The following is a 115,343-nucleotide window of genomic DNA, read 5'->3' on the forward strand; positions in this document are numbered from 1 at the left end:
CCCTCGCCGTCTTGATCCAGATCCTGCTGCTCCACATTCACGACATAGGGACAATTGTCCGTCGCGTTCGGGAGTCCGTCCCAATCGATATCGGCATCGCACGCGTCGCCTTGATTGTCGTCGTCGAGATCGGCCTGTGCGGGATTCGGCCCTTGCGGACAATTATCTTTCGCATCGGCCACGCCGTCACCGTCGCGATCACCTTCGCAGGCGTCGCCGATCCCGTCTTTGTCCAGATCGGATTGCGACGGATCGGCAACGAGGAGACAGTGATCGCTCATGTTGACCACCCCGTCGCCGTCGAGGTCGTCGTCGCAGTCGTCACCTAATGCGTCTCCGTCGAGATCGATCTGATTCGGATTCGCAGTCGTCAGGCAGTTATCGTCCGGATCCGCCACGCCGTCGGCATCGGTATCTTGTGGCAGCACGGCCAACCCACCGCCGCCGCTACTGGACGGACTCGTCGTCACGTCGCCCGATGATCCGCTGGCACTGGAACTCGCCGTCGTCGCCCCACCGCTCGCGGAAGAGCCCGTCGGATCAGTGTTCGAGGGCTGCGGTTCTGGCGTCGAGCTTTGCGTCGGCGTCGCTGCCGGTGACGTGGAGCCCTGCTGATCGTTGCACGCCGCGGTCAGGCAACAGAGGCCAATACCCATCATGCAAACAAACTGCCGCATAGCAAACCTCCAATGTCGGGATCATGGAGGTTCACTATAGCGGACCACAGGGGGCCGACTCAAGGTGAATCCAGCGCGGAACACGATTTTGCGCCGGTTTATTGCGCGATCAGCAACGAGCAGCCGGCCTTCGCGCCACCACTCGCGGCCCCGGACTGCCCTGCGGCCGTCGTTCCCGCGCCGCTACTGGCTTCCTCCCCTTCGGCCGAATCGGGACCGGCTTCCCCAGCCACACTTCCACCCGAGCCATCATCGGCGACCGCGTCTGCATCGCCGGCATCCGACGCCGGCTGCTCGCTCCCGCCCGCCCCCGCCGCAGCCCGTTCACCGCTATCCCCACTGTCCGCCGCAGCCGCTGCGCCGCCTTTATCGGCTGGCGCATCGCCTCCATCCGCAGCGGCCGCAGCGTTATCACCGGCGCCGCCATCATTCGCGGCCGGTTGCTGCGCCGCAGGCGCCTGAGCCGGCTCATCGGCCGGGGCCTGCGCGGCAGGCGCCGCAGCGGCCGGCGCCTCGCCTTGAATTTCCAACGCCGCTGTCGCCGACCACGCGCTTGTGAGGCCCGTCGCGTCGGAGGCACGCACGCGCCAAAAGTAATTGCCTGGATCCAATACGCTCACTGCACGGAAACGCGAGGTTCCCTGATTCCCCGCTTGAATATTCCCTGCCGCATGCAGCAACTGCCCGCACGCGGCGTCGGCACAGAACGCCACGGAATACATCACCACATCGCCATCGAGTTCGACCACGTTCTGCCACACGACTTCACCATTATGGACCGTGAGCGTATGCGCCGTCGCGACTGGCGTCGGTGGCGGATCGTTCACTTGAATCACGAACGACCGCGCCCCGGCCCACGCACTGAGCCCGTCTTCGCTGTCGCGCGCCCGCACCCGCCAGTAATACAGCACGCCATCGGAGAGGTCTTGCGGCACCGACCACGCGGTGGCTAATCCCGCCGCTTCCGCAATACCGGCTTGGTTCACCACCACATTCGCGAACAACTGATCCGTGGCCACTTGGACGTCATACGTCCGCAGGTCGCCGTCCACATCGCCCGCATTACTCCACTGCAGTGCCGGCGTGCGATCGTCCAACGTCGCGCCTTGCGCCGGCCCGGCCAGCGCCGGTGTCGTGGGAGTGTGATTGTTGATGATCAGTTCGACCGAGGCCCCGACGCCGTAATACGTGGCGAAATCATCGTCCGAAATCCGCGCCTCGGCCCAATAATTTCCGCGCGGAATGGCCGCCGTGGAAACGACGACACTGTTCGCGCCATCCTCTTGGGCCGTTTCGCCGAACGCCAACGTCTGCCACTGTTGATCCCGATAATGGAAGCTGAGTCGCGCATTCGAATCGGGATCGAAGTCAAGCCATTGAAAGGTGAACGTGTCCGCTGCGGTCTGATCGCCGATCCGCGGCGTGGTCAATTTCATAGCCGGACGCCAATTGGTCAGCTGCTTCACCACCAATTGCGTCGAGCCATCCCAATTCGACGCCGTGTACGCCATCGCCATCCGCTGCGCGCCATCAACGGCCAGTGTCAGCCCGGAAAAATCGCGCGGCGGCGCCACGCTGAATGCGAGCGTTTCCTGCCAATGTGTCGCCGTCCCGTCGATCCCTTGCTCCGGGAAATAGATCGACTCCATTCGCAGATAATTGGCCGACCCAAAGAGCGCCGACCGGAAATAATAGCGATAGAAGAGATGAATGTTATCGGCCGGTCCCACTGCGATTTGCGTGTATCCGCCGGCATCTTGCGCCGACGTTTGGATGGCCTGCGACTGGCTCCACTGGCCGGCATCGCGGCGTCGATAATAGTACGTATAGTAGCCTTGGGCATCGCGCTGCTGATACGCCAGGTGGGCGACGTTGCGTGAATCGAAGCCGAGCGAGATCCACAATCCGGACTGCCCGTTGCCATCGAGTTGCACCGGCGCTTGCCAGGCATTGCCGTCATGTTCGACCCACATCAGCGCGGCTGACGTATCGTTATTGCGTTGCAAATACGCGATCGCCGGATTCCCATCGCGATCGAAGGCGAGACTCGGATACTGGCCGACATCGCCATTTGCGACCACGGTCTCCGTCGCCCACACCCCGTTCAAGCGCGTGGCATAGCGGAGATCCCGATTGCTGCTGTCGTAATAGGCTGCGGCCAAATTCCCGTCCGCGTCTTTGGCAAGACTGATGCGCCCATTCGGCAAAAAGCTGCCGATGATATTGGCATCGGCCGTCGCGATCGTCCATTGACCACCCTCGAACTTCGCATGCCGCAGATCGTTATCGGTAAAATTGTAATAGAGGATGTGTGCGACGTCGTTCGCGTCGTACGTCAAGGCGCAGTGCCACCCGACGTTGTCGCCGCTCCCGTTGTCGTCATCCACGACCTCGGTCGACCACGCCGCCCCATCATACGAGGCGAATCCGAGTCGATCATTGTCGGCATCCCGATAACAGACCCCGATTTGCCCCTGACTATCAAAGGCGATCGATGTGCTGTCAGTCCCCACATTGCCATTGGTATCGACCGTCGTGGTCGTGAAGGTATGTGCTTGGACTTGCGAGACAATACAGAGCACGGCGACCGCCACCCCAACCCCCAGGAGATTGCGCATAGCCACAGATTATACGACATCTGTTGTGGGCCGCAACGAGTGAGAGTGTACTCTGACCGGGCTCATGGGTAGGACACGACCCGCACCGCATCAGGCGGCCCATAGCGAGACAGCGGCCTGCCACAAGGTCATGCCGAGACCAACCAGTGCAACTTGGCGGTTGGTATCGGGGACACGGCGCTGCATCAGCCACTCCGCGCCCAACACGAGCGGCGTGCTGACCGCCCACACGGTCAGCCCGGCGAGCAGCATCCCCCCCAGCGGCCGACCGGTGACATGCACACCATTAGTGATCATGGTGTGCGCGACATCGAAGACAAACCCCTGCGGACCTTGCATCACCAGTGCGCGCAACAACGGCCGCCCCGGCCAGCGGCGCAGACACGCATCGCGGACCAGATGAGTTTCGAATCCCCACAGCGCACCGGCGATCGCCAACTGCCCGACCTGCTCCGGATGGGCCGCCAACGTCCCCTCCGCGGCATGGGCCACCGCTTCCCCACTGCCTAAGACCGCGGCCAATCCCGCCGACGCCAACAGACGATCGACTGGGAACAGGGCGCGCAGTACCGAGCCGAATCGTGTCAGTCCACGACGAACGGGATGGAACCACGAATTCAGACGAGCCCGCGCGGGAGACGCAGGCAACGCGGCAGCCACCGCCAGAGAAGCATCGCCGCGTGAAGCGCGGACCTGCGCGGCAGGCCGCGCCGGTCGGGCGGACATTGCGATAGCACTCCGAGGTTTTTCAATCCACCAACTGCTCATACCATTGCGCCTGTAAAAGATTTCCACACGTGTGCCAATGCGCGACGCGTCAGCCTGACGAATGTCATAGCAATTTTCTGTCATGGACAGTATGAGCGCGGCATTACTGACATCAGGAGGAACCTTATGAAGAGACGGTATCATTATATAGGCGTGGCGGCGGTCTGGGCAGCGTGTGGCGTAACCACTATCGCGCACGCTGCGGGCGATGTCGCACAGGGCAAAATCGTCTACGACCGACTCTGCGCTAGTTGCCACGGCGCCGGCGGTGCGGGCGACGGTCCGGCCGGCACGGCGCTCACACCCAAACCGCGCAACTTCAAAGACGCGGTCGCGATGAAGGCACTCACCGACGATCGGATCAAACAAGTCACCCTGAAAGGCGGCGCCTCGGTCGGACTCTCTCCGCTGATGCCCCCATGGGAAGCGGCGTTGAAGCCGGGGGAAATTGATCATCTCCTCGTCTTCATCCGCTCGCTCAGCGCCGGAAAATAGCGACATGGCGCCCTACCAATGGGGCTTTCCGCTCGGATTTCTCGCCGGCATCGGTGGGATTGGGGTCTGGGTGTTATTTTGGACCAATCTTTTCCCCCTCTACCCCGGAGTGCTGCACGCCGAAGGAATGATCGGCGGATTTCTCGTTATCGTCGCGACCGGCTTTCTGATGACCGCGCTGCCGCGCTTCAGCGGCACGCGGCCGGCGTCGCGGCGTGAGAGTGGGTTCTTGATCGCCACCAGTGTCGCGTTGCTCAGCAGTCTCCTCTTCGCATGGCGTCTCCCCTTTCACACGACGCTTTGGTTGCACATCACATGTTGGTTCAGTTTTGCACTGTCACGACTGCGCACCGCCACCGTTGCGCCACCCCCGCCATTTTTTCTGGTCGGCGTCGGTTGGGCGATCGCGTGGTGCAGTACAACGGTGTGGTTGCTCGCGGATCTCCTGACGTGGCAGTGGCCCGCGTTGTCGCCACTCTCACCGCTGCTGTTGCGGGGCGCGCGCCAGGGACTCTTGTACGGTTTCCCGATCGCGCTGATGCTCGGGATCGGCGCACGGATTGTCCCAATGATCCAAGGCCGCGAAACGCCACCGCCCACCGCGCCATCGGGCGGGGAACGCCCAGTGATCCGTCCGCAACCCCGCTTCATCGGATACGCCGCCGTCTTGCTGTGTGGACTCATGGCCAAAACGTGGGGACAGGAGCAATTGGGACATTTACTCCTCGCGCTCCTCGTCACCACGCGCTTAGTGAGCGATTGGCGCGTCACGGAGACACCGCCGGTGCGCGGCACCTTAAGCCGCACGCTCTGGTGCGCGGCCTGGGGTTTCTTGATCGGGCTGTGGGGGCCGGTCATTGCGCCGCGCTATGCGATTCATACGACGCACATTTTTTTCATCGGCGGGGTGACACTGCTGATCTTCGGTGTCGCCACGCGCGTCATCCTGGCCCACGGCGATTACGGACTGCGCCTTGAACAACGTTCCTGGGCAATACGCCTGCTCCTCATCGCGTTCCTGCTCGCGCTCGGCACCCGCATCACGGCGCCATTCATCACCAATTACTTCTCGCATCTCGCGTATGCCGCCATCTTCTGGCTCCTCGGCGTCGCCGCGTGGAGCTGGACGTTCGCTCCCAAATTATTCCGCTGGAAAGCACGTCCGCCGCGGTGATAACAAACGTCTCCAGATGAACCCACTGACCATTTTATTTTTATGCACCGGGAACTCGTGCCGCAGTCAAATGGCCGAAGGTTGGGCACGGCACTTCCATCCGACCCGCATCGTCCCCTATTCCGCCGGCATCGCACCTGATCCGTTGAATCCGCGCGCCGTCACGGTGATGCGAGAAGCCGGCGTTGATATTGCCGACCAGTATTCGAAACCACCCACGGCGTTGGCACACGTGCGTTTCGACTACGTCATCACTTTATGCGGCCATGCCCACGAACACTGTCCCATTTTCCCAGGTACCGTGCCGATCCTGCACTACGGTGTCGAAGATCCGGTCGTCCTCGCTCGCACCGCACCGGATGAAGCCGCAGCGTTGAGCCACTATCGCCGGATTCGAGATGCACTGCGAGAATTCGTGGCCACACTGCCGGAGTGGTTGGCGGAGAAGTGAGGGATGGCAGCCGGTCTCCTCACCTTTCTATCCCAGTTGTCATCAAACGCCGCGAAGTTTATCGCTGAGTCGTTTCTGACAGCCGCCGCAATGCCGCCCATTCCTCCGGCGTATTGATATTCGCGAGGCTCCGGGCGAACGAGTCGTGGGTCATCCAGTCGGCGGGCGGCACGATGGCAACATGTGGGCGGCAACGGTCGATCAGTGCATGTAGGCTGTGGCGCTCCCCCTGCAACACGGTGGCAATTTCCGGCAACACCGCACGCGCATACACGCCGGGCAGTGGCGAATCGGCTAAGTGAGTGATCGTCGCTGTTGCGCTTGCAGCCCAGAGGTGTTCAGCCACCGCCGGAACTAGCCACGGCATATCGGCCGCCGTCAACAGGACGCGTTCGACGGGGAGTCGTTCCAAGGCGCCGCGCAACGCGTGCAGCGGGCCGGCCCCGGGCGTCACGTCCTCCAATAGCGGCAGGCCGGTGGCGACGAGATGCGGCCGCGGCGGCCCCAACAAGACGACGCGGCAACCGATCACCGTTAAGGTGTGTGCCAGCTGTTGCACGACCGATTGCGATCCGAGCGTCAACGCGGTCTTATCGGATCCGAAACGGAGACTGACGCCCCCGGTAAGGATGCAGGCGGTCCGTTCCATTCCACACTCCCGTTGGCAAAACATTCCTGCTTCCAAATCGGGACACGTGCTTTCAACGTGTCGATCAGCCAGCGCGCTGCGGGAAACGCAGTGTCGCGATGCGCGGCCGCCACACCGATCACAACACTCACGTCACCGACCGCGAGTCGCCCCACCCGATGCCACAGTACGCCGCGGCACAACGCCCACTGCGCTGCGGCCTCGGTCAACAAGCGTTCGCACTCGGCAACAGCCATCGGCAGATACGCTTCATAGTGAATCGCCGTCACGGCCCGCCCCTGGTGCGTGTCCCGCACGCGTCCCACGAATAACACGACCCCACCCGCCCGCTCGTCCGCCAACGCCGCATACGCCGAGTCGATCGAGAGCGACTCAGTGGTAACGAGAATCGGGCAGAGATCGATCGACATAAATTATCCGCCGGCCACGGGTGGAATTAACGCGACTTCGTCGCCGGGCTGAATAGCGTAGTCGGCCGCGACATACGCGTGATTCACCGCCACGCGCGTACACGAAGACCAGCGCGCGGCCTCGGTCGAATCGGGGAGGACATAACGGAGCAATTCACCGGCGTGGACCGGTTCCGGGACATCGATCGCGATCGACGCGGAGCCAACCCGATCACGCAAGCCCGCAAATAATAAGATTTGGAGTTTCATGCCACGTCTCCACCGCACACGATCGGTAACTGCTGAACACAGACGCGACTCCCCGCCACGGCATCAGTGCAATCCTCCGGCAGGACAATCAGCGCGTTCGCTTCCGCAAACGGACGCAACCGATGCGATTCTTGTACACCAAGCGGCGTTACGGTCCAACGATCGGCGACCCAATTCGTGCGCGCGCGGAGGAAATGCGTCATCCCGGCACGTTTCGTGATGGACTCGGTCAACTCCGCCACCCACTGCGGTAACTGCGGTTCGGCGATGCCCATCCAACGGCCGATCGCGAGCCGCACATATTCGTAATAACAAGTCAGACTCGAGACCGGATTGCCCGGCAAACCGAAGACGAGTTGCCGGCCGCGACGCCCGCAATAGATCGGCTTCCCCGGTTTCTGACGCACTTTCCAAAAGACCGCTTCGACACCGAGCTCCGCCAGCAGCCCTTTCACATAATCGGCCTGTCCGACCGAGACACCGCCGGTCACGAGCACGACGTCCGCGGTGTCGAGCGCTTGACTCAGAATCACGCGTTGGGCGGCGACATCATCGACTGTCGGTGCATGCACGATCGGCCGAATCCCAAATTCCGTCAGCGCCGCACGCAGCGCCACACTATTGCTCTCGTATAGTTGCCCCGGTTGCAGTGGCTGTCCCAACGGAACAAGTTCGCTCCCGGTCGGGACGATCGCCACACGCGGCCGCTCGTACACGTCGACTGCGGCAACGCCGATGCTCGCCAAATAGCCAACGGCCGCCGCCGTGAGCGGCACACCGACCGCGAACGCAACCTCACCAGCTCGCGTCTCCTCCGCACGTCGTCGCAGATGTGCGCCGTTGCGCATTGGGGCACGGAGCACGATCGTGCCATCCCGCTCCTCGACGTCTTCCAACGGCACCACGGCCGTGGCCCCAGCGGGCACCGGAGCGCCGGTCGTAATGCGCCACGCAGTTCGGGGATCGAAACGTGCCGTGACCACCGGCCCCGCCAATTGCTCGCCCGTCAGTGGCAGCAGCAACGGCTGTGCCGCACTCGCCGCCGCAGTCATTTCATGACAAACGGCAAAGCCATCCATCGCCGAATTATCGAACGCGGGGGAATCGACCACTGCGCGTGGCGCCACCGCCAACGTGCGGCCCAGCGCGTCCGCCAGACCACAGCGCCGCACCGGCCCAGGGGATACGAGCGCCAAGATCGCTTGTTGTGCCTCCGCCACAGAAATCATCGTTTCCTTTGTGCATCACAGCGGGGACAGGTACCGTCAAACCCGCTAGAAAGCTGCATCGCACGGTACCTGTCCCCGCTGCGATGACTTCGACTTCAGCCTGCTAATGTCCCCCACCGCGCATCATCGGATATAAATGAAACAGCGCGGGGAAAATGGCATCCATCGATTCGGCGACGCCGCGCGACGAGCCGGGCAAATTCGCAATCACGGTCTTGCCGCGCACGCCGATCAGGCCGCGCGACAACATCGCGTATGGCGTGCGGCGTTGACCGTGCGCGCGCATCGCCTCGGCGATGCCGGGGATCTCGCGCTCGATCACGCTGCGGGTCGCCTCGACCGTCACGTCGCGCGGGCCGAGGCCGGTGCCGCCGGTCGTTAGCACGAGATCGTAGGCCTCATCTGCCCACTGGCGCAGCGTCGCCGCAATCGCGGCTTGGTCATCGGGCAGCACCAGAAACGTCTGCGGCGTGAGGCTAAAAGCACGCAGCCGTTTCTGGATGTAGGCGCCCGATTTGTCCTCCCGCTTCCCGGCGTGAGTTGCGTCCGAGGTCACCAGAACCGCGACCCGCAAGGACTCCGGAATCCGTTCTTGATAATCGCTCTTCCCACCAGTTTTTTCCACCAACCGCACGCCGCTGATTTCCAGACTCGCGTCCATCGCCTTGCCAATGTCATAGAGCGTCAGCGCGGCGATCGTCGCCGCCGTCAGCGCTTCCATTTCCATCCCGGTGCGCCAAATGGCCGTCACACGCGCTTCGACTCGGAGTTTGCCCTCCACCGCCGCAATCTCCACCAGCACTTGGTCGAGTGGGATCGGATGACAATGCGGAATCAGTTCCCAGGTGCGCTTCGCCGCCAACATCCCGGCTATGCGCGCCACATCCACCGCGTTCCCCTTTGGCGTATCACCGCGCAGTAACGCCTCTAACACCGGCGCCGGCCCCAGCACCCACGCCTCGGCCGTCGCCGTGCGCAATGTCTCGATCTTGTGCGAAATGGATTTCATAGCACGGTCACCCCCCAATCACTTGGATCCGCGGCATCGTTTCTCCTTGCCACTCCGCGACGGTGTGGGCCGCGTGCCCCGCCGGTTTGTGGACAATGGCCTCTTGCAGCCGCGATTGCAACGCCGCATCGTCGTACAGATACGGGCGCAGGTCGTACTCCAATGGACTAAAGAGGCAGAGCCGCAACTTCCCGGTGGCGGTCAAGCGCACGCGCGCGCAATCGCCGCAAAACGGTTTACTGAGTGATTCGATGAATCCGACGCGCGCGCGCGTGCCTTCGATCGCATACGACTGCGCCGGTGCACTGCCGCGTTCCAGCGGGAGCAACCGCCACCGCGCCATGAGCCAATTTCGCACCGTGTCCATCGAAAACCACAGGTCCGGACTCCAGCCCGATCCGCAGAGCGGCATGAATTCAATGAAGCGGACTTCAATGCCGCGTTCCACGGCCAGATCGATCAGCTCGCAGACCTCCGCTTCCGTTACGCCGGCTAACACCACGGAGTTGAGCTTAATCCCGAAGCCAACTGCGCATGCGGCTTCGAATCCTGCCCAGACCTCGCGCAGCGCATCACGCAAGCACACCCACTGGAAGCGGAGCGGATTAAGCGTGTCGAGGCTGATATTGATGCGGCGCAATCCGGCGTCCCACAACGCGTGCGCCTTGCCCGCTAACAACGCCCCGTTAGTCGTGAGGCTCAGGTCTTCCAGTCCCGGCAACGCGGCCAATTGCCGCACGAGAATTTCGATCTCGCTGCGGAGCAGCGGCTCGCCGCCGGTCAGGCGGATTTTACGTCCGCCTAATGCGAGAAAGTTCCGTGCGACGGTTGTGATCTCTTCAAAGCGCAAGACCTCTTTGTGTGGAACCCAACGAATCCCTTCCGGCGGCATGCAATAGCGGCAGCGGAAATTGCAACGATCGGTCACCGAAATCCGCAGATTGTCGATCCGTCGCCCGAAGGTATCGGTCATCGTCATATGATTTGGACTCTACCCGGCCTTATCAACCACGATGAATGCGAACAATCAACAGAGGAAGTGACGCCGATCATGTCTGATATATCGGCTGACTCAGTATGGTGTGTGCACGTCACACGTGGCATTGGGGGAACATCATCATGCACTATGACCTATGTCGGCAACGCGTCCTCAAGTGGCTCGCCAACAGTAGCTTTGCCGTCGCACTTTTCGCGGCGGCTGGTCCGGCACACGCCGACGGCAAGACCCTCTTTCAACAGAAATGCGCGGCCTGTCACAGCATCGGCGGTGGAAAGTTGGTGGGTCCGGATCTGCAAGGCGTCGTCCAGAAACGGGATCGAGCTTGGCTGACACGCTGGATCCGCGAACCGGACGCCATGCTGGCCGAGAAGGATGCGACCGCTGTCGCGCTACTCCAGGAATACAATAATGTCCCGATGCCGAATCTAGGCGTCAGCGAGGCCGACGCGACGGCGATCGTCGCGTACTTGGAAACGACCGGTGGCTCGGCACCGGCACCCACGACGCCGGCACCGGCGCCCGCCACACTGCCGGCACCGACGCGCGACGAAATCACGCTCGGACAAAACCTGTTTCAAGGCACTGTGCGCTTCACCAACGGCGGCCCGTCCTGCATTTCATGCCACCATGTGAAGAATGACGCGGTGATCGGCGGTGGCATTCTGGCCAAGGAATTGACCACGGTCTTCTCGCGGATGGGCGGGCCCGGCGTGCGCGCGATCTTGGGTGGCCCGCCGTTCCCGGTGATGCAAGCCGCGTATCTGGATCGGGCATTCACCGATGAAGAAACCCAGGCACTGGTCGCGTTTCTCCAATACGCCGATCGGGAACACGCGTACCAGCAGCCGCGCGATTACGGTTGGGGGCTGTTCATCGCCGGGGTATGCGGGGTGCTCGTGCTGGCCGGGCTGATTGCGCTGCTCGGATGCCGTCGGAAGAAACAGTCGGTGAATCAGTCGATCTACGACCGCCAAATCAAGTCAGAGTAAGGGAGCGCGACATGGGGTGGATCAAAGACATCATCTCGCCGGAAACGCGGCAATGGGAAGAGTTTTATCGCAATCGGTTCCAACATGACCGAATCGTCCGCAGCACGCACGGCGTGAATTGCACCGGAGGCTGCTCCTGGCAGATCCACGTCAAGGACGGGATCGTGGTCTGGGAGACGCAACAGTTGGACTATCCGCTGCTGGAAGATTCGCTGCCGCCCTATGAACCGCGCGGCTGTCAACGTGGGATCTCTTTCTCGTGGTATCTCTACAGTCCGCTCCGGATCAAATATCCGCTGATTCGCGGCGCGTTGATCGACACCTATCGCGCAGCGAAAGAGCGAACCGGCGATCCGCTGAAGGCGTGGGAGTCGCTGCAACAAGATGCTGAACAACGCGCCCGTTATCAGAACGCGCGCGGTAAAGGCGGATTTCGTCGCACCAGTTGGGCCGAAGTGCTCGAACTGATGGCCGTCGCGAATATCTACACCGCGAAAAAATACGGTCCCGATCGCGTGATCGGATTTTCGCCGATCCCGGCGATGTCGATGTTGAGCTACGCGGCGGGCGGCCGCTTCCTGCAATTGTTCGGCGGCGTGAACTTGAGTTTCTACGATTGGTATTGCGATCTTCCTACCGCATTTCCGGAGATCTGGGGCGAACAAACCGACGTCTGCGAGAGTGCGGATTGGTACAACGCGAAAATGATCGCCGATATGGGTGCGTGTCTGAATATGACCCGCACGCCCGATTGCCATTTTTTCGCGGAATCGCGCCATAACGGCACCAAGGCCGTCGTGTTCTCGCCCGACTTCAGCCAAGTCTGCAAATACGCCGACCAATGGGTCCCGCTCCATGCCGGCAGCGACGGCGCGTTCTGGATGGCCGTCTCGCATGTGATCTTGAAAGAGTTTCATCACGAACAGCAAAACCCGTATTTCCTGCAATACGTCAAACAATACACCGACAGCCCATACCTGGTGGTGTTGAATCAAGACGGCGACCACTACACGCCGGGTCGGCTGCTGCGCGCCAACGAACTCGCGCCCTTCAAAGACCTCGAGAACGGGGAATGGAAGTTTCTCAATATCGACGCGGCCTCGGGCGAACTCGTGGTGCCGAAGGGCGCCATGGGCCATCGCTGGGAAAAGGCCGGCGGCAAGTGGAATTTGAAATTGGAAAATACGACCAATGACCAGAGTTACGATCCGGTCCTGACACTCCTCACGCAACACGACGCCGTGCTGAACACCGCGTTCACCGAGTTTGCGCAAGACAAACAGGCACTGCGCGGCGTGCCGGTCAAATATATCGAGACGCTGCACGGCAAGGTCGCGGTGGCGACGGTGTACGACTTGATCATGGCGCAATACGGCGTCGGACGTGGTCTCGCGGGCGAGTATCCGAAGGATTACACCGATCCGGACGCCGCGTACACGCCGGCGTGGCAGGAACTGTTCACCGGCGTCGATGCAAAGACCGTACTGCAGTTCGCACGCGAGTGGGCCAATACGGCCGCGGTCACCGAAGGGAAGTGCATGATCATCATCGGGGCCGGAATCAATCACTGGTACCACGCCAACCTGATGTATCGCGCCGGCGCGATGGCGCTGATGCTCTCCGGCTGTGTCGGGAAAAACGGCGGCGGCTTGAACCATTACGTCGGCCAGGAAAAACTCGCGCCGGTCGATTCGTGGGGCTCGATCGCATTCGCGCGCGACTGGGTCGGCGCGGCACGGCTACAACAGGCCCCGCTGTGGCATTACATCAATACCTGCCAATATCGCTACGACGGGCAGTATTCGCGCTACAACACGGTACCGAAGAATGCGCTCACCGATCGCCACACCGCGGACACAATCGCGATGTCGGTGCGCAATGGTTGGATGCCGTTCTACCCGCAGTTCAAACAGAATCCGTTGTCACTCGGCCGCGAGGCCGTCGCCAAAGGCGCGAAGGACGACGCCGGGATCACGCAATATGTATTGGAACAATTGAAGTCGAAGCGCTTGGAATATTCCGTCAGCGATCCGGAGGCGCCGGAAAATCATCCGCGCGTTTGGTACATTTGGCGCGGCAACGCGATCATGGGGAGCATGAAGGGTCATGAATACGCGCTGAAGCATTACCTCGGCACGCATTCGAATGCGATCGGACAAGATTCTGCGGTCCATCCGCAGGAGGTGAAGTGGCACGAGATCGCGCCGCGCGGAAAAATGGATCTGATCGTCGACTTGAATTTCCGGATGGATTCGTCGGCGCTCTACTCCGATATCGTGTTGCCGGCGGCCTCCTGGTACGAAAAAGCCGATCTCAACAGTACCGATCTGCATTCGTTCATCCATCCGCTCTCGGCCGCGATTGCGCCGGTCTGGGAATCGAAGACCGACTGGAACATCTTCAAGGAACTGGCGCAGGCCACCAGTGCGGCGGCGAAGCAGTATTGGCCGGAGCCGCAGATCGACGTCGTCACTGCACCGCTGGCGCATGATGCGGCGGATGAAATCACGCAACCAACCGTGAAGGACTGGTATCGCGGCGAATGCGAGCCGATCCCCGGCAAGACGATGCACAAACTCGCGGTGGTGCGGCGCGACTACACGAAGCTATACGAACACTTCATCACGTTGGGCGAAAACGTGAAGACCAAAGGCCTCGGCGCGCACGGAAATCATTATATGTGCGCGGCCGAGTACGACGAGATGATCACGTCCAACCACTTCCCGGTCGAGACGCTCGACGGCAAGGTTTATCCATCGCTGAAAGAAGACGAATGGGCCGCGAACGCAGTCCTCCACCTCTCCACGCTGACTAACGGCGCGCTGACAGTGCGGGCCTACGAAAACATGGAAAAGAAAACCGGTCTGAAGCTCGCCGATTTGGGCGAAGGCAACAAAGAAGTCCGCATTCGGTACGCGGATCTTCAAGCCCAGCCGCGCCGCTACAACACCTCGCCGCTCTGGTCGGGGCTGATGAACAACGGCCGCGCATATTGCGCGTATACGTACAACGTCGACCGCTTAGTGCCGTGGCGCACGCTGACCGGCCGGCAACATTTCTATCTCGATCACGAGATGTATCTCGCATACGGCGAACATCTCCCGACGTACAAACCGTCACCGCGGCCAGAACTGTACGGCGATTTGAAAGAGACGCTGAAAAACGGCCAGGCGAAAGTGCTCAATTGCCTGACGCCGCACGGCAAGTGGCATATCCACTCGACCTACGGCGACACGTTGCGGATGCAGACGCTCTCGCGCGGCTGCGAGCCGTGTTGGTTGAGCGAAACGGATGCGCGCGAGCTCGGCATCCAGGACAACGATTGGGTCGAAGTCTATAACGACCACGGCGTCTACTGCACGCGCGCATGCGTCAGCGCGCGAATCCCGAAAGGCGTCTGCATCGTCTATCACGTGCCGGAACGGACGATCGGCATTCCGAAATCGCAAGTCCGCGGCAACAGGCGGGCCGGCGGCCACAACAGCTTCACGCGCATCCACTTGAAGCCGAACTTCCTGTGCGGCGGCTATGGCCAGTTTTCGTATCACTTCAATTATTGGGGGCCGATCGCCCCGCAACGGGACACGCACGTGACGGTCAAGAAAATGACCAAGGTCGTATTCTGACCGAACGACGAGGGGCGACATGGACATCCGTTCACAAGTTTCAATGGTCTTTCACCTCGACAAATGCATCGGCTGCCACACCTGTTCGGTCGCGTGTAAGAATATTTGGACCGACCGCAAAGGCGCGGAATACATGTGGTGGAACAACGTCGAGACGAAACCGGGCACCGGCTATCCGACGAAGTGGGAAGACCAAACGATCTACAAAGGCGGTTGGGAAAAACACGGTGACGGGATTGCGTTGCGCGGGGCCGGCAAACGCAAGGGGTTGTTGAACATCTTTCACAATCCCAACTTGCCGGTGATCGACGATTATTACGAACCGTTTACTTACAAATATCTCGACTTGATCGAATCGCCGGCCGGCGACGACCAACCGACGGCGCGTCCCGTTTCGTTGATTACCGGAAAGCCGATCGACATCAAGATGGGCCCGAACTGGGACGATGACCTCTCCGGCAGCCCCGACTATGCGCGCAACGATCCGAATTTAAAAGACCTGTCGCCCGGCGAACGCGAGGCGATGTTCCAGTTGGAACGGATGGCCTTCTTCTATCTGCCGCGCATTTGCAATCACTGTCTGAATCCCGCGTGTGTCGCGGCGTGCCCGTCGGGCGCGATTTACAAGCGCGGCGAAGACGGCGTAGTGCTGATCAACCAAAATGTCTGTCGCGCGTGGCGGATGTGCGTCACCGCGTGTCCGTATAAGAAGACCTATTACAACTGGCACACCGGCAAGGCCGAGAAATGCATCCTCTGTTATCCGCGGATCGAGGCCGGGCTGGCGCCGGCGTGCATGCACTCCTGCGTCGGTCGCATCCGCTATCTCGGCGTGATCCTCTACGACGCGGATCGGATCCAACAAGCGGCATCGGCGGAGGCGCAGCACGTCATCCAGAGTCAAATGGACATCCTGATGGATCCGTTCGATCCGGCAGTCATCGCCTCCGCGAAAGCGAACGGGATCGCGGACTCCACAATCCATGCGGCGCAGCAGTCGCCCACGTACAAATTCGTGAAGCAGTGGGGATTGGCACTGCCGCTCCACGCCGAATTCCGCACCCTCCCGATGTTGTTCTATGTCCCGCCGCTGCTCCCGGTGATGGCCTCGGTGAAAGCGGTCCAACAAGGCGAGCAAGCCGCGAAGCTCGGACCCGTGGCCAAGGTGTGGGACGATAACTGGCTGTACGACACGAGCACGGCGGAGTTGTGGGGCACCATCGAACAGGCTCGCTTCCCGCTGAAGTACCTCGCGAACTTGCTCGGCGCTGGCGATGAGCATGCCGTGAAGGATCGGTTGAAGAAATTGATGGCGGTCCGGATCTACCGACGGTGGAAGACGGTCGGCGATGTCACGGAACAAAAGGCGCAAGAAGTGCTGCGCGACGTGGGCTACACGCCGGCCATTGCCGACGCAGTGTATTACCTCACGTCGCTGGCGAAGTTCGACGATCGATTTGTGATTCCCGCAGCGCATCGCGAACAAGCGATCGAGATGTTGGAATTCACCGGCGACAAGAAAGGCAGCACCGGCTTCGGCTTCAAAGAAGGCACGATGGCGAGAGGATTGTGACCCCTATGCAACCTACCCTGTATGAGCAACTAGCCGCGCTCTTCGACTTCCCCGGCCCGGAATTCGCGGCGCACGGAGCCGTCGCCGTCGAGGCCGTGCAAGCTGCGTATCCGGAGGCCGCGTCCGTGCTGCAACGCTTTCTCGCCGGCATCCCGTCCCGCATGGTCGACCAACAAGAACTTTACACGCGGACTTTCGACGTCCAAGCGACCACAACGCTGGACATCGGCTACATCCTGTTCGGCGACGACTACAAACGCGCCAAGCTGTTGGCGCACTTGACGCGCGAACATCGCCAACAGGCCAACGATTGTCGCGGCGAATTGGCCGATCATCTTCCCAACCTCTTGCGCTTGCTGCCGAAAATGCCGGACGCGGAATTGCGCGCCGAACTGGTCAGCGAAATTCTCGTACCGGCATTGCTGCTGATGCGGCGCGAGTTCGACACGGAGCGGATCGAAAAGAAAAATGCGCATTATCAAAAACATTACCGCACGCTGCTCGACACCGCGCCCGGCGAGGCGCGCACCATCTACGCGCAAGCGCTCGATGCGCTGCTGCTCGTGTTGCAACACGACTTCCAGGTCGCGGCGCAGATCGAGCGACTGACCGCGTGGTCCAGCCGTCCGCAATCGACCGACTTTCTCGGACTGGTCGGCAAGGAAATGGAGATTGAAACCGAGGTCAATCCGCACAATAGCGGCTGCGACTCGTAACCAAGGGACATTGCTTATGAACGCGATCCATTCCGTCCTCTTCATCGCCATCCCCTACGCCGCCGCAGCGACGTTTTTGATCGGCGCGATCCATCGCTATCGCGCCACCGGATTCAAATATTCGTCGCTCTCTTCTCAATTCCTGGAAGGCAAACGGCTCTTCTTCGGCAGCATGTTGTTCCACTGGGGAATCCTGGCCGTGTTCGCCGGCCACTTGGTCACATGGCTCTTTCCGACAGCGACCTTGGCCTGGAACAGCAGTCCGGTCCGCTTGATCGCCCTCGAAGTGCTGGCGTTCACGTTCGGTCTGAGCGTGCTGGCCGGACTGGTCACGTTGTTGCTGCGGCGGCTTGGGCATTCGCGCGTCCAAGTCGTCACGACGCGAATGGATCTGGCCATCGAACTGTTGATCCTGCTGCAAATCGTGCTCGGCTGCTGGATTGCGCTCGGCTATCGGTGGGGATCTTCGTGGTTCGCCGCCGATCTATCGCCGTATCTCTGGTCGCTGCTGACGTTCAGCCCGCGGATCGACGCCGTCAGCGCGATGCCACACGTCATCCAGGCCCATATTGTCGGCGCATTCCTGATCTTGGGTCTGATTCCCTTTACTCGACTGGTCCACTTCCTCGTCGCGCCATTCCATTACATTTGGCGGCCGTACCAAAAAGTCATTTGGTACTGGGATCGCAAACAAGTCCGCGACCCTCGCACCGTCTGGACCCAGCATCGCCCGCAAAACACGTGAGGATCACGATGGATACGCTCATGCTACACCATTTGGACCGCTTACAAAAGCAACCGGAACGCGGGATCGAAGGCAACGCGCTCTCGCCGATGGATCCGCCGTCCGCGTACGCGCCCCCAGCCGCCGACCATGTCCCGACGGAGGCACTGCATCCGTTTCTGCAGCAACTCTGCCGCGAGCACGCGGCCTGTCTGGACGAGCTGCAACGGTTTGAAACGGCGATTGCGACCATTCAACAAACCGGTTTTACCAAAACGGAAGATCTCGCCATCCGCCATTTCTTTCACTACTTCGAGCACGACTTGGTTCCGCATACGCGGCGGGAAGAGCGACAGTTCTTTCCAATGCTCCACCAACGCTTGCAGGCCAACGGCGAACGCGCCCCAGGCACCGACCCAACGACGGCAGTCGATCTGATGGAAGACGACCATATCAAGAGCATTCAACTCGCGGCCGTGGTGTTGAATTTTTTGGGCCTCGCGTTCCGGCTCCCGGACGAACGCTCGCGATTACTCGTGCTGGACGCCGCGTTGGAACAGGCGAAGCATTTGGTCGAGCTGTTGCGGCTGCATATCTTCCGCGAGGAACAGATCCTGTTTCCGACCGCGCATCGCTTGATCACGACGACTGAATTCAACCAATGGCACTCAGAGGACGACAATGCCGTCCGCTCATAAAGTCCTGGCGCTCAACGTCTGTGCGTTCACCGTCTGTTTTGCCGCATGGACGCTGAACGGCGTGCTGGTCACGTTTCTGACCGACAACGGACTCTTTCCGTGGGGCTCCGTCGAAATCGGTTGGCTGCTTGGCATTCCGGTCTTGACCGGATCGATCTTCCGCCTCCCCGCCGGGATGCTGACCGACAAATATGGCGGCAAGTGGATCTTCGGCACGTTGCTGCTGCTGTGTGCCATTCCGATGTATTTCCTTTCCACTGCAACGGACTTTTTTTCATTCGCGCTGCTCAGCTTCGGCTTCGGACTCGCAGGCACCGGCTTCTCGATCGGCATCGCGTATACGTCCGTTTGGTATCCGCGCCAGTGGCAAGGCACCGCACTCGGGATCTTCGGGATGGGAAACGCCGGCGCAGCCGTCACCACACTATGCGCGCCCGCATTACTCGGCCGGCTCACTGCACACGGCGCCAACTTGGAAGGCTGGCGCACGCTGCCCAAACTGTACGCCGCCGTCTTGCTGGCGATGGGCTGCCTGTTCCTGCTGTTGGCCGAGAACAAGAAACCCGAACATAGCGGCGAACCGTTATTGCAAATGTTGAAACCGCTGAAAGAGATCCGCGTCTGGCGCTTCGGTCTCTACTACTTCTTAGTCTTCGGCTGCTTCGTCGGCCTCGCGCAATGGTTGGTCCCGTATTACGTCAATGTCTACTCCGTCTCGCTCGTGACCGCGGGCCTCTTCGCCTCGATCTTCAGCCTCCCGTCCGGCGTGATCCGCGCCCTCGGCGGCTGGATGTCCGATCACTGGGGCGCGCGCCGCGTGATGTATTGGATCCTCGGCCTCTCCACCGCATGCTGTCTGCTGTTAATTTTTCCGCGGATGGATTTGTTCACGCCCGGCAAAGGCGTGATGGCGCAGCGCGCCGGCATGGTCGCGGAAGTTTCCGAGCGTCGGATCGTCGTGGAACAGCGCGAATATATCGTGACGCCGAAAACGGCAACGGACGAGCCCAATAATGACCAAACGCTGGTCTGGCCGACGACGCGCAGCTGGCAAGAGCCAGTAGTGCACGTCGGGGATTCGGTAAAAAAGAAACAGCTGCTGGCGCGCGGCGTCACGCACATTTTCTTTCAGGCCAACATCTGGATCGCGACATTTTTGATCTTCATCGTCGGGATCGTCTGGGGCATCGGCAAGGCGGCGGTCTACAAACATATCCCCGAGTATTTCCCTCGCCAAGTTGGCGTCGTCGGCGGCATGGTCGGCGTGCTTGGGGGCTTAGGCGGATTTGTTGGCCCTGTCATCTTCGGCTATTTACTCCAGCTCACCGGACTCTGGACCAGCATGTGGATGTTCCTCGCCGGCCTCTCCGTAGTGTGTCTCTATTGGATGCACCGAGTTGTTAAGAAGATGACGACGCTGCCGGAGGCTTTCGAACGGATGCCGCACGTCGTGTCCACGCAGCGCTGACGAGTCCCCGCAAAGGAGAGTTCTCCATGGCAACTTGGCTGAACGTCTGGGAACCGGAGCGCGCCGATTTCTGGCAATCTGCGGGATCGAAAATCGCGTGGCGCACGTTGACGATCACCACCGCGACGCTCGTCCTTTCATTTGCTACCTGGTTCATGATGAGTGCAATCGTCGTGCGACTCCCGAACATCGGTTTTCAGTTCGACACCATGCAACTCTTCTGGCTCGCGGCCATGCCGGGCCTGGCAGGCGGCACGTTGCGGATCATCCATACCTTTCTGATCCCGATCTTCGGCACGCGCACCGTGATCACGATCGCCACCTTTTTAAAGCTGCTCCCCTGCCTCGGCATCGGTTTCGCCGTGATGAATCCGGAGACGCCGTTCTGGATCTTCATGGTCTTGGCCCTGTCGGCGGGTTTCGGCGGCGGGGATTTTTCGTCATATATGCCGAGCACGAGTCTCTTCTTTCCGAAGCGGCTGCAAGGCACTGCGCTCGGCATTCAAGCCGGTGTCGGCAACTTCGGCGTCAGCTTGGCCCAATTCGTCACGCCGTGGATCATCGGCTTCGCGGTGTTCGGTACGTTGGCCGGCGCGCCGCAGACCTTTACGAAAGGTGAGGTCACGAAACCGCTGTGGTTGCAAAATGCCGCGTTCTGGTACGTGCCGCTGCTGGTACTGCTCGGACTGCTCGCGTGGCGACAGCTCCGCAGCGTCCCGATCAAGGCCTCATTCCGTCAACAGCTCGACATCTTCAGCAACAAACACACCTGGCTGATGACACTCCTCTACATAATGACGTTCGGCTCCTTTTCCGGATTCTCGGCCGCGTTCCCGCTGTTGATCAAATCGCTCTACGGCCAGTTCCCGGACGCGCCCGATCCGTTGCGCTACGCCTTTTTAGGACCGCTCGTCGGCTCGACGATCCGTGTCGTGATGGGCCCACCCAGCGACAAATGGGGCGGCGCGATTTTCACTCACATCAGCGGGATCGGACTGCTCGGCTGCGCCATTGCCGTGACATTTTTCACCACGCCGTCGTCAATGGCATCGTTCCCAGCATTCGTCTGGTGCATGTTAGGCCTCTTCCTCTTTTCCGGGATCGGCAATGCCTCGACGTTTCGCCAAATTCCCGTGATCTTCGAACCGCGCCAAGCCGGCGGCGTGCTGGGCTGGACCGGCGCGATCGCGGCATACGGACCGTTCATCTTTTCGACATTGATCGGCGTGGTGCTGACAAAGACCGGCAACCCGAATCTCTTCTTTTACGGTGCCGCGCTGTTTTATCTACTCAACATCGGCATCAATTGGTGGTTTTATCAGCGGCGCGGCGCCGAAAAACCGTGCTAACGTTCGAAAGGATCCGGTTATGATCAACCCATTGGCTTGTCTCATTCGTATCGCGTGCGTCGCCTGCTGTGTCGCCACCTCAACCGCAGCATTCGCCGAAGATGTTCCGACAAAAAAAATTGAGCTGGGCGGAGAGTTGCGCTTGCGCGGCGAGACACTCGTTAATTTGAACAGCTTCATGCCGGGCCGCACCGCAGTGGAAGACGACGCGTTCGTGCTGTTGCGCGCGCGCATCCACCTCGATGCCAAGCCGATTGCTGGACTGCGCGTCTTCATCCAGCCGCAGTTTTCCCGCACCTTTGCACAGGAGGAATCCACGATCGCCAATGGCACGGCGCTCGACGATCTCGATCTCCACCAAGCCTTTCTCGATCTGCCCGCGATCGGCGGCAGTCCGCTCTCGCTGCGGCTCGGCCGTCAAGAGTTCGCGTACGGCGACGGGCGTTTGGTCGGTGACTTCGGCTGGTCGAATATCGGCCGCTCGTTCGACGCCGTCAAAGCCACGCTGAAATTTGACCATGCGTGGGTCGACGGCTTCGCCAGTTGGATTCAACGTGTCGGCGGCAATCAATACTTCGGCGGCCTCTACGGCCACGTCGACCTCACCGACACGCTCGCTGAAGAACCCTATGCGCTGGTCCTGGTCGACAACGACGGCGGCGCAGGCGGCGGCCGACTGGCCGTCTATACGCTCGGCAATCGCTTCGTCGGCACGCTCGGTCCCTGGGACTTCGGCATCGAAGCGGCACTCCAATCCGGTAAATCGGGCGGCAACACGATCTTCGCGTACGCAGGCCACGGCCGCGGCGGGTACACGTTCGACACCGGCTGGAAGCCACGGCTGGGCGTCGAATATAGCCTCGCGTCCGGCGATTCCTCTCCGGGCGTCGGCCGCGTCACCACGTTCAACAACCTCTTTCCCACCAATCACGACAAATACGGCTACATGGACGTCGTCGGCTGGAGGAACATCCACGACGCATCGGCGAGCTTTCAATGCGTGCCGTTCAAAAACTTCACGACCAGCCTGCAATATCACGCCTTCTTGCTCGCGCAACCCGCCGACGGCCTCTACCAAGCCAGTGGCGCCCAAGTCCGCGCCGGCGCCGCCGGGGCCTCCCGCTTCGTCGGCCACGAAGTCGATCTGCTCGCGAAGTACAAGCTGAACCAGTACGCGAACTTCCTCGTCGGCTACTCCTACTTCCGCGCCGGCAAATTCCTCGCCGACACCGGCACCAAACGCGACGCCCACTTCGCCTACGCCCAGACGCAAGTGAGTTTTTAGCGGAGCGGTGGCTGAGCGCTCATCGCTTGCGACGAAGTCTGACCCTGCGCTATGGTCCGCGACATGGAAACCAAATACACCGAGTCACGTCTCGTGCGCCTCATAGGGGTTATTGGTCTGGCGATATCCCTCGGCATCGAATGTTTACGTGAAGCCCACGCGGCCGACGTCTACGTGGATAAAGGCGCATGCCCGTTCGAATGCTGTACATATCGAGCGTGGAGAGTTGTGAAACCGTTTCGTTTGTACGACGCGATCGGGAGTGGAACCGCAATCGAAAAAGTCGCTGCCGGGGGCAAGATACAGGCCTTGACCGGGGAAGTGCATAGCGTCCCCTATCGAACCCAGGCGATTAGCGACGTGCCCGTACAAAAGATCCGCAAAGGAGATGAGGTCTTTTTTCTCGTTTCGTTAGGTGAGGGATTTTGGAAAGTGCGGCATCAAGGCCGCATCATCGAACTAGATGACGCAGAGAGCGTGACGGACTTCGCTGAGCGGACCAAGAAAGTTCCCATACAGAGTCAGTGGTGGATTCGACTCCGCTCCCCCAGCGGCAAGACCGGCTGGACCAAAGAAGACGACCAATTCTTCGGCCCGGACATGGACAGCTGTTCGTAGCTCGTGCCGCACCGGACTGCATCAGCCAGTCCGTAGTGATAGCGACCCATTGATTTCCTTCACATTATCTACGTCGCGTCCAGACGGAGCCAATGGTGTGTTGATTGTATTGAGGTTTTTTTGCGCGGTGGTGGGATGCTGGAGGCCGACTCACCACGCCGGCGCAATCCTGGGGCATCCTGGGCCCTCGAAAATGGGCGCTTTACGCGTTATGCGGCATACTTTGAGTGCTCATCACCCCTGTTGACAGTCGAAGACACAAGTGTATACTCAAAAGTGTCTCTTTATGGATATCTCCGTTAAAGATTTGCGCTACCGGACGAAACACGTGCTCCACAGCCTGCGGCGCGGCACGCGCACCACCATTACGTATCGGGGGCGTCCGGTCGCCAAGCTCGTTCCCCTGACGGCTGAGGACACCAACGTTTTTCACCCGATCGGGTTCGGCATGTGGAAGGACCATACCGCACTCAAGGACGTACACGCATGGCTCGACGACCAGCGCGGCCCACGCTACGGCCGATAATCATCGATACAGATATCCTCATTTGGTACTTCCGCGGGAATCGCCGGGCCGCAGCTGCATTGCAGGACATCGAACATCGTCGGCGTTGGATCAGCTCAATCACACTGATGGAATTGCTCCAAGGCTGCCGTTCCCACGAAGAGCTGCGGGAGGTTCAGGCCTTTGTGGCGGAAAATGTCGCGCGGTTTCTGCACCCCGGCACGGCCGCCTCTGAGAAAGCCATCCACCTCATCGAACACTATGCACTCCCCCACGGACTGCGCGTCGCCGATGCCCTGATTGCCGCTTCCACGCTGCTCCATCGTGCCACGCTCTTGACAGGCAATGTGAAGCACTTCCGTTGCATCGACGGACTCGACCTGCTCGAGTTTGCAGCGTAGCCAAGCACGCAAAGAATAACGCGCCTGCGCTCACTCCGCATGGCACCCCGCACAGAGCGTCGTCTTGATGTCGGCGTGGAGCGGCACGTCTTTGTGACCACCGAGTTCGTGGCAGCTGGCACAACCCATCATTTCGGTGTGGGCCTTATGTGGCATGGTTTTACCGTCGACCTGCACGGTGGCGGGAGGAACCAGCACGCCGAGTTTAGTGTGACACATCGTCGCGCAATACGACCCATTCAGCAGTGGCAGATTCGTCGTATCCGGCAGCGGCACTTTGAGCGCACTTCCGAGTTCCCCCAGCGCCGCGTCTTCCTTGCGCAACGCCGCGGATGCCAAGTACACGTTGTGCTCGCCGCGCGCGAAGCGGACAAAGTCGTGCCATCGCGTGACTTGCGCGAATTGCGTGTGCAGTGGGGCTAACGCATCGGCCGCTAACGTCGCTTTCGCCAGCGCCTCTTTCACTAACTCAATCTTCTTATCTAATGCCGCCAACGTCGCCTTGAGCGCCGACTGCGCCTCCTCCCACATCCCGGTAAAGGCCTCACCGTGACATTTAATACAGGCCTGCGGCGCGGCCGCGACTGTCACGCCGCCGAACTCCGGACTCGGTTTATCTTTTTGCTCGCGGTAGTGACAGCCGACACAATCGACTTGGGCCGTGTACATGGGACTCGGGATATTCGGGAGCCCCAGCGAATCGACACGGCCGCTGTACATCTCTAATTGTCCGACGTGCTTCTGTTCGTGACAGAAGTTACAATCGAACGCGAGCGCCGGCGTCCGGTGCCGCGTCAGGAAACTCTCCGGCACCGCGGGCCGATTGAGCGGCGCAATGGCCGCTTTCCCCGCCTCTTGGAAGCCGTGCTTCAACTCTTTATGACAGTGGAGACACGCCACGTTGTGTTTCGTGACGTGATTTTCGTGCAGGAACGGGATGTCGTCATATTTCTCCAACTTCTCCGGCTGATTGTGACAGGTAAAACACCGATCTTTTTCCGCCTTCCCCTCGCCTTCGGTCACATCAAGATGACAGTTCTTGCACGCCAAGCCGCGTTTCACCACGAAGTCTTGGTGATTGAAACTCATGTTGCCGACTTGGAACGACTGTTCCGGCAAGTTGTGACACCCCTGACACCCCACGCCCGGTTCACCGACGTCGCCCGTCTTCCCGTCCCGGAAATGACAGAGGAAGCACGAACTGTACGTCACTTCGACGTGTGTGCCGACGACGATTTGGGAGTGACACGAGACACAGCGCAGCTGTCGACCTCGCCGCGGCTCCGACAAGTGAGGGCGATGATCAAACCGAATGCCGTGCTTCGTCAACACTTGCCCTTCAAGCAGCCGCGTCGAATGGCATCCGGAACGGAGACACGACGCGTCTTCAATCTCTGCGAACGGCTTGGAAGAATAGGTGCGCGTAATATATTTCACCACTTGCGAGGAGGCCTGAAACTTGTGCCACAAGAGTTCGCCTAACCCATCCGACGGCGGATAGTGACAATCCACACATTTCGCCTTGCCGTAGTGCTGCGAGGTCCGCCACGCCTCGTAATACGGCGTCATGATATGACACGAATTACAGAACGCCGGGCTGGTCGAATACGTGGCCATTCCGAGCAGCCCGACCAGGAACAGGCAAAACCCGATGCCGAGTGTAACGAAAAACCGCGGCAGCAAGTGAACCCGCCAGCGATGCGTGAGCGGAACATCGATCCCGATTTTCAACAACCAACGACGCCAGCCAATTGCGGGGGGATGCGAATGCGGCGATGTCTCCACACGATACTCCTTCAGTTCACACGGCCATGTGCATAATCCGCCAGAGATACGCCACAAAAATCAGCAGCACCAACCCAATGCCGATTCCCAATGCCGAATAGCCAAACACGTATGCAAATCGTTGGGTACGCGGAGCCGGCGGTCCGACGACGACATCGGCGAGTCGGCCGGAACGAACCAAGTCGGCATATTCTTCCGGACGCTCGTGCTGAAAGCGTTCTAACGGAATGCGTCCGGTAAAAATGACGGGATCGAACGGGAAATTTTCCGGCCGGAGATGGACATGGAAAAAGTGGAAAATGAAAATGAAGCCGATGGCCAACAACGCCTCTTCGCCATGCACTACCATCGCGATATTCAGCGCAACGCCGGGGAGGAAGCGCGTGAAAAATTCGGGGAACCAGAGCATCAGCCCGGAAATCCCGATCACGGGTACACCCCAAAAGATCGCAAAATAATCGAACTTCTCCCAATAGGCCCAGCGTCCAATCTGCGGACGCGGTCCCAGATAGAGAAACCAACGCAGATTTTCAAATAAATCGCGGGCATCTTTCAGTCGCGGAATGATCGTATGACCCGATCGCACTTCGGCACGCACATCCGTGCCGGCATAGCTGCGCACCAAGTAGCCGATGTGAAAGGTGGCATATCCGGCTGTGACGACGGCAAAGAGGCGATGGAAATACCGAGAAACTTCCGCGCCGCCGAAGAGCGCACTGAGAAGCGGAGCCCACGGTGCATCGTGGTACATCAGCAACGCCCCAGTCGCGGCGAGCCCTAAGAAACTGACCACGACGGCCAAATGCGTCATCCGCTGCGCAAACGAGAAGCGCTGCACGTATTGAGCACTACTCGGGAAATGCGGCAGCTCGCCGCGTTTGCACGCTACTACGGTGCGTTGCAGCCACAGCAGCGTATGCAGCCCAAAGAAGCTGAAGACCGCAATCAGCAGCGCCGCCATAAAATGCGTGACATAAAACAGCACTGGCGATTTGGCACGATCCGCAAAGTCGGGATGGGGATCGAACGCGACAAAGTTCACATTGGCGGAGTCATGACATTCGCCGCAGGTCGCTATGAGATGATCCGGATGCACGGAAGAATCGGGATCCGACTTGGGCAGATTCAGATGCGCGGTATGGCAGTCGGAACATTTCGCCGCCACGAGATAGCCGATCGACGTGGCCTGGCCATGGAAACTGTCACGATACGATGGGGCCTTGTCGTCGTGACACCGCCCGCACTCTCGCGGGAGCTCGACACGAAATCCCTTCGATGCGACCTTCTGAATTTGGTGCGCGGTATGGCACGTGGTACAGACCGGGCCTCGCGGATCGTCGGCTAACCACAGCGCCCCGTGTGCACTGCGTTGAAAATTTTCAAACACCCCGACATGGCACGGCTTACAGGTCGTCGGCACCCGCGTGTGGTGCACCGGCGACTGCGGGTTGTCTTTGGCTAAAATCTGGTGCGAGCCGTGACAATCATGACATTCGGTCGCGTAGGCGACTCCGTCTTTGCTCCCGATGCGATGCATGCCACGCGCATGCTCGGCACCTACGCTCGGGTGACACGTGGCGCATTGAACGCGTTCTGGAGTGGCTTCGTGCGGCACGGCACTGACATCGGCGTGGCAATCCGTGCAGGCAAGTCCTTCATGCACCGACCCCTGGAGGGCTTCCGCTGTGATGCGGGGTTCCATCGCATCATGGCACCCCAGGCAATCGGCCGTAGTCGGAGACTCCGCACCAACGGGTAGCGCAATCCAGAGGAGCGCAAATGCCAGCCAACTACGCAACAGCCGTGCCAATCGCCCCACCCACGCTTCGCCCCAGATTCTGGTCCCACGTTGATGCATAGTGCCACGCGCTATAAGGGATGGTGCGGAGACCATCTAACGCCCGGGATCAAGAAAGCAACTGATATCAGTCATAGGCCCGTGCGGCAGCGCCCGACATAGTGGAGCCACAATGCATCGGCTGTGGGAACGCACATGGAGAGGGTTGCGTTGGATCTGGCAGCCGGAATCATTACCACCGGGACCTATAGGTCCGCGGACAGGGAGAGACGGCATGCCCCGACGGCACAACAAACATTATTATCGCATCACCTTCCTGATCGTCAGCGGGCTCGTCGCCTTTTTTGTGTTTCGTGCGTTCCTGATCCCCACCTCCTTTCAGCAATTCGGACATTATCGCGGCGCCAACGTCGCCGAACAAATGAACCGGACGACGCACTTCGGCCCCAAGACGGTCTGCGCGATGTGCCATCCCGATTTGGCGACTCAACATCAGACTGGGAAGCACACCACGGTCCAATGCCAAGACTGCCACGATCGTGTCGATGTCCATGCTAATCCGGAGACCGGAGAAGTGATCGGACCGATGCCGATCCAAAAAACCGCGCAGCTCTGCCTTCGTTGCCATCAGCAACTCCCCTCTCGCCCTACAACATTCGCGCAGATCAACCCGGAGGAACACCTCCGCGACATGCCGGAGGCCCACAGCCCGACCATCTGTTTCAGCTGTCACCAGCCGCACGACCCCACGGGCGCCGCCACGAAGGAGAAACCATAATGACGACGCCCACGAACAACGCCCCGGCCACACCGGAGCCCACCGCGGAACCAGGTGTCAACAGGCGTGGCTTTCTGCAAAAGGGATGTGAATTGGCGGCGGCCACACTGTTTGTCGGGTTATTGCCAACACGCAGCCTGGCCAAAGTGGACACGACCGCCCCGCATCCGGAAGGCCATCCCGATTATCAGTGGGAAGAACATCTCTACGCCTACGTCATCGACACGACGAAATGTATCGGCTGCGGGATGTGTGTGGAGGCGTGTCGGAAAGAGAACAACGTCCCACCAGGCTTCTTTCGCACGTGGGTCGAACGATACGAAGTGTCGGAGCGCGGCGAAGTCCACGTCGATTCCCCGCAAGGGGGCGAAAAAGGATTCGGGCCGATCAGCCCGGGCTTTAATGTTTCGAAAGGATATTTTGTTCCGAAAATTTGCAATCACTGTTCGAATACGCCGTGTATTCAAGTCTGTCCGGTTGGAGCCTCCTACCGGACACAGGACGGCGTCATTCTTGTCGATGACAAACGCTGTGTCGGCTGCGGCTACTGCGTCCAGGCCTGTCCGTACGGGAGTCGCTTTTTGAATCCGGAAACGAAAGTCGCCGAGAAGTGTACGTGGTGTTACCACCGTATCACGAAAGGCCTCCAACCCGCATGCGTGCAGGCCTGCCCGGCGGGAGCGCGACTGTTCGGCGATCTGAAAAAAGAAGACGATCCGGTCCGCAAAATCATCGCCACGGAGCGGCTCGCCGTGCTGCAGCCAGAAAAACTCACCAAGCCGAGCTGCTTTTATTTGGGGTTGGATAAGGAGGTGCGGTGATGCTGCTGTTCGAAAACATTCAATATCTCTTCCCAAACGATCACCATATCCACTGGAGCTTGATGATCGTCCTCTATCCGTACATCACCGGACTCGTCGCCGGATCGTTCGTCGTCTCGTCACTCTACCACGTGTTTCATATCGCGCCGCTCAAACCGGTGGGCCGCTTCTCGTTGCTCGCCTCGTTCGCCTTTCTCTGCTTTGCCACGCTGCCACTGCTGAATCACTTAGGGCATCCGGAACGAGCGCTCAACATTATGATCACGCCGAACTTCTCGTCCGCGATGGCCGGCTTCGGCATCATTTTCAGCATCTATTTCATCCTGGTGCTGGTTGAAGTGTGGCTCGTGTTTCGCGCCGATATCATCGCGTATGCCACGCAATCGACCGGCTGGCGCCGCATGTTGTACAAAGCGCTCGCACTCGGCGTCTACGACCTCCATCCGGAGGCCGTGGAAACCGATCGGCGCATCGTCAACTTCCTGGCCGCCGCTGGTATCCCCGCCGCTTGCTTTCTGCACGGATATGTCGGCTTCCTGTTCGGCGCCCTCAAGGCCAATCCCTGGTGGTCCACGCCGCTGATGCCGGTCATCTTCCTGTTTTCCGCGATCGTCTCCGGCATCGCGTTGCTGATCGTCCTCTATCAAATCATCATGAAGATGCGCCGCACGCCGATCGACCAAGCGTGCATCTCCCGATTGGCGCAACTCCTCTGGATGTTCATGATCGTGGCCGTCTCGATCGAGTTGCTGGAAATCATCACGCTGGCGTATGAGAAATCGGACGCGTGGGAAGTGATAGGGCCGCTGCTGACGCATCAGCTTTCCTTCTCCTTCATCACGGTCCAGATGGTGCTCGGCGCGCTGATTCCGTTCATCTTGCTGATGGTCACCGTGTTGATGAATCAATATCTGCACGAAAAAGTGCGCAACACGCTCACCTTCGTAGCCTCGCTGCTGTTGCTGGTGCAAGTCTTCTCGATGCGCTGGAACGTCGTGATCGGCGGCCAAATCTTCTCCAAGAGCTTCCGCGGATTCCGCGACTATCACCCCTACTTCTTGGAGAAGGAAGGCGTCTTGGCGGCGCTCGTCATCTTCGCACTCCCCTTCCTGCTCCTCTACGTCCTGAATCGCATCTTGCCCGCGTTCGAATCGCCGGCAGAAACGCGGCAAGGGGCTTGAATCGGTTTGACTTTTCGACCTCATCTGCCTAAACAACGGCACGATGCGTTTCAGCCGTGCTTTGATTCCAACGCTCCGTGAGACCCCGGCCGAGGCCGAAGTCGTCTCGCATCAATTGTTGTTGCGTGGCGGATTTATCCGTCAGGTCGCGCGCGGGATCTACACCTATCTACCGCTCGGATGGCGTGTGCTGTTGAAAGTCACGCACATCGTGCGGGAAGAACTGACGCGCGCCGGATGCGAAGAAGTCCAGATGCCGTGTTTAGTGCCGGCGGAACTTTGGCAACAAAGCGGCCGCTGGGGCGCATACGGCAAGGAATTGCTGCGCATCAAAGATCGCCACGATCGCGAATTCTGCTTCGGACCGACGCACGAAGAAGTGATCACCGAACTTGTCGCCGCCTCGGTCCGTTCGTATCGCGATCTGCCGAAAAACTTATTCCAGATCCACACCAAGTTTCGCGATGAAGTCCGTCCCCGCTTCGGCTTAATGCGCGGACGCGAATTCATCATGAAAGACGGCTATTCCTTTCACACCAGTCTGGACGATCTGGATCGCGAATATGCTGCCATGCGTGCGGCCTATTTGCGGATCTTCCATCGCTGCGGCCTCTCGGCTCGCGTCGTCGAAGCCGCCACTGGGAATATCGGCGGATCGTCGTCACACGAAGTGATGATCCTGGCCGAGACCGGCGAATCCGCGATCGCCCATTGCCCGCAGTGCGAATATGCCGCGAACGTCGAACTAGCGGCGTATCGCGTTCCCGCAACGGCCACCGGGACGCAGGCGGACGTGCCCTCGGCGCACGAAGTCCACACCCCGGGACGCGGCGGCGTACAAGACGTCATCGGCGTCCTGGGCGTAACCGCAGCGCAAATGATCAAGACGCTCATTTACGAACGCGATGGCGGGATCGTCGTGGCACTCGTTCCGGGCGACCGCGAAGTGAACGAACACAAATTGCAGACCGCCACCGGCGCAACCTTCTTAGAACTCGCCGGGCCAAAAACTATTCACGATCTCACGAACGCCGCAGTCGGCTTTGCCGGCCCAATGGGTCTCCCGGCGACCTTGCCGGATTGGGGACCAGTGACCGTATTGGCCGATCACGCGATCGCGCAACTGCCGTGGGGCGCCACCGGTGCCAATCGAACCGATTATCATTGCATGCATGTCGTGCCGGGTCGGGACTTTACTCCAACGCAGTACCTCGATCTCGGCACCGCCCGAGCCGACGATTGGTGTCCACGCTGCGAGACCGGCACGCTCGCGATCATCCGCGGCATCGAAGTCGGACACATCTTCAAACTCGGCACCAAATATGCCGAACCGTTGGGCGCGCGCTATCTCGACCATGAAGGGCACGAACAAACGATGATCATGGGAACCTACGGCCTCGGGATCGGGCGGACCGCTGCTGCAGCCGTGGAACAACACCACGACGCACGCGGCATTGTGTGGCCGCTGCCGATCGCTCCGTTCCATATCGCGCTGCTGCTCCTCAACGCCAAAGATGCGGCCCATACGGCTTACGCCGAACAGACCTATGCCACACTGACTGCGGCCGGCCTCGACGTTTTATTCGATGACCGGTCAGAACGCGCGGGCGTCAAATTTACGGATGCCGAATTGATCGGTCTCCCCTACCAAGTCATCATCGGTGGCAAAGGCATCGCTCAACAGGCCGTCGAGTTGAAAGACCGTCGGACCGGCGAGGCGCAGATGATGCCCGTCGAGGCCGTCGTCCGACGGATACAAGAGGAACTGGCAGCGACCGGGGGGACGGCATGACACGCACGGCAAAGCACCAAGAGCAACTGATTGTGGCGCTCGACGGCACGTCGCTGGATCAAGCCCAAGAGCTCGTGGAATTGCTCCGGGAAGACGTCAAAAACTTCGAAGTCGGCATGGAGCTCTTCACCGCGGCCGGCCCCGCGGTCGTGGAAATGATCCGCCGCTGCGGATGTCACGCCTTTCTCGACTTAAAATATCACGACATCCCAAGCACTGTGGCCAAAGCCATAGTGGCGGCGGCGGAACTCGGTGTCACGATGATCAACCTCCATGCCTCCGGCGGACAACGGATGATGGAAGAATCGCTGCACGCGCTGGAACGCACGATGGGCCCGAAACGGCCGAAACTCGTGGCCGTCACCGTGCTCACCAGCTTGGAAACGTTGGGAGACATCGGCGTGCAATATGAAGTGCGCGAGCAAGTCGTGCGTTTGGCGCAGATGGCGAAAGAAGCCGGGCTCGATGGCGTCACCGCATCGCCGATGGAAATTCATTCCATTCGGCGCGCCTGCGGCAAAGACTTTCTGATCGTCACGCCCGGTATTCGTTTAATCGGCGAAGAGGCGTACGACCAACGCCGGATCGGCAGTCCACGCCAAGCCATCGAATCAGGCGCCGATTACCTGGTGGTCGGGCGCCCGATCACCGAAGCCCGCGATCCCCGCACCGTCGTCCACGCATTCATCGCAGAGATCAAGGCGATTAGCTAGTGGCGTGCCCCTTATCCCGGCAGGGGCGAGGGGAGGCTGCGGGCCGTTCGCCTCGCGTTACGGCGCTCGGCTCACTCCGCCAGCGCGGAAGGCGGACTTCAGCAGCGTGTCGTGTTTGCCGACGTCCACCGGACGTCGTTTGCCACGACACGCCCTCGCTCGGTCGGGCTTCAACACCATAGTACTCTGTCAAAGGACGGAAACGCGTTGCGTTTCCGACATGACTGCCGCGGACCATGCCATCGCTCCGCGATGGCGTCCTTACCCGCTCAGACTCGCCCGCAGCCCCCCCTCGCCCCTGCCGGGACCTCTAGGATCAATCGGCAAAATTTCTTTATGGGATGGGCACCCATCAGAAGACGAGGATACATAGCAGCCAATCGCGCGGGCCGGGGGTCTCCAGGGGCTCTCGCAGCCGATTTCTCCTTGCGTATTGTAATGACGAAATCGGCGAGGGTGAGCGGCGCTGCGCCTCGATGGCGCAGCGACCGCGTACCCTGGAGACCCCCGGCCCGCGCGATTGGCCCCCGTGCAAAGGGACGGCACGGTGACAGGGGACACCAGACTAAGCACTGTAGTGTTGTAAAGTGGAGCGTTTTTGGTAGGCGAGGTCGCGTTCGAATTGGTCGACGGAGAGCGGACTCATTTGGCTCAGTTGTTCCCGCGCTTGGTGATATTTCTGCCAACACTCTTCCATATAATGCGTCAATTCCTCTTGGCGCTCCCGATCCGCCGTCTCTTCGTATTCCATCCGCGCGTATTCGTGATTGATCGAACTCGTAGCCATGGCCAATTGCAGCTCTAAGATTGGGTCGTTCCGCTTCTTGAGGCGCGGGCTCGGTTCGACATGCTCGCTATGCACCAACAAGTGCCCGCCGTGGTCTAATGCGTGCCCTTTGATCTCTTTCTTCAACATGGCCAACCTCCCCTATGCTCGTTGGTGTCTGCCGGATAATAGAGCAACCAAAGTGCCACGCCATACGGCCATAGCGCTCAGATCGACCGCAAAAAAGATGAACATTTTCAAACGGATCAGAGCAAGGGTCCACAAAAACCCGCCGAAAAATGGTCCGTACCCGGGGGGGGCAGGCCCAAATTCGGGGTGGCCAGGCCCCAGGCCGGAAGCGTGACAGCCCCCTCCCTGCTGTGCTATCGGCGCACCTCATGCCCAATGTTTCCGCCATTCGGATCGACCAGCTGGTCAAGCGTTTCGGCACCGTCACGGCCGTGGCCGGGGTGTCGCTCGACATTCGCCCCGGGGAATTTTTCGGTCTGCTGGGGCCGAACGGCGCCGGCAAGACCACGCTCATCAGCTGCATCGTCGGTCTGGCCCGCCCCACCACCGGACGAGTCATGGTCTGCGGCGACGACGTGGTCCGCGCGCCGCTGCGCACCAAGGCGCAAATCGGTTTCGCGCCGCAGGAAGTGAATGTGGAATATTTTTTCCCCATTCAACGCATCTTGGAATTTCAGGGCGGCTACAACGGACTCTCCCGCGCCGTGAGTCGCGCGCGGGCCGACGCGTTACTGCGCCAATTTGGACTTTGGGAACGGCGCGACGTGCAATACTTCCGACTCTCCGGCGGCATGCAAAAACGCCTGATGATCGCGCGCGCATTGATCGCCGAGCCGCGCGTCTTGATCCTCGATGAACCGACTGCCGGCGTGGATGTCGAACAACGCCATGCGCTGTGGGAGGTGCTGCGCGCGTTGAAGGCCGGCGGCACGACGATTGTGCTCACCAGCCATTACATCGACGAAGTGGAATTATTGTGCGAACGCGTCGGCGTGATCCACCAAGGCACACTGGTGGAATTGGGAACTCCGCAGGAACTGATCGCACGCTACTGCGAACAAATGCTGACGATCGACTTGGCAACGCCCGTCCATGCCGACATGTTGGGCGCGCTGGACGCGCACGTCGCCGTGCTGCACGAAGGGCGTCGGCTGCAAATCCGCACCCGACACGGCGATGAACGCATCGGGCCGCTGACCCAAGACGTGTTGCGCCGCCTCGAGCAGATTCCGGACTGCCGCGTCGTCGACCTGCACATCACGCGCGGCGATTTGGAACAAGTGTTTCTCAAAGTCACCGGCAGTCGGATGACGGCGGAGGCCGCCGCATGAATCGTCACTGCATCTTGGCCACGCTGTTGCGGCGCGAACTGTATCGCTTCACCCGACTCGCCGGACAAACGATTGCGCCGCCGGTCATCACGACCGTGCTTTTTATTGTGATCTTCGGCTATTCGCTCGGCGGGCAAATCCGCGAATTGCACGGTGTCCCGTACATTCAATATATCCTGCCGGGACTCGCGTTGATGGGCGTGCTCACGAACGCCTTTTCGAATTCCTCCACGTCGCTGTACGCGGCGCGTTTCGATCGCAGCATTCAGAATTGGGTCGCGTCGCCGATCGCGCCGTATCAATTCGTGATCGCACTACTCTGCGGCGGCGTGGCGCGCGGGCTCGTGATCGGACTGGTCACCGTCGGCGTCGGCGTGGCGGCGATCGGGCTCCCGATGCAACATCCATTCATCATGCTGCTGTGGTTCCTCGGCGTCGGCGTGTTCTTCGCCGGGATCGGAATCGTCAGCGGTCTAATGGCCGATAGCTGGGATCATTTGGCCACGATCTCGACGTTCATCCTGACGCCGCTGACGTATCTGGGCGGCACGTTTTACTCGCTGCAGCTGTTGCCGCCGTTTTGGCGCGCGGTGTCGTACGCCAATCCGATTTTTTATTGCATCGACGGATTCCGCTTTCTGCTGCTCGGCGCCTCCGATGTCCCCTTTCGCGTCTCGGCACTCGTCCTTGCCGGCGGGGCCTGCACCAGCGCCACGCTCGCCTGGTGGCTCATCAAACGCGGCTATCGATTGGTGCGATAAGGGCGCAACGCACCAGACCCCGATTGACAGCCGCGAGCGCCGTCAGTATGACGCTGCGACATGCCGCAACCGACGGGGGAATTATTTGCAAAACTGGTCGCTGTGATCGCGCGATTGCGGGCACCGGATGGGTGCCCGTGGGATCGGGAACAGACACCGCAAAGCGCCGCGCCGTATCTGCTGGAAGAGGCGCACGAAGCGCTGGAGGCGATCGACACGCACGACACGGCACAGGTCTGCGAGGAGCTGGGCGATCTGTTGCTCCAAGTCGTCTTCCAGACACAAATGGTCGCTGATACCGCGCGCGCGTTCACGATCGACGACGTCGTCACCGGCGTAACAGAGAAACTGATTCGGCGGCATCCGCATGTGTTCGCCGACACGACGGTCAGCGGCGTCGGCGAGGTGTTGGCGAATTGGGAACAGATCAAGCGCACAGAGAAACCGCAGCGCGGGTCGATCCTCGACGGACTGCCGAAGGGATTGCCGGCGTTGCTGTTGGCCTTCCGCTTGGGCCAAAAAGCCGGACGCGTCGGTTTCGATTGGCCGCAAGCGCGGGACGTGCTCGCGAAGATTACCGAAGAAGTGACGGAGTTAGAAACCGCCACGGCCAACCGCTCGCGGGACGCGATGACCGCCGAACTCGGCGACCTGCTGTTTGCGATCGTGCAATGGGCACGGTGGATGGAGCTCGATCCGGAAGGCGCACTGCGACAATCGAATCTGCGGTTCACGCGCCGCTTTCAATGGATGGAGCAGCACTTGCGCGCGACGGGGCGGGAACCGAATCAGGACCTGACGCCGGCCGAGTGGGAGACGTTATGGCAGCAAGCAAAGGCTGCGACATGAACGCACCGCGTTCCCGTCGCACCGCACTCTTTCTGTCCCTCTGCGTTCTCCCGGGCGCAGGGCAGTGGTATTTGCGGGAACGGACGCGCGGCGGTCTTTTTATGGCCGTCTCACTCGTGGCCGCGTGCTATCCGTTGCTCCGCTTCGTCCGCAGCATGAACGCGATCGGTGAAACCTTGTTGTCCCAACCCGATCCGACGCCGTCGCTGTTGTGGGACGCGGCGGGCCAAGCCTGGGCACTGCATGGCAACTGGGTCTTTGGGGGCATTGCCCTGATGTTGGTCTGTTGGGTCGTGGCGGCCGGTGATCTCTTACGGAGGCGTGCGTATGAATAATCTCGGACTGTTGATTCCGCACTGGTTACACCTGTTGGCCGCGATGGCCTGGGTCGGCGGGATTCTCTATATCAACTTCGTGCTGTTGCCGGCGCTGGCGCCGCAATCTACGAGCGTCAAGGCGCCACTGATGCCGCTGTTGTTGCGGCGCTTTATCACCGTGGTGTGGAGCGCGGCGGGACTGCTGTTACTGACCGGGCTGGATCGCGCGATGCGCGTGCAGCACTTGGTGTCCGCCGCGGCGTGGTTCGAGACGCCGTACGGCCGCTTGCTCGCGATCAAACTCTTCTTCTTCTTGCTGTTAGTGGGGATCGCGGGACACGTCACGTTCGTCACGTATCCGCGCGTGCGCGCCCATATGCCCAGTCACTGCAATACCGCGCCGGGCGTCACGACGGAGTGCGCTGAATGCCGCGCGTTGACCGGGGCGCTGCGGCGCATGATGCGTATTGCATTGCTGGTCGCACTCGCCGTCGTGCTATTAGCCGCCGCCTTGAGGATGGGATGAATACTCCCCGCGGCAAGCCGCGGGGCTTCCACCCCCCTCTCCCTTTGGGGAGAGGGCTGGGTGAGGGGGAGTGTTCCGCTTCAGATTTGAAGAGATTGACACGCCCGTTGCAGCCCGATCCAGTCGGATGGGTCTGCGCCGGATCGGTGTCCGAATGTGCACCGGATCGGCCGTTGGTCATTTTGACGCCGAAATTTCCCGTGGCGATCTTTCAGGTCCGCACCACATATATCGCCATCAAAGACCGCTGTCCGCACGCCGACTGGGCGCTGTCGCGCGGCACACTGAGCGACGCCACGATCACCTGTCCCGGCCATGCGTGGCAATTCGACCTCCGCACCGGGCAATGCCTGCGCGGCGACACCGAGTGCAGTCTCCGGCTATTTCCGGTGGAAGTGCGCGGCACGGCCCTGTGGGTCAAAATCGCTTAAACCGTACATGTCGTCGGCAGCGCTGGATTCAACAGATTGGCACCACGCGTGGCGTCCCAGGCAATGAGTCCGCTCAGGTAGGCCATCGGCGCCTGCGCGAGACGCGCGGCATATTTCTCCAACAACTGCTCGGCACGCGTGCGATATGTGGCCTCGTGCGTGAGTTCGTAAAGACGCAGCAAGTTCCCCACCGCCACGGCATTCGGTGCGGGACAGGCCCCATCGTCGAAGCGCTTTTGGCGCACGATCAGATCGCCGGCCTCGGGACTGAAAAAATAGCCACCGCGGTGTGTATCCCACAACTGCACATCTTGCGCCGCTTGCAGCGCCTGCGCCCATGCGAGCCAACGGCAATCTTGATCGACAGCATACAACGCGAGTAATCCGTGGATCAAATAAGCGTAGTCCTCCAAGCACGCGGCATGCGGCGCATCCGCGCAGCGGAAGAGTTGCTCCGCGCGCCAAACGTGCGTGCGCAGCGCATCGGCGGCACGGTGCGCAGCCTCAGTGTAGCGCGGCTCGGCGCAAGTCCGTGCAGCTGTCGCCAACGCACTGATCATCAGACCGTTCCAACCCGTCACGATCTTTTCATCGCGTGATGGACGCACGCGTTGCGCCCGCACGGCGAGCAATGCGGCGCGTGCAGCCGCGATGAGCGGCACGTCTACCGCCTCCCACGAAAGCTCTGGCGGCAGAAACAAGATGTTTTCGCCGACGGCATCGCCATGTTCTGGTTGGAAATTCCCCTCGGAACATACACCATACACTGGCGCGAACGCGGCATGCGACTCCTGCGTTAATGCGGCTTGCAACTCTGTAACCGTCCAGACGTAGAATGCCCCTTCGCGGCCCTCGCTGTCGGCGTCTTCTGCGGCATAAAAAACTCCGCTCGGGTCGGTGAGATCGCGCAACACGTAGTCCAGCGTGGATCGGGCAACGGTCTCGAAACGTGGCGTGCGAGTCACGGCAAACGCCTCGGCATACGTCGTCGCCAACAACGCGTTGTCGTACAACATTTTTTCAAAGTGCGGGACGCGCCACGCCGCGTCGGTGGCGTAGCGATGGAATCCGCCGCCGAGCTGATCGTGCAGCCCGCCGCGCGCCATCTGATCCAGCGTGTGAATCACCATTTCGACCGTCTGCGGCGCGCGCGTGCGCAGATGGGTGCGGAGCAGCCATTGCAGCGTCGTGCTCGGCGGAAACTTCGGCGCACTGCCGAAACCGCCGGCATTGGGATCGTAATGGGCGTGACATGCCGCGACCGCTTGCTCGACGATTGCATCGGACATGGTGCCGGGAATTTCCTGCGGCTCCGGCCGACGCAACACGGTCGTCAATTCGGCAGCGACAATGACGATCCGCGCGCGATCGGCGCGCCACAGCGTCGCGAGCTGTTCCAAGAGTTGGAGGAATTGGTCTCGCCAAAAGAACGTCGCGGCGAAAAACGGGCGGCGCTCGTGATCGAGGAAGGCGGAGAGCGGCCATCCGCCGTGGCCGTGCAGTGCAACGGCCGCATCCATATATATCTGGTCCACGTCCGGATGTTCTTCCCGATCCACTTTGACGCTGATGAAGTGACGATTCAACACGGCCGCCACATCGGCGCGTTCGAACGAATCGTGTGCCATCACGTGGCACCAGTGGCACGTCGAATAGCCAATGCTCAGAAAGATCGGTCGATCCGTGGCGCGCGCCGCAGCAAACGCCGCGTCACCCCACGGATACCAATCGACCGGATTGTCCGCGTGCTGCCGGAGGTATGGACTCTGCTCCGCTGCTAATCGATTGGGCATAGGCCTCCTCAAACAGAAAGGGCCGGCGGAATCCGCCGGCCCCGATCTGTGTCAAGTCGACACAAGACTGATTACTGGCAACCCAACTGCTCGGCCGTGAAGTCGTCGGCCTGGGCTTCCAAGTCTGCAAACGTGAACGTGTCGCCGTCGATGCAGAGACTGCCGGTCATCGTGACGTCGTCGCCGTCCACGCTCGACACATTGCCAGCCATCGAGGCGGAGAAGTTGAAGCCGATGGTGTGCGCCGTCCCGCCGACCGTGACGGTAAAGCCCTCGCAAGCGCTCGTAGTCGCGCAGGTCATGTCGAAATCGAGCGTGCTGGTGGTGAACGACCCGGTCAGATCGCACGGCAAGGTCCCGTCCAACGTCGCGGTGAGCGTGCAGGTCGACCCGGACGAGGTCGGGACCGCGGCACTCTCCACGCAGTCCTCGAAGTTCATCGTCATTGTGCAATCCAACGTGATCCCGGTCAGCGTTTGGCCTTCGGACGTGACCGTCGAGGTCCCTGTGATCGAGCCACTCACGCTCCCGCTCGTGGTACAACTCTTCGCCGGAATCGGTTCGTTAATCTCCCCGGTCGTCTCGGTCTTACCCACAGCCGCCGTTTTCAGGGCCTTCGCGACGGCCTTGGCGACACTTTCCGAGTTCGCGGCGCCGGTACCGTTCGATGCCATCTGGGTTGAAAACACGCTCGACGTGGCCGTCCCGGTGCCGGCGTCGGTCCCGCCGGCCGTGCTACTGCCGCCGCTTGAGCTGCTGCTGGTCCCGGTGCTGGTCGTGCTGCCGCACCCGAAGGTGACGAGCGCCGTCCCCAGCAGTAATGCGCTGATGATGCCCTTGTTCATATGAATGCCTCCTTGTTGAAAAGGTTGAAGACTCCACGCCCCATGAGAACGCGACTCCTCTACCGAGTCCGCCTCGTCGGGTCAACTAGATAACGGTGCGCGTTCGCGAGCTTTTGACAATCGTCCGCCCATCCATTATACGCGCACGCAACCTGAAGGAGGCTAGACACTATGGCAAGCGCACAGATCTGCGATGTGAATGAAGCACAATTTTCCACCGAGGTCTTGCAGTCCACGGTCCCGGTGTTGGTCGATTTTTGGGCCCCGTGGTGTGGGCCGTGCCGCCAGTTAGCGCCGGTATTGGAAGAGGTTGCATTGGAGCAATCGGGCCAAGTAAAAATCTGCAAGGTGAACGTCGACGATAATCCGCAATTGGCGGCCCGATACGGCGTCCGCGGGATTCCAGCGCTGCTGGTATTCAAAGGCGGCGAACTCGTCAATCAAGCCGTCGGCGCCGTGCCCAAACAACGCATTCTCGGATTATTCGCGTAGTTGGGCGCAGTGCTCGTTCCGGGGGCCGGGCGGAGGGGCCAGGGGCCCCCAGGGTACGCTATCGCGGCGCCATCGAGGCGCCGCGCGCTCGCTCTCGCTGTTTTCGTCGTTAGATTTCGCAAGGAGAAAACAGCTCCGAGAGCCCCTGGGGACCCCTGCCCCATCCACCCGGCGAGAGCCTGGACAGGCTCCGCATACCGAAAGAGACAACGCTGGTGCGGTCGAATCACGGCCAGGAGCACGGGCCGGGCCCCGCCAGGGGCTCTCGGAGCCGATTTATCCTTGCGTAATGTAATGCTGAAATCGGCGAGGGTGAGCGGCGACTCGCCTCGATGGCGAGTCGACCGCGTACCCTGGCGGGGCCCGGCCCGTGCTCCTGGCCCTCCGTGCATACACCCTACGCTGCGATAAATACGAAAATGTAGTTCTGGGACACTACGACTCCGGAAACAAGAAACGTCTTCGATAAACGCTCAATAGCAATCCCATCGCAACGAACGTCATCAAGGTACTGGAGCCGCCGTAGCTGAGAAATGGGAGGGCGATGCCGGTCAGTGGGATCAGGCCGAGCACGCCGCCGATATTGATCGCGATCTGCCAAAACAACCAGCACACAATCCCGACCGCCAATAGCGCGCCGAAGCGGTCGCGCGCGGTGCGGGCCGTTTGCAGGCCGGCCAAGAGCAACACGAAATAGAGACCCAGCACGCACAGCGCGCCGAGGAATCCCCACTCCTCCGCCAGGACCGGGAAGACGAAGTCGGTATGTTTCTCCGGCAGGAATCGCAATTTGTTCACTTGTCCTTGGCGAAAGCCACGGCCGAACCAGCCGCCGGACCCGACGGCGACCTTCGATTGGATCAAGTGATATCCGCGGCCACGCGGGTCGGACTCCGGATGGAGGAACGTTTCGATGCGTGCGCGTTGGGCGGGCCCTAACATGGTCCGATACGCGATTCCGGCACCGAGGAGGCTCAGGCCGAGGCAGGTCAACACCAGATAGCGACGCACGCGCGCAAACAGCAGCAACGATCCGCTCAAGAGTCCCATGCACAATGTGGTGCCGGCGTCGTGTTGCAACGCGATCAAGCCCGTCGGCACGCCGAGCCAGCACAACGGTCGCCACAGTTCGCGCAGTCCATAACCGTGCGGCACGACACGCTCGGCGCCGTAGGCGGCCAGCATCATAATCGTTGTCAACTTGGCGAATTCCGACGGCTGAATGCCGAATCCGCCGATCGCGAGCCAACTCTTGTTGCCGCCAATCGTGCGACCAACCAGTAAAACGAGCACTAGCAGTCCAACCACCACGCCATGCCACACGCCACTGCTGCGCTGGAGCCGGCGATAGTCGTATCGCATCAACAGCGCACACAACACGCTGCCGACGCCGATCCAGATGCCGTGTTGCCAAATCAAGCTCGCGCGACCGCCTCCGCCCCAAACGAACAGCGCGCTGTACAGATTGACCGCGCCAACGAACACAAGCAAGCACACGGTGCTGATGACCACGAGATGTCCACGCGGTCGGTTCATGGCTGCATCTCCAAATACGCCTTGATCACCTCGGCCGCAATCGGCGCGGCGGCGGCGCCGCCGTGGCCGCCATGTTCGACCAGCACACTGACCGCGATGCGGGGATCGTCGTACGGTGCGAAGGCGACAAACCACGCATGGTCGTTATGTTCCCGAACGCTGGTCCCGCGCAGCAGCCCCACGACCTGCGCCGTTCCGGTCTTTCCGGCAATCTTCAAACGCAGCGATTTTAATCGGCCAGCCGTGCCGCCGGGCCCTTCCACTACGCCGATCAGTCCGTCACGCACGGCGGCGACAATCGCGGGCGGCACGACGCGCTCCGGCGGCGGCTGTGCGGATTGCCAAGCTTCCGCCGCGACAGGGTCGCCGAGGATTTCCTCGACAACTATCGGTCGCACCGCAAAGCCGCCATTCGCGATCGTGGCGACCATGGTCGCGGCTTGCAGCGGCGTCACGAGATTGTAGCCTTGGCCGATCGCGATGGAGAGCGAATCGCCGACGCTCCACGGCTTGCCGCGGCGTTGCTGTTTCCACGCGGCCGTCGGAATCAGCCCGGCGTTTTCTCCCGGGAAGTCGATGCCGGTGGCGCGGCCAAGTCCGAAGCGCGCGGCATAGCGGGCGATCCGATCCGGTCCTAAACGTCGGCCGAGTTCATAGAAATAGACATCGCACGACTCGGCAAGCGCGCGTTGTAGCGTGACGCGTCCGTGCCCTCCGCGCCGCCAACATTGAAACGTGCGTCCGCCGACCGTCATGCCGCCGGGACAGTGCACGGGCTCATCGGGCCGAATCTCGCCTTCTTGCAACGCGGCCGTCGCCACGACGATTTTGTAGGTCGAACCGGGCGGATACGCCGCTTGGGTGGCGCGGGCGTAAAACGGGTGCTGCGGATCTTGGTTCAATTCCGCCAAATACGCGTTCCGCTCCGGCCCCGCCAACCGCGCTAAATCCACATCCGGCTCGCTGACCATCGCCAACACGCCGCCGGTCCGCGGGTCGAGCGCGACGACGGAACCACTTTTCCCTGATAAAGCAGCCCGCGCCCGCGCTTGCAGCCGCGCGTCCAGCGCCAGCCGCAACGTGGCGCCCGGTCGCGCGCGTTGCCACGCGAGGGTCCGCGTGATTTCCGGGTACGACACTTCGGCACCGCGCGCATCGACTAGTTGGGCATACGCGCCGTCGCGGCCGCGCAACACCGCGTCCCAGCGCGCCTCGATACCGCGCACGCCGATCCAGTCGCCGGCGTGATACACATCGGGCGCGTCTGCAGCGCGTCGCTGCAGTTCGTCCGCATCGATTTCTTTGAGATAACCGAGCACGTGCGCGGCTAAGCGCCCATCCGGATAACTGCGCTGGAATCCGCGCACCACTTCCACGCCGCGCAGATCGAACGGATAGAAGGCGCCGATCCATGGATTCGCGGGTTGCGTGGCGTCGAACCACGGCGATTGCCACGCCAAGACGCGGCTCACCAGGTCCAACGAGGCGTCTTCCAACAAGACCACCGGTTCCAATGGGGACTGCCGCCGCACGCCCTGCAACTGCACCCGCAGCCGTTCCGCCTCGAGACCCGTCAACCACGCCAATGTGGTCGCCACGGCGTTCGGCTCGCCGAGATATTGCGGGATGACGGCCACGTCGTAGCGCGGCTCGTTGTGTACGAGCGCCACGCCGCGCCGATCCAATATTTGGCCGCGCTCCGCGGGGAGACGCCGCTCGCGAATACCGTACTCGAGCGCGAAGGTGCGATAGCGCGCTCCGTCGATGAGTTGGAGTTGCACCAGACGCGCGACGACGACGAGAAAAAATCCGGCGATGATTGCCGCAACGACGAAAACACGGCGCGAGACATCCTCCGTCATATGGCGATTCAGATCCATAGACCGTCCGTCAGGCAGGAAACTCGTAGGCGTGTTGTGGAATGAGCCAGCGCGTCACGAGCCAAGATAGCGTAAGCGTTACGGCGACGTGCCACGCCATGTCACCGAGCAGTGCCCAGTGCCACGCCACGGCGCCGGCATAGATCCACTGTTGCCACACACCGGCGAGCGCGGCGCCCACGGCACACCAGAGCGCGCGCGGCGCAATGCTACGGACGTGTAAGCGCCGCACCGCGCCGCCGACAACGGCGTACGTGAACAGATAGGCACTGCTGAGACTCCCGAACGGCAGCAATAGCAGCGATTCCGCCACCACGCCGACGGTGCAGACAACGCCGAGCGCCCAGCGGTGATTGGGCGCATCGAGCGCCATGAGCAAGACCATGACAAGGAACGGATCGACCGGCAGTCCTATGCCACGCGCACACCACCAGACGACGAGGGCGACAACAACGGTGGTGCAGTACGATTTCATCGGACGCTCGGGGAAACAACGGCTGACGCCACCGGCAACAGACTCACTAATTCCACGGCGCCCCAATCGACAAATGGAACCACTTCAGCGGATTCGACACGGCCGTCGGCGGTCCGTTCCACGCGTCGCACGGTGCCGACCGGCAGACCCGCCGGATAGCGGCCATCTAGGCCCGAGGTGACGACCACATCTTCGTCCGCCAATCCCGCGTCGCCGCGCAAATATTCAATCCGCGTGACGCCGGTCGGTCGGCCCAAGATTAACGCGTCGCCGCGCCCCAACAGAATGCCGCGCGCGCGCGTCCGTTGTGTCACGACGTCGACGGCGTGGGTCGGATCGGTCAGCAGCAATACGGTGGCTTGGTGCTCGGCCACACGTTCCACGCGCCCCACTAAACCTTCCGCCGCGATCACCGGCATGCCGCGGACCACGCCATCAGCCGCACCGTGATCGATGATGACGATCTTGTACGGCGCCCGCAGCTCGTGCAACAGCACGCGCGCTGCACGCGGCTGCGCATTAACAACGCCACTTAATTGCACCATGGCGCGGAGCCGATCGCGCTCCAAGCGGCATTCTTCGGCCCCCACGACCGCCGCGCGCGCAACAGCCAACTCTTGCCGCAGCGCCGCCAACTCTCGTTCCGCATCGCCTTGCCACCAGCCGCGCAGCCGCATTCCTAGGCCTTCAGCGGTCGCTCCGAGCCCGACCAACGGCCGACCAAGCACGCGCTCCCACCACGGGACCCTCGCACGGTCCTGCGTCCACCACGCCAGCAGGCCCAGACTCACGGCCGACAGCATCGCGATCCGACGCACGGAACGCCACGGTGAGGGAGGACGCTGCGAACGCAGATACATGTGGATACCGCTGTTCAGCTTTGTTCGGGAGCTTTGAAGAATGCCTCAGATGCTAGGCGCCCGTGGAGCCGCGACCGGAGCGTACGTGTTTGTACGTGAGGATCGCGGCTCCGCGGGCAACGACGCAGATGAGGTATTATGCGAAGCTCCCATCACTGGACGGTGACATCGCGATAGCGATGCAGCTCTTCCAGGGCCCGCCCCGATCCCAGCACCACGCTGGTGAGCGGATCGTCGGCGACGCGGACCGGGAGGCCCGTCTCGTCGGTGATCAGTTTATCGAGATTGCGCAGCAATGCGCCGCCGCCGCTCAGCATAATCCCGCGGTCGACGATATCGGAGGCCAATTCCGGCGGCGTCCGTTCCAGTGTGAATTTCACCGCCTCGACGATCGAGGTGACCGGTTCGAGAATGGCCTCGCGGATTTCGTCGGAGTTGACGTCGAACGTGCGCGGGATGCCGGCGACCAAGTCGCGCCCCTTCACCGTGATCGATTTCACTTCGCCGTTCGGTGCGGCGTTCCCGACCTGGATTTTAATCGCCTCGGCCGTTCGCTCGCCGATCAGCATGTTGTATTTACGCTTCAAGTACTGGACGATGGCTTCGTCCATTTTGTCGCCGGCCACGCGGATCGATTTACTGAAGACGATGCCGCCGAGCGAAATGACCGCGACCTCAGTGGTGCCGCCGCCGATATCGACAATCATGCTGCCGCACGGTTCCATGATCGGGAGTCCGGACCCAACGGCCGCCGCCATCGGCTCTTCGATCAGGAAGACTTCGCGCGCCCCGGCGGAATGCGCCGATTCGCGTACCGCGCGCCGCTCCACCGGCGTGACGCCGTACGGAACGCAAACGATCACGCGCGGCCGCACCAATGACTTGCGATTGTGCGCCTTCTGAATGAAATAGCGGAGCATGGCTTCGGTGACTTCGAAATCGGCAATCACGCCGTCTTTCATCGGGCGGATCGCCTCGATGGTCAGCGGGGTGCGACCGAGCATTTCCTTGGCCTCTTTCCCCACCGCGATGACTTTCTTGCCGCCCCGTTCGGTGCGATGGATCGCGACCACGGAGGGCTCCGAGGCGGTAATCCCCTTTCCCTTCACATAGACCAGCGTATTCGCCGTGCCGAGGTCAACCGCCATATCACTTGAAAACATCCCGATTAATGGATCGAGAAACATGAGCAATTCTCCTGACTGTAAGTAATCCTTGAAGGGCGTGACACTCCCCCGCTCCAGCTCGGAGGCCCTATCAAAGCCCTCTGGAAAGCGCTAGCACCAATTTTTGCGATCTGGCCCGGCCGTTTGCCCCATGGCGCGTCCTCACTCCAAGGCTACTACACACAGTTTTTGAGTAATTGATGATTGCTTATGTCACTGAATTATGCACAATATCTTACATATATGCGCACAACTATTACACTCGACAGTCGACTCATCACGGTGCTGCAACACGTTAGCGGCGCCAAGAGCAAGGCCAAGGCCGTGCTCACCGCCATCCACGAGTACCTCCGCCGCCGTCAAATCGAAAAGATCGCCCAGTTGAAAGGGAAGATCACCTTCGACCTCTCTGCCGACGAGATCCGCCATGCCCAACGCTGACCTCGTCTTGATCGACACCTCGGTCTGGATCGCCTATTTTCGAGAGACCGAACCGAAGCTGACCGTAACACTCGACCGTTTGTTGCATCTCGGACAGGTCGCCACGGCCGCCATCATCCTGGCCGAATTAATTCACGGGGCCCATAGCCCCGCGGAAGGTCGGAAAATCCAGACCCGCTTCCAACCGCTCCACGCGATCTCCAGCGATGACCGGCACTGGGACGCCGCCGGATTGCTGGCCGCGCGAGTCCGGCGCCGCGGACACACGGTCAACCTGACGGATTGCTACATCGCCGCACTCGCCAAAGCGGCCGACGCCGCAGTCTACACATTGGACAAACACTTCAGCTGGATCGCCGCCGCCGACGGGTGCGCGCTCTACGTGCCGTGATCTGTACGTAAATGCCAGATCATCATGAAGTCGTTATGGAGAAAACCCGCTCCCCATTCTCCGCGGTCATTTTTTTGAATTCCTGAGCAATCGCCGCGCGCCGTTGTACACACGGCCCGCTACGGCAGGCCGCGCATGCCCGCGCCTTCGGGATGGCATTGGCAGGAGGCGAAATCGAACACGGTCCCGGATGCGCAATCGACGACCGGACAGCCGGTGCTGCTCCGATGCCACGGAGTGCCGCGGAGCGCCTTCGGGTTGCCGGTGCCGCTCGGTTGGCAGGTACACGATCCGCCGCTGCTTCCGGCGGAGACGCCGACCTCGCCGGGCCCGCACATCTGCATCGGGCAGGCCTGCTGCGCCGCAGAGGCCGGCCAAAACCCATCGGAACACGCGGACGACAACCCTTCCTTCGGCGGCAAGAGACCGAACCCACCCTGCTGCGAGGCATCGAACGGGGAACCGGCCAGCGCGCCGGCATCTTGATGCAGTCCGAGGCATTGGGAAAGATGCAGCGCCTGCTGCGTCACGAGGTTGCAGGTCCCGCAACCCTCGGAGCCGGGACCGCAGTCGTGGGGCGCAGAGCCGCCCCCGGTGCCCTGTTGGCCCGTGCCCGTGCCAGGCCCGCTGCTCGATGTCGTCCCGTACATCTTGACCACTTTGTTCACTAACCACACACTGGTGTTGTGTCCCTGCGCCCCTCCCGCCCCCGTTTCGCCGGTCAACAGTTCCACCGTGACGGCCAGCAGGTCATGCTCCTGTTCGGTGGAACCGTTGGCCCCCAACGCACCCAATACGGCATGGGCCACGACCTCATGGAAGGCGGTTTTGGCGATCGACTGTTGGTAACCGCGAACGATCGCATTGACAAAGTCCGGACCGGTCCCTTGGAAACTGTTCCGAAGCGTCGTGAGCAAGATACTGCCGGCATAGATCGAGATCGTGTCGTCCGGATAATACGTCCCTGCGGTCGAATAATCGCCGTCACCCGGTTTGGCGACTGAAAGCCGCGCATGCTGCAACACCGTGATCGCCTGCGCGATGGCATCGGGTAGTCCATTCAGCGAGACATCCGGCATCACGACGTTCAACGCCGCTCCGATCGCGGTGCCGACGCTCGGATTGCCGACGGTAGCGGCGGCGCGCTGCAACGCTCTGGTGTGGGCCTGCTCGATCTGCGGATGGTGGAGTATCTGGGTGAGCGTCTTTCTAAACGATGGATAGTTCGGATGCTGTTTGTCGATCGCGCCGGTCGTCGGATCTTCGACGTCATTGAGTCGTTGTTGCAGCTGTTCCAGCAACGCGCCTAAGTCCGGGGCTTCGTCGCCCGACCGGTTGGCCGGATCCGCGCGATCCGGCATCGGGACCGCGGATGAATCCCTGCCGGGCGCCCCAGGCGTTGCTGGAGCGGACGGACCACCGGGATGACCGGACCCGCCAGATCCGGATCCCGCCCCGCCGCTATTGCGATCTCCGCTACCGGTCCCGGATCCCCCGCCCTGCTGGCCGGCGCTACCTCCCCTGTTGCCGCCCGGCCCACCCCCGGCGCCATGGCCGGGTTGCTGGTTGGCCTGTCGGGCCAAGTTTTCTCCGACATTTTGCTGCGGGGCCTTGGCACTCGCTGCCCCGGGGCCCTGCGCCGCGCTCCCGGGTCCGGGCGCATTGCCGGAATCCGGCTGTCCAGGCTGCTGGTCTCCATTACCATTGCCCTTGCTATTACCGTCGGAACCCTGACCGGCATCGTTGCTTCCGCCGCTCTCTCCTCCGTTGGAGCCGCTACTACCGTTGTCGTCATCACTGTCTTCGCCGCCACTCCCCGTCTCGCCTTCACCGCCATCATCTGTCTCTTTCGCTGCCTTCTTTTCTCCGTCGCCACCTTCCGTGCTACTTCCTCCCACGTCGATCGGCCCGCTCCCGGCTTCGCCGTTACATCCCTCGGACCAGTTGCCGGGCAACGAAGACGTGGCCCCGATGGCCACTGCATTGCCGCTGCGGTCCCCGCCACCACCGCCCCCTCCAATTGTCGAACGACCCCGCGCAAACGGCGCCGCTCCCTCCGACACCGTGGCCAGCTGGTCAAGACACTTAAAGGTGCCGCTCTGATTAAAGAGTTCGCACCCGGTCGTCGCGGAATCCGAGTCCGGCGCCGGAGACGTGCCGGCGGTGAAATCGGCCATCAGGCCTTCGCCGCCCAGGAAGGCCGCGAGTTCCAGCGTGCGATTGCCGCAGAGATAGAGTTTACACTTCCCATCACCGCGCAGCATATCGTGATACGCGCATACGCCGTGGCCTTGATGGACCGGATCCAGGATGAACTGCAGCGCGGAGAGCGGATAGCGGCACGTTGCCTGTTGCGCCATGTTCCGCCAGGCGGGGACCGTTGAAGGGCAATTTTCCTTAGCCGCTTGATCCGTCGGAACACCGAACCCGGTCGGCGGATATTCGCTGTCACTCGTTGCGGGCGCTGCGGCAGCCGGCGCGCTTGACCCGGGATGCAACGATTGGGACAGTTGGCGCGCCACGCCGCCAGCAGGGGTCCGTGCGCTGAGGGGTTGCGCCACGGTCGATGGCAACGCTTGATCGAAGACACCCGAATCGTCGCAGGTGGAGAAAAAGACTAGACTCCCGCGCTGTGGGTCGGACAGCGCGAGCTGCCCGCCGGGAAGGACCGAGTTTTGGGGATGCAACACCGACGGCGTGAGAAAGGTACGGAGCCCGCGATACGTATACGTCGCGCCGAGCGCGCCATTGGCGTCGGCGACCAACAAGAATGGATTGAGCCACGCCGAGTGGAACTTATCTCGCAGCTGCGGATAGCCACGCTTCGTCAACTGGATATCGACAAATTCAGCCGCCGCCCGCAACGCCAAGTCGAGCCGCGCGGATTGAGACGGGCTGATGCAGCCGAGTTGCCGTTGCAGGTCCTGCAACGCGGCGGCATAGTCGGCCACGGAGTGTCCAGGCACGCGAAAGGCGGCCAGCAGATAGCGGCCAAACAGCCCGTCGCGGAGGAAATCGCCGCCGCATTGGGGGGCCTCTTTCAATTCCGGCAGATCCGTATGGCCCGGTCCGACAAAGCCCTTCCGCACGGCGCGCGCGGCTTCGTGGATCGCGAGTTGGATCGGTTCACGATAATCGCCGGATTGGTGAATGGCGGAGGCATCAAGCCCGTTCCACCACGTCTCGATCTGTTGTTGCAACAGGGCCTCTTGCTGGACGTAGGCCGCGAGATACGGTTGGCATGCCGTAGCCGCCTGTTGCAGCGTCGGCGCTTGCGGCGGTGTTGCCGGTTGGGGGCGCACCAGCGACGGGGGCATGGGGCCGCGATCGGGCGTCGCGAGCGACGCCATGGGATTGCTACGTTGGGGCGCCGTCGGAAGGGCGCCGAGCGGTGGGGGTTGCATCGCGGATCCGTGCGTCGCGCTTTGCAACCCCTCGACGATCTGCCACGCGTGGTCGGCCACTGCGTCGAAATAGACACGGCATTGATCGTAGTACGTGTACATCGCCGCCGTCGCCGCGCGCTCCGCAGCCATGATGCCAACCGTCGGATCGAGGACGATCGACTGCAGCATTTTCGCAGACAACGCGTGCGACGACCACCACGAGGCGTTCGCCACGGGGAGCAGCATCGGATGCAAGATGAGCCCCACTATCAGGATGACGGGAAACGCGCGTTGCCGGATTGTCATAGCGACCTCTTCTTCATGGCGGCGATCTTTCGAACTCTCCCTCACACAATCTGCTACCGCAATTCCAACAAGCTGTTGCTTCGATAATCGGTGAACCAGAGCGAGAGGCCACCGCCGGCCAGCGGCAACGGGATGGCTTTGCCGATATTCGTAAAGGACTGCGGCGTCGTCAGCGGCGCGTGATCGACACGGGCCACACCGGCTTTCAAAATGATCTGCACATTGCCATTCGGCTTTCCATCGCTGCCTAACGGGATTTTCAGCACTGCGCGGTGCGCCCAGGTCGTGAGATACAACGCACTCTGATCCGGGGCGAGTGCCAGTCCGTAGGCATCACCGATGCCGACACTCAGCGGTGCACCATTGGCAACTGCGGACTGACCGGAGCCCGCCAAATGCTCCGCCACTGCGCCGGCTGTGGCGTTGCCGGTGAGCGGATCGAGCGGCACGCGCCAGAGTTTGTAGCTCGCGCCGTTCGTGCCCGACTGCGGAATGGTCGTAAAATAGAGATACCATTGTTCGTTGATATTCGCGAACGCAATGCCGCCGCGACTGGTTTCAGGAATGTCCGTTCCGCTCACGGTCACGAACGGCGCGTAGATCGGGGCGACAGGTCCACAAGTCTGCGGATCGAGTTGCCGATATTTGATGACCTGCCGATCGCGGACATACAGGTACTGTTTCCCTGCTGCGGACACGGGCGAGAGGGCCAGCCCTTCCGGATAGGTGAGCTTCGCGACCGTCGATTCGCCGACCATCTTCTCCCCCGTCGCGGTCAGTCGGCCGTCTTCGTCGGCCTGTGACTGGATGCAACGGATGCGCGGATATCCATTGTTACTGAGTTCACTCACGTAGACGAAGAAACGCGGCGGTGTTGCCGGGTCTTGGTTGCTCGGTTGGGCAACCGCGACACTATGGGGCAACTTGAATCCGGCCGTGTCTGCATTGAACACCGGATCCAACGTGTATTTCAGTGTGTAGGGTTTCCCCAACAGCGTTTTGGAATCGTGTACGCGTCCCTGGAGATCGCGGATCAGGTAATGCAGCGTCTGCGCTTCATAGGTCGGCAGAAAGACGTACTGCCGCCCGTGCGCATCGGGGAGACTGGCGGCCGGACCTGGACTGAAGGCGACGAACGGGTCGCGCCATTTGCTCGGCAGAATATTCAGGCCGATGAGGTTGTGCACTTTCCCGTCGGGGCCCAAGTCCAGGCGCTTGATGGTGTGGTTCTCCGAATCCGCCAGATACAAACGCGGCGGCGAGGATTGATCGTCGAGCGCCATGCCATGCGGTCGACGGAAACGCGCTTCGGTCAACGGATCGCCATCGGTCCATCCCGACTGCTGCAAGTCCCCGGCGATGACGGTCGAGGGTGCGTACGATGCGAGCGAAGTATGCATGACGACGGATCCGAGATACGCAGTGGTCTTCGGGTCACGCAGTTGTCCCCACGTGTACAGCTGCTTGCCGTCACTCGAGATCGCCAGACTGATGAGCGACGGCTGGTTGGAGACCGGTGTCGATTGATTGCCGATGACCTCGCAACCATTCACTGGTAACGCATGGACCTTGCCGCCGCTCCAATAGCCGCTTTGGTAATAGAGATACCGCTTCGTCCCGGTGGCGGTGGCGACGTCGCGCACTGCGGCCGAGAAGGCATACAGCGAATCGACCTGCGCCATTTGGGTGGGTGCGTCGAGCGCATGGCCATCTGGATCCAAATGGAGACAGACAATGCCGGACTTGTCTTGCCCATCCGCCGTGAGGTGGGGAATGTAGGCGTAGAGCCCATCGGCCAGGCTCGGACCGGCGGCAATCGCGGGATTGAGCGTGCTGCCGAACTTATGGGTCGCGAGGTCGAATGTCACGTCTTGGGTGCCCACGTTTCCATCCGGCAGTGTCACCGGATATTGCAACAATGTGGCCGGGCCTTGCGGCTGACCATCGGCGTCCAACGGCAAGCGTGCGAGGCCCGCTTTTTTCTGGGCCGTGACATTGCTGAGGACCAGCAGCAACGCCTGTTGATTGGGCAGTGTGGCAATGGCGGAAATGCCGGCTCCCGATAGTCCGGCCACGGACACGATTTTCAAGTTCACTACATCGCCCTGATCATCCAATACGATCTGATAGAGACTACTGACGCCATTCGCCGCATACAAGAACTGCCCAAACGATCCGGAGACCAACGCGAGCGACTTCGCTTGATCGATGCGCGCTTGTTCCGGCGTCCCAATCACATTGCCGCCGCTGATTGCATGATGCACCACGCCGCTCAAGATCCCGTCGATCTTGTTATCGCACGCATTGCCGGCCGGCGTGGCCGGATCGCTGTCCGCTTGGTTCGCGTTCGATTCGTCCGGACAATTGTCGGTCTGGTTCGCGACGCCGTCACCGTCACGGTCATCGTCGCACGCGTCGTCTTGACCGTCGCCGTCGCTGTCGAGCGCGGGCGTATCCGCGGGCGGCGCACAGGTCGGCGGCTCCGCAGTGTCGCACGCGTTGCCGACGCCGTCGCCATCCGTATCCGCTTGGTCGGGATTGGCAGCGGCCGGACAATTGTCGGGACCGTTTGCGGCCAATGTGAAGCCGGCGTCCGCCGCACCGGCCGTGCACGCACTACTGCCGCTGGCACTCTCCCGCACGCCGTCCCCATCCGCATCGGGAAATTGCATCACCGTGATGTGTTGCGTGGCCTGTGTCGGGGCGCAATCGATCGCGTCCGCCACGCCGTCGTTATCGTCGTCCGCGTCGCACAAGTCGCCTTCGGCGTCGCCGTCGGTATTGGTTTGCGCCGCGTTCGCGATGCTCGGACAGTTGTCCGCGATATCGAGCGCGGCGTCGCCGTCGTCATCGGCGTCGCAGAGATCGCCTTCGCTGTCGGCATCGGCATTGGCCTGATCGGGATTGGCGATAGTGGCGCAATTATCCACGGCATCGAACACAGCATCGTTGTCGTCGTCGTCATCGCACATGTCGCCTTGCGCATCCCCGTCGGTGTCGGTCTGCGGCGGATTCGCCGCTGTGGGGCAATTGTCGGTCGCGTCCACGACCGTGTCGCCGTCGGCGTCCGCGTCGCACGCGTCTCCGGTGCCGTCACTGTCTGTGTCCGTCTGCGCGGCGTTCGCGATGAGCGGGCAATTATCGATCGTGTCCGCCGCGCCGTCGCCATCGTCGTCGTCATCGCAGGCATCGCCATGGCCGTCGTGGTCGGTGTCGGTCAGCGTCGAACTGGCCGTCAGCGGACAATTGTCGGTCACATCCGCCACACCGTCGCCGTCGTCATCATCATCGCAGGCATCGCCTTGGCCATCCGTGTCGGTATCGGTTTGCGCGGCATTGGCGGTGCTCGGACAGTTGTCTCCGATGTCGAGTACCGTGTCTCCGTCGTCGTCCGGATCGCAGGCGTCTCCGGCGCCATCGCCGTCGGTATCGAGTTGCTCGACGTTCGCCAACAGCGGACAGTTGTCGGGCCCGTTCACCGCCGTCGTGAATCCGGGCGCGGCCGCGCCGGTCGCACACAGTGTCTCGGCTTGCTCGTTCGTGCGCACGCCATCCGCGTCGCCGTCGGCATATTGCGTCACGGCCGTATGCTTGGTCGCGTCCGTCGGCGCGCAATCGGCCGCGTCGGGCACACTGTCGTTGTCATCATTCGGATCCGCGACATCCCCGCTCCCGTCACCATCCGCATCGACTGACTCCGCCGCATCCAACGGGAACTTGTCCGTCGCATCCGCAACGCCGTCGCCGTCATCATCCGTATCCGCGTTGTTCCCCGTGCCATCGCTATCGGTATCCACTGATTCCTTCGCATCCAGCGGAAACGCGTCACTCGCATCCGCCACGCCGTCGCCATCATCGTCGTCGTCGCAGACGTCGCCGGCGCTATCCGTGTCAGTATCCGTCTGCGCCGGATTGACAACAGCGGCGCAGTTGTCGGTCGCGTCAGCGGTCCCATCGCCGTCGTTGTCCTGGTCGCAGGCATCGCCCTGCCCGTCCGCATCGGCGTCCGTTTGCGCGCCATTCGCCACGAGCGCGCAATTGTCCGCGCCATCCGCCACACCGTCGCCGTCATCGTCCGCGTCGCAGAGATTTCCCAGCAAATCGCCATCGCTGTCCGTCTGGTCCGGATTCGCCAGCGCGGGGCAATTATCCGCGGCATCCAGCCGGCCGTCGTTGTCGTGATCGCTGTCGCAGGCGTCGCCGAAGCCGTCTTGATCCCCATCGTCTTGTGGCGGATTCGCCAGCAAGGGACAATTATCGACGCCGTCACTGACGCCATCACCGTCCCGATCGACATCGCACGGATCGCCGATCCCATCCGCGTCGGCATCCGTCTGCGCGGCGTTGGCCACTAATGGACAGTTGTCAGCGCCGTCCACCGCGCCGTCGCCGTCATCGTCGCTGTCGCACGCATTCCCCTGCGCATCCTCGTCGCTATTGACCTGCTCCGGATTCGCCAACGTCGGACAGTTGTCGACCGCATCGGCCACGCTGTCGTTGTCTCGATCCACGTCACAGACATCGCCAATCCCATCCTGATCGCCATCTTCCTGTCCCGGATTCGCGAGTAGCACACAGTTATCGGCCGCGTCTGCCACCCCGTCATTGTCCGTATCCACCGGCGGCGGCGGTGCGGGAGGTGCGGGCACAACCACGGGCAAACTCGGCGGCTCGACAGCACTCGGCGGCGGCGCCGGCTCCTCAACCGGCGCTATCGGCGCGGCATCATCGACGATCGGGGTCGGCGGCGCCGGATCCGGCGTAGTCGCCGGCGGCGTTTCGGTCTCCGCCGGCGACGACTCGGGCGTTGGTGGCGGATTCGGCGTCTGCGGCACTTCGGCAGTCGGAGCAGTTGGCGGCGTCTCCGCAACCGGCCCATTTTGGTTACACGCGACCAATGTCAGCGCAACGCCCAACACAGCGGCCAACCCGGCCTGGTGAAGCCAGCACACCCGCATAGGGCATTCTCATGAGCAAGCCCCGTGCCCGAACCTAGATCAGCGGCGACATACGTAATATACTGGGATTTCACGAGTATTCCGCGTGCGAGGTTTCTGACACGGGTACGGATCAACCCAAATTCTCAGAATGACAGCGTGTTTGGTGGCTCGAAAAGCGGTGACTGGTGGCTAGTGCCTGGTGACTGGGATCGGACCACGAGTCACCAGGAACTAGCCACCAGTCACCAAACTACTCCAGGTCCAAATGCAGCTTGATGGCCGTATTGAGCTTGTCCAGCGTCTCGGAATACAACCGCCCGGCGCGCAGGCCAAGGCGTAGCTTTGAAACCGTCCGGATCTGCTCCGCCAAGGCCTTCGAATCTTTGGTTAACCCACTCTCTTCGCTCGACAATGGGACTTGAAAGGGCTCCACCGTCTCAATCCGCTGTGAGGTAATCGGGACGACCGTGACCTGGTGATAGCGACGGTTGGCGGCATCATTGGAGACCACAATCGCCGGGCGTTTCTTACGAATCTCCGTCCCCACGGTCGGATCGAGATTCACCCAAAAGATATCGCCGCGCCGTGGACTTACCATTCCGGCCACTCTTCCCGATCCAATGCCTCGAACGCGTGCTCCCCGCCCCGTTTGGCGGCCCGCTCATACGCCTGCTCCAATTTTCGCATCCGTTGCGCCCGCTCGCGCCGCTCAAAGTATTCACGCAGACATTGACCGATAAACTCGGACAGTCGCCGCCCCCGCACGACCGTTCGGACTTGTGCCGCCAACGCATCATCGAGGACAATCGTAGTACGCATATGAGTCATATACCACGTCATCTTCTGGATGACGTCAAGATGTTTTTTTTCGTGACTGGTGGCTGGTGACTGGGCGATGCAACTCACATGTGTCCGCTCCCCAGCCACCAGCCACGAGTCACCAGCCACCACCCCCTACACAAACCCCCGCCCTAACGCATGGAGCAACGGCAGCCGTGTGACGCGGCGGGCGGCAAAATGGGCGGCCAGCGCACAGAGGCCGAGGCCCAGCAGCGCAACCGCGCCCACCGTGACCCAGTGCAATTCCGCCGGAACGTGCGGAATAAAATAGACCTCCGGCGAGAGCCGAAACCACCGCCAATGGGCCAGGCTCCACGCCCCGAAGGCGCCAAGCCCAAGCCCCAGCAACACGCCGCAGCCACCCAGCCCCATGCCCTGCCAAAAGAAGAGCCGCTGCGCGCGGCGCCGCGTCATGCCTAACGTGCAGAGCGTCGCCACGGTGCGGACTTGATCGAGGATATGAATGATGATGGTCGTCGTGATGTTGCCGGCGGCGACAGCAATCAAGATCGCCATCACCAAGCCGAACAGGATTTTTTCCATCGCCAAAGCCTCGAAGGTCTCACGGTGCAATTCGCGCCAATCCACTACATGGTAGTCGGGCCCCAACCGATCGGTCAGCGCGCTCGTGATCCACGGCGCCTTATTGAGATCGTCGAGTTGCAATTCGACGCCGGTCACCACATTGGGCCGTTGGTAGAGTCGCTGCATTAACGCCAAATCGAGCAACGCGAATTGCGTATCGAATTCATAAATCCCAGAACTAAACGTCCCGACCACGCGGACCGGCACCGTGCGCCCTTCCCACTCCGCGCGACGTGCCTTCGGATCGCGCGGCAAAAAGAGCTGCACTTCCCCAGCGCCTACCTGCTCGGCCAACGCCTGTCCCAACACGATCGGGAGGTCTTCTGCATCCCGCGGCGTCAGCGCAGCGCGCAGACTCGTCACACTCGCATCCAGCGACAATTCCACCCGCATCACTTGCATCGCGGCCTCGGCCTGCACGCCACGCAGCGCGACGCCGCGAATCGTGCCGCCGCCGACCAACAGTCCTTCGCGATACAGAAACGGACTCGCCGCGATGACGCCGTGTCGCGCCTCGACCTCGACCGACCCGAACCAAAAGTGTTTGCAGCGTTCCAGCCAGACCGGCGGCTGCCGTTCCCGCACATAGTGAAACGGCGACGCGGCCACAAATCCCGCATGAAGCCGCGGCCACGGCTCCACGGCCATCAGCAGCCGATCGTATTGCCACTCGAGATAGTCCCACCACTCCAACACGCGCGTCGCCGACCGGATCGCCGTGCCGACGCCCCGCTCGCCCGCTTGCGGCAGCGCTTGCACCGCGCGCACAGCCTCCGTCACCGCCGCCTTATCGAGCTGTTCATCCTCACGCAAAATCATGACCGGCGCATTGAAGTTGATCAGTCCGTCACGATACGCGGTCCCGAAGCCATCGAGGATGGCGAACGTAATGATCAACGACGCAACGCCGACCACAATCCCGCCCATCGCCAAGCGGCGCAGCAGCGGAAATCGTCCACGCGCGCGCAGTAATCGAAACACCAACCAGTTCATGCCGGCTTACTCCCCTCGCAATCCTGCCGCCGGATCCAAGCGTGCGGCAACGCACGCCGGATACCACGCCGAGCCCATCGTAATCGCGATCGCCGCGACCGCGACGGCCAACAACGTCGCCGGACGCACTTCGATCGGCAGCGTCTCCAAATAAAACGTCTCCGGTAGATAGATCGGATGCCGCGCGCACCACGCCGCCAACGCCAGCGCTGCCGTGCCACCCAGCACACTGCCGACGCCGCCGATCAGTCCGCCCAACGCCAACACCACACGGCTGAGCAGCCGCCGCGACGCGCCCATCGCCGTCAAGATCGCCAAGTCGCGCTGCCGCGATTGCACTTGCATCAAGACCACGCCGAGCACGCTCACACTCGCGATCCCGATCGTCAGGCCAAGCAACAGCGTCACGACGACGCGTTCCAACGCCAACGCCGCAAACAATTTCTTATTCTGCTCCTCCCACGTCTCCACTCGCGCGGTCAGCCCGAGCAGCGGACGCAGCGACGCCGCCATCGCCGGCGCGGCCGAGGCGTCCGTGAGATGGACAAACCAGACCGCGTTCGCTTGCGGTCCCAACAGCCGCTCCGCTTCGGCATTCGCGATGAACACGAGTTTATTGTCTTGTTGATACAGCCCGGTCCGAAAAAATCCGCTCACGTGATAGACGCGCACCGAGGGTTGCAGATTCCCCGCCGGATCGATGAGCCCCAACGGCGCGACCAGCCGCACGCTCTCGTGTTCATCCGGCACCACGCCGAGCGTGGCCAAGATCTCGCTCCCAACCACCAGTCCGCCCGTGCCGGTCGCTTTATCGAATGACAGTGCCTCGGACGCCGCGCTGCGCCCGCCATTACCGACCCAGCGCGGCGAGAAAAACCATTCCGCGCCGGCCAATGCCATCAGCGCCTCCGGAGACACGCCCCGCACCCGTACGCCGACATCCGCAAAGCCCTCCTTGCCCACCAATTGCGCGACTGCTTCTCCTTCGACCACCGGGACCACGCGGACCTCCGGATGGCGCGCCGCCCACGTCGCCATCGCGTCGGCGAGTGCCGCCGTTTCCGCGCCGTCCCGCGCCCGCACCATCAGATGCGGCTGGAACCCGAGCAGCTTTTCCTCCAAGTGATGTTCAAATCCGAGAAAGACGCCGGACACCGTGGTCAACGCGAACACGGCGAGCGCCACGCTGCCGATCGCCAAGCCGGTCAGCGCGCGCGCAAACAGCCGTCCGCCGGGGGACCAGAGATAGCGCCGCGCCAACCAGAACGGAATCATGCGGGTTCTTCCGGACGCAGCAGCGGAAAGAGGATCACGTCGCGGATCGACGCCGCGTCGGTCAGGAACATCACGAGGCGATCGACGCCGAGTCCCGCCCCCGCCGTGGGCGGCATCCCGACTTCGAGCGCGCGCACAAAATCGGCGTCGTAGTACATCGCGTCGTCCAGGCCGCGTGCCTTGGCCTCCGCTTGGGCACGAAACCGATCCGCTTGATCGAGCGGATCGGTCAATTCCGAAAAGCCGTTCGCGATCTCGCGCCCGAAGACGAATAATTCGAAGCGATCCGTGAGCGTCGGCTCGTCCGCCGCGCGGCGCGCTAACGGCGACACTTCGACCGGATAGTGCGTGATAAACGTCGGCTGGATCAGTTGCGGCTGCACCAACGTGTCGAACAGTTCCGTCAGGATCGCGCCGACGCCTTCGTGCGCCACGTTACATTTCACGCCCCGCGTCTCCGCGAACTGCAACGCCGCCGTCCGATCCACACACACCGCGGCCGGCACGCCGCCGATCGCCACTAAGGCCTCCGTCATCCGCAACCGCCGATACGGTCCCGCGAAATGCAGCGTCGTCCCTTGATACGCCACGTCCGTGGCGCCCGTGGTGCGCTGCGCGACTTCGGTCAGCGCCGCTTCAATGAATCGCATCTGGTCTTCATATGTGGCGTACGCCTGATACCACTCCATCATGGTAAATTCCGGATTATGTTGCGTCGAGACGCCTTCATTCCGAAAATTGCGATTGATCTCGAAGACCCGCTCGAAGCCGCCCACGACCAGGCGTTTCAAATACAACTCCGGCGCCACGCGCAGAAACAGGTCCACGTCCAGCGCGTTGTGATGGGTCGCAAACGGACGCGCCGCCGCGCCGCCCGGGATCGGATGCATCATCGGCGTTTCCACTTCGAGAAATCCGCGCGCCGTCGCAAATTCCCGCAACGCCGCAATCGCCGCACTCCGCCGGCGAAAGACCTCCCGCACTGCCGGATTGGCGATCAGGTCCACATAGCGTTGCCGATAGCGCGTTTCGACATCGGCGAGGCCGTGCCACTTTTCCGGTAACGGTCGCAGCGACTTGGTCGCGATCATGAGGCGTTCGGCATGCACCGACAACTCGCCCGTTTTGGTGCGGAATAAATAGCCTTCGACATACAGCAGATCGCCGACATCGACTAATTGGTAGACGGCGAAATCGTCGGCGGAGAGTTGCTGTTGTTGGCAATAGACTTGAATTTGGCCGCTGACATCGAGCAGCTTGAGAAATCCCGCCTTCCCGAACGCGCGGCTAAAGACCACGCGCCCCGCCACCGCGACCGCAACACGTTGCGCGTCCAGCCCCGGCCCAGCAACGCCGCCCCACTGCGCGTGGATCGCGCCCGCTTGGTGCGTGGGCCGATACTGGTTCCCGTACGGATCGCACCCCAACGCCCGCAACTGCGCCAGCTTCTCCAGCCGCCGCGCCCGCAATTCATCAATCGGATCAGTCATCTCGCGGAGCGTTAAGCGGTCGCAGGCGAAAAGTCAATGTGAGGAGCGAAGCGAATACGCGATATTATGTAGATCCCAACGACCGCGCATAGGCCCGCAGCGCCGCTTGTTGCCCAGCATCGAACGGCTGCGCCAGCAACGTCGCGACTCGTGCCGTCAACACGTCACGATGCGGTCGCAACGCACGCTGCTCGCCGATGAGCTGATCAATCACAACTCCATAGAACCGCTCTTTACGCGCGCGGACCGTTGCATTCACGACCTGCTCGCTGGCCGTGCACAGCAACGCGGCCGTCAGTCTTGATTGCGCGCGCAATGCCGCCGCCAGTTCTCCGACGATCGCCATCAACAGACTGCGTCGCACTCGCACCGTCTGCGTTGGGAATTGCGTCTCCAGATATTCGGCAATGCCTTGCAGCAAACCGACATCCTGCTCCAACTCCTCCGACACCGTGTCCGCCGCTAAAAAGGCCTCGAATGCCCGCCCATCGATTCCGTACAATGCCGGATACAATGCCTCCCAGCCGAAGAGATCGAACGCCAAATACCGTGCGCCGCTCGCCGCCGTCAGTGCGACGTCGGTCTCCGTCGTCAACGTGCGCCACACCGCAAAGGCCGGCTGGAGGATTTGGGTCAAGAACGTGCGAGACACCGAACCGCCTGATGCTGTAGCCGACTGTCCTTTGGCCTGCGCCCGATGTGCCCCGGCGAGGCGCAACAGGAATGGCTCAAGATCAATCACCGCCTCACTCGCACTCGGTCCGACGACTGCAATCGCCGGCAACGATGGATCGTCGACGTCTTCCATCGTGACCAAGCGCCCATCGCGCGCCGTTTGGCAATATTGAAACAGCGTCCAACTCATTCCCAACAGCGAGTCGGCAGCGAGTCCGTCCGGCAGTGTCACACGCACCGGCACCGGTCGCGGGATGGCCACTGGCTCAGGCTCCACCGCCCGAGGCACAGGCAGATCCATCGACGCCAACGCACGACTCGCGACGCCGATCCCAGTTCCAAACAACCCGACCGCCGACCGTTGCGCACCACCGCCGAAACTCGGAGCCCCATCACGCCCCCCAACCGCAACCGCGCCCAACGTGCGCGGGACGGCGACTGATTCCTGATGCGCCGATCCACGCGACACCGCTCCAGCCCCGCCCGGCGTCGTGCCACCCGCCCGACGCGCCCATTGCGACGCATAGCCACTACCGACTGTTCGACCCCGCATCATATGCATGACTCCCGTATTACTTTTTCCGTAAATGTAAGAACCGCGACAACGCAAAAAACAGAAACACCACAATTTCCCGCGCCCGGGCACGCAATCCGATTTGCAACCTCGGCAGTCGCTGCACCACCGGCACACTCGACAGCCGCCGCGACCCGCTCTCCATGCGCAGCACTTCGAGCGGCGTCGCGAAGCGAAACGCCTGCCGCCATCCGAGCTGTGGCGGCCGCGGCCCGCGTGACCACGTAGCCGATGGCAACATCCGCCACCCTTCCCCACGCCCCCGCACCCGCAACGCCCGCATCAATGCACTCGATCGCATTCCCGCTTCACTCCGCGGCGGCACCCGCCCGACTCCTGCCATATCTGCACCCCTTCTCCGAGATCCCTCTGCGCTCTTTATATATCGCCTCCTCGCCACAGAAGTTGCTAACAATCTGCCTTCATTGATGAGAAAGTGTTGGAAAAAATGGCGCAGGTCAGCGTCGCAGTTGATGGCACCCAAGGCGCGGGGCCCTCATCACTGCGGCCCTGAGTGCGGATGGGCAATTCGTGCCCTTTCGTTCTATGGTCAGGAACCTGACGACATGAGATACGAACGGAGTTGCCGACGCCTTGCTGAGTCGCAATCCGCTGTGGTCGGCCCTAACGCCCTAAACCGGGATGGATTCCACCACTACAACTTCGCCTTAATCTTCTTCCAGCCGGCGATCCAGCCTTCCCAGGCTTTACACTCAACGTCAGTGAAGCAGGTGCAGGGGTCAAACGCCCAACCGCCGCCGCCGGGACCACAGGGGGTTTCGTCGCAATTATCGCCGGCCCCGTCGCCGTCGGAGTCCTTTTGGTTGTTGTTAATGAACGGACAATTGTCGCAGGCATCGCCAAACGCATCCGGTTTGAAGTCTTGTGGAATGACCTCCGAACCGGTCGGTTGGTCCGAGTTCTTTTGGTCCAGATTCGCTTTCTGCTTACAGTTGTCGATCTGATCCGGGACCTTGTCCCCATCCACGTCGATGAAATCGAAATCGCAGGCGTTCCCTTTCTTATCGCCATCGAGATCTTCTTGGCCGGGGTTCGCCGTCATCGGGCAATTGTCGCACGCGGATTCCAACTGATCTCCGTCGGGATCGCTGCTGTCGTTGAGCGCCACGGTCGGACACGGGTCGCACGCGTCACCACGGCCGTCGCCGTCACCGTCTTTTTGCATCGGGTTGGCAATGTCCGCACAGTTATCGTGCGGTGCGTATTGCCCCTTCACCAACGCCCAATCGAGGACGCCGTCTTCGTCTTGATCCCCGCAGGCGCAGCCAAGATAGTTGCCGCACAGTTCCTGATCCGGGTTTGCGGTCGTCGGACAGTTATCGTCGTGATCAAAAATACCATCGCCGTCGCTATCCCGTGGCTTGAACCCGTAGACCACACTATTCTGCGCGTCTTCGGAGGCACTCACGATGTACTGTTCCTCGCAGGCATCGCCGATATTGTCTTTGTTTTCGTCGCGCTGATCGAGATTGGCAGTCATCGGGCAATTGTCCCGGATGGCCGGGGAGCCGACCTCGTTATAGCCATAAATACCAAACTCCTCGCTACAAACGCCGTCTCTGTCTTGATCAAGACAGAGACAGACAAATGCTGTCCCACCTTCCACTTGATTCCCTGGCTCGCCACAAGACATGTCCACGACCGCACAATCGGAATCGGGATAATCGTCGATCCTCTCGCTCAACGTTGGAGTCAGATCCATAGTGCCGCCTCCAGCCTTCGCATACGTGAAGGCGGAGGTCGGTCCACTCTCGGAATATGCCTTGAACAGCTCGTCGAAGGCGATACTCGTCCGTTTGCGCCCCGTGACTCGGTAATAGATTGCAGCGGCCTTGGCGGCATTACCGGCAACGGTATCTCCAAAATATCCTGAGATGGCATTCGGTTCCATCAGGGCCGGACCGCACGCCGAACAGACACACGGATCCGTCGCGTCGGGCAGGCCGTCGTGATCGTGGTCTTGCGGCATCAGCGGCATGATCGTGACAATGTTGCCGAGTCCAGGCCACCATGCAAAACCGCCCGGCGTCTCGCCGTCGGTGCGACCGCCCGGCGTGCGGCCGCGGTCATCGCCGCCGATCGGACGTCCACCACTCGGTCCCGGCACGGTGACATCGCCACGCGCGGTCGGCTGGGCGGCACGGCCCGGACCGATCGGCGTGTCGTCGCCGACGCCATCAGTCGGGGGCGGCAAGAAATCCCCGCCCGGAATCGTGACATCCGGCCCGATCCCCACGACCGGCGGCTTCGCCACGCTCGCAATCTGTTGTGGGATGCTCAAATCGACGATCCCGTGCGCCACGTCGACGCCTAAGATTTTTGGCGGGATCAGACATCGTTGCTGCAGCGGCGGCTTGATCCCGATTGGCGCGTCCAGCAGTCCGGCACAGTACCCAAGGCTTGCGTTTTGATTCTTATATATGACGTCGAAACAGGCCCGGTCGAAGGCGTCGTCGGTTTCTTGAAAACCGACCAATTTGTACGCGCATCCGTGGATATCTTGCACCGTTTGGCACGGTCGCAGTCGCACGACCGTACCGTCGCTCTTCAGACTGCCGGTGGCTGCACATTTCCCCGGCACCACCGCAGCGGTCGCCCAAGCCAGGTGCGAGCATGTCAGCAGCAATCCGGCAATCACGAGAGACGCGGTCAATCGACGCATGAGGCCTCCATGGATGGAAAACAGTCAATCCGCCCTTGTGATGGATGCAGCATAGCAGGAACATCCGGCCCGCGACAATTTTTTTCCGAGCCTGCGTTCTATTTATTCGATCGTTTCCGTCATCCCCAGGAAGGCTTGGACGCGGGCGTAGCCGTCGTCGGTCGGTTTGGCGTGCTTGAGGTACTGCTGCCACGTAGCGCGCGCGGCCTCCGCATTTTGTTGACCTTGAAATTGAACCATCCCCTTGAAGAGCAGCGCCTCCAGGTGTTTCGGGTCTTTCGCCAATACGCGGTCGAATTGGGTCATGGCTTGATCGGCTTGGCCGCTGGCGAACAACGCCATCGCCAGATGGACGCGCGATTCCAGCCGTTCCGGGTCCTGTTTCAGCGCATTGTGCGCGACTTCGAAGACTTGCTCGAAGTTGCGTTGTTGCAGATATAAATGACCGAGCCGATCGAGGGCAGCCACGTCTTTGGCATTTTTCGCCACGCGCGCCTCCAGTTGGGCGACTTCTTCCGCATTGACCTTGCCGATCGCGCCACCCGCCGCGGCGTCGGCCCCGACCGGCGGATGTCCCGGCGGCAGACCTGCGGGCGACATGCCACCTTCACCGGCACTGCCAGGGCCCATGGCCGCCGCCATGTCGGGCCGCGGAGTGATTCCGCTCAGCAACGTGACCACGACGCCGCCGACGAACGCCACGAGAAACAGTCCCAGCGAGAGCTGTGACAATGCGCGGGCCTTTTCGGCGTGCCCGCGTTGTTTTTCCCGTCGATCGAGGATCGCCAACACAATCGCCGCACCCAGTAATGCAGCGACAGCGATAAATCCCAATGTGGTTCCTGAAAAGGTCATGGTGTCTCCTTCCGACTCCGCCGTGCCATCACAATGATCGCGATGCCACCGCCCAGCAGCAACGTGGCCGGGAACAGCCAGATGATCAAGTTCATTCCCTCCGCTCGCGGCTGCAACATCGCCCACTCGCCATATCGCGCCACAAAACCTTCCAAGATCGCCGCGTCGCTCTTCCCTGCCACGACGTCGTCGCGGATTACGGCCATCATCTCTCGCGCCATTTCAGACGGCGAATCGGCGATCGACGTGCCGCGACAAATCGGACAACGGATCTGCCCCCCCAACTGCTGCACCCGATCCTCCGGATCCATTGGTGCCGGTGCACATGCCGCTAGCGAGATGAGGAAGAGGAGCAGTAAGATGAACAACGGTGACTGGTGGCTGGTGACTGGTGACTCGTGGTCCGTTCCCCAGCCACCAGTCACCAGCCACCAGTCACCGCTTTTCCGTGAATTACTATTCATGCAACAACTCCTCGATGCGCGCTGCGGCCACGTCGGGCGTCAACGCGCCAGCGTGTTTGTGGCGGACGATGCCATGGGCGTCGATGAAATAGGTCTCCGGTACGCCGGACACGCCGTAATCGATTGCGGTGCGCAGTTCCGGGTCGAGCAACACCGGCGCGGCCTCGCCGAATTGTTGCAAAAACCGCGTCGCGTTAGCGGCCGTGTCGGAATACAGCACGGAATAGAGCTGCACGCCTTGTGCCGCATAGATCCGCTGCAATTGGCGCAAGACTTGGTGTTCTTGCGCGCACGTTCCGCACCACGTCGACCAGAAATTCAGGACTAACGGCTTGCCATGCAGCGCTTGCAACGCGATCGGCGCGGCGGCATCGCCGTTCAGCAGCGGCAACGCAAACGCAGGCGCCCGCTGCCCCACGAGCGCCGACGGCAATACGCGCGGATCGCGGCTGAGACCGAAATAGAGCAGCCCGATCGCTGGGACCACGATGGCGAAAAAAACAATGACGCGTTTCATACCGCATCCTCGGCACGCTTTAGTCTAGCAAAGCAACAGCTCAATACGCCGCCACACATCGCCACGACGCCGCCGATCCAGATCCAGACCACGCCCGGCATCGTGATGGTCCGCATCGCCACCGCGGAACCGTCTTTCTCGAAGTGGATCGGGGCCAGATAGATGTCGCGCACTAACGTGGAACGGATCGCCGGTGTCGCGATCGGTTCGCGGGAACTGGGATAGTAATTGAGTTGCGGCGTCATCTGTCCCAGCGAGCGCTCGCCACGCATGACCGAGACCATCGCTCGCACTTCGAAGCGTTGCGGCGTCTCGCGCGCCTCGACGCGTTCTAACGTAAACGCAAAATTTCCAAGCAGCGCGGAGGTCCCGGGTTGCAACGTGAGTTCGCGTTCCTGTTTATAGACGGCCGAAAACGCGACGCCGACGATGACGAGCAGGATGCCGAAATGCGCGACAAACCCAGCATAGCGACGCGGTTGCTCCCGCAGCAGACGGAGCAGCGAACGTTGCCGCAACTGTTGCACCACTTCGACGGCCATGACGACCGCGGCCACGGTGCAGGCGAAGACCACGAAGAGGACGCCGGCATGCCGCACGTGATTGAACGCTGCCACCACGCACGCGACACCGCCGCAGAGGATCGGCACTCCCAACGTACGCGCCACGGCGCGCGGTTCGCCGCGCCGCCATGGGGTGGCCAGTCCGACATTCAGCAGCAACAACAGCAACGCGGTCAGCGGCACCGTCATTTGATTGAAATACGGTTCGCCGACGGAGATCCGCGCGCCACGCACCGCCTCGACCGCTAACGGATAGAGCGTCCCGAGGAAGACGACGAAGCAGAAGCTGATCAGCAGGAGATTATTAAAGAGGAACAGGACTTCGAGGCTGAACAGGTGTTCAATCTGTCGCGGTTGGCGAAACAGCGGCCCGCGCCATAACAACAATGCGACCGAAACAATGAGCGTCACGCCGATGAAGCCTAAGAACAGCGGACCGATGCCCGATTCGGTGAACGAATGCACGCTTTCCAAGACGCCGCTCCGAGTCAGAAATGTTCCGAGCACGGTCAGCAGAAACGTGATAATCGCGAGCGCCAAATTCCAGACCGGCAGCAAGCGCCGCCGTTCCTGGACAATCAGCGAGTGGACTAACGCAGTGGCCGACAACCACGGCATGAAGCTGGCGTTTTCCACCGGATCCCAGGCCCAATAGCCGCCCCAACCGAGCACGGCGTACGACCACCACGCGCCTAACATGATCGCGAGGGTCAGAAACGACCACGTCAGGATGGTCCAACGACGGCAACGTTGCAGCCACATGCCCGACGTGTCGCCATCGATGAGGGCCGCCACGGCGCACGCGAAAGGAATCGTGAAGCCGATATACCCGAGATAGAGAAACGGCGGATGGATCGCCATCAGCCAATGGTTTTGTAACAACGGGTTGGGGCCCGGACCATCGGTCGGGAGCGGCGTGACCGGAACGAACGGATTGGCGGGCCCGGCCAACACCACCAAGAAAAAGAGCTGGACGGCCAGCAACGTGATGCCAACCCACGCGGCGAAACGGAGCGGTGTGGCACGATTGCGATACGTCCACGCGGCGCTATAGGCGCACAGCACCCATCCCCAAAAGAGGATCGACCCTTCGAGTGAACTCCAGAGTGAAATGGCGCTCACCCATCGTGGCGTCGCCCGACTCCCGACGTGGGCCACGTAACTGACGGAGAAGTCGTTGGTGAGCAAGGCGCGCACCATCGCGAGCGTGGCGATGGTCAGCAAAATGAACGTGGCATAGACGGTCGCGCGCCCGAACGCGGCAGCATTATCAGAGTCCGCACGTCGTGCGGCGACGAAAAAGAGCATCCCCATCAGACAGAGCGCCGCGGCCGCGATGACGCAAATACTCCCGAGTGTGGCGGTTGCGAGGATCATGGCTGCGGCGCCGTTTCTGCCTGGCCCGCCGGCTGATGGATCGATTTATAGAGTTCTTGTGGCATCTCTCCCTCGTCCGGCGGTCGGTATTCATTGCCGTGCTTCACCATCAGACGTTCGGCGCGAAAATGGCCGTCCGCCTCCAGCGCGCCTTCAACGACCACGCCCATCTCCTCTTGAAACATCTCCGGCGGCGCCTTGGTGGTCACAACCGGAATTTGCGTGGCGGTGTCGGTCACTAAGAAGGTCAACACATTCGCATTGAATTGAATGCTCCCTTTCGCGACCATGCCACCCAGCCGGACGGAATTCCCGACCGCTGCGGCGCCTTTGGCTTGCAGCTCCGTCGGCGAGACGAAGTAGACCAAGTTTTGTTCCAGACCACCCCACAACACATAGCCCAGCCCGCCGCCGATCAGCGCGATGAGTAAGAGGGTAAACAACGTTCGTTTGAGGTTCATAGTTGCTCACTTTATGTGGTGGCTAGTGACTGGTGACTCGTGGTCCGTTCCCCAGCCACCAGTCACCAGTCACTAGTCACCCTTTTCCCCCTCCGCCACAGACTCACCCCATAGAGCCCGAGGATGCCCCAAACAACCGCATATGCGGCAATGACGTATGGCCAACCACCGTGGATGGGACCGTTCATAGACTCTCCTGGATGCGCGCCACTGGTGGCGGCGCGAATCGGGCCGCTTCTCCGGCGGCGCGGCGTTGTGCGAGGCGCGTGCGGGCGATCACGAAGACGATCGCGACGGCCAACATCGCGAATGCGCCCAAGCGCAGACCGTAGACCATTTGCGGGTCCATGGTGCTCGGACTCGATTGCACTTGGTGGAGGCTCCGCCACCACTTCACGGACAGATAGACGATCGGCACGTTCAAGAAGACCAGCAGTCCGACACCGGCAGAGACTTTGGCGCGGCGCTCCGGATCGTCCATGAGTTGGCGCAGCACTAAGTAGCCCGTATACAATATGCACATCAGCGCGGTCGTGGTGAGGCGCGGATCCCACGTCCACCATACGCCCCACGTCGGCTTGCCCCAAATGGAGCCGAGCGTCAACGCAAGTGCGGTGAAGACGACGCCGACTTCTGCCGTGGCCTCCGCGACATGATCCCACGCCGCGCGGCGTTGCAGCAGATAGCCGATCGAGACAATGAAGTTGGTAAAATAGCAGAGCAACGCCATCCAGGCCGCGGGGACATGGACGTAGAGGATACGATAGACATCCCCCATCAGCCGATCCGCCGGGGCCTGCGTGAGTCCCCAATAGTTTGCGTACGCCAACGCGCTGAATGCGACGACGACGCCCATTCGAAATTTCATAATGAATCTCCTTCTCACCCACTCTCAAACAACGTTCCCGCACAGAGCAGCGCGCCGACGCCTAATACCAGATCGTAGACGGCAAGCAACCGCAGCCACGCGATTTGTTGCCCGAACGGGTCGGGGCTCATCGCAAACTGCGTCGCATGCACGGCCGCCAGCAGCAACGGGACCATCATCGGGAACAGCAGCAACGGCAACAGCACTTGGCCTTCCCGCACTCGCGCCGTCAATCCCGCATAAAACGTGCCGACGCCGGCGATCCCAATCGTGCCCAGCGCCAACACGCTGACCAAGCGCCAGCTCAGTGTCACGTCGAACAAGACGGCCATCGGGAGCAACAACGTGACCCCAACCACGAACAGCAACACGAGATGGGCCAACACCTTCCCGACAAACAGGAGCCGCGGGTCCACACCGGTCAGCAACAGCCCCTCCCACTGCCCCGCCACCATTTCACGGCGAAAAGAATGCTCCAACGTCAGGATCGCCGTAAAAAAGATCGCGAGCCAAAAAAGTCCCGCAGCGATCCGCCGTGCGACGTCCGGATCGACACTCAACGCGAAGCTGAACAGTAATAACAGCATCAGGCCGAACAGCACGACGGAGAGGAGATGATGCACTTCGCGGAGCTCCACGAGCACGTCTTTATATAGCAATGCCAGCAACGTGCGACCGATACGCGTCATCGGGCCTCCACCGGTCTGGCGCCCGCCACGGAGGCTTCATGCAGACTTCCGGCGCGTACGTGCACGACCCGATCGGCGTGGCGCAACACCTCGGCATGGTCGTGGCTCGCAATCAGCAGCGTCGCCCCGCGCGCCCGCCATTCGGCAATCAGCGCGTCGAGCAACGCCCGACCTGCGGTATCTAATGTAGGATGGGGTTCATCCATCAGCACCAACTCCGGCTCCTCTCCCAAACAGAGCCGCGCCAACGCCACGCGCTTTTGCATCCCTTCCGACAGCGCCGCGGTCGCCAGTGATCGGACCGCCTCCAGCCCAAACCGTTCCAACAGCGCCGCAATCGCACGGTCGCCATCCGCCGCGCCCATGCCAGTCAACGTGGCCATCAGGCGGAGTTGTTCGGTCACGGTCAATGCCCCATAAAGTTGTTTTTCGTGACTCAAAAAGCGGAGTCGTCGCCGAATGGCCACGCGCGCGGTGTCGGTGGAGAGGCCAAACACACGCACCACGCCCGCCGACGGAGACAACAAGGTCGCGATTAATTTTAACAATGTCGATTTTCCTGAACCGTTCCCCCCGAACAGGGCCACGACTTCGCCACGCCGCACGACCAAATCGGCATGCGCCAAGACCCAATGCGTCCCGAATCGCTTACCGAGATCCGCAAGCTCAATCACCAACTGCGAAGAATGTGGAAGTGTCACGACGTTGCCGATCATTCAGTAGTGCCCAATTATTCCGGACATGACCACACCACCATGTTTCCGCTCAGGTTGTCGAATGAAAAAAATACAGACGGCGCGAGGGACGAAACACCTCGCGCCGTCTGCCCAGCAACATCTCCGCTTAGCGCAACGTCGCGTTCGGGTAATCGGTCTTATACGTGGTCGAACTGCTGTCGCCTTCCACCAAAATGCTGACCGCCTTGTACGTTTCCTGCAACACTTGCACCGTGTACGCCGCGTTGTGAATCCCGAGACTGCCGTCCCGCACCACGCTGTTGTAGTTCCAGACCGCGCGCCGCATCGTTGCGCTCGCGTCGAGGAAGTTGCACTGTTGATAATCGTCACGCGTCAGCCCGGCCTTCACGTTGGTACACGACCCCGTCCCAGCGGCCGGCTTACAGGAAGTCGAGGTAAAGCCGCTGCAACTCCCCGTCCAACCGAGCGCGCCGACGGTAATCACACCACTCGACTCCGTGGTTCCTATGTTCGTATTCGTCGACGTCGTGGACTGATTAATATTCGCCGTGTCGAGCGCCTTCAACTTCGTCGAGACGTTCAGCAACAATCCCTTCACTTCGTCTTGCACGCCTTCTTGGCTCCCGTCGCCGTCGTAGTCGGCCCGCGCGGTGCGATTGATCTCGGTCAGCGAAGAGTGACACGCGGTACACGCACTGACCAGCTCCAACTCGCCGGCACTCTCCGACTCCGATTCGCCCTCTTCCTCGCCGCTCCCGGCCAAGTGGCCGATGCTATGCCCGGTGCGCAGTTTGAACGCGTGGCCGCCGAGATGCTGGAAGCCTTCGGCCGTATTCGTGGGACCAGTCGCCATATGGCAGGTGATGCATTTGTCGTTGGTCGAAGACAACGTCGTATCGCCCGTGACGCCGGCCAACGTGAACGATGACGACGTGTGGAACGAGTTCTCATCCAGCGTCAGGTCGTTGGTGCCGTCGCCATTCAGATCGGCAATGGCCTGCTTCCCTTCCAGCATCGGCGACTGGACATTGTAATGGTACCCGCCGCGCCAATATTCCGCTGCGGTCTGGGCATGCGTCGTGCATTTCGTATTCCCGGAGTCGCTGGACCCGGTGATCCCGTCCGCGTCGGTGTCGCAATCATATTCGTCGTGCGAATAATTCCCGTCGTGACACGTGTAACAAACGGCGGCCTTGCCGGCATCGACCGTGGAGCCGTCGGCAACCATCGTCACGTTGCCCGCGCGGCGCAACTGCTTGGCATTCGCCGCGCTATGCGGGTCGTGACACGCGGCGCAAGTGATACCGGGGAACGCGCCGGTTTCGGTGACTGCCGCGATGCCTTCATCACCCTCTTCCACATAGCCGATGAAACCCTGGGCCGCGTGGCATCGCACGCAGCCGGTATTCGATACCCAGTAACTCTGATACGCGCCGCTCCCATGCACGACGCCGGTCGAATTATGGGCGGAATTGATCCACTCCGCTTCCTGCTGATGGCACTGCCCGCAGACCCCATACTGCGACGCCGAATATTTGGTCCGCAACGGATCGCCGGTATGTTGGTCTCCGGGACCGTGGCAGTTCTCGCACTGCACGTTCGCGAGTTTTGCCACGGTCGCGTATTGCGAAGTGAACTCGCTGAACGTCATCCCGGCCTCGGGGAACGTCAACCCGGCCGTCGAGGCCAAGTCGTCGAAGCCGCTGTTACTCGCGTCGTCGTTGTATCCGACGGTATGATACTCCCAGAGATACGGCGTCGGCGCCAACGTGTCGTAGCTATCGACCGAATTTTCGAACTTGGCCGCATGCACGGTGGCCGCCCATCCGGTCGCAACATCCGGCTCGACCGTGCCGTCGTGACAGTTCGCGCACTGCGGCGAAACGGCGGTCGTGCCGCCGACGGTCCCGACGCCCACCCAACTCCCCGCGTTGATCTGGATGCTGCCGGACGCGCTCGCCGAGGTGCTGGTATAAGTCACGGTATACAAACCGGCCACATCGGGCACGAACTTCGGCAGCTCGACCGTCGACGTCGTCGCACCGCTATCCATAAACGTTGCCGAGGATCCGGACGGGCGACTTAAGCTCCACGACCAATCCGTAATCGCCGTGGCCGGCGCCTTCAAACTCGGACCCGAAAGGATCACGCTCGTCCCGAGACCGACATTCGGCAAACCGGACGTCGTGTGAATCTCGCTGCCGCTATCTTGCAAATGGACCGTGAAGACTTCTTTATCCGTATTGCCCGAACTATCGGTGACTGTGAGCAAGAAGACTAATTTCAGATCGTCCCGCGAGATCGGGAGGAGTTGCCATTTGAATTGATCGCTGCCGGTCAACGACAGGAAATTCACGTAGGTCGGCGCGGTAAAGCTGAGCGTCGCGGAGGCCGCTCCACCCGTTGCAGTCGCGCTCGGACCGCTGATTTGTTCCCACGCGTACGAGGCCACGCTCCCTTGACTGGTCTCCGCTGACAGTGCTGCGGAGTTTCCCAAATCAACGACATATTCCGTCGCCCCGAAACGCGTCCGCGTACTGACGCCGGATCCCGCAGCCACCGTCGCCACGACCGACTTCGCCGTGATCGTGACCGAGTCGGTACTCGCGCCGCTGTTCAGCGAGAGTTGCACGACATAGCTGCCGACCACATCGGGAACGAAGGTAGGCGTAAGCGAATCCGCGCCACTCAGCGCCGCGCTCGAGCCACTGGGGCTGGACGTGAAGCTCCAGGCCGGCGTCGCGCCCGCGGTACTCCCGCTCCCATCCAACGTGACCGTGGCCCCGAGCAGCGCGTCTTGGTCCGCACCGGCGCTGGCCGTCACGCTTCCGCTGCTCCCGCCGCTGCTGCCGGTCCCGGTGTCGCTGGTGCCCGAGTCACAGGCGCCGAGCCATATCCCGGCCAACAACAGCACCATGGTGTGGAGGCTTGCACGGTAGATGGTTCGTTTCATAAATCCTCCCTTTGACATTACTGTGTATGACACGTGGTGCACTGTTGCCCGTTGTCCGCATGGCGCAGCGGGGTGTGACATTGACGGCAATTGGCATTCGCCCCGTGGAGCGCGTTCAGCGGCCGCGTCGGCGCGGTGGCGTGCGACGGCGCGCTCGCATGGCACACGGCGCAATTTTGGGCGCCCGCGGAGCTGAGCGGCCAGTGACAATTCAGACAATGTTGATTGCTCGACGACCCCCACGCGGCCGTGTGGGTGATCGGCGCGGTATTCGCATGGCAGCGTTGGCAGAAATCGGCGCCGCGATGGCAGCTGAAACAACGCGTCCGATCCAACACGGACGTCACGGCGTGCCCCTTCACGCGCCACCATTCGGTGTGGTCGCGCGGCGCCTCTTGCTGATGGCACGTGCTGCAGTGGGACTCGTTGTGGCACACCAGACAAGTCGAGTCGGTCTTCAGGCCGGACTGCCGGATCCAGTTCCCATGGTCCTTTTCCCACGCGGAGTCGTGGCCCTGCGGCCTCGTGGCGCGCGAGCGGCCGTCGTCGTGGCACTCGCTGCAGGCCTGGTCTTTCGCAACCGCCGGATGCGAAACCCGACCCGATTCACACTGCTTCACCCCAAGGGTCAGCGGCAAGAGTCCGACGAGCAGGAGTGCGAAGCGTCGCATTAAAATCTCCAGAGCACACGGGTGTCGACCGTGTGAAAATTGCTGACCGCATTATGTTCGAATTCGTAACCGAGCCGCGCTTCCAAGTGTTTCCCCATCCGCGCCCGCACGCGCGCGAAGACCGTTTGGACATCGGCCGATTCGTCGCCCGCGAAGACGTTGTAGCGATACAGATAATACGCCGTCCCGGCGGAGAGGCGCACTTTGCGGTCCGCCAATTCCTGCGAGACCGTGAACGTGCCGCCGAAGTTGTTGTTCTTCAGCGTGCTGTCGGCACCGTGATAGTAGTCACCGGTCGCGGTAAGACTCATGCCGTGGATTGGCGCATCCGTCGTCGTCAGTGAAAGGAAGCCGCGTTGATAGCCGTGATTGAATGCCGAGCCGGCTTGGGTGTCGTCCAACGCGCGCATGCCGCCGCCGGCGTCGATCGCAAAATGTTCGCCGAATCCCTTATGCGCGGTCAGCGTGCCTTCGGTGTACGGGACCAAGAGTCCCGAAAATCCGTACGCGTCCAACTCGATCACGCGGAACGCGTAGCCTTTGAGCAGTCGATAGACGTCGCCACGGACATGGAACTGTCGATCGGGGAGCCGAAACACGACCGATCCGCCGACATCGCGGACGTCGTCGGAGAAGCTGGTGAAGCGCGACGCAAGCGAGAGATACGGCTTCGGGTCCCACCAGATCGACGCGCCCATTAAATGATCCGCTTGGTCGCCGCTCGCAGCCCGAAAACCGGAGACGGAGTCTTTGACATAGACGTAATCGGCGCGGACACGCAGATTCGCACGCGGGTCCCATTGCAGCGCGCCGCCCGCCAACCAATCGCCCCAATCGAATCCCATCTGATTTTCGAATTGGTGGACCGGCACGCCGCCGAACGCATACGCAGTGACCCCGGCGAACGGTTTCGATTCCAGATGCACGCCGTCGAAGTACAGCGATTCGAATTCGAAACGGTGTTGCCGGCCGAACCGCAATTGCGCCACCGGTCCCAATTGGTTGGCCGTCAGATAGGCGTAATAGAGCCGCCCCACGCCCGTGCTGGAAAAACTGTCGTAGACGCCGCGAAATGTGCGGTCGGTGCCGACGCCGTTCAAGTCGAGCAGGAGACCGCCGAGAAAGGAACCCGAGAGGCGATCGGCCGACGCGTTCCCGACATCGAGCGTCAGCGTCGACTCCAAGTCGTGGTCATACGCGCCACTCCCCTGCCGCAGCTTGTAGTGATTACTCCAATTGCCACTGAGTGTGGGGGCCGCGACCGCGACCGAACTCGAGAGTCCGAGCAGACATCCGATGCAGATCAGATAAACCAGCCGACGTGCCACATCTCCCCCAGGGGCACCCCACTACTGGGGCAGTTTTTATTGCAAGAGCATGGCAAGCTATATGACGGGCAGCGGACGCATGCATGATTTCTATTTGTTTGGCATCCGGTCGACCGCTGCGCGCAAAAAAACGCCGGGCGCCCGTATCGCACGCCCGGCGTGGTGATGCGCACTCTGTTAGAACATGGCCCGGATATTCAGCAGCAACTCATGTTGCCGTCCCGTGGCCCGCGCACTCATCTCTTCGCGCGCCGTCAGGCCGATCCGCATATTCTGTCGCGGCATGTAACTGACGTGCTCCGAGACCTTATGGTACTCGGCCCCGCTGTTCGCGGTGTCCTGGACTTTATCGTACTGGAGCGCCAGGAACCACTGCGGATTCAGCAGGTACCCGACTTGCCCACTGAAGCCGTGTCGCTTGTTCTGCGCCCCGGCGAAGTCGTAATTGCGCTCCTTCTCCATGAAATAGGACGCGATCACGTCGAGATCTTTCCAGCGTAAGTTCGCCGCGCCGGAGTAGGCGTAGAACGTGTTCTTGACTTGGGCCACGGCCGGCGTCTCCGCCCCGGAAACGGCGGTGTCGCGCCCATGCATCCCCCACGCCGTCACGGAACTCCCGGCGAAGTCCCCATCCGGGATTTCGAAGCGGAGCGTCCCGAAGAAGTTCTTATACTGATTCGAGTCGACGAATTTCGACCCGTTCGCCACGCCGACGGAATATTGGAAAAATCCCTTATAGCCGTACACCTCGATCGCCGGGGTGGGGCTCTCCAGCCGAATTTGGTCTTCCGGGGCCAACGCAGCCGCAGCCCCAAGGCTGGTCCGCGCGTTCGTGGCCGCGATGTTGATATTCGGGATCATCCGGAGCCGGCCGGTCTGGGCGTGCCAGTTCATCATCGAGAGCTTGCCTAATCGGATATTCAACAAGCTGGTGTGGAACAAGTTGTGATACCCGAGCGTGAACCAATTGATATGGGGCACTCCGGCAGTGCTGTAGGTCGTGCCGTTTTCCCCGTTCATCTCGACCTCGGCAAAGATCGAGGCGTTCTTGAAGATCGTCCCGGCCACGAAGAACTGGAGCCAATTCGCCGCGCCGAAATTGTAGCGCAGCTTTTGCGTCCCATCGATGTTGAGTGCCTTCGTCGTCACCTCGACCGGGGTAAAACTGATCCGGAAGCCGAATAAGTTGCTGACCTTGTCGATGAACGTCAGGTCGTCGATCTTCTCTTTGGTGTCGTCGCCGTCTTCCGTGTCTTCGAATTGATAGCCGTTCCGCGCGAACTTCTCGCCGATGTAATTCAGCCGCGGGAAGGCCGTATGGCAAGTCTGACACGCCACGTTATATTTCCGCGCCCATTGCGCCACGGCATTTGCGGATTGCATATCAACCGCAGCCGGTGTGACCGGGAACCAATCGGTCGCCAAATACGACCGCGCCGGACAGGCGTCGTCCGACCAATGGATCGTCAGGCTCATCCCGAAAAACACCGCCACCGCCAGCCCCAACCCCAGCAGCCACCTTCGCTTCCGCCCCTTCTGCATACGACCCCCTTGGTGAAAAAGTTTGGAACTGACTACACGAATGTCCGTTTGAATGGCTACCTGTATATTAAAGACCCGTCATCTGTCGTCATGACCGACACAACGCACTCACATGATTGTCGTCATTTTGCTACCCACGCTTGATGTACCGTGTCGTGGGGCCTTGACCGATCTTTTGCAAATACCCTGCACGCAACAAACCTTGAATCAGTTTCTTCGCACTCGTCCCGCCGATATTACCGAACGCTTCAATCTGCCGTCTGGTAATTTCCGCATTGGCGGCAAAATAGTGATCCAGCGCTTGGCGGACTTCAGGCCGTTCCACCGCGCCGCGTGGCCGTCGAAACACGACCTTGACCTGGTCGTGATTCGCCTCGAAGGTCGGTGGAGGATTATTGTTCTTCTTGAGGGCCCGGCGCATGAGTCGCACCCCCTGCCCCAGTTCTTCCGTCAGCCCCAACGTCAATAAGGCATGCATGATCTTCGGATTCCGCGAGTAATGCCGGCGATCCATATTTTCCAACGTGATCATGCTGGGCAACCCTCCTGCACTGATCACTTCCAGCCGGTCCGGATACCAACGACATTCGTTCCGCAACCCGGCGATGCGATAATCGCGATGGGCAAAGGCATTCAACAAGGCCTCGCGGATCGCGGCCTCCGGATATCGCTGTTCCTCGTGGCGACGCAGCCCACGCACCCCCCTCGTGATGTTGTTGTACGGCCGGATGAGTTCCATGAGTCGATCCAACAACCGGACCGCCGGCAGCGCGATATCTTCTCGAAACGTGTACATGCGTCCTTCCGCACCGTATTGCACGAACGTGAAATCGCGCTGCAATAAAATGTCGTCGCCGGATTTGCCAAAGAGGATCAATGCCCCAGCCCGGATTTTGAATTGCCCGTGTTCCTGTTTTGCCAAGCCGGCTTTGATCAAAAACTCTTCGAGATGCAGATCGCCTCGCACGGAGGTTGCCGCGCGGCGAGCCACGACATATTCTTGCAGTGCTGCGACATCGAGCGCTTCCAGGCCCATGTCGAGCAGGCGTTCTTCATACGACACCTCGGATTTCGTTTCTGCCAGCCGTAATAATTCCTCACCCAGCACCCGCTTATCCTGCGTCCCGACCCGAATGTAGGTCTGTCCCGCTGCCACGGAATGGAGATGGCCACTCTTCTCGATACGGATCTTCAACACCGCTCTGCCTCGACTCACCGGAATCCGCTGTAATGAGATCGGCACCGGGGGCGAACACCCCTCTCGCGCCGCATTTTGAATATGATCCAACACGGTTGATGTCACCGCCAGACCTTGAATCAGTCGCTGATCGGTCACTCCAAGATAGATCGCGCCCCCCTCCGTATTGGCAAGGGCCGTCATCGTCACAGCGAGCTCTTTCGGACTCACGCCGCCGGAATAGGATTTAAATTCAATAAGATCTGACTCTTCCGCTGGAATGATCCCTTCCGAATCAGTCATGGATAACTTCTAACATATCGGTCACAATCGGTCTACACTGATAAATATCGGCCGCGACCCCAGCGCGCAACCTGATCTGTAATGCCTGCGGGGATTGAGGACCGTAGCAATCACTCTACTCTTCGACCCGCTCCGTCACGGCCGCAAAAGTTGTCTCCGCAACAGGTCGACGATGGAGCACGCCCATGGCCCACAGCGCGGGTGCAGAGCCTGTTTCTACCCGCGCTTGATATATCGTGTCCCAGGGCCTTGACCGATCTTTTGCAAATACCCTGCACGCAACAAACCTTGAATCAGTTTCTTCGCACTCGTCCCGCCGATATTACCGAACGCTTCAATCTGCCGTTATGCTCTAACACGAGCGGCGTCACCGCCACAACGTGGATCAGTCGCTGATCGGTCACCCCAAGATAGATCACGCCCCCTTCCGTATTGGCAAAGGCCGTCATCGTCACGGCCAGATCCTTCGGGTTCACACCGCCGGATTAGAGTTTTTCGACAAGCCCAATACCGTTATTCGAGGAAGGTGGGGATCTGGCGGAGGAACTCCTGGATTGGGATGATGTCGATCCCTCCCTCGCGCATTTTCCGGTTCCCGCCATACACACAACAGGCGGAGGCCATCGGATAGTCTTTCAGAAAGGCACGTAGGCCGGTGAGATCGGCGGGTCGAATCTTGGCCGCCCGTTTTACCTCGAGCGCCTTGATGCCCCGCGGTCCGTAACAGATAAAATCCACTTCCGTTCCTTGAGACGTCCGCCAGTAATAGAGGTCATATCCATAGTGATAAGAGTCGTTGAGCGCCCGCAGTTCTTGGAAGATCAACGTTTCGTATGCCACGCCTTCGATCTCTTCCGGTCGATCCAGGGGACCCTTCGGGCGCAGCGTGCGATACACGCCGACATCAAAGAAAAAGAATTTGGGATGGGCCACGAGTCGGCGCTTGGCGCGCTTGGTGAAGGCGGGGAGCCGCACGGCCATCAATAAGTCTTCCACGATCCCGAAGTATTGTTCGACAACCTTCCGCTCAACGTGGCAATCATTGGCAACGGCCGAGATGTTGAGGACGCTTGCTTGGGAAAAACTTGCGGCCTCCAGAAAACGTGAAAAGGCCGCGAGGTTCCGTGTCAGGCCTTCCTGTTGGACTTCCTCCCGCAAGTAGGTCCGAATGTACGATTCAAGATAGCGCGTGGGATCTTCCTCAGTGTAGGCGCATGGAAGGTGACCATGGCGCACGGAGTGGGCCAACTCGAAATCCGCGCCCAGCTCCTGGACCGTCAGTGGATAGCACAGGAATGTGAGGGCACGACCGGCAAGCAAGTTGACGCCTTTCCGCCGGAGTTTGCGTGCGCTCGATCCCGTGAGAACGAATTGTCGACGATCACGTTCGATCAAACGGTGGACTTCGTTCAAGAGTTCGGGGATCCGTTGCACCTCGTCGATGATCACGGCGTATTGAAAGCCGGTAGGGATCAACTGTTCGAGCCGACTCGGGTGGGCGAGAAGGTCGGCGTAGAGCTCCGATTCGAGCAGATCAATGTAGAGGGCGTGAGGGAATTGCGCACGGACCCAGCTCGATTTTCCGGTGCCGCGTGGTCCAAACAGAAAAAAACTCTTCTTCGGTGGGGTGAGCAATCTGGAATACATAATTCCAGATTGCATATATTTTTGGATTTATCAATTCCATTTTGCACAAAGCCCCATCCTGTCGATGATATCCCAATCCTAGAGGAGCACATCTCATTAAACGCCCTACTCTTCCACGCGTTCGGTCACGGCGGCGAATGTGGCGTCCGCAACGGGACGGCGATGGATCACGCCCATGGTCCACGGCGCGTCGCGAGCGATGCGGTATGCGGATTCCGCGTCGGCCGGGTTGTAGTCGGGCGGGAGCGTTTGCAAATTCTTGTCGATCTCGTCCTGAAACTCGCGGCCTTGATAGGTGACGCAGACGGAGAGGCAGTGGATGAACGCGAAGCCGGGATAGCGAATCGCTTCGGTCAGCATTCGGGTCATATGGGCCATGTCGCCGGCATGGGTGCGCGCGACGAAGCCGGCGCCGGACGCGAGCACCAACAGCACGGGATTGATCGGCGGCTCGTCGACGCCGGCCAAGTGTTTGCGCTCCTTAGTGGCGCGCGACGTGGTCGGCGAGGCCTGGCCCTTGGTGAGTCCGTAGATCGAATTGTCCATCACGAAATAGGTCAGGTCCGGATTGCGGCGAATGGCATGCGGGATATGGCCGCCGCCGATCGCGAACGCGTCGCCGTCACCGCCGCACGCGAGCACGGTCAGATCGGGGCGCGCGGTTTTCAGGCCGGTCGCGATCGGGAGCGCGCGGCCGTGGACGCTGTTGAATCCGTACGTGGCGCAGTACCCGGGCATGCGGCTGGAGCAGCCGATCCCGGAGATGACGGCGATTTGTTCGTTGGGGAGCCCGAGTTCCGCAAATGCGCGGGTGAAACTCTTCAACACGGCATAATCGCCGCATCCGGTGCACCAGACCGGATTGCATTCGTTGCGGTACTCAATGGGCTTCCGTTTCGCTGTGGTCATAGGGTTGCTCCTCGTTTTTTTTCAAGGTGGACCGGCGAGGTGACAGTCTCCCTACGGGGGGCACGCGTCGGATTCGGCTTACGCGCCGAATCCGCGCTCACGCTCGCGCGCTGCGGCATCATCAGCATGGATGCAGCGCGCTCCGCGAGTCCCCCCGTAGGGAGACTGTCACCTCGCCGATCATCATTCATATACACTGCGTATGCTCCGCATTCTGACCATGTGCTTCACTCCAGTGGGTGGAAAAGCAAGGACTGTGGAGCCACTTGTTTCCGCCATTTTGCACTTTGCATTTTGATTTTTGCCTTTTTGCATTTTCCGTTCATCCCAACCACTCCTCAACTTCGCGCAACTGAAACGGGAGGCCGCCGGCGCGGCCGAGGCGGCGGGCGGATGTGTCGATTGCGCCCAATGCGCGGAGGTGATGATGGAGTTGGCCTTGGTAGTTCATCTCGACCACACTCACCTGCTGGCGTCCGTGCAGGAAGGCCCGCAACGCGTCGATCGGGAACGGGTGGAGGATTTCCGGAACGAACAGCGCGGTGTCGGGATGGGTCGCGACATATTGTCGGACGACGCCGGCACTGCTCCCCCACGCGATCACCGCGCGCGGAGCGGTCGTGCGCCCGTAGCTGGAGCACCACGCGGCGCTCACTTTCGCGACCGCGGCCAATTTGGCGAAGCGTTTGCGGCTCATGGTTTGGTGTAACGCGCCGTCCGACGACGGCGTTCCGCGTTCGGTGTGTTCGATGCCGGCGATGCTGTGCATCCCGCCGGGTGTGCCGGGGATCGCGCACGCGCTGACGCCGTCGGCGCATTCCAGGTCTTGGAGATTAAAGCGCAGAAACGACTCGCCGGGCGCGGGTTGCGCGGTGCGGCGCGTGCCGCGCGGCAATGCGTCCGTGCTCACCGGATCGATGATCTCGGAACGCTGCGCGATGCTCGCGTCGGACAGGACCAGGACCGGGAGTTGATACGTTTCCGCGCAATAGAACGCGCGGAACATCGTGGGATAGCAATGCGTGACATCGGTCGGGGCCAACACCACGCGCGGGAAATCGCCGTGACCACCGTACACCGCGTGCCACAAGTCCGATTGTTCCGTCTGCGATGGAATGCCGGTCGACGGACCGGCGCGCTGGCAATTCACGATCACCAGCGGAATTTCGGCCATGCTGGAGAGCCCAAGCAGCTCGCTCATTAACGACAGTCCGGGCCCGCTGGTGGCGGTCATCGCGGGCACGCCACCGTAACTGGCGCCGATCACCATCCCCAGCGCGGCCATTTCATCTTCCGCTTGCACTAAACGTCCGCCGACGGTCGGGAGCAAATCGGTCATTTCTTCCAAAACCTCCGATGACGGCGTGATCGGATAGCCGGCGTAAAAGCGACATCCGGCAGCAACCGCCGCGCGCGCGCAGGCCTCGTTGCCGCTGAGCACACTGCGCGGCGCCGTGTGCTCCGCCGGACGCGGCGCCCGCCACGGCAACGTAATGGCCTCGAGTTCCCGATAGCCCAATTCCAATGCCCGCAAATTCGTCGAGATGACGCCCGAACTCTTATGGCCGAACACTTCTTCGACGCACGCCTGCCCGATCGCCAGGTCCCATCCCAGCGTCCGGAGCAATACGCCATACAGCAGCACGTTCTTCGTCAGTTCCGGTAATCCGGCGCGTTCCAAAAGAGCGCCGAAGTCGATCGCGACTTTCGGGCCACCGGCGGCTTGCAACAGCTCCGGCATCGGCTGCGTCTCTTGCCCGTGGAGAATCGCGCTGTGTGTGGTCACATCGAGTTCGCGCACGAAACGCGCTACGTCGGCGAAACGGAAACAGACGACGAGGTCTTTGGTCCGCCCCACCACGCCGATCGGCTCTCGACCGATCGTCACGTGCGCGGCCGATTCGCCGCCGCGGATCTGCGGGCCGTAACTCTGCGTCATCATCCCATAGAGTCCGATCCGCGCCGCGGTGCGGATCAGCATCGCGGCGGTCGCCATCACGCCATCACCGCCGCTCCCGATCAGCGCCAAATGGATTTCGTGTTCCGTGTTCATACCAGTTGCTCCTTTGCTGACACTGGCGGATGCGCCAGCTCTTCCGGTACCGGCCAACTGCCGGGCCGATGCAAGACATACGTCGGACAGATATCCACGCAGGCCTCATTGCACGAGGGACCATAGGCCACACACGCGGCATGGTCGATCTGGATGGTGGTTCCATCCCAGGTGATCGCCTGTGCGGGACACGCGCCGACACACTTTTGGCATGTTGTACAACCGACCATGCACTTCGCGCGCACGGCAGAAACCTTTTCGCGCGCTACGCACGCCAATTCCACACGATGCACGCGCGGATACAATTCCAAAATTTTCTTCGGACACGCCGGCACGCAAAGGCCGCATCCGGTACATTGGGCGGCATCGATCTGCACGATCCCCCACGGTCCGATGCGCATCGCGTCGAACGGGCAGGCGCGCACGCAATCGCCTAAGCCCACACACCCATTTTTGCACATGCGTGGACCGCCGAACGTCAGCGTGGCTGCGGCACAGCTGCGAATGCCGAGATACGCGGCTTGGTCGCGCACATACGCGGTCGTCCCATGACAGCGGAGCACTGCTAAGCGGGCCTCGACCACGCCCGCCGCCTTCCCGGTCAGCCGCGCCACTTCCGCCGCCGTTGCCGCACCACCCGGCACACAGAGCGTCGGCGCGGTCTTCGCCTCTTCGGCCACGGCTTCAGCATACGCGTCGCAGCCGGCAAAACCGCACGCGCCGCAGTTCGCGGAGGGGAGCAAGCCGCGCACACCCTCCACGACCGGATTCGACGGCACATAAAACCGACGGGCCGTGGCGGCGAGGGCAAAGCCGAAGAAGATCCCCAATAACGAGAAGACCACCACACCCCAAATGACGACCGGCATCATAGCCCCTCCGTCGCGGTGGGGTGCTTATGCACGATGGGCCGGAGCTGCGGACCGGGGGCCTCCAGGGTACGCGGTCGACTCGCCATCGAGGCGAGTCGCCGCTCGCCCTCGCCGATTTCGTCATAAGATTCCGCAAGGAGAAATCGGCTGCGAGAGCCCCTGGAGGCCCCCGGTCCGCAGCTCCGGCCGAAGTTCAATCGTACCTGGGGGACTTCTCTCCGATGTAGCCACTCTCCCGTCGGGTAGAGCTCGTGGTTCCCGGTTGGGATTCTTGAAACTGCAGAACGAGCGCCACAGGGGCCCCGCGTCGCAGGCCGCTGGGATAGGGGGGACCCGCTGTTGCGGGGGGGAAGGGTTGGCCCTTCCCTCCTGCGGCCTGCGGCGCGGGGCCCCTGTGGCGCGCCCCCGCCCCTGATACAACGCAGCTGCACAACAGATATTGGGGTACTATTCGAAGTGGGCATCAGTTCCATATTTAGACCTGCAATCCCGAGAAGCCTAAAAATGCGAGGGCAAAGAGTCCGGCTAAAATGAATGCGATCGGCATCCCGCGGAAGATCGCCGGGACCGGTGCTAAATCGGCTCGTTCCCGCGCGCAACTCATCAGGAAGAGCGCTAACGCAAACCCCAGCCCGCTCCCCAACGCCAACGCCAACGACGGCCACAAGCCGCTATTCGCCATCGCGTTCAGCAGCGGCACCGCGAGAATGATGCAATTGGTCGTGATCAGCACGACGTAGATGCCGAATTTCTTGTGCAAGCCACGATGGACCTTTTTCATGATGGTATCGACTAATTGCACTAAACACGCGACGATCCCGATGAAGATGATGATTTGCAAAAATCCCAGATGGAACGTCCGCAATGCGAAGCGATCCACCAGCCACGCCAACAGTCCGGAGCAGAGGCCGACGAGCGTGAACGTCACGCCCATCCCGAGCGCCGTCTCGCGCTTGCGACTGACGCCGAAAAAGACACACAGACCAAGATAGCGCGTGAAGACGAAATTTTGCACCAACGCGGCGGCGAGGATCACACTCAGCACGGTGCTCAGCAACGACGGAGCCAATTCCCACTGGCGATGTTGCGCCAGATCGACGAGCTGATAACTGCCCCGCGTATCCAGCGTGGCCTCGGTCGTCAGCCGCCACGTCGTGGCACTCTCCCCCGGCTCCACGCTAGTCAGCACCAGCGGGATGTCCGGATCGCGCGTCGCCGTCAGCCGCAAATCCTCCACATGCGGCGGCGTCACCGTTGTGAGGACAATATGGTGCGCATCCAGAATATGGATCGGATCAACCATGCGCGCCGCCTCCGCCCGGCAACTTCCCGTTTCCCCAACGGCAATCGATCCAATTCATCGCCGCCATTAATAAGCCGATCATGAAAAATCCGCCGGCGGGCAGGATGAAGAACAGCAGCGGCCGTTCGCTAACCAGCGGAATCCCCCAAATCGCGCCGCTCCCCAAGACTTCGCGCAACGCGCCGATTAAGACCATCGCGAATGCGAAGCCGAGCCCCATGCCGCAGCCATCGACGACCGACGGGAGCAACGGAAACTTGGAGGCGAAGACCTCGAGGCGCGAGATGATGATCGCAAACGCGACAATTAATTTAATGTAGAGACCAATTTCGGCATACACGGTCGGCGCCAATGCGGCGCAGCCTAAGTCGATCACGGTGACCCACAGCGCAATGATGATGGTGTAGACGGGGATTCGGACCTTGTCGTGGATCACGCTGCGGAACACCGTGACGGTCAGACTCGACAAGACTTGCACGGCCAACACCGCCAACCCCATCAGCAAGCCGTTCTTGGTCGACGTCGTCACCGCCACGGCAGGGCACAAACTGAGGGCCAGCCGAAAAACCGGATTTTCCGCGAAAAATCCGCGCCACAAGAGTTGCCGCCATGAGTGCCCCCCGCCGATCGCGGCGGGGGATCCACTCCCCTCTCCCTTTGGGGAGAGGGATGGGTGAGGGGGAGGGATGACCCGATCAGTGGATGTCATATTTATTCCTCCCCCGCGCGTTCCAAAATGCTGAGTCGATGCTGCAAGTGTGCGACGGCCCGTTTGACACCATCAGTCAGCGCGCGGCTGCTGATCGTCGCACCGGTGACGGCATAGATCGGACGATCCCCATCCGCCGCCAGTGCGGCCGCGTGTTGAGTGCGCCACACGTCGAAGGCAACCCCGTCGCGCGCCCGCACTACGGTCAACCACTCTGGCGGAATCGGATCTTTCACGACGCGCAACGCCGCCACGCCCTCGCGGGATCGTCCCGCAAACTGGTGCTTAAACCCGGGCCGGACGATCTCGGCGCCGAGTCCCGGATCCTCTTCATGCGCCACGACTTCCACGGCACGCACGGTAAAATCCGCCGTCAACGCGACAAAAAACCGGATGGGACTCTTGAACCCTTGCTGCACTTCTTCGGTGACATAACCAGCGATGGCCCCTTCCAACCCATGACCGATAAAAAAACGTCCCACGGATTCGGCCCCGGGGAAATGCTCCACCACCCACGCGTCGAGTTGATCGCCGGTCACCGACGCCAACGTCTCCGAACGCGGCGTCCGGTCGATGACCGCTCCCTCCACCGTGACACGGAACAGCTCGCGTTCCGTGAGATATCCAACCATGGAATCTCCACTCCGCCACAGATAGCGCCGAATTTCCGTGACCGCCGCCTCTGCGCCGAGATCGAGCAATTGCCGCACGACCGCCGCTTCGCGCGTCGCGCGCTGCACGCGCGTGATCGGCTCCGTCACGGCATAGACGAGTCCGAGAATGAGCGCCGCCAGCAGACACGTCACCGTGAGGCATCGAGTGATCCGCCACATCTCACGTGTATTAATGATCGACGGTTGACTGCTCACGACTCACACTCCTATTGCTTCTGGCGCCACGCGCTTCGGGCGGAACCATTGATTCAGCGCGGGCGTGACAGCGTTCCACAGCAAGATCGCGTAACAGATTCCTTCCGGATATCCACCCCAGATGCGAATGATGCCGGTGAGCGCGCCGATTCCAAGTCCGAAAATGATTTGCGCCCGCGGCAACAACGGCGCGGTAACGTAATCGGTCGCCATATAGAACGCACCGAACCAGAGCCCGCCGGTCAGGAGATGAAACAACGGCACGTCGGAGGCCAACGCGACCAAGCCTGTGCCGACCAGCACGCTGAGCGGAATATAGACGGAGAGAATTCGACGCCGCAGCAACACCGCCGCGCCGAGCGCCACTAACACGACGGAAACTTCGCCGATCGACCCTGCCCGGAACCCTAGCAGCAACTGCCCGTAATACGCGGGCCCTAACCCAAGCAGCTCCGCCGCGCGCGCCACGCCTTCCAATTTCAGCACTGTGAGCGGACTGGCCGTGGTGACGGCATCCGCCGCCCACCACACCCCAGGCCGCGGCGCGAGCCAGGTCGTGGTCATCGCGAGCGGAAAACAGGCCATCAGAAACGCGCGCGCGACCAGCGCCGGATTGAAAATATTGTAGCCGAGCCCGCCGAACAGCATCTTCGCGAACACAATCCCCATGAACCCACCAATGGCCGGCATCCAGAGCGGCAGTCCCGGCGACAGCGTCCCCACCAATAAGACACCGGTCAACACCGCGCTCCCGTCCCGCAACGTTTGGCGTTGTTGCCGCAAGCGATTGACCAACCACTCGCCGAGATAGGCGCCGACCACACCACTGGCGGTCAATCCCAGAACGCGGACGCCGAACAGATACGTAGCCCACAAATACGCGGGCAGCAGCGAAAGCGTCACCCACCACATGATGGCGCGCGTCGTCTGTCCCGCGTGCACATGCGGACCCGGGGCCAAGCGGAGTCCGGGCGTTTCAGCCATGGACCACCCCCGGCCGCACACCGAGCCCGATCGCACTCCCGGTCTGGAACGCCGCCTTCGCGATTTGGATAAATTGCACCAGCGGCCGCTCCGCCGGACAGACGTAAGCACAACAGCCGCATTCGAAACATTCCCGCGTCCCAAAACTTTCCGTTTCCAGCGCGCGGCCGGCCTCGGTGTAGATCGAAATTTGATTCGGTTCGAGTCCCAACGGGCAGGCATCGAGACACGCCGCACAGGAAATGCATGGCCCGTACGGTTCACGCTGCACATCGTCCACGCGGAGGAACAACAGCCCGCCGGTCCCTTTAATCACCGGCACATCGAGCCGCCCGAGCGCGCGTCCCATCATCGGACCACCGGCAATCACCATCGCCGTGCGAGCATCGAGTCCGCCGCAATGCGCGACGATATCCTGCACTAACGTCCCGATCGGCACACGTAAGTTCATCGGATGACCGATCCCAGGCCCTGTCACCGTCAGCACCCGATCCAACAGCGGCTGTTGATAGCGAACGGCCTGATAACACGCGATCGCCGTGGCCACGTTTTGCACCAAGACACCGACTTGCAGCGGCAGTCCACGCGCCGGAATCCGCCGACCCGTCAGCGCCTCGACCAATTGCCGCTCCGCCCCTTGCGGATAGCGGGTACGGCATAACAACACATCCGGTGCCGGCGAGAGCGACAACTGCTCCACTGCGGCCTGCAACACTACCGCGGCGTCCGACTTGTTGTCCTCGACGCCGATCACGACCCGTTGCGCGCCGATGATCTGCGCCAGCAACCACGCGCCGCGCAACACGTCCTTCGGGCTCTCCAACATCAGACGGTGATCACTGGTGAGATAGGGCTCGCACTCCGCGCCGTTCAGCACCACCGTATCGACGCGGACTCCATCCGGAAGCCGCAATTTCCGATATGTCGGAAACGCGGCACCGCCCAATCCCACGATCCCAGCCGCTTCGATGCGCGCCAACATAACATCGCGCGGCAATGTGGCCCAGGCTGGATCATCAGTGCATTGCGGTGCAGCCGCGTTCGGATCGACTGTGATCACGATCGCCGGAGCCTCGGTCAACGTCGGATGCGGGCTCAGCGCCACGCGCGCCACCGTCCCGGTGACCGACGCATGCACCGGCGCGCCGTTCGGCTCGGCCGTCGCAATCAGTTCGCCGCGTTGCACGACTTGTTTCCGCTTCACGATCGCCTGGGCCGGCGGGCCTAAGTGTTGCGCGAGCGGAATCGTGACTTCCGCAGGGATAAATGTGGTAATCGGCGTCTGTGCAGTCGCTTCTTTGTGCTCCTCGAGCGACACCCCGCCGCGAAGGAATCGGCGCAGTTCGCCGCTGATCCCCGCTTCGTGCGTGCTCATGTGGCATACCTATGGAAGTATATCGCTTGGGCCGGCGGTTTGACGCGCTGGCTTGGGGCCTCACCAAGCAGGTAGGTCGTCGTGCTCAAGGCATCAGCCATCGTGGCCGTCGCGGCTACGACCGTCGTGCTCAAATACGCATCCACCGGCGCGGCGCGCGTGGCATCGAAGAGATGTCCGATCCGCCGCCCATCCAGTACCACGGATTGTTCATAATTGCCGCTCGTCGCAACGCCCGCATCGCGCAGCGATAACCGTTCAAAACAGGAAGCCGCTTCGGTCCCAAACGGATTGCGAATGGCGACCCGCCAGCCGTCCGCCGCTTCGCTCGCGGCATCTTGCGGCACACCGAGCGCGTAAACATTTCCGCCCGCGTCGACCAAGCCATGTTCGACGCCGGCCGCACGCAACGCCGTGACGGCCCGATCGACCGCATAGCCTTTGCCGATGGACCCGAGATCGATCCCCGCACCTTCCCTAGCCAAGCCGACTTCACGCCGCGACCCATCGATATTCAGATGTTGTAGCCCAACCGCATCCAACGCGCGTTGCACGGCGGCGTCGGAGGGATAGTGACGAGACGCCACGCGTCCAGACTGCTGCTGTGTGTAAAATCCGTACAACTGCATGATCGGTAAACACGTGACATCGTACGCGCCGCCACTCCATCCATGCACCGTTCGCGCGACGCCGAGAATGTCGAGCAGCATCGGATCGACCGGAACGGCCGCCCGCCCCGCCGCTTGATTGATGCCATTCAGATCGCTGTCCCGGCGATGCAGACTCATCACCCGATCGACGTGTTCGATCGCCGCAAACGCGGACCCGATGGCGGATTCCGCCTGACTCAGATCAGGATGATGTACCGTGATGGTCACCACCGTCCCGAGTAACGGACGACTCTGACGAACCGCCGAAAAACTGGACCTAAGTCGTTCGCGGATTAGGCCAACACTCCCTAACGCCCCGGCGCACAAACTACCGGAAAGGACTCGGAGAAATTGACGCCGCGTCAGCGGCGATGAGTTCGATGTCATGATGTCTCTAGGATTACCCCCCGCCCCCCGCCCGGCCTATGACCGTGATCACCTGATGGTGATGGTAATGGTCATTAGTTGCCGTCGTCGAACTCCTTTAAGGTGCAGATGAACCCGGGATAACAAGGAGACCGCATGAGCGCTGAAACTGATCGTGAATTCTATGTCGACGCCGATCTATGCACCGGTTGTAATGACTGCATAAAGGCCCTTCCCCAACATTTTGCCGACACCGGAGAAGACACCGCCGAAGTGACAAACTGCGCAGGCGCAGACACCGCCAAAGTCGAAACTGTGATGAAGGCCTGCCCCGGCAAGGCCATTAAATGGAAGTGACACCGCCGGTACCGACCACAACGACCGGGGGGACTTTCATGGACACGATTCGTGAACAATTAGCTCGACACATGACCGACCACGCACTCGAAATGCGCGGCGATGGACGTGCCGGCAGCGGCTTAGTGCTCACGTGGCAGGCGTTCGCCGCATTCGCCCTCTCCGATCACGCATTACATGTCCAAGAGTGGCCGCTGTTCAGTTCCGCCCGCAAAGGGGCGCCCACGCGCAGCTTCCTCCGCGTCAGCCGCTCCCCGATCGAAAAGGCCTCGCCGATCACGCATCCGCATCTCGTCGTCGCGATGGATATCGGTGTCACGGCCATGGTCGATTTCGCGGAAGGCGTCCTGCCGAACAGCGTCGTGATCCTCAACACCGGACGCACGCCGGAAGAAGTCGCGACGCAATTTCAAGTCAGCGGACATATTTTCACCATCGACGGCGACCAGCTGGCGCTCCACTATTTAAAAAAACCGCTCGGCAATATTTCGGTGCTCGCGCTGTTGACAGAGCTCGTGCTCGGCTGGGACGCCAAACGCGCCACGCCGCACCTCATTCACTTGCTCGAAAAACGGCGACTGCCGCCATCGCTAGTGCAACGGAATTGTGAATTGTTCGAGGCCAGTTTCGGCGAATCCCGGTATGTAAACATCGCGGCACAGACGGGCGCCAATCCACACCCCGCGCCGACGTTTCGCGGCTATGGCGACGTGATGCCCGGCGCACAGTCGAATCTCCGCCGCTCTCGCAGCATGCATACCGCCGTCTACGCCCGCACCGGATTCCGCCTGCAATTCGCCGATCCGCAGAACGCCTGCAACGGCTGCGGACACTGCATCGTAAATTGCCCGGAGAACATCATCGACTTCCGCCCCGACCCGAACGTCGGCGTCGCGGTGACCGGCGCGCAAGTCAGTACGTACTGCAAACTCTGTCGGGAATGTATCGAAGTTTGTCCAAAACAACTCTTTAGCGAAGCGGCCGTTTCCGAAGAAGAGTGGCTGCACGAGGTACCCTCATGAGCGCGACCACTCCCGGCGTGCGCGAAACCCCGGCCGGTGCGATCTACGAGCGCGCCATCGACCTCTCGAAAGTCCGCGCCGCCCACCATCCGTTAGTGCGGGAACGCGCGATGTGGGACGCCGACGGCAACGCCGCCGCAGCGTACGCCTGCTTGCAAATGTGGCGCTGCATCCTGTTCGCAGGTTTCCCGATCACGCCATCGACCAAATGGTTGGAGACCGTCGCCGCGCTGATCGGCGATGGGACCGTACCCCGCAAAAAACTCAAACTGTTGGAAGCGGAACACGCGGTCGCGGACTACTTGGCCGGCGCCGCCGCCGCGTGTCGCGACTTAGTCGTCAGCACGGCCACCAGTTCCGTCGGACTCGACCATATGGCGGAATCCATTCGCTCGCTCGGCGCCAGCGGACTCGGCAACATCTTGCTCGTCGACGTCTATCGCGCTACCGCAAACTATCCCCTCTGCATCGAAGGCGACGCGTCGGACACGCTGGCACATCGCGATGCCGGATGGATCCAAATCTGCTGTCGCGGCGGCCAACAAATTTACGACACCATCCTCCAAGCCCCATGTCTCGGGATGCATCCGGAAGTGCTCACACCGGTGATGCCGGGGTACTTCGGGATCAAAGACAGTCATCGCAGCGGACGCTTGGTCGTGGAGCCGGACACGCAGATCCACGCGTTCCAAGACCGCTGGATCCAGCCCTCTCCATTGCCGGGCCTGCTCAACGGCGATACTGCCATGGGCAATTGCGTCACCTCGGCGTACTTCCAAGGATTCAAAATCGATCAACGCAAACGATTACTGCGCGTACTCGACTTACTGCCGGAAGTCGGCGCCGATTTCGAACGAACGTTCGGACGACCAGGGTTGCAACTCGTGGAACCTGTGCTGTGGCCGAAAGATGATCAGGTCGATCTCGCGATCATCGGCATGGGCCCCGACATTGGAACGGCGGCAGCGCTCTTAAAAGAATCCGGGCTGCCGGCCGGCACCCGCGTCGGCGTATTGGCCGCGCGCCTGCTCACGCCATTTCCCACGGCCGAATATGCGAAGCGGCTTCGCACCGCGAAGACCGTGCTCGTGATGAATCACGCGCATCATTATAGTGCGGGGCATTTGGCGCTCGACGTCACCCAGGCTTGCTACGGCCTCAATCCGCGCCCCACGGTGGTCAGCGCCTTCGCAGGCCTCGGCGGCGCAGCGGTCAGCGACACCACCTGGCAACGCCTGATCGACCACGCGTTGCGCGCCACGCGCGAGGGGATTGCGTTTCCACCACCGGTGATCGCACACGAAGGACAAATCGTATGGACATAACAGGGGCTCGCGTCGCCCCCTCCACCGGCAAAGCCGGATGGAGCCTCCCCCTCAACGCCGCTGTGCGGCTGATAGGCCAGCAGGAAGAGAGACTCTTTTTATGGCTAAATTTTTAGATGTCATCCAACGCGACTCCTGTTTTCAGCCGGGGTCCAGTCTCTGCCTCGGCTGTATGGAAGGCGTGGCGTTTCAGAATATCGGCAAGATCACGGACAACGGAAAGAAAACCGTCTTCGCGCTCGGCACCTTTTGCGGCGAGGTCTCGACGCTCCAATTCCCGAATCCGATCGCGTGGGGACGCGGCACGGAAACGCCGGCAGAATGGAGCAAGAGCTTCGGCATCATGCACCACGTCTTCGAATCCGCACCGAGCGTGGCGGAGGCGATTCGCGACACCGCCGACTTGCTCACCGATCTCGGCGCGTTGTCCGGACCTGTGCAAGTCGCCGCGCTCTCCGGCGACGGCGGCGCGCTCTCCATCGGACTGCGCACGCTGCTGCACACGTTGCATCGCGGCACCCGGATGACGATCTTCGTGCTCGTCAATGAAATCTTCGCCAACACCGGCTTCCAATTCAGCCCCGCCACGCCCCCCGGCGCCGACACCAGCACCACGCCATCTTCGGAACGCTGCGACGGCAACGTCACACTCCCGATCGACTATCTCGGTCTCTGCGTCGCCGCCGACGCGGCCTTCGTGGCGCAAGCGAGCCCCGCGTATCCGAAATATTTCGCCAAGGTCGTGGAGCGCGCGTTCGACGCGGCCGGCACGGCCGTCGTCTTCGTCCCCAGTCCGTGCATCACCGGCTGGAAGTTCGCCGAAGGCGAAACGGCGCAACTGGCGCGGCTCGGCTGCGAAACCGGGTTTTTTCCCTGCTTCGTGAAAGAGCATGGCCGCGTCGGCGAAGTCAAATTTGTGGAGCCGGATCTCGCCAAACGCCCGCGGATCGAGGATTTTATGGGCCCGCAGCGCCGCTTCCAACACCTTATCTATAAAGACCCGAACACCCGCGCCTACACGGCGCGGCCCGGATTTGAAGCCACGCTCGACCAGATCCGCAATTGGATCGCGTCCCGACTCGAGCGACTGCAGCATATCGCGACCCGTCCATAAACACACTGAGGATCAACCATGGATCTACGCGGCAAACGAGTGATGATCTTCGGCGGGGCCGGTCTGGTCGGACGCGCGATTGCGCGGCGGATCGCCGGCGAAGGCATTCGTGACCTGATCCTGGCCGGACTCACGGAACGCGAGGCCGCCGAAGCGGCGGATGCGCTGCGCACGCGATGTCCCACCCTGGCCGTTCAACACTGTTGGGGAAATCTCTTCGTCCGCCACGCGCTGAAAGACATCCCGCCCGGCGCGCTATTGGCCGATCCGACGCATCGCACCACGCTGATCCACGATCTAACCAACCCTTTCAGCCGCGAGATCCTCACCGGCTCCACGATCTTCCAGTTGCTGAACCACTATCGACCGGATGTCTTGATCGACGCCGTTAACACCGCCACCGGCATCGCGTACCAGAACATCTTCGGCACCGCGTTCGAAGCGGCGCAAGCGATCGGCACCGCGAACCGCGACGAAACGACCGACATCCTACAACGGCTGCTATGCACTCTCTACACCCCGCAACTGATCCGCCACGTGCAGATTCTCCGCCACGCGCTCGTCGAACATCACACCCAATTTTATCTGAAGATCGGGACCTGCGGCACCGGTGGGATGGGCTTAAATATTCCCTATACGCATAGCGAAGACAAACCATCGCAGATGTTACTGGCGAAGGCTGCGTTGGCCGGAGCCCACTCGCAACTGTTGTTCCTGATGGCCCGCACCCCGGGCGGCCCGATCATTAAAGAACTGAAACCCGCCGCCGCGATCGCGTGGAAGCGGATCGGCGTCGGACCGATCAGCAAAGGCGGTCGCACGATCTTGCTGGAAGCCACCACACGCGACGACGCCGTTCTACTGCGCGGCACGTTGCAGAAGCGCGCCGCCCATCCGCCGCGCTATCTGCAAGCGGACGGACGGCCCAAGGTCTTGATCGCGCCCCATATCGACACCGGCGAAAACGGCCTCTTCGCGCTCGGCGAATTCGAGACACTCACCGAAGAAGGCCAAATGGAATTCATCACGCCGGAAGAAATCGCGCAATGCGCGGTCTGGGAAATCCTCGGCCGCAACACCGGCCACGACATCGTCGCCGCGCTCGACAACTCCACGCTTGGCCCGACGTACCGTGCCGGACAATTGCGCCAACAGGCGCTGGATGAACTGAACCGCCTGGTCTCCGCATCGGGACTGGAGAGCATCGCGTTCGAACAACTCGGACCCCCGCGGCTTTCGAAACTCCTCTATGAAGGGCATTTGTTGCAGCGCCGTTACCACACGTTCGAAGCCGTGCTCGCCGCCGGCCCCGCCGAACTCGCACACGCGATCGAGTCCGACCTGTTCGCCGACGAAGCATTCCGCGCCCGCATTGTCTCGATCGGCATCCCGATCCTGCTCGCCGACGGACAACAGCTGCTGCGTGGCCAAACCATGGCCGTCCCCACCGACCCGCCCGGCCGCCACGACACACCGCTCGCAATCACCCCGGAGGCGATCGACCGCTGGGCCCACGACGGCTGGATCGACTTGCGCGCCCCCAACTGGGGACATTGGCAAAATCGGTTGCGCAAAATTCTCGCCGACCTCGCCGCCATTCCCCCCAACGAAACCTCGTCCGCCCTCTCCCGCGGCCGCCACTACTGGGGCACCGCCGATGGCGTCCACCCCATCGCCCCCGCCAAACTCGCGAGCTGGATCTTCATCCACGAAGAACACGGCAGTCGGATGAAGGGGTGAGGGTCACCCCCCTCTTTGGAAATGAGGGGGGATTGAAAGGGGGGATTGTGACGGGAAGAGGGTTCCCCCTTAGGTGGAGGATGTGGGTCTGAGCATTTTTCTGCCGGCGTCCGTCAGTCGGTACTGTTGCAATCGGCTGTGGGGTTTGTCGGGGAGGGTCCTTTCGAGCCAACCGGCGGACAGCAAAGGCTCTATATACGCCTTGCGGAAGTGTTCCCGATCCTTGATGCGTGCGGCCTTTTGGAGCTGCTCCCGCGATTGCGGCTCCCGCGCGACCGCTGCCAACACGGCCGTGACTTGCGGGGTGACTTGCGGGGTGACTTGCGGGGTGACTGGTTGAGTCGATCCGACCGACACTCGGAAAGTGACAACCGCCGCGCCGGTGATCTCCGCAAAGATCGGCGCGGCCATCCCGACCTCCTGACACATGGCGATGACGCGGTTCGTTCCGCGTCCCCATTTTTCAATCAACCCGGTGCGGTTGAAAACATCCGCGATCAATGGGTTTCGTTGGACCGAGAGATGCTCTTGGGTCAGGGATTCCGGCGTAATGCCTTTGGGGAAACCTCCCGCGCTCCACACCTCCACACGATCGTCGAAGATCGCCAGCGAAACCGCGCCCCCGGCGATGGCATAGTCCCGGTGGATAAACGCATTGACCAGGATTTCCCGCATGGCATCCGGCGGGATGAGCGACTGTTCCACGCGCCGCATCCGGCCGGGAATGATCTTCGCCGGCATCGGGAAATGGCGCTGACAAAAGATCTCTGCCTCCTCCAGCAACTTGAAGGCGGGACCGCGCACCAGACGTTGATCGAGGAACTCAGCCTTGTCCGTCCCCCGGAAACGAGCCAGGCGCAATTCGCACTGTGGGTAATCCGGAAGGAACGTTTTACCGAAAAGGACCACGGCGGCACGGAGGATGTGCCCATCCGTGCGGAGACCCAACCGGTCCAGCACATCGGGAAGGTTCCGGCCCATGGGGCCGACCAGACGCCCAACGGAGCGGGCAATGCCTACGATGCGGAAGACTTCATCGCGATCGATGTCCTTGAGGGTCATTTCGTCGGCGGGCTGATTCTCCCAACGCCGTTTGCTGTGCGCACGCTCGAAGAGCAATTGCTCGTACTGCTGCTGCGACATCTTGCGCGTAGTGCTGCCGACCCGCTCGTAGGGACGCCCCTCGAAGGTGAAAGGGATGGAATCCGACATCCCCGCCACACGGAGCATGAGGACCTCCCCGCCCTGTTCCATCGGAAGCCGTTCAATCGGAAGGGTGACGGGCGGTTCGAATCGGTCAAGTGCTTGGGCGATCTCGCGGAGCGTTTGATCGGAGACCTGTTGCCCTGCGGCCCAACCGTCGGGTCGGATGCCGAAGAACACCGTCCCGCCGGAACCATTCAGGAAGGCACACAGTGTGCGCATGCCCTCCTTCAACTCGCCGGTCGAACGCTTGAACTCCAAATTCGCGCCCTCTCCTTGACGAAGCAGGCGAGTCAATTTCTTCCTGGTGATGGACAACCTCATACTCATGTAAATTTCCAATCTCTGTGTCACGCCGAACGCACAACAGGTTGGGTTTCTGAGTCGGTATTTCTCAGCATTCCCTTGAACATTCAAGCGGGTATTCTTCATCTTCAAACAACGGCGTCCACCCCATCGCCCCCGCCAAACTCGCCAGCTGGATCTTCATCCACGAAGAACACGGCAGTCGGATGAAGGGGTAAGGGGAACAAATAATGACAGTCACGCATTTTTCGCGTATGCCTGCGGATGTGACGCGACATCTGATCGGAGTCATTGGCAGAGATTGAGTCATCGCATAGGGAGCGTAGCACGATGATCATTCCGCACACCCGCGTGGCCACGTTGCTCTGCCTGCTCTTGTTGCCGGCGCTGTGGTCTGCAGTGGGCCTGGCCGCGGAGAACACCTGCGTCACGTGCCATGAGGGCGTCGCGGGCACCGGTCATGCGGCGCACAATTTCGCCGATTGGAAAAAATCGGTGCATGCACAACGCGGGATTACCTGCGAACAGTGTCATGGCGGCCACGCGGATCAACGCGATGTGCCGCGGGCGCATGAGGGCGTCATTCGCTCCAGCGATCCGCGCAGCCCGCTCTACTTCACGCATATCCCGGAGGCCTGCGGCCGTTGTCATACAGCCGAGTTCGGCGCGTTCAAGGCCAGTTACCACTTTCGCGAGCTGCAGCGCGCCGGGCGGGGACCGAACTGCCTCACCTGCCATGGCGCAATGGCGACTCGCGTGCTGACACCGCAGGAAATGCAGCGCACCTGCACGCTGTGTCACGCCGAACCAACCCAAGCCGAACAAACGTTGGTCACATTGAATCAAGCGGACGCGTTGTTGAAAAAGTGGCGCGCGTTGCTGCGCGTGACACCGCAACCGGAACAGGCCACTGCGTTGGCAGCGGCGGAGCAACGGTATAAAACCGCGAAACAGACGTGGCATGGGTTCCAACTGAGCGACGTCCTGAACACCGCGCGCGCACTCGTTGTGCAAGCGCGGCAAGCGATCGCGGGGTTGGCGCCGGCCGGGGGCACGCCATGACGGACGCGTGCGACGCAAGCCGGCGTCGATTTCTCAAACAATTGACCTTCACGCTGGGCGGCATGATTGCGGCCGGTCTCATGGTCCCGGGCGGCGCCTATTTTCTCTCGCCGTTATGGGGCAGTCGCGAGGAAGACTGGATCGAGATCGCCGATGCCAAGTCGATTCCCCTCGGCGAACCAGTCAAGATCGACTTCATCCATCGGCAAAAAGACGGCTGGGCCACGATTGAAGGTCGCGCCAGCGTCTGGGTGGTCACGACCGACGGCGAACACTTCACGGCCTACGATCCGCGCTGTACGCACTTGGGCTGTCCCTACCGTTGGGATGCCTCCCAACGCGCGTTTCTCTGCCCGTGTCACACCGCCATCTTCAATCTGGAAGGCACAGTCTTGTCCGGCCCCGCGCCGCGCCCGCTCGATCGTTATCCTACGACCGTGACGGACGGAAAACTGCAGATCCGCCCCGTATTAGCGGAACATGGAGACGCCTGATGTGGCGTGCCCTCGCCGACTGGTTCGATGACCGCCTCGCCTCGCGCGAGATCAAACGCGCGCTGTTCGATCGCAAAATTCCGAAAGGCGTCGGGTGGCTCTACACATTAGGCAGCGCTGCCGCGTTTCTCTTCTCGCTCCAGTTCCTAACCGGCGTCTTGCTCGCGCTGAATTACGCTGCAACGCCCGAATACGCATATCTCTCCGTCCAATACGTGACCGAAAAAGTCCCGATGGGCCACTTTATCCGCGGCCTCCATATGTGGGGCGCGTCCGCGATGGTGATCATCGTCACCCTGCACATGCTGCGCGTCTATTTCATGGGCGCGTACAAATATCCGCGCGAAACCACCTGGGTGGTCGGCGTCGTGTTGTGGCTGTTGGTGCTCGGCTTCGGGTTCACCGGGTATTTATTGCCGTGGGATCAGAAAGGCTATTGGGCCACGGTGGTCGGCGCAAAAATCGCGGAACAAGCGCCGTTCCTCGGTACGGCGATTGCGCGGCTGCTGCGCGGTGGCGAACAAATTGGCGCCGTCACACTGACCCGCTTCTACGCAATTCACGTGCTGATTTTGCCAGCCCTCCTCGCGATCGGCACGCTGGTCCATCTTGTCATGGTGATCCGCCAAGGGATCTCGGCCCCACCGGAGCGAAAACAGCAGGCCCGCCATGAGTGACGAACGCGCCGCATGGAAAACTCGTGTCCGGGAACGTTACGAGCAACTGAAGAAACTCGGTCGCCCGTTTTTTCCGGACATCATCGCCAAAGACGCGATCGCGGCCACAGTGCTGTTTTGCGTGCTCATCGCACTGGCCCACTTCGTCGGCGTGGAATTGGCGGGCGTCGCCGATCCGACCGACACCACGTACAATCCGCGCCCGGAATGGTATTTCCTCTTTCTCTTCCAAGCGCTGAAGTTTTTTCCGGGCGCATGGGAACCGGTCGCGGCGATCATCCTGCCGACACTCTGTCTCGTTTTTCTCTTCTGTCTCCCGTGGATCGATCGCGGCCCGAACCGCCACCCGTTCGACCGCCCCATCCTGACACTGCTCGGAATCGGCGCCGTTGCCGGTTTCGTCACGCTGACCGTGCTCGGCATGAGTTCGCCGCTGCTGAATCCCGTCGTTCAACAAGATCCGACAATTGCGGCCGGCAAACAATTGTACGATGCGCTGCGCTGCAATTACTGCCACAGCATTAACGGACGCGGCGGGCTGCTGGCGCCCGACCTCAGCACCGTCGGCGCACGCCGCGACGGCGTATGGCTCGCCCAACATTTCACCGATCCGCAACAGGCCACGCCCGGTTCGCTGATGCCGCGCATGCACCTACTCCCCGAAGAAGTGGCCACGCTCGCGGCCTACATGCAATCGCTCGGCGGCGAGGGGCCATTCTCGGCGCAAGCCCCGGCCCGCTTCGCGGAACACTGCGGCAGCTGCCACCGCCTCGACGGCCAAGGCGGCGATCTAGGCCCCGACCTGAGCACGGTCCACACCTATCGCGATAAGGCGTATCTCCTCCAGTATCTCAGCGACCCCACGGCGCTCAACAAATCCGCCACCATGCCGGGATTCCGCGACACCTTGAGCGCTGCAGAACTCGAAGACTTGGCCCGCTATCTCCTCTCCACGCAACGCCAAGTCGCCCAGTAACTGTATACATTTTGTAAACACTTTTTACCGGCTCCGCTTGTGGTCCCCGATCCAGCGTGCGATCATATCGCTATGAACGACGCACTCAGCAGCCAGGCGCCCGAGATTACGGCCTATACCGATTACATCCGTTATCTGGCCGATCTTGTAGCTTATAAGAAGCAGCACAGCGGTTTCTCGCTCCGCGTCTTCTGCCGCAAATCGGGTTTCCGTTCCCCGAATTATCTGAAGTGGGTGCTCGACGGCGTACGACCGATCGCACTCAAGAGTGTCCACAAATTCGCGGCGGGATTATCGCTCGACGCCCGTGAGACCGAATACTTCGCACTGTTGGTCCAATTTCGGGAGGCGCGCGATCCGGCGGCGCAGCGTCATGCGTATGAGCAGATGCTCCCGGCACAGCGGCGCCGTGCCGGGACACAGACGGCGGACGCGTATCAATACTTAAGTCGCTGGTATTTAGTGGCCTTGCGCGAGCTGGTCGCTGCGCCGGACTTCCGCGACGACCCCGCGTGGATCCGCGACCGACTGGGCCGCGAGATCACGGGCGCCGAGATCAAGCAAGGCTTCGAGACGTTGGAACGACTGGGCCTGCTCCGCCGCACGGCGAACGGTCGCCGGCAACAGACTGCGGCCGATCTGCGGACCGCGCTCGAAGTGCACTCCGTGGCGGCGTTTAATTATCACACCGAGATGTTGGAACAAGCGGCACGCGTGTTGACCCAACGGCCGGCGGCGGAGCGCGATTACCAATCGCTCGTCGCGCTGGTCGACGGCGAAACCGTGGCACTGCTCAAGCAACAGTGTGCGGCGTTTCAACAATCGCTCGTCGCCCTACTGCAAGCCCGCGAACGCACGACCAAACAGGCGCGCGGACGCAAAGAACTGTACGCCTTTAACATCCAACTCTTTCCGTTGGGGAACCCCATGAAACCCAAGGAGGTCTTATGAAACACGTTCGAGGCACCGCACTCGGTCTTGCCTGCTTGCTGCTCGCGGGCTGCGGCGCGGCGACCAGCACCACAACGAGCAGCGACGATGACTCCGGCGTCACGACCGTCGGGAATCCAAGCGGCAGTTCGACGGCATTTTATGATGCCGTGGTCCAAGTCATGCCGGTCTTCGACCGCGCGAACGCCACGCCTGCAGTCAGCAAGACCGTTCCGACGAGTTGGAGTGTCGGCAATCCGCTGTACGAGGCATTTTACCTGCTGCAGGAGTTCAATCCCGATACCGACCAGGGCGTGATCGACACCTCGAACTTGTACAAGACGATGTGGGAAGGTCGGAATTTCTTCTCTAACGCGAAGTCCGAGTGCACGAGCGTCACCGAACAAATCATCGCCTCTCCATTCGACTTCGGCACGACGGCCCTGACGTACAACTGCGCGATGAACAACGAGGGCGCAGACGGCTATGACTTCGGCGGCGCGATCAAGGAATTGGACGCGACCGGAGCAATCGTGCCGATCACGGCGACCAGCCGCACCAGCTTCGCGGCCCCCGTACAGCACGGCGTCTTCGGCTTTGTCTGGGCCGACGATCACAACGAATACGGCGCATTCCAAGGCACGTATAGTGCCGTTACGGACGACCTCGCGCTCGATATCGCTGTGTGGGTCGACTACACCGGCGACAACGACTACTGCTATCGCAATGACATCGACGGCAACGTGGCGACGCATCTCTTCACGTTCCGCGCCGTGAAGGGCAATCTCGTGGCGGGCACTTCGTCGGTCGCGATGGTCGGGAAGGGCTATTCGCAAGGAACCGATCAGTTCTTCCTGTTGAAGATCACGAGTAGCGGACTCGATGGCGCGCGTTATTACTGCATCGGCGCCGACGCCGGCGAAACGGAGTTGATGGCGATGGACGCTGCAGGGACTGCAACCGTCGACGCCAATTGCGCGGCCTTCCAAGCGGACGTGGATGCCTTGACGCTGTTTACCAGCGCGGACTTGGCGTGCAGCAGTGCGGCGTTCAATTCCGGCGGAACAGGAACGACCGCTGAAGGGACCGTCTTCCTCGATTTTGAATAACGGGTCCTAGAGGATACTCCGCGAAGGGGGCGGCGCCGCACCGGCGCGGCCCCCTTCACGCGTACGCCCGTCGTACTGCTCCCGCTGCCATTTGAACAGATAGTACAGATATCCAAACGCGGGACCGAGCAGCACGGCGCCTCCGCCTAAGACCCAGAGTACCGATTGGAGCACGTTGGCCGGCGCGGCGCTGTTGGCGATCGTCAGGTCGGGAACGATCAGCCACGGAAATTGACTGGCCGCCCACCCACCGACCATGCACACGGCCTGCGCCACTACGACCACCCGCGCTACTGCATAGCGCCGCTGCCACAACGCAACGAGCGCGCCGACGGCCACGCCGCCGGTCACGAACTGAAACCCGAGACTCCAACGCGCGTGCATTAACCCGTGATACAACTGCGGCGCCCCATCCGCCGCCAGATATGCGGCCAGCCATGCGAACAGCCCCACATCAATCCCGACCACCACACCGATGCGCCGCAACACCTCGCGCAAAGCCGGCTCCGCAGTTTCGTGCAGCAGATAGACGACCGCCAAATACATACAGAGGCCGACCAACAGCAGACCCACCGCCCACGGGAACGGTTGCCACCACGTGGTCACGTAGTCGGCCACAACGCCGCCCGTAACCGGATCGACGCGGATCCTCCCGGAGGTGACGGCGCCCAATGTCACGCCGAGCATCAGCGGCGTCATCAGACTGGCCACGGCAAAAATCACTTCCCAGCGCTGCCGGAATTCAGCGCGTGGCAAGCCATAGGCACGAAAGACAAACGCGGCCCCGCGCAACACGATCCCGATTAACACCAGCGTCAGCGGAATATGCAGCGCCGTCGTCAGCGTGGCAAAGACCAACGGGAAACAGACGAAGAGCAAGACGACAACGACGATCAGCCAGACATGATGCGCCTCCCAAATCGGTCCGATCGCCTTCAACACTAATTCCCGCAGCGCCGCTGCGTGCGGACCACGCGCCACTAACCATACTGCGCCACCGCCGAAGTCGGCGCCGCCGGTCAGCAGATAGACCGTCAACGCCACGACGATGATCAGCGCCACGACCACGGCGGCCGTGCCGGGATCAGCCATGTGCACCTCCCAGTCCGGCACCGTGCTGGGGCATGCCGTCCACCGTGCGAAAGACATGATACTGGAGCAAGCGCAACACGATCACGCCCAGCAGCGCATAGAGCACGAGGAAGAGGAGAAAAGAACTCCACAAGTGCGGCACCGGAGTCACCGCGTCCGCAGTGCGCATGATCCGGTAAATAATCCACGGTTGCCGCCCAACTTCGGTGACCGTCCATCCAGCTTCCAACGCGACGAATCCGGCGACACCACATCCGATGACCAAACGAAGAAACCACGGCGCCCGCGGCCACGCCTTGCGCAGCCCACGATACGCCAGCCCGATCACGGCCGTGAGCACCAGGAGCGTGCCCATCGCGATCATTAACTGAAACGCCAGATGCACCACCACGACCGGCGGACGGTCCTCGGGCGGCAATTCGCGCAATCCTTGGACCACAGCTTGTCGCTCCCCATAGGCCAACCAACTCAGCATCCCGGGTAGTTCGATCGCGCAACAGGTTGTTTCTCGCGCCGCATCCGGCCATCCGCCGATCCGAAGCGGCGCACGGACGGTCGTGTCCCACTGCGCCTCCATCGCCGCCAATTTCATCGGTTGTCGCTCCGCCGTCTGCTTCGCCAACCAATCACCCGTCAGCGGCTGCAACAATCCACTCAACAACGCCACGCCCAACGCAATCCCGTATGCCCGCTGATGGAGCGGATGCAGCGGATGGCGCAGCAACATCCAGGCATGAATCGCGGCCACGGCAAACCCAATCGTCACGAACGCCGCGACGACCATATGGAGGCTGTATAACAACCATCCCGGATTCCACATCGCCGCCCACGGATCGATGTCGACGAATTGTCCCGCTTCGACACGGAATCCGGCGGGCATGTTCATCCACGCATTCGCGCAAACCACAAAAATGCCGGAGAGCGTTCCGCTGCCGAGCACGGCCACGCCGCACAGCCAGTGGAGCCGCGGCCGCAACCGGTCCCATCCATACAGATAGATTCCGAGAAAAATGGCCTCGAGGAAAAAGGCGAACCCTTCCAACGAGAACGGCATGCCGATCACCGGTCCGGCATGACGCATGAAGTTCGGCCACAACAGCCCGAGCGCAAAAGAGAGCACGGTCCCGGACACCGCGCCGACTGCGAACAAGATCCCGGTGCCGCGCGCCCAGCGTTCCGCCAAGTCACGATAGACGCGATCGTTGGTGCGAATCCAGCGATGTTCTGCGATCGCCATCAAGAGCGGCATCGCCATGCCCGCCACCGCAAAGAGGATATGGAACCCGAGCAAGCTCGCCATCTCGAGCCGCGCGATCAGCAGATGGTCCGGCATTTATGGTACTCCGTTCGTCCCGTGGCAGGTCGCGCAGCCGGCGAGGCCCTCATCCAATGTCTGTTCGTGAATGGCCTCCACATCAATGCTGAGGGTCGTGCGATTGACCAAGTGAATATTTTCTAAATTATGACAGAGCGTACATTCCGCCACGCCCCATCCGACTTCGTGCTCGGCCTCCGTCAACACCAGTCCCGCTGGCGACGCAAGGAGATCGCCATAATTTTCGCCTTCATTGACCGCTGAGCCACCACAGGCGGCCGTCAGCAATACCCCACTCAAGATCCAGAACCGTTTCATAATGTGCTCACTTGGCCGACGTCTCCCGACCCGCATGGCATGCCTGACACATCGTTACCGTATGACACGCCTCGCAGCGCCGCGGATTCGCCCGCGCTTCGATCGAATGGAAGAAACGGAAATTCCGCCGATGCGCCGTTTCCTGCACCGTGTCGCGTCGTTGATGACAATTCACACAAAACATCACGTTCGCGTGGCACTGCGCGCATTCCGCCCCGTTCGCTTTGGCAAAGACTTGGTGCTGCGCCAACCACGCCACGCGGTGGTTGCGCGGCTGCGCGCCACCCTCGCCGTGACAGAGCGTGCACGTATTCGGTCCCGGCATCGTCGCGTCCGGATTGTTGTGGCACGTGTGACACCCGATCCGATTTAAATACCGCAAATCCCCATACGAGCGCTCATCCACATGACACGTCTCGCAACCGACACCCCCGGCCTCGAACAAACCATTGTGCATTTCATGGTCATACAAAGAAAACGGTACCGGTAATTCCGCCTTGGGTTTTTCGGTTTTTTTCTCATCCGCCGCGACCGCAACGATGGCGATCAGCAACAGCACCAGCGTCACGTAGATCCTCAGAGGCCACCCCCAGCCGCACAGCGGCGTTGAGGGGGGGACCCGATGGGCTTTGCCCATCGGGGGGGCGACGCAAGCCCCTGTAACGCCGAACGCGCGTACCCGTGATTCACTTCGCATAGTGATAACTCACTCGCAGCGACCCCCGCAGATCGCGATCGAACAGATTGTTTTTGTTATATTCGCCGCCGACCGCCACACGCCAGCCGTGCGGCAAGTCATACCCGGTCCAGAACACGGTCGAGAACGCCAGATCGCTCTCGTTGGTGATTTTTTGATAGCTGCTGTAATCGAGGCCCACTTCCGCCCACAGTGGCTTCGCGATGCGTTCATGCGCCAACACGCGCACCCCATGCACACGGCCACCGTAGCTCTTGGAAAAATAATACGCCGGCTCAAGTTCAAGATGCGCGCGGTCCACGCGGATCGGAATGCCGACTTCTAACAAATGCCCCGTGCGATGCGCGCCCGCGCCGACCGTGAGCCGCTGATAGGCATATTGCGTGCGCAACGTGACGACATCCGGCACCGCATCGAGCGTCGTCGCAATACGGCCGGTCCAGATCGGCCCGCTGGTAAACAGCGCCATGATGCTCGGCCGATCTGCAGCGCGGTTCACATTAAAGTAATTCCCTTCCAGATTCAGCGCCACGCGCCGCGTTGGCGACCAATCGAATCCCAACGTCCCCGCTTCGATCACTTTCCCCGCGATATCGTATTCGAACAGCCCATACGCGAGCGGCGCGGTCTTGCCGCCGAATTGGTGCGACGCGCTCGCGCCGACCCGCACCGTGTCGTTCTGTTGCCAATCGGCGCCCTGCAGATCGAATTTACGCCACTGCGCTTGCAAACTCGCCGCAGTCCGGTGCCAATCGTGCAGTCGCACCACCATGCCGGTCAACAAACCATCGTCCCGATTAAAATCGCCCCGCTCGATGGTCCGCGGCACACCGGCATAGACAGACAAATCCACACGCGACCACGGCAGGAGCGTCGTGCGCGCGCCATCGACCAGCTCCGTGGAAAATCCGGGATTCAAAAACTGTCGCCCGAGATCGAACTGCCACGCCTTCGCCGGCTCCAAATGCAACACGCCTTGATACAGATCGCCTTCGTTCACCGAACGCTGCAGATCACGAAACACGCGCCCATCCGCCTGCACCCGTGCGTGCCACTTCCCCCAATCGGCCACGCCGGCGCCGAGATAGAGATTCGCAGGGAGTTCGCGTTGGATGCTCGTGTTGCGCCGCCACTGTCCGACCAGATCGGCGTCCGCGCGCCACGAGACCGCGCGCGCGCCCATCGGCAACAACGCCGCTAAGAGACCACAGACGCAACCGAGACCAACACCGACGCCCTTCCGCTTCATCACGGTCTCCAATATCGCCCCCTCACTCCTCCGGCAACGGTTCAGTGGGCAGCACAGGACAGTCTGGATAGACGGGCAACGGAGCGAGCGTGGCGTTGTGACAGTACTGTGTACACGTGCCCGTTCCGCCATGTTTTGCGGACCGATACCCGGACATGTGACACGATCCATTCACACCGCCACCGCAGGTGTAGGCCACATATGGCACCGAATCGATCTGCTCCCACGCGAACGCGAACGACTTCCCGGCGCTATTGACCAGGAACGGCGCAGCCACGATCGCAACGAAGTGCGCTTGCGTCCCAACACCCAGCTTGGCCGATCCACACGGTTGACCGTTGGCGTCGGTGCTGTAGGTGATTGCCGGCTCCCACTCCCGCACGAGCCACGATTCTGTAATTTGCCAATGCGGATAGCTCCAATGGCATGTGTAACAATCCCCTTTCGCCTGCAACGAGGCCTTCGTGTCCGTCTCACTATTGAACAACACCGGCTGGTCGTGACACTCCCAACACGTGACCGACTGCGCCGGATCTTTCGCCCCCATCGCCGTCGCTTGTTTCGTAAATGCCGGGCCGTGACCGCTCAACGTGGCCGCTTTAGTGTTCCAGGCCCGCGCCCACCCGGCGGGATGCGGATAATCCGGATGGCACGTCATGCACGACTGCTGCGCATGCCCACCGTCCAATGCCGCGCCGTGGCACACGCGGCATGGATCAAGTTTTCCGAGCAACGTATCCTTTATATAATCAACATGCAGCGGCGGTTCCCCGGCGGCACCCACCACACCCCATTGGGGATCGTCGTGCGGATACGAGGCATGGCAGCTCGCGCTTGCGCAGGTTTTTTTCGTCACGCCAATCGCATCTTCCTTCACGCCATGGCACAGCTGACATTCCGTGATCTTTGCATAGCGATCGGCCTTACTCGCCATGGCCATGAGCGTCGCACCATGGCCGCTGAATTGCCCCCATCCCGGCGCGGCAATCCCCGCTGAATCGTGCGCCAAGTAGCTTGCGTGACACCCTTCGCACGACGGCTTGCCGCCCAATGCAACATTCAGCTGCGATCCATGGCACGCCTTACAACTGTCGATATCTGTTAGCGCGCTCGGCCCGTGCACTAAACCAGATGCCCAGCCCTCCGGATGCGGCAACGTCTCGTGGCACTTGCTACATGAAGGACCTGCCGTCACCCCCGGAGACACCTGCAAATTTTCGCCGTGACACTTGACCGTGCCACACGACCCGAGCCCGCCCACTTGAATCTGCGCCGCATGTTGCTGCGACGCACCTTTGGGCGCCACCCATCCCGACGCATGCGGATATCCTGGATGGCACGTCATGCAGGATTGCTGCGCATGCCCGCCGTCCAACGCGGCGCCGTGACACATCCGACACGGGTCGAGTTTCCCTTGTAACGTATCCTTAATATAACCAACATGCAGCGGCGGTTCCCCGGCCGCGCCGAGTGCGCCCCACTGTGGATCTTCGTGCGGATATGAGGCGTGGCACGTAGCATACCCACACGTCTTCTTCGGCACCCCGATCGAGTTGTTCTTCGGCCCATGACACATCCGACATTCCGCGATCTTCGTATAGCGATCGGTCTTGTCTGCGAGTGCCAACAGGAACGAACCATGCCCGCTGAGCAATCCCCACCCTTGCGGCGCAATCGCGGCGGAGTCATGGACCAAATAACTGGCGTGGCAGCCTTCGCACGTCGGCTTCCCGCCGAGCACAATATTGAGTTGCGGACCGTGACAGGACTTGCAACCGTCGATATCGGCCCGCGCGCTGGGACCATGGAACAGCCCGGACTCCCAACCCGCGGGATGGGGAAAGCCGTCGTGGCAGCCACCACACGACGGGCCGACCGTGATTTTCGATTCCACTTGCAAGTCCACGCCGTGGCAATGCACCGTCCCACACGACTCGAAACCATTCGCTTGGACGTACTCCGCGTGTTCCTGCGGCAATCCTTTCGACAACGCCCACGCCGCCCCGTGTGGATAGACCGCATGACACCCGGCGTCGCTGCTGCTGCACGACGGCTTGCCCTGCAGTTCGCCGTGCAACGAGGCCCCGTGACACAGCGCACACTCCGTAGTGGACGCCGCCAGTGCGGAGGCCCCGTGACCGGCATAGGCCTTCCAGGGTGCCGTTTCAGTCCCACGATGCGGATAGCTCGGATGGCACGAGTAACACGTCTTGCCGTTCAGTTCCCGTTCCAATGTGGCGCCATGACAGCGTTGGCATTCGTCGGTGTTGCCGTCGTACCCTTGTTGCACGCGCTCGCCGTGCCCTCCACCGAACGGTCGCCACACAGCACTGGCCGGATGCGGATAATCGGCGTGACACGTAAAACAATTCTTTCCACCTAACACCGTGCGAAAATCGTCGCCGTGACAACGCGCGCACTCCGTCTGGCCGAGCGTCTGCGCGACCGCCCCATGTTGCTCCGGTGTGGCCCAGTCCGCCCGATGCGGATACGTCTGGTGGCAGCCTGTACACGAGACGCCGGTACGGCCGCCGCCCAAGTCCGTGCCATGACAACCCGTGGCACAATCCGTAGAAGTATGCGACGACACCCACACGCCGTGTTGTTCCCGTTCCGCCCACGCATTCGGATGCGGATAGCGCACATGACATTGCGTACAGGAGACTCCGCTCGATCCGCCCGCCAAGTCCTCACCGTGGCAGCCTTGGCAGGCCACGCGCCCGCCCCATTTGGCTAATTGACCGTGCTGTTCCGGTTCCCGCCAGGTGGCGGCATGCGGATAGAGGGTGTGGCACGTGGTGCACGACACCCCGGAGAGCCCGCCTTGTAAATCCGTCCCGTGACACTGCGTGGCGCATGCGGCCTTCCCTTTCGCACGCACGAAGGCACCATGCTGCGTCGGTTGGACCCAATCGTCACGATGCGGATATTCGGCATGACAGCTCCGACACGTCGGCGCGGTATTCCACGGGTCGGCTGAGGCGTGGCACTGCAGACACGCCGCTTGTCCAAAGTGCCGCGCCGCGGCCCCGTGACTGGCGGCGGCCTTCCAGCCACTGGCATGGGGAAAAATCGGCGTGGAGGATTCGGAGGTTGCCGGTGCGGGCGTCGCCGTTGCGGCAACATCCCCCCCCTCCGCAGTCGGCTTGCTCGCTACACATCCACTCAGCCACAGCAAACCGAGGATCGTGGCCAGACAGCGGTATGCGGACGGCAGGGACATACGGAGGCCTTAGTATATACGACGTAGTGGGGACATGACCACGGTCATTCTTCGCACCTACGCACGTCCCTATTCCAGCCTACGGCACGTATTCATACACGACCCAGTCGGAAAAGGATTTCGGTTGATTCCGATCGGGACGGTCGGCGTCCCAGACCGCAAACGCCACGTATCCGGTCCGCTCCAAGACCGCATCTTGCGCCACCACGCCCTGCAGCGGATGCCGCAACACGACCTCCCACTCGCCTTGCAAATATTTCCCGGTCGCCTGCAATTGGCGTTCGGTAGCCTCAATCATCGATTGATGCCCTACACCTTTCGCCCGCCATTCCGTGATCTGTTCCGGCGCCCGCCAGGCCCAAATTTGCACTGGATTATCGGCGCTCCCCATCGCTACGAACGGTAATGCAGCCGGATCGGCGGGCGCCCGCACCGGAAATTGGAGTGCCACGCCGTCGCCGTTCCCCACTTCGGGATTCATGGCATCATCCGCCCAGCGGACCGCAAACGCAATTTCTTGCGCATTGCCGATCGCCTTGACCAGCACCCATTCCGTGCTTTCCTGCCCTGCCGTCACGTGATGCAGATAGACCGGCACTGCTTTCACACCCTGCCACGCCGCCGCCGTCGGATCGAGCGGCAGTTCGCCACTCACGCGCGCCACGCGCAGCAGACTCCGTTTCGGATGGGAGGGATCGAAGCCCTCCGGGAGTTGCAAACGCGATTGAATATAGTGAACCAGTTGCCATAATTCCGTCGCGTTCAGACTCCGCGCATATCCCGGCATCGGCGTGCCGGGGATGCCGACCGCCAATGTGCGGTAGATCTCTTCATCCCGACTCCCCCATTTCAAAGGACCCCGCGTCAGGTCGCGCGGCACCACCGCATTACCCCACGTGTCGGTCAGTCCAACCGCCGACGGCCCATTGCCTTGCCCGTCTTTCCCGTGGCACGCCACACACCCGCTGCGCGCAAATAATTGCTCGCCCGCACTCACGACCGCCGGCGACGTCGCCAGCTTCGTCGGAATTTCAATCCGCGGCCCCGGCCGCGCCGCGACATACCGCGGAATCAGATGTTGCAGATACGCGACGAGCGCACGCCAATCTTTGTCGCTCAGCAAATCCCATCCCGGCATCGCGGTGCCGGGCACTCCGACTTTGACCGTTTGCAAGATTTCCACCGGCGACGGCGTCGTCCCTTCCGTAGTGCGATATTTCAAAATGCCATTCGTCAGATCACGCGGCCGCGGCGTCAGATACGAGGCGAGCTCCCCTTGGCCGTCCGCCTTCGCCCCATGACATCCCGCGCACTGCGCCGTGTAGAGCTGTCGTCCCCGTTGCAGTTCAACTTCCGTGCCCCGCCCCCCTTGGCACCCGACCACCACCAATCCAAGCAGTGCCACCCACTTCGCCCCCACCCGTGTCCGCATATCGCCTCCCGTCCCACGCTCCAGACCTCACTATCGATAACATATAGCCCACGGCATTAACCACATATGCGGGCGATCAGCAAGACATGCGATGCGAGTTTTCACTCGCGCGCGCCGACAAACCACCTGACGCGCGTCATAGGAGCTCGCCGCCGGCTGCGGCATGTTTCCGCACCGCACACAGGAGGCATTTTCTATGAACACGATCTACGATTTTCTGGAACGCGACCATCGTCGCCTCGACGACCTATTCGCCGGCTTCCGCAAACACAAGGCGCGTGACCCAGAAACCGCGCTGCTCTGCTTTACTCAATTCAAGCGCGGCTTAGATCGACATATTCGCTGGGAGGAAGAATTGCTCTTCCCACCGTTCGAAAACGCCACCGGCATGAAAGGCTACGGCCCCACCGCCGTGATGCGCGACGAGCATCGCCAAATCCATTGGATCGTCGACCAGATCGAACAGCAGTTGTTGCACCAAGTCTGGGAAACCGACACGCTGGAAGCGCAGTTCCTCGAAGTAATGGGCATGCACAACAGCAAAGAAGAAAAAATCCTCTACCCGTGGCTCGACGAACAGTTGGAGGGGCCGGCCCTCGCGGAAATTCTTCGCCAGCTCGAGCACACGGCGCAACTCACCGAGCAGGCGGCGGCGCGATAGCGGCCGGCACCGGCCCGCGCAGCGACATCTGGCCTTGGCGCGAGGCATTCACCGACTCCACTAAAATACGGGCCGCCTCTTGCGGCGCATGAAAGCCGGTCGAGTTTTCCGCTTCGACAAAATCCAGATAGAATTGCGCGCGCCGTTGCGCCGTCCGCGCGGCGGACAGTTCATCATCCGTGCGCCCGGCCGCCTTCGCGGCCTTGAGGTCAGCAATCAAATCCATCAACGCATCCATCGCCGTATTGCGCATCGCAAAGTGACGGCTTTGAATCTGCTCCACGCGCTCCTTCAATTCCGTCTCCGGCCATTGATGGCACGTCTGGCAGGCATGATTCACATTCAGCAGCGGACTGCGCACGTGATGATCGCTGATTTTCAACGCCCCCTCGCGCGTATACGGCATGTGGCAATCCGCGCAGGCCACGCCGGACCGGGCATGAATCCCCTGACTCCACAATTCAAATTCCGGATGCTGCGCCTTCAGCGCCGGCGCGCCGGTCTCGGCATGCACCCAGTCCTTGTGCCCTACTTCATCGTAGTACGCGGCGATCGCTTCTACTTGCAGCCCCTTGCTCCACGGATAGACCAAGCGTTTCTCCGGCCCTTTGAAGTAGTACTCCACGTGGCACTGCCCGCACACATACGAGCG

Annotated in this window: 103 protein-coding genes (2 of these 103 cut by a window edge); 41 read left to right on the forward strand and 62 right to left on the reverse strand. The window is 61.4% G+C overall.

Going from position 1 to position 115,343, the window contains the following annotated elements; translation table 11 throughout:
- The 3 genes from HY696_07915 to HY696_07925 all read right to left on the reverse strand — a co-directional run.
- Positions 1-677 carry the 5' portion of a thrombospondin type 3 repeat-containing protein gene (locus HY696_07915; GenBank protein MBI4238325.1) on the reverse strand. Its footprint begins 1,999 nt before the window's first position, so only the first 677 of its 2,676 coding nucleotides appear in the window; its start codon is at positions 675-677; its stop codon lies beyond the left edge, outside the window.
- 98 nt (positions 678-775) lie between these two features.
- Positions 776-3,295 (reverse strand): hypothetical protein, encoded by a 2,520-nt coding sequence (locus HY696_07920; GenBank protein MBI4238326.1) that lies wholly within the window; start codon positions 3,293-3,295, stop codon positions 776-778.
- Positions 3,296-3,385: 90 nt separating this feature from the next.
- Positions 3,386-4,021, reverse strand: a complete 636-nt coding sequence (locus tag HY696_07925) for a hypothetical protein (GenBank protein ID MBI4238327.1) — start codon at positions 4,019-4,021, stop codon at positions 3,386-3,388.
- Positions 4,022-4,189: 168 nt separating this feature from the next.
- Here HY696_07925 and HY696_07930 point away from each other — a divergent pair, with 168 nt between their 5' ends.
- The 3 genes from HY696_07930 to HY696_07940 are packed head-to-tail and all read left to right on the forward strand — an operon-like array spanning position 4,190 to position 6,183.
- A complete protein-coding gene (locus HY696_07930; GenBank protein MBI4238328.1) occupies positions 4,190-4,558 on the forward strand; it encodes a cytochrome c in 369 nt (122 codons plus the stop codon).
- A 4-nt stretch (positions 4,559-4,562) separates the two neighbouring features.
- The gene (locus HY696_07935; GenBank protein ID MBI4238329.1) at positions 4,563-5,732 is read left to right on the forward strand and encodes an NnrS family protein; all 1,170 of its coding nucleotides are present in this window, start codon (positions 4,563-4,565) and stop codon (positions 5,730-5,732) included.
- Between the two features lie 16 nt (positions 5,733-5,748).
- Positions 5,749-6,183 carry an arsenate reductase ArsC gene (locus HY696_07940; GenBank protein MBI4238330.1) on the forward strand — a complete coding sequence of 145 codons (435 nt, stop codon included), beginning with the start codon at positions 5,749-5,751 and terminating at the stop codon, positions 6,181-6,183.
- Positions 6,184-6,241: 58 nt separating this feature from the next.
- On the opposite strand, the gene HY696_07945 is transcribed toward HY696_07940, so the two are convergent.
- The 6 genes from HY696_07945 to moaA form a co-directional block, all read right to left on the reverse strand.
- Entirely contained in the window at positions 6,242-6,832 is a 591-nt protein-coding gene (locus tag HY696_07945) for a molybdenum cofactor guanylyltransferase (GenBank protein ID MBI4238331.1), read from the reverse strand.
- The gene (locus HY696_07950; GenBank protein ID MBI4238332.1) at positions 6,763-7,242 is read right to left on the reverse strand and encodes a molybdenum cofactor biosynthesis protein MoaE; all 480 of its coding nucleotides are present in this window, start codon (positions 7,240-7,242) and stop codon (positions 6,763-6,765) included. The genes HY696_07945 and HY696_07950 overlap by 70 nt, the downstream gene beginning before the upstream one ends.
- 3 nt (positions 7,243-7,245) lie before the next feature.
- Positions 7,246-7,491 (reverse strand): MoaD/ThiS family protein, encoded by a 246-nt coding sequence (locus HY696_07955; protein MBI4238333.1) that lies wholly within the window; start codon positions 7,489-7,491, stop codon positions 7,246-7,248.
- Complete coding sequence (locus HY696_07960) at positions 7,488-8,720, reverse strand: molybdopterin molybdotransferase MoeA (protein ID MBI4238334.1); 1,233 nt, start codon at positions 8,718-8,720, stop codon at positions 7,488-7,490. Before HY696_07960 ends, HY696_07955 begins: the two co-directional genes overlap by 4 nt.
- Positions 8,721-8,823: 103 nt before the next feature.
- Entirely contained in the window at positions 8,824-9,729 is a 906-nt protein-coding gene (locus HY696_07965) for a bifunctional molybdenum cofactor biosynthesis protein MoaC/MoaB (GenBank protein MBI4238335.1), read from the reverse strand.
- Between the two features lie 7 nt (positions 9,730-9,736).
- Positions 9,737-10,702, reverse strand: a complete 966-nt coding sequence (gene moaA, locus HY696_07970; protein ID MBI4238336.1) for a GTP 3',8-cyclase MoaA — start codon at positions 10,700-10,702, stop codon at positions 9,737-9,739.
- Positions 10,703-10,848: 146 nt separating this feature from the next.
- Here moaA and HY696_07975 point away from each other — a divergent pair, with 146 nt between their 5' ends.
- The 12 genes from HY696_07975 to HY696_08030 all read left to right on the forward strand — a co-directional run bounded on the left by HY696_07975 (position 10,849) and on the right by HY696_08030 (position 24,681).
- The gene (locus tag HY696_07975) at positions 10,849-11,718 is read left to right on the forward strand and encodes a cytochrome c (GenBank protein MBI4238337.1); all 870 of its coding nucleotides are present in this window, start codon (positions 10,849-10,851) and stop codon (positions 11,716-11,718) included.
- Positions 11,719-11,729: 11 nt separating this feature from the next.
- Positions 11,730-15,344, forward strand: a complete 3,615-nt coding sequence (locus tag HY696_07980; GenBank protein MBI4238338.1) for a nitrate reductase subunit alpha — start codon at positions 11,730-11,732, stop codon at positions 15,342-15,344.
- Positions 15,345-15,363: 19 nt separating this feature from the next.
- The gene (gene narH, locus HY696_07985) at positions 15,364-16,917 is read left to right on the forward strand and encodes a nitrate reductase subunit beta (protein ID MBI4238339.1); all 1,554 of its coding nucleotides are present in this window, start codon (positions 15,364-15,366) and stop codon (positions 16,915-16,917) included.
- Between the two features lie 5 nt (positions 16,918-16,922).
- A complete protein-coding gene (locus HY696_07990; GenBank protein ID MBI4238340.1) occupies positions 16,923-17,633 on the forward strand; it encodes a hypothetical protein in 711 nt (236 codons plus the stop codon).
- A 16-nt stretch (positions 17,634-17,649) separates the two neighbouring features.
- Positions 17,650-18,378 (forward strand): respiratory nitrate reductase subunit gamma, encoded by a 729-nt coding sequence (narI, locus tag HY696_07995; GenBank protein MBI4238341.1) that lies wholly within the window; start codon positions 17,650-17,652, stop codon positions 18,376-18,378.
- 20 nt (positions 18,379-18,398) lie between these two features.
- A complete protein-coding gene (locus HY696_08000; GenBank protein ID MBI4238342.1) occupies positions 18,399-19,055 on the forward strand; it encodes a hemerythrin domain-containing protein in 657 nt (218 codons plus the stop codon).
- Positions 19,039-20,523 (forward strand): MFS transporter, encoded by a 1,485-nt coding sequence (locus HY696_08005; protein ID MBI4238343.1) that lies wholly within the window; start codon positions 19,039-19,041, stop codon positions 20,521-20,523. The genes HY696_08000 and HY696_08005 overlap by 17 nt, the downstream gene beginning before the upstream one ends.
- Before the next feature lie 26 nt (positions 20,524-20,549).
- Positions 20,550-21,872, forward strand: coding sequence for a NarK/NasA family nitrate transporter (locus HY696_08010; protein ID MBI4238344.1), 1,323 nt, complete (start codon positions 20,550-20,552; stop codon positions 21,870-21,872).
- A gap of 19 nt (positions 21,873-21,891) precedes the next feature.
- Positions 21,892-23,157: an alginate export family protein gene (locus tag HY696_08015; GenBank protein MBI4238345.1), complete on the forward strand. Its 1,266-nt coding sequence runs from the start codon at positions 21,892-21,894 to the stop codon at positions 23,155-23,157.
- A gap of 63 nt (positions 23,158-23,220) precedes the next feature.
- The gene (locus HY696_08020) at positions 23,221-23,775 is read left to right on the forward strand and encodes a hypothetical protein (protein ID MBI4238346.1); all 555 of its coding nucleotides are present in this window, start codon (positions 23,221-23,223) and stop codon (positions 23,773-23,775) included.
- Between the two features lie 286 nt (positions 23,776-24,061).
- Entirely contained in the window at positions 24,062-24,301 is a 240-nt protein-coding gene (locus HY696_08025; protein ID MBI4238347.1) for a type II toxin-antitoxin system prevent-host-death family antitoxin, read from the forward strand.
- On the forward strand, positions 24,262-24,681 hold the full coding sequence (locus tag HY696_08030) for a type II toxin-antitoxin system VapC family toxin (protein MBI4238348.1): 420 nt from the start codon (positions 24,262-24,264) through the stop codon (positions 24,679-24,681). Before HY696_08025 ends, HY696_08030 begins: the two co-directional genes overlap by 40 nt.
- A gap of 30 nt (positions 24,682-24,711) precedes the next feature.
- On the opposite strand, the gene HY696_08035 is transcribed toward HY696_08030, so the two are convergent.
- Complete coding sequence (locus HY696_08035) at positions 24,712-26,466, reverse strand: NapC/NirT family cytochrome c (GenBank protein MBI4238349.1); 1,755 nt, start codon at positions 26,464-26,466, stop codon at positions 24,712-24,714.
- Positions 26,467-26,482: 16 nt separating this feature from the next.
- On the reverse strand, positions 26,483-28,324 hold the full coding sequence (locus HY696_08040; protein ID MBI4238350.1) for a hypothetical protein: 1,842 nt from the start codon (positions 28,322-28,324) through the stop codon (positions 26,483-26,485).
- Between the two features lie 214 nt (positions 28,325-28,538).
- On the opposite strand from HY696_08040, the gene HY696_08045 reads away from it, so the two are divergent.
- From HY696_08045 to pyrF, 5 genes are read left to right on the forward strand one after another with little or no spacing between them, the layout of a single operon-like run.
- Positions 28,539-29,042 carry a hypothetical protein gene (locus tag HY696_08045; GenBank protein ID MBI4238351.1) on the forward strand — a complete coding sequence of 168 codons (504 nt, stop codon included), beginning with the start codon at positions 28,539-28,541 and terminating at the stop codon, positions 29,040-29,042.
- Positions 29,042-29,863 (forward strand): 4Fe-4S dicluster domain-containing protein, encoded by an 822-nt coding sequence (locus HY696_08050; GenBank protein ID MBI4238352.1) that lies wholly within the window; start codon positions 29,042-29,044, stop codon positions 29,861-29,863. The genes HY696_08045 and HY696_08050 overlap by 1 nt, the downstream gene beginning before the upstream one ends.
- On the forward strand, positions 29,863-31,044 hold the full coding sequence (gene nrfD / locus HY696_08055; GenBank protein MBI4238353.1) for a polysulfide reductase NrfD: 1,182 nt from the start codon (positions 29,863-29,865) through the stop codon (positions 31,042-31,044). The genes HY696_08050 and nrfD overlap by 1 nt, the downstream gene beginning before the upstream one ends.
- Before the next feature lie 43 nt (positions 31,045-31,087).
- Positions 31,088-32,836: a proline--tRNA ligase gene (locus HY696_08060; protein MBI4238354.1), complete on the forward strand. Its 1,749-nt coding sequence runs from the start codon at positions 31,088-31,090 to the stop codon at positions 32,834-32,836.
- Positions 32,833-33,549 carry an orotidine-5'-phosphate decarboxylase gene (pyrF, locus tag HY696_08065; GenBank protein ID MBI4238355.1) on the forward strand — a complete coding sequence of 239 codons (717 nt, stop codon included), beginning with the start codon at positions 32,833-32,835 and terminating at the stop codon, positions 33,547-33,549. Before HY696_08060 ends, pyrF begins: the two co-directional genes overlap by 4 nt.
- Positions 33,550-34,114: 565 nt before the next feature.
- On the opposite strand, the gene HY696_08070 is transcribed toward pyrF, so the two are convergent.
- Positions 34,115-34,465, reverse strand: a complete 351-nt coding sequence (locus HY696_08070; GenBank protein MBI4238356.1) for a hypothetical protein — start codon at positions 34,463-34,465, stop codon at positions 34,115-34,117.
- 248 nt (positions 34,466-34,713) lie between these two features.
- On the opposite strand from HY696_08070, the gene HY696_08075 reads away from it, so the two are divergent.
- The 6 genes from HY696_08075 to HY696_08100 all read left to right on the forward strand — a co-directional run bounded on the left by HY696_08075 (position 34,714) and on the right by HY696_08100 (position 38,560).
- The gene (locus HY696_08075) at positions 34,714-35,676 is read left to right on the forward strand and encodes an ABC transporter ATP-binding protein (GenBank protein ID MBI4238357.1); all 963 of its coding nucleotides are present in this window, start codon (positions 34,714-34,716) and stop codon (positions 35,674-35,676) included.
- Positions 35,673-36,437 carry an ABC transporter permease gene (locus HY696_08080; GenBank protein ID MBI4238358.1) on the forward strand — a complete coding sequence of 255 codons (765 nt, stop codon included), beginning with the start codon at positions 35,673-35,675 and terminating at the stop codon, positions 36,435-36,437. The genes HY696_08075 and HY696_08080 overlap by 4 nt, the downstream gene beginning before the upstream one ends.
- A gap of 60 nt (positions 36,438-36,497) precedes the next feature.
- The gene (gene mazG, locus HY696_08085; protein ID MBI4238359.1) at positions 36,498-37,286 is read left to right on the forward strand and encodes a nucleoside triphosphate pyrophosphohydrolase; all 789 of its coding nucleotides are present in this window, start codon (positions 36,498-36,500) and stop codon (positions 37,284-37,286) included.
- Complete coding sequence (locus HY696_08090) at positions 37,259-37,621, forward strand: hypothetical protein (protein MBI4238360.1); 363 nt, start codon at positions 37,259-37,261, stop codon at positions 37,619-37,621. Before mazG ends, HY696_08090 begins: the two co-directional genes overlap by 28 nt.
- A complete protein-coding gene (locus tag HY696_08095) occupies positions 37,614-38,129 on the forward strand; it encodes a CopD family protein (protein ID MBI4238361.1) in 516 nt (171 codons plus the stop codon). Before HY696_08090 ends, HY696_08095 begins: the two co-directional genes overlap by 8 nt.
- Before the next feature lie 107 nt (positions 38,130-38,236).
- Positions 38,237-38,560 carry a Rieske (2Fe-2S) protein gene (locus HY696_08100; GenBank protein ID MBI4238362.1) on the forward strand — a complete coding sequence of 108 codons (324 nt, stop codon included), beginning with the start codon at positions 38,237-38,239 and terminating at the stop codon, positions 38,558-38,560.
- Here HY696_08100 and HY696_08105 read toward each other — a convergent pair.
- Positions 38,557-40,353: a thioredoxin domain-containing protein gene (locus HY696_08105; GenBank protein ID MBI4238363.1), complete on the reverse strand. Its 1,797-nt coding sequence runs from the start codon at positions 40,351-40,353 to the stop codon at positions 38,557-38,559. The two genes, HY696_08100 and HY696_08105, sit on opposite strands and share 4 nt — an antisense overlap.
- Before the next feature lie 71 nt (positions 40,354-40,424).
- Complete coding sequence (locus HY696_08110; protein ID MBI4238364.1) at positions 40,425-41,198, reverse strand: hypothetical protein; 774 nt, start codon at positions 41,196-41,198, stop codon at positions 40,425-40,427.
- Positions 41,199-41,369: 171 nt separating this feature from the next.
- On the opposite strand from HY696_08110, the gene trxA reads away from it, so the two are divergent.
- Positions 41,370-41,690 (forward strand): thioredoxin, encoded by a 321-nt coding sequence (trxA, locus tag HY696_08115; GenBank protein ID MBI4238365.1) that lies wholly within the window; start codon positions 41,370-41,372, stop codon positions 41,688-41,690.
- 435 nt (positions 41,691-42,125) lie between these two features.
- Here trxA and rodA read toward each other — a convergent pair whose 3' ends face one another.
- The 5 genes from rodA to HY696_08140 form a co-directional block, all read right to left on the reverse strand.
- Positions 42,126-43,226, reverse strand: a complete 1,101-nt coding sequence (rodA, locus tag HY696_08120; GenBank protein MBI4238366.1) for a rod shape-determining protein RodA — start codon at positions 43,224-43,226, stop codon at positions 42,126-42,128.
- Entirely contained in the window at positions 43,223-45,106 is a 1,884-nt protein-coding gene (mrdA, locus tag HY696_08125) for a penicillin-binding protein 2 (protein MBI4238367.1), read from the reverse strand. The genes rodA and mrdA overlap by 4 nt, the downstream gene beginning before the upstream one ends.
- Before the next feature lie 10 nt (positions 45,107-45,116).
- Complete coding sequence (locus HY696_08130; protein MBI4238368.1) at positions 45,117-45,581, reverse strand: hypothetical protein; 465 nt, start codon at positions 45,579-45,581, stop codon at positions 45,117-45,119.
- The gene (locus tag HY696_08135; protein MBI4238369.1) at positions 45,578-46,441 is read right to left on the reverse strand and encodes a rod shape-determining protein MreC; all 864 of its coding nucleotides are present in this window, start codon (positions 46,439-46,441) and stop codon (positions 45,578-45,580) included. The genes HY696_08130 and HY696_08135 overlap by 4 nt, the downstream gene beginning before the upstream one ends.
- Positions 46,442-46,593: 152 nt before the next feature.
- On the reverse strand, positions 46,594-47,604 hold the full coding sequence (locus tag HY696_08140; protein ID MBI4238370.1) for a rod shape-determining protein: 1,011 nt from the start codon (positions 47,602-47,604) through the stop codon (positions 46,594-46,596).
- 246 nt (positions 47,605-47,850) lie between these two features.
- On the opposite strand from HY696_08140, the gene HY696_08145 reads away from it, so the two are divergent.
- Together HY696_08145 and HY696_08150 are read left to right on the forward strand one after the other, a co-directional pair.
- Positions 47,851-48,048: a type II toxin-antitoxin system VapB family antitoxin gene (locus HY696_08145; GenBank protein ID MBI4238371.1), complete on the forward strand. Its 198-nt coding sequence runs from the start codon at positions 47,851-47,853 to the stop codon at positions 48,046-48,048.
- Positions 48,035-48,439 (forward strand): PIN domain-containing protein, encoded by a 405-nt coding sequence (locus HY696_08150; protein ID MBI4238372.1) that lies wholly within the window; start codon positions 48,035-48,037, stop codon positions 48,437-48,439. The genes HY696_08145 and HY696_08150 overlap by 14 nt, the downstream gene beginning before the upstream one ends.
- 119 nt (positions 48,440-48,558) lie before the next feature.
- Here the strand turns inward: HY696_08150 and HY696_08155 are convergent, their stop codons facing one another.
- From HY696_08155 to HY696_08320, 34 genes are all read right to left on the reverse strand, one after another.
- Positions 48,559-52,131 (reverse strand): hypothetical protein, encoded by a 3,573-nt coding sequence (locus tag HY696_08155; protein ID MBI4238373.1) that lies wholly within the window; start codon positions 52,129-52,131, stop codon positions 48,559-48,561.
- A gap of 53 nt (positions 52,132-52,184) precedes the next feature.
- Positions 52,185-57,089: a thrombospondin type 3 repeat-containing protein gene (locus tag HY696_08160; protein MBI4238374.1), complete on the reverse strand. Its 4,905-nt coding sequence runs from the start codon at positions 57,087-57,089 to the stop codon at positions 52,185-52,187.
- A gap of 232 nt (positions 57,090-57,321) precedes the next feature.
- The gene (locus HY696_08165) at positions 57,322-57,669 is read right to left on the reverse strand and encodes a type II toxin-antitoxin system PemK/MazF family toxin (GenBank protein ID MBI4238375.1); all 348 of its coding nucleotides are present in this window, start codon (positions 57,667-57,669) and stop codon (positions 57,322-57,324) included.
- Positions 57,663-57,890, reverse strand: coding sequence for a type II toxin-antitoxin system VapB family antitoxin (locus tag HY696_08170; protein ID MBI4238376.1), 228 nt, complete (start codon positions 57,888-57,890; stop codon positions 57,663-57,665). Before HY696_08170 ends, HY696_08165 begins: the two co-directional genes overlap by 7 nt.
- 135 nt (positions 57,891-58,025) lie before the next feature.
- Positions 58,026-59,489: an ABC transporter permease gene (locus HY696_08175; GenBank protein ID MBI4238377.1), complete on the reverse strand. Its 1,464-nt coding sequence runs from the start codon at positions 59,487-59,489 to the stop codon at positions 58,026-58,028.
- A 6-nt stretch (positions 59,490-59,495) separates the two neighbouring features.
- The gene (locus tag HY696_08180; protein ID MBI4238378.1) at positions 59,496-60,764 is read right to left on the reverse strand and encodes an ABC transporter permease; all 1,269 of its coding nucleotides are present in this window, start codon (positions 60,762-60,764) and stop codon (positions 59,496-59,498) included.
- Positions 60,761-62,254: a lysine--tRNA ligase gene (gene lysS / locus HY696_08185; GenBank protein MBI4238379.1), complete on the reverse strand. Its 1,494-nt coding sequence runs from the start codon at positions 62,252-62,254 to the stop codon at positions 60,761-60,763. The genes HY696_08180 and lysS overlap by 4 nt, the downstream gene beginning before the upstream one ends.
- A gap of 64 nt (positions 62,255-62,318) precedes the next feature.
- Complete coding sequence (locus tag HY696_08190; protein ID MBI4238380.1) at positions 62,319-63,485, reverse strand: hypothetical protein; 1,167 nt, start codon at positions 63,483-63,485, stop codon at positions 62,319-62,321.
- 16 nt (positions 63,486-63,501) lie between these two features.
- Positions 63,502-63,846: a hypothetical protein gene (locus HY696_08195; protein ID MBI4238381.1), complete on the reverse strand. Its 345-nt coding sequence runs from the start codon at positions 63,844-63,846 to the stop codon at positions 63,502-63,504.
- Between the two features lie 312 nt (positions 63,847-64,158).
- Positions 64,159-66,186, reverse strand: coding sequence for a thrombospondin type 3 repeat-containing protein (locus HY696_08200; protein ID MBI4238382.1), 2,028 nt, complete (start codon positions 66,184-66,186; stop codon positions 64,159-64,161).
- Between the two features lie 102 nt (positions 66,187-66,288).
- Positions 66,289-67,041 (reverse strand): tetratricopeptide repeat protein, encoded by a 753-nt coding sequence (locus HY696_08205; protein MBI4238383.1) that lies wholly within the window; start codon positions 67,039-67,041, stop codon positions 66,289-66,291.
- Positions 67,038-67,505: a cytochrome c-type biogenesis protein CcmH gene (locus HY696_08210; GenBank protein ID MBI4238384.1), complete on the reverse strand. Its 468-nt coding sequence runs from the start codon at positions 67,503-67,505 to the stop codon at positions 67,038-67,040. The genes HY696_08205 and HY696_08210 overlap by 4 nt, the downstream gene beginning before the upstream one ends.
- Positions 67,498-68,022 (reverse strand): redoxin family protein, encoded by a 525-nt coding sequence (locus HY696_08215; GenBank protein MBI4238385.1) that lies wholly within the window; start codon positions 68,020-68,022, stop codon positions 67,498-67,500. Before HY696_08215 ends, HY696_08210 begins: the two co-directional genes overlap by 8 nt.
- Positions 68,019-69,962 (reverse strand): heme lyase CcmF/NrfE family subunit, encoded by a 1,944-nt coding sequence (locus HY696_08220; protein ID MBI4238386.1) that lies wholly within the window; start codon positions 69,960-69,962, stop codon positions 68,019-68,021. The genes HY696_08215 and HY696_08220 overlap by 4 nt, the downstream gene beginning before the upstream one ends.
- The gene (locus HY696_08225) at positions 69,959-70,423 is read right to left on the reverse strand and encodes a cytochrome c maturation protein CcmE (protein ID MBI4238387.1); all 465 of its coding nucleotides are present in this window, start codon (positions 70,421-70,423) and stop codon (positions 69,959-69,961) included. Before HY696_08225 ends, HY696_08220 begins: the two co-directional genes overlap by 4 nt.
- Positions 70,424-70,607: 184 nt before the next feature.
- The gene (gene ccsA / locus HY696_08230; GenBank protein MBI4238388.1) at positions 70,608-71,291 is read right to left on the reverse strand and encodes a cytochrome c biogenesis protein CcsA; all 684 of its coding nucleotides are present in this window, start codon (positions 71,289-71,291) and stop codon (positions 70,608-70,610) included.
- A 14-nt stretch (positions 71,292-71,305) separates the two neighbouring features.
- Positions 71,306-71,980, reverse strand: coding sequence for a heme exporter protein CcmB (locus tag HY696_08235; GenBank protein MBI4238389.1), 675 nt, complete (start codon positions 71,978-71,980; stop codon positions 71,306-71,308).
- The gene (locus HY696_08240; protein ID MBI4238390.1) at positions 71,977-72,696 is read right to left on the reverse strand and encodes an ABC transporter ATP-binding protein; all 720 of its coding nucleotides are present in this window, start codon (positions 72,694-72,696) and stop codon (positions 71,977-71,979) included. Before HY696_08240 ends, HY696_08235 begins: the two co-directional genes overlap by 4 nt.
- A 127-nt stretch (positions 72,697-72,823) precedes the next feature.
- Positions 72,824-75,631 carry a hypothetical protein gene (locus tag HY696_08245; protein ID MBI4238391.1) on the reverse strand — a complete coding sequence of 936 codons (2,808 nt, stop codon included), beginning with the start codon at positions 75,629-75,631 and terminating at the stop codon, positions 72,824-72,826.
- Positions 75,632-75,648: 17 nt separating this feature from the next.
- On the reverse strand, positions 75,649-76,302 hold the full coding sequence (locus HY696_08250) for a hypothetical protein (protein MBI4238392.1): 654 nt from the start codon (positions 76,300-76,302) through the stop codon (positions 75,649-75,651).
- A complete protein-coding gene (locus HY696_08255) occupies positions 76,302-77,630 on the reverse strand; it encodes a hypothetical protein (protein ID MBI4238393.1) in 1,329 nt (442 codons plus the stop codon). Before HY696_08255 ends, HY696_08250 begins: the two co-directional genes overlap by 1 nt.
- 177 nt (positions 77,631-77,807) lie before the next feature.
- Positions 77,808-79,172, reverse strand: a complete 1,365-nt coding sequence (locus HY696_08260) for a hypothetical protein (GenBank protein MBI4238394.1) — start codon at positions 79,170-79,172, stop codon at positions 77,808-77,810.
- A 130-nt stretch (positions 79,173-79,302) separates the two neighbouring features.
- On the reverse strand, positions 79,303-80,652 hold the full coding sequence (locus HY696_08265; GenBank protein MBI4238395.1) for a putative DNA binding domain-containing protein: 1,350 nt from the start codon (positions 80,650-80,652) through the stop codon (positions 79,303-79,305).
- Positions 80,653-80,945: 293 nt separating this feature from the next.
- Positions 80,946-81,128 (reverse strand): putative DNA binding domain-containing protein, encoded by a 183-nt coding sequence (locus tag HY696_08270; GenBank protein MBI4238396.1) that lies wholly within the window; start codon positions 81,126-81,128, stop codon positions 80,946-80,948.
- A gap of 37 nt (positions 81,129-81,165) precedes the next feature.
- Complete coding sequence (locus HY696_08275) at positions 81,166-82,299, reverse strand: ATP-binding protein (GenBank protein ID MBI4238397.1); 1,134 nt, start codon at positions 82,297-82,299, stop codon at positions 81,166-81,168.
- A 105-nt stretch (positions 82,300-82,404) separates the two neighbouring features.
- A complete protein-coding gene (locus HY696_08280; GenBank protein MBI4238398.1) occupies positions 82,405-83,208 on the reverse strand; it encodes a 2-oxoacid:ferredoxin oxidoreductase subunit beta in 804 nt (267 codons plus the stop codon).
- A gap of 322 nt (positions 83,209-83,530) precedes the next feature.
- Positions 83,531-85,261, reverse strand: coding sequence for a 2-oxoacid:acceptor oxidoreductase subunit alpha (locus tag HY696_08285; GenBank protein MBI4238399.1), 1,731 nt, complete (start codon positions 85,259-85,261; stop codon positions 83,531-83,533).
- A complete protein-coding gene (locus HY696_08290) occupies positions 85,258-86,133 on the reverse strand; it encodes a Fe-S cluster domain-containing protein (protein MBI4238400.1) in 876 nt (291 codons plus the stop codon). Before HY696_08290 ends, HY696_08285 begins: the two co-directional genes overlap by 4 nt.
- Before the next feature lie 475 nt (positions 86,134-86,608).
- The gene (locus HY696_08295) at positions 86,609-87,436 is read right to left on the reverse strand and encodes an NADH-quinone reductase (protein MBI4238401.1); all 828 of its coding nucleotides are present in this window, start codon (positions 87,434-87,436) and stop codon (positions 86,609-86,611) included.
- On the reverse strand, positions 87,429-88,145 hold the full coding sequence (gene rsxE, locus HY696_08300; protein ID MBI4238402.1) for an electron transport complex subunit RsxE: 717 nt from the start codon (positions 88,143-88,145) through the stop codon (positions 87,429-87,431). Before rsxE ends, HY696_08295 begins: the two co-directional genes overlap by 8 nt.
- A 2-nt stretch (positions 88,146-88,147) precedes the next feature.
- A complete protein-coding gene (locus HY696_08305) occupies positions 88,148-89,014 on the reverse strand; it encodes an FMN-binding protein (GenBank protein ID MBI4238403.1) in 867 nt (288 codons plus the stop codon).
- Between the two features lie 3 nt (positions 89,015-89,017).
- Entirely contained in the window at positions 89,018-89,998 is a 981-nt protein-coding gene (locus tag HY696_08310; protein MBI4238404.1) for an RnfABCDGE type electron transport complex subunit D, read from the reverse strand.
- Positions 89,991-91,373: an electron transport complex subunit RsxC gene (gene rsxC, locus HY696_08315; GenBank protein ID MBI4238405.1), complete on the reverse strand. Its 1,383-nt coding sequence runs from the start codon at positions 91,371-91,373 to the stop codon at positions 89,991-89,993. The genes HY696_08310 and rsxC overlap by 8 nt, the downstream gene beginning before the upstream one ends.
- Positions 91,370-92,410, reverse strand: a complete 1,041-nt coding sequence (locus HY696_08320; protein MBI4238406.1) for an FAD:protein FMN transferase — start codon at positions 92,408-92,410, stop codon at positions 91,370-91,372. Before HY696_08320 ends, rsxC begins: the two co-directional genes overlap by 4 nt.
- Positions 92,411-92,545: 135 nt before the next feature.
- On the opposite strand from HY696_08320, the gene HY696_08325 reads away from it, so the two are divergent.
- From HY696_08325 to HY696_08345, 5 genes are all read left to right on the forward strand, one after another.
- Positions 92,546-92,746 carry a ferredoxin gene (locus HY696_08325; GenBank protein MBI4238407.1) on the forward strand — a complete coding sequence of 67 codons (201 nt, stop codon included), beginning with the start codon at positions 92,546-92,548 and terminating at the stop codon, positions 92,744-92,746.
- 38 nt (positions 92,747-92,784) lie between these two features.
- Positions 92,785-93,768 carry a 2-oxoacid:acceptor oxidoreductase family protein gene (locus HY696_08330; GenBank protein ID MBI4238408.1) on the forward strand — a complete coding sequence of 328 codons (984 nt, stop codon included), beginning with the start codon at positions 92,785-92,787 and terminating at the stop codon, positions 93,766-93,768.
- Entirely contained in the window at positions 93,765-95,093 is a 1,329-nt protein-coding gene (locus tag HY696_08335) for a hypothetical protein (protein MBI4238409.1), read from the forward strand. Before HY696_08330 ends, HY696_08335 begins: the two co-directional genes overlap by 4 nt.
- 100 nt (positions 95,094-95,193) lie before the next feature.
- Positions 95,194-96,207, forward strand: coding sequence for a hypothetical protein (locus HY696_08340; protein MBI4238410.1), 1,014 nt, complete (start codon positions 95,194-95,196; stop codon positions 96,205-96,207).
- Positions 96,208-96,225: 18 nt separating this feature from the next.
- Positions 96,226-97,947 carry a short-chain dehydrogenase gene (locus HY696_08345; protein MBI4238411.1) on the forward strand — a complete coding sequence of 574 codons (1,722 nt, stop codon included), beginning with the start codon at positions 96,226-96,228 and terminating at the stop codon, positions 97,945-97,947.
- Positions 97,948-98,016: 69 nt separating this feature from the next.
- On the opposite strand, the gene HY696_08350 is transcribed toward HY696_08345, so the two are convergent.
- Positions 98,017-99,474 carry a putative DNA binding domain-containing protein gene (locus HY696_08350; GenBank protein MBI4238412.1) on the reverse strand — a complete coding sequence of 486 codons (1,458 nt, stop codon included), beginning with the start codon at positions 99,472-99,474 and terminating at the stop codon, positions 98,017-98,019.
- Between the two features lie 312 nt (positions 99,475-99,786).
- Between HY696_08350 and HY696_08355 the strand changes: the two genes are divergently transcribed.
- From HY696_08355 to HY696_08380, 6 genes are all read left to right on the forward strand, one after another.
- Positions 99,787-100,518, forward strand: a complete 732-nt coding sequence (locus HY696_08355; protein MBI4238413.1) for a hypothetical protein — start codon at positions 99,787-99,789, stop codon at positions 100,516-100,518.
- Entirely contained in the window at positions 100,515-101,012 is a 498-nt protein-coding gene (locus HY696_08360; protein ID MBI4238414.1) for a ubiquinol-cytochrome c reductase iron-sulfur subunit, read from the forward strand. Before HY696_08355 ends, HY696_08360 begins: the two co-directional genes overlap by 4 nt.
- Positions 101,012-101,689, forward strand: coding sequence for a cytochrome b N-terminal domain-containing protein (locus HY696_08365; protein ID MBI4238415.1), 678 nt, complete (start codon positions 101,012-101,014; stop codon positions 101,687-101,689). The genes HY696_08360 and HY696_08365 overlap by 1 nt, the downstream gene beginning before the upstream one ends.
- Entirely contained in the window at positions 101,682-102,665 is a 984-nt protein-coding gene (locus HY696_08370; protein ID MBI4238416.1) for a c-type cytochrome, read from the forward strand. The genes HY696_08365 and HY696_08370 overlap by 8 nt, the downstream gene beginning before the upstream one ends.
- Before the next feature lie 72 nt (positions 102,666-102,737).
- Positions 102,738-103,616, forward strand: coding sequence for a TIGR02147 family protein (locus HY696_08375; GenBank protein MBI4238417.1), 879 nt, complete (start codon positions 102,738-102,740; stop codon positions 103,614-103,616).
- On the forward strand, positions 103,613-104,704 hold the full coding sequence (locus HY696_08380; GenBank protein MBI4238418.1) for a hypothetical protein: 1,092 nt from the start codon (positions 103,613-103,615) through the stop codon (positions 104,702-104,704). Before HY696_08375 ends, HY696_08380 begins: the two co-directional genes overlap by 4 nt.
- Positions 104,705-104,710: 6 nt before the next feature.
- Here the strand turns inward: HY696_08380 and HY696_08385 are convergent, their stop codons facing one another.
- The 7 genes from HY696_08385 to HY696_08415 form a co-directional block, all read right to left on the reverse strand.
- Complete coding sequence (locus HY696_08385; protein ID MBI4238419.1) at positions 104,711-105,796, reverse strand: cytochrome d ubiquinol oxidase subunit II; 1,086 nt, start codon at positions 105,794-105,796, stop codon at positions 104,711-104,713.
- On the reverse strand, positions 105,789-107,129 hold the full coding sequence (locus tag HY696_08390) for a cytochrome ubiquinol oxidase subunit I (protein ID MBI4238420.1): 1,341 nt from the start codon (positions 107,127-107,129) through the stop codon (positions 105,789-105,791). The genes HY696_08385 and HY696_08390 overlap by 8 nt, the downstream gene beginning before the upstream one ends.
- Positions 107,130-107,429: a hypothetical protein gene (locus tag HY696_08395; GenBank protein MBI4238421.1), complete on the reverse strand. Its 300-nt coding sequence runs from the start codon at positions 107,427-107,429 to the stop codon at positions 107,130-107,132.
- 7 nt (positions 107,430-107,436) lie between these two features.
- Positions 107,437-107,997 (reverse strand): hypothetical protein, encoded by a 561-nt coding sequence (locus HY696_08400; GenBank protein MBI4238422.1) that lies wholly within the window; start codon positions 107,995-107,997, stop codon positions 107,437-107,439.
- Between the two features lie 118 nt (positions 107,998-108,115).
- Positions 108,116-109,375 carry a hypothetical protein gene (locus tag HY696_08405; protein MBI4238423.1) on the reverse strand — a complete coding sequence of 420 codons (1,260 nt, stop codon included), beginning with the start codon at positions 109,373-109,375 and terminating at the stop codon, positions 108,116-108,118.
- A 22-nt stretch (positions 109,376-109,397) separates the two neighbouring features.
- A complete protein-coding gene (locus HY696_08410; protein ID MBI4238424.1) occupies positions 109,398-112,598 on the reverse strand; it encodes a hypothetical protein in 3,201 nt (1,066 codons plus the stop codon).
- 79 nt (positions 112,599-112,677) lie between these two features.
- Complete coding sequence (locus HY696_08415) at positions 112,678-114,030, reverse strand: c-type cytochrome (protein ID MBI4238425.1); 1,353 nt, start codon at positions 114,028-114,030, stop codon at positions 112,678-112,680.
- 196 nt (positions 114,031-114,226) lie between these two features.
- On the opposite strand from HY696_08415, the gene HY696_08420 reads away from it, so the two are divergent.
- A complete protein-coding gene (locus HY696_08420; protein MBI4238426.1) occupies positions 114,227-114,691 on the forward strand; it encodes a hemerythrin domain-containing protein in 465 nt (154 codons plus the stop codon).
- Here HY696_08420 and HY696_08425 read toward each other — a convergent pair.
- Positions 114,666-115,343 carry the end of an ammonia-forming cytochrome c nitrite reductase subunit c552 gene (locus HY696_08425; GenBank protein ID MBI4238427.1) on the reverse strand. It continues 738 nt past the right edge of the window, so only the last 678 of its 1,416 coding nucleotides appear in the window; its start codon lies off the right edge, out of view — the gene reads right to left on this strand; it ends in the stop codon at positions 114,666-114,668. The genes HY696_08420 and HY696_08425 overlap by 26 nt on opposite strands.

It is taken from the genome of Deltaproteobacteria bacterium (assembly GCA_016210045.1).
Classification (GTDB): Bacteria; UBA10199; UBA10199.

What these genes read in the sequence shown, in the direction of transcription:
- HY696_08195 (MBI4238381.1), bottom strand. Translation starts at nt 63,846, where the DNA reads ATGGCAGGAGTCGGGCGGGTGCCGCCGCGGAGTGAAGCGGGAATGCGA.
- HY696_08140 (MBI4238370.1), bottom strand. Translation starts at nt 47,604, where the DNA reads ATGTTTTCAAGTGATATGGCGGTTGACCTCGGCACGGCGAATACGCTG.
- HY696_07945 (MBI4238331.1), bottom strand. Translation starts at nt 6,832, where the DNA reads ATGGAACGGACCGCCTGCATCCTTACCGGGGGCGTCAGTCTCCGTTTC.
- HY696_07965 (MBI4238335.1), bottom strand. Translation starts at nt 9,729, where the DNA reads ATGAAATCCATTTCGCACAAGATCGAGACATTGCGCACGGCGACGGCC.
- HY696_08395 (MBI4238421.1), bottom strand. Translation starts at nt 107,429, where the DNA reads ATGAAACGGTTCTGGATCTTGAGTGGGGTATTGCTGACGGCCGCCTGT.
- HY696_08010 (MBI4238344.1), top strand. Translation starts at nt 20,550, where the DNA reads ATGGCAACTTGGCTGAACGTCTGGGAACCGGAGCGCGCCGATTTCTGG.
- HY696_08410 (MBI4238424.1), bottom strand. Translation starts at nt 112,598, where the DNA reads ATGTCCCTGCCGTCCGCATACCGCTGTCTGGCCACGATCCTCGGTTTG.
- HY696_08170 (MBI4238376.1), bottom strand. Translation starts at nt 57,890, where the DNA reads ATGCGTACTACGATTGTCCTCGATGATGCGTTGGCGGCACAAGTCCGA.
- HY696_08375 (MBI4238417.1), top strand. Translation starts at nt 102,738, where the DNA reads ATGAACGACGCACTCAGCAGCCAGGCGCCCGAGATTACGGCCTATACC.
- HY696_08325 (MBI4238407.1), top strand. Translation starts at nt 92,546, where the DNA reads ATGAGCGCTGAAACTGATCGTGAATTCTATGTCGACGCCGATCTATGC.
- HY696_08030 (MBI4238348.1), top strand. Translation starts at nt 24,262, where the DNA reads ATGGCTCGACGACCAGCGCGGCCCACGCTACGGCCGATAATCATCGAT.
- pyrF (MBI4238355.1), top strand. Translation starts at nt 32,833, where the DNA reads ATGACACGCACGGCAAAGCACCAAGAGCAACTGATTGTGGCGCTCGAC.
- HY696_08205 (MBI4238383.1), bottom strand. Translation starts at nt 67,041, where the DNA reads ATGACCTTTTCAGGAACCACATTGGGATTTATCGCTGTCGCTGCATTA.
- HY696_08260 (MBI4238394.1), bottom strand. Translation starts at nt 79,172, where the DNA reads ATGCAGAAGGGGCGGAAGCGAAGGTGGCTGCTGGGGTTGGGGCTGGCG.
- trxA (MBI4238365.1), top strand. Translation starts at nt 41,370, where the DNA reads ATGGCAAGCGCACAGATCTGCGATGTGAATGAAGCACAATTTTCCACC.
- HY696_08090 (MBI4238360.1), top strand. Translation starts at nt 37,259, where the DNA reads ATGGCAGCAAGCAAAGGCTGCGACATGAACGCACCGCGTTCCCGTCGC.
- HY696_08360 (MBI4238414.1), top strand. Translation starts at nt 100,515, where the DNA reads ATGACGGACGCGTGCGACGCAAGCCGGCGTCGATTTCTCAAACAATTG.
- HY696_08415 (MBI4238425.1), bottom strand. Translation starts at nt 114,030, where the DNA reads ATGCGGACACGGGTGGGGGCGAAGTGGGTGGCACTGCTTGGATTGGTG.
- HY696_08225 (MBI4238387.1), bottom strand. Translation starts at nt 70,423, where the DNA reads ATGAACCTCAAACGAACGTTGTTTACCCTCTTACTCATCGCGCTGATC.
- HY696_07950 (MBI4238332.1), bottom strand. Translation starts at nt 7,242, where the DNA reads ATGTCGATCGATCTCTGCCCGATTCTCGTTACCACTGAGTCGCTCTCG.
- HY696_08365 (MBI4238415.1), top strand. Translation starts at nt 101,012, where the DNA reads ATGTGGCGTGCCCTCGCCGACTGGTTCGATGACCGCCTCGCCTCGCGC.
- lysS (MBI4238379.1), bottom strand. Translation starts at nt 62,254, where the DNA reads ATGACTGATCCGATTGATGAATTGCGGGCGCGGCGGCTGGAGAAGCTG.
- HY696_07935 (MBI4238329.1), top strand. Translation starts at nt 4,563, where the DNA reads ATGGCGCCCTACCAATGGGGCTTTCCGCTCGGATTTCTCGCCGGCATC.
- HY696_08405 (MBI4238423.1), bottom strand. Translation starts at nt 109,375, where the DNA reads ATGAAGCGGAAGGGCGTCGGTGTTGGTCTCGGTTGCGTCTGTGGTCTC.
- HY696_08355 (MBI4238413.1), top strand. Translation starts at nt 99,787, where the DNA reads ATGATCATTCCGCACACCCGCGTGGCCACGTTGCTCTGCCTGCTCTTG.
- HY696_08335 (MBI4238409.1), top strand. Translation starts at nt 93,765, where the DNA reads ATGAGCGCGACCACTCCCGGCGTGCGCGAAACCCCGGCCGGTGCGATC.
- HY696_08015 (MBI4238345.1), top strand. Translation starts at nt 21,892, where the DNA reads ATGATCAACCCATTGGCTTGTCTCATTCGTATCGCGTGCGTCGCCTGC.
- HY696_07925 (MBI4238327.1), bottom strand. Translation starts at nt 4,021, where the DNA reads ATGTCCGCCCGACCGGCGCGGCCTGCCGCGCAGGTCCGCGCTTCACGC.
- HY696_08165 (MBI4238375.1), bottom strand. Translation starts at nt 57,669, where the DNA reads ATGGTAAGTCCACGGCGCGGCGATATCTTTTGGGTGAATCTCGATCCG.
- HY696_08025 (MBI4238347.1), top strand. Translation starts at nt 24,062, where the DNA reads ATGGATATCTCCGTTAAAGATTTGCGCTACCGGACGAAACACGTGCTC.
- HY696_08385 (MBI4238419.1), bottom strand. Translation starts at nt 105,796, where the DNA reads ATGGCTGATCCCGGCACGGCCGCCGTGGTCGTGGCGCTGATCATCGTC.
- HY696_08295 (MBI4238401.1), bottom strand. Translation starts at nt 87,436, where the DNA reads ATGGTTGATCCGATCCATATTCTGGATGCGCACCATATTGTCCTCACA.
- HY696_08070 (MBI4238356.1), bottom strand. Translation starts at nt 34,465, where the DNA reads ATGTTGAAGAAAGAGATCAAAGGGCACGCATTAGACCACGGCGGGCAC.
- HY696_08155 (MBI4238373.1), bottom strand. Translation starts at nt 52,131, where the DNA reads ATGACAATCCGGCAACGCGCGTTTCCCGTCATCCTGATAGTGGGGCTC.
- HY696_08135 (MBI4238369.1), bottom strand. Translation starts at nt 46,441, where the DNA reads ATGTATCTGCGTTCGCAGCGTCCTCCCTCACCGTGGCGTTCCGTGCGT.
- HY696_08050 (MBI4238352.1), top strand. Translation starts at nt 29,042, where the DNA reads ATGACGACGCCCACGAACAACGCCCCGGCCACACCGGAGCCCACCGCG.
- HY696_07955 (MBI4238333.1), bottom strand. Translation starts at nt 7,491, where the DNA reads ATGAAACTCCAAATCTTATTATTTGCGGGCTTGCGTGATCGGGTTGGC.
- rsxC (MBI4238405.1), bottom strand. Translation starts at nt 91,373, where the DNA reads ATGAGCACGCACGAAGCGGGGATCAGCGGCGAACTGCGCCGATTCCTT.
- HY696_08080 (MBI4238358.1), top strand. Translation starts at nt 35,673, where the DNA reads ATGAATCGTCACTGCATCTTGGCCACGCTGTTGCGGCGCGAACTGTAT.
- HY696_08040 (MBI4238350.1), bottom strand. Translation starts at nt 28,324, where the DNA reads ATGCATCAACGTGGGACCAGAATCTGGGGCGAAGCGTGGGTGGGGCGA.
- HY696_08150 (MBI4238372.1), top strand. Translation starts at nt 48,035, where the DNA reads ATGCCCAACGCTGACCTCGTCTTGATCGACACCTCGGTCTGGATCGCC.
- HY696_08000 (MBI4238342.1), top strand. Translation starts at nt 18,399, where the DNA reads ATGCTACACCATTTGGACCGCTTACAAAAGCAACCGGAACGCGGGATC.
- HY696_08175 (MBI4238377.1), bottom strand. Translation starts at nt 59,489, where the DNA reads ATGAACTGGTTGGTGTTTCGATTACTGCGCGCGCGTGGACGATTTCCG.
- HY696_08290 (MBI4238400.1), bottom strand. Translation starts at nt 86,133, where the DNA reads ATGATGCCGGTCGTCATTTGGGGTGTGGTGGTCTTCTCGTTATTGGGG.
- HY696_08285 (MBI4238399.1), bottom strand. Translation starts at nt 85,261, where the DNA reads ATGAACACGGAACACGAAATCCATTTGGCGCTGATCGGGAGCGGCGGT.
- HY696_08370 (MBI4238416.1), top strand. Translation starts at nt 101,682, where the DNA reads ATGAGTGACGAACGCGCCGCATGGAAAACTCGTGTCCGGGAACGTTAC.
- moaA (MBI4238336.1), bottom strand. Translation starts at nt 10,702, where the DNA reads ATGACCGATACCTTCGGGCGACGGATCGACAATCTGCGGATTTCGGTG.
- HY696_08245 (MBI4238391.1), bottom strand. Translation starts at nt 75,631, where the DNA reads ATGAAACGAACCATCTACCGTGCAAGCCTCCACACCATGGTGCTGTTG.
- HY696_08190 (MBI4238380.1), bottom strand. Translation starts at nt 63,485, where the DNA reads ATGATGCGGGGTCGAACAGTCGGTAGTGGCTATGCGTCGCAATGGGCG.
- HY696_07930 (MBI4238328.1), top strand. Translation starts at nt 4,190, where the DNA reads ATGAAGAGACGGTATCATTATATAGGCGTGGCGGCGGTCTGGGCAGCG.
- HY696_07990 (MBI4238340.1), top strand. Translation starts at nt 16,923, where the DNA reads ATGCAACCTACCCTGTATGAGCAACTAGCCGCGCTCTTCGACTTCCCC.
- HY696_08250 (MBI4238392.1), bottom strand. Translation starts at nt 76,302, where the DNA reads ATGCGACGCTTCGCACTCCTGCTCGTCGGACTCTTGCCGCTGACCCTT.
- mrdA (MBI4238367.1), bottom strand. Translation starts at nt 45,106, where the DNA reads ATGGATCTGAATCGCCATATGACGGAGGATGTCTCGCGCCGTGTTTTC.
- nrfD (MBI4238353.1), top strand. Translation starts at nt 29,863, where the DNA reads ATGCTGCTGTTCGAAAACATTCAATATCTCTTCCCAAACGATCACCAT.
- HY696_08060 (MBI4238354.1), top strand. Translation starts at nt 31,088, where the DNA reads ATGCGTTTCAGCCGTGCTTTGATTCCAACGCTCCGTGAGACCCCGGCC.
- HY696_08130 (MBI4238368.1), bottom strand. Translation starts at nt 45,581, where the DNA reads ATGAAATCGTACTGCACCACCGTTGTTGTCGCCCTCGTCGTCTGGTGG.
- HY696_08210 (MBI4238384.1), bottom strand. Translation starts at nt 67,505, where the DNA reads ATGAATAGTAATTCACGGAAAAGCGGTGACTGGTGGCTGGTGACTGGT.
- HY696_07920 (MBI4238326.1), bottom strand. Translation starts at nt 3,295, where the DNA reads ATGCGCAATCTCCTGGGGGTTGGGGTGGCGGTCGCCGTGCTCTGTATT.
- HY696_08340 (MBI4238410.1), top strand. Translation starts at nt 95,194, where the DNA reads ATGGCTAAATTTTTAGATGTCATCCAACGCGACTCCTGTTTTCAGCCG.
- HY696_08330 (MBI4238408.1), top strand. Translation starts at nt 92,785, where the DNA reads ATGGACACGATTCGTGAACAATTAGCTCGACACATGACCGACCACGCA.
- rsxE (MBI4238402.1), bottom strand. Translation starts at nt 88,145, where the DNA reads ATGACATCCACTGATCGGGTCATCCCTCCCCCTCACCCATCCCTCTCC.
- narI (MBI4238341.1), top strand. Translation starts at nt 17,650, where the DNA reads ATGAACGCGATCCATTCCGTCCTCTTCATCGCCATCCCCTACGCCGCC.
- ccsA (MBI4238388.1), bottom strand. Translation starts at nt 71,291, where the DNA reads ATGAAATTTCGAATGGGCGTCGTCGTCGCATTCAGCGCGTTGGCGTAC.
- HY696_08005 (MBI4238343.1), top strand. Translation starts at nt 19,039, where the DNA reads ATGCCGTCCGCTCATAAAGTCCTGGCGCTCAACGTCTGTGCGTTCACC.
- mazG (MBI4238359.1), top strand. Translation starts at nt 36,498, where the DNA reads ATGCCGCAACCGACGGGGGAATTATTTGCAAAACTGGTCGCTGTGATC.
- HY696_08045 (MBI4238351.1), top strand. Translation starts at nt 28,539, where the DNA reads ATGCCCCGACGGCACAACAAACATTATTATCGCATCACCTTCCTGATC.
- narH (MBI4238339.1), top strand. Translation starts at nt 15,364, where the DNA reads ATGGACATCCGTTCACAAGTTTCAATGGTCTTTCACCTCGACAAATGC.
- HY696_08265 (MBI4238395.1), bottom strand. Translation starts at nt 80,652, where the DNA reads ATGACTGATTCGGAAGGGATCATTCCAGCGGAAGAGTCAGATCTTATT.
- HY696_08345 (MBI4238411.1), top strand. Translation starts at nt 96,226, where the DNA reads ATGGATCTACGCGGCAAACGAGTGATGATCTTCGGCGGGGCCGGTCTG.
- HY696_08240 (MBI4238390.1), bottom strand. Translation starts at nt 72,696, where the DNA reads ATGATCGGCAACGTCGTGACACTTCCACATTCTTCGCAGTTGGTGATT.
- HY696_08160 (MBI4238374.1), bottom strand. Translation starts at nt 57,089, where the DNA reads ATGCGGGTGTGCTGGCTTCACCAGGCCGGGTTGGCCGCTGTGTTGGGC.
- HY696_08200 (MBI4238382.1), bottom strand. Translation starts at nt 66,186, where the DNA reads ATGCGTCGATTGACCGCGTCTCTCGTGATTGCCGGATTGCTGCTGACA.
- HY696_08235 (MBI4238389.1), bottom strand. Translation starts at nt 71,980, where the DNA reads ATGACGCGTATCGGTCGCACGTTGCTGGCATTGCTATATAAAGACGTG.
- HY696_08095 (MBI4238361.1), top strand. Translation starts at nt 37,614, where the DNA reads ATGAATAATCTCGGACTGTTGATTCCGCACTGGTTACACCTGTTGGCC.
- HY696_08390 (MBI4238420.1), bottom strand. Translation starts at nt 107,129, where the DNA reads ATGCCGGACCATCTGCTGATCGCGCGGCTCGAGATGGCGAGCTTGCTC.
- HY696_08280 (MBI4238398.1), bottom strand. Translation starts at nt 83,208, where the DNA reads ATGACCACAGCGAAACGGAAGCCCATTGAGTACCGCAACGAATGCAAT.
- HY696_08145 (MBI4238371.1), top strand. Translation starts at nt 47,851, where the DNA reads ATGCGCACAACTATTACACTCGACAGTCGACTCATCACGGTGCTGCAA.
- HY696_08020 (MBI4238346.1), top strand. Translation starts at nt 23,221, where the DNA reads ATGGAAACCAAATACACCGAGTCACGTCTCGTGCGCCTCATAGGGGTT.
- HY696_08320 (MBI4238406.1), bottom strand. Translation starts at nt 92,410, where the DNA reads ATGACATCGAACTCATCGCCGCTGACGCGGCGTCAATTTCTCCGAGTC.
- HY696_08275 (MBI4238397.1), bottom strand. Translation starts at nt 82,299, where the DNA reads ATGTATTCCAGATTGCTCACCCCACCGAAGAAGAGTTTTTTTCTGTTT.
- HY696_07960 (MBI4238334.1), bottom strand. Translation starts at nt 8,720, where the DNA reads ATGATTTCTGTGGCGGAGGCACAACAAGCGATCTTGGCGCTCGTATCC.
- HY696_08105 (MBI4238363.1), bottom strand. Translation starts at nt 40,353, where the DNA reads ATGCCCAATCGATTAGCAGCGGAGCAGAGTCCATACCTCCGGCAGCAC.
- HY696_08220 (MBI4238386.1), bottom strand. Translation starts at nt 69,962, where the DNA reads ATGATCCTCGCAACCGCCACACTCGGGAGTATTTGCGTCATCGCGGCC.
- HY696_08380 (MBI4238418.1), top strand. Translation starts at nt 103,613, where the DNA reads ATGAAACACGTTCGAGGCACCGCACTCGGTCTTGCCTGCTTGCTGCTC.
- rodA (MBI4238366.1), bottom strand. Translation starts at nt 43,226, where the DNA reads ATGAACCGACCGCGTGGACATCTCGTGGTCATCAGCACCGTGTGCTTG.
- HY696_08215 (MBI4238385.1), bottom strand. Translation starts at nt 68,022, where the DNA reads ATGAAACGCGTCATTGTTTTTTTCGCCATCGTGGTCCCAGCGATCGGG.
- HY696_07980 (MBI4238338.1), top strand. Translation starts at nt 11,730, where the DNA reads ATGGGGTGGATCAAAGACATCATCTCGCCGGAAACGCGGCAATGGGAA.
- HY696_08350 (MBI4238412.1), bottom strand. Translation starts at nt 99,474, where the DNA reads ATGAGGTTGTCCATCACCAGGAAGAAATTGACTCGCCTGCTTCGTCAA.
- HY696_08310 (MBI4238404.1), bottom strand. Translation starts at nt 89,998, where the DNA reads ATGGCTGAAACGCCCGGACTCCGCTTGGCCCCGGGTCCGCATGTGCAC.
- HY696_08420 (MBI4238426.1), top strand. Translation starts at nt 114,227, where the DNA reads ATGAACACGATCTACGATTTTCTGGAACGCGACCATCGTCGCCTCGAC.
- HY696_07940 (MBI4238330.1), top strand. Translation starts at nt 5,749, where the DNA reads ATGAACCCACTGACCATTTTATTTTTATGCACCGGGAACTCGTGCCGC.
- HY696_08110 (MBI4238364.1), bottom strand. Translation starts at nt 41,198, where the DNA reads ATGAACAAGGGCATCATCAGCGCATTACTGCTGGGGACGGCGCTCGTC.
- HY696_08075 (MBI4238357.1), top strand. Translation starts at nt 34,714, where the DNA reads ATGCCCAATGTTTCCGCCATTCGGATCGACCAGCTGGTCAAGCGTTTC.
- HY696_07975 (MBI4238337.1), top strand. Translation starts at nt 10,849, where the DNA reads ATGCACTATGACCTATGTCGGCAACGCGTCCTCAAGTGGCTCGCCAAC.
- HY696_08180 (MBI4238378.1), bottom strand. Translation starts at nt 60,764, where the DNA reads ATGATTCCGTTCTGGTTGGCGCGGCGCTATCTCTGGTCCCCCGGCGGA.